The sequence below is a fragment of the Micromonospora sp. bgisy143 genome (assembly GCF_057708145.1).
The window spans coordinates 453,879-566,713 of the sequence record NZ_JBYIRN010000002.1 but is presented as its reverse complement, the minus strand read 5'-3'; the positions used below and the strand labels follow the sequence as shown (position 1 = coordinate 566,713).

Here is a 112,835-nt window from a genome sequence, read left to right as displayed (position 1 = left end):
GGCGGGCGGGTCGAACGCGTTCTTCTCGACCGTCTCGGAGTAGTCGCGCAACGCCAGCTCCATCGGTTTGCCGTCGACCGAGCCGAGGAAGCTGCCGAGGACACCCTCGGTGGTCACGCAGGCGCTGAAGTCACCGTCCGAGCGCTCTACCTCGACGCAGGCGGCGTGGCGCCCGGCGACGGTGGTGTCGCTCTGCTTGATCACCGCCTGCGGGTCGAGGGCGGCGGCGGTCAGCAGGCCGACCACCACGGGCGGGGTGACGAGACCCTGCCGGTTCGCCTCGGTGAAGAGGGCCACCGTGGGCTTGCTGCCGGGTGTGGGCGGCGGGACGACGGTGCACGCCATCCGGCCGCCGGCGGCGGTGCACCGGGTGACGGCGTCGGGGGTGACGGTGAGCCGCCCACCCGGGTAGGTGTAGGCGGAGCGGGCCGGGTCCTGCGCCTGCACGATCGCGGCGGTCTGACCGCCGGGCAGTTGGTAGTCGGCCGTGTAGGTCAACTCCAGCGCCCGGTCGAGGCGGGCGGCGAGGTCGTTGACGAGATCAGAGCGACCCATGGCGCTGCCGGCGTCCTCGAATGTCTGACAGCCGGTGACCGTGAGCGACGCGATGACCGACACGGCGAGCATGCGGAGGGTGGTCGTGGCGGCGGGCATGGCGACCAGCCTGGTGGATCTAGTCCGCGCAGCGCAAACCCGTTGCCGGTTGACGCCCGGAAATCCGGGAATGTCCGTCACCGCGGGGCGACTCGGGTGCGCGGGCGACGCCGTGTCCGATCTCGCCGCCCGATACGCTGCGTTCAACACCTGCCTCAGCCGCACCGTCGCGGCCCACCCACGGACCGGATTCACAACAACGAGGAGCGACTCAGTGGCAACCATCGAGGGAATCGTCGCCCGGGAGATTCTCGACTCGCGGGGCAACCCGACGGTCGAGGTCGAGATCGGCCTGGACGACGGCACGGTGGCCCGCGCCGCGGTGCCCTCCGGCGCCTCCACCGGCGCGTTCGAGGCGATCGAGCTGCGCGACGGTGACGCCGACCGCTACCAGGGCAAGGGCGTGGAGAAGGCGGTCTCCAACGTCGAAGACAAGATCGTCGACCAGCTCATCGGCTACGAGGCCAGCGAGCAGCGGCTCATCGACCAGAAGATGCTCGACATCGACGGCACCGACAGCAAGTCGGAGCTGGGCGCGAACGCCATCCTCGGGGTCTCCCTGGCGGTGGCGAAGGCCGCCGCCAGCAGCGCCGAACTGAGCCTCTTCCGCTACCTGGGCGGCCCGAACGCGCACCTGCTGCCGGTGCCGATGATGAACATCCTCAACGGTGGCGCGCACGCCGACTCCAACGTCGACGTCCAGGAGTTCATGATCGCGCCGATCGGCGCGCCCACCTTCCGCGAGGCGCTGCGCTCCGGCGCGGAGGTCTACCACGCGCTGAAGTCGGTGCTCAAGAAGAAGGGCCTGTCGACCGGGCTCGGCGACGAGGGCGGCTTCGCGCCCAACCTGCCCACCAACGCGGCTGCCCTGGACCTGATCGCCGAGGCGGTCGAGAAGGCCGGCTACCGGCTCGGCACCGACATCGTGTTCGCCCTCGACGTGGCGGCCACCGAGTTCTTCGAGAACGGCACCTACACCTTCGAGGGCGCCGCGAAGTCCGCCGAGGACATGAGCACCTACTACACCAAGCTCGCCGACGAGTACCCGATCGTGTCGATCGAGGACCCGCTGGCCGAGGACGACTGGTCCGGCTGGCAGACGCTCACCGCGTCGATCGGCGACCGGGTGCAGATCGTCGGTGACGACCTGTTCGTGACCAACCCGCAGCGCATCGCCCGTGGCATCGCGGAGAAGGCGGCCAACGCCGTCCTCGTGAAGGTCAACCAGATCGGTTCGCTGACCGAGACCCTGGACGCCGTGGACCTGGCCCACCGGGCCGGCTTCAAGTGCATGATGAGCCACCGCTCCGGTGAGACCGAGGACACCACCATCGCCGATCTGGCGGTCGCCACCGGCTGTGGTCAGATCAAGACCGGCGCTCCGGCCCGCTCGGACCGGGTCGCCAAGTACAACCAGCTGCTCCGGATCGAGGAGGAGCTGGCCGACGCGGCGCGCTACGCGGGCGCGGGTGCGTTCCCGCGTTACCGTTCGGCCTGAGTGTGGTTGCCGGGAGGCCCCGCCGAGGTGGGGCCTCCCGACGCTCGTACGCGACAGACGTAGCCTCGGGGGAGGGGTGTGACGATGCAGCGCCGCACACCGGGTGGTCAACGGCCCGCCCGCCGACCGGGTCAGGCCGGCCGGCCGGGCGCTGGGCGGGCCACCCGCGGATCGCTCCGGGACGTCGGCGTACGCGCCGAGACGCGCGGCGCCGCCGGGCGGGCCCCGGGCACCGTCCGGGGCGCCGAGGGCGGGCGCTCCGCGAGTCGTCCGGCCGCCGCCCGGCGTACCGCCGCCGGTGGCGGTGCCGTCAAGCGGCTCGCCGCACCCCATCCCCGCCGCTTCACCGGTCGGGCCACCGTGCTGTTCGCGGTGCTGATCGCGCTCGCCCTGGCGTACACCTACCCGGTGCGGGTCTACCTGGACCAGCAGGCCGACATCGAGCGGATGGAGGCCGCGCAGGCGGCGCAGGAGAAGGAGATCGCCGAGCTCGCCGCCGAGGCCGCCAAGTGGAAGGACCCGGAGTTCATCGAGACCAAGGCCCGGGAGCGGTTCTTCATGGGTCGGCCGGGCGAGAAGTTGATGGTGGTCCTGAACGACGCCGAGGGCGCGGCCCGTGACGCCGGCAAGCCGGCCGGTTCGGGTGCCCCAGCCGGGCCGGTGACCTGGTACGACACGCTCTGGGGCAGCGTGCGCGCGGCGGACAGTCAGCAGCCGGGCAAGTGATCCACCGACCAGTACACCAGGAGAGACGAGCACCGTGACTGTCGTACCCCCGTCGGAGCCGGCGGCGGATTCCGTACCCCTGCCGCAGCGGGAACCGGCGACCGAGGCCGACCTGGCCGCGGTGGCCGCGCAGCTCGGCCGCCCGCCCCGGGGGACCCGGGCGGTGGCCCATCGCTGCCCCTGCGGCCTGCCCGACGTGGTGGAGACGACGCCGCGCCTCGCCGACGGCACCCCGTTCCCGACGCTGTTCTACCTGACCTGCCCCCGGGCCACCGCGGCGTGCAGCCGGCTCGAGTCGGCGGGGCTGATGCGGGAGATGGCCGACCGGTTGGCGGCCGATCCGGAGCTGGCCGCCCACTACCGGGCGGCGCACGAGGACTACCTGGCCCGCCGGGACGCGATCGGCGAGGTGCCGGAGATCGCCGGCATCTCGGCCGGTGGAATGCCCGGCCGGGTGAAGTGCCTGCACGTGCACCTCGGCCACGCCCTGGGTGCCGGGCCCGGCGTGAACCCGTTCGGCGACGAGACGTTGGCGCTTGTCGAGCCCTGGTGGACGGCGGGCCCCTGCGTGGACGTGCCCGACACCGAATGACCGCGCACTCCGAGGGGCAGATCCTGGTGCGGCGCGCCCGGACCCGGGACGTGCGGGGCATCCGCCGGCTGGTCGACATGTACACCGACGACCGGCGGCTGCTCAGCAAGGCCACCGTCACCCTGTACGAGGACGTGCAGGAGTTCCAGGTGGCGGTCCGGGCCGAGGACGACGCGGTGGTCGGCTGCGGCGCGCTGCACGTCATGTGGGAGGACCTGGCCGAGATCCGCACGGTGGCGGTGGACCCGAGCTGCCAGGGCCAGCGGATCGGGCACCGGCTGGTCGGCGAGCTGATCGACGCGGCCCGGAAGTTGGGCGTGGCACGGATCTTCGTGCTGACCTTCGAGACCCGGTTCTTCGGCTCGTTCGGCTTCCGCGAGATCGACGGCGCTCCGGTGCCGCGAGCGGTCTACGAGCAGCTGCTGCGCTCGTACGATGAGGGTGTCGCCCAGTTCCTGGACCTGGATCGGGTCAAACCCAACACGTTGGGCAACACCCGGATGCTGCTGCGGTTGTAGGCGCTGCCGGGCCGGCCGATCGGTTGAGCCTGATGCCGGAGAGTCATCAAGATGACCCAGAGGCATCACGCTCAACGGAGACTGACCGCCGCCAGCCCTGCGCCGGTGGCTGGCTGTCGTAGGGTTGCCGGGTGACGACGCGTGTGGCGGCCATCGACTGCGGAACCAACTCGATCCGACTGCTGGTCGCCGATCTGCCGGCGGAGTCGGCCGGGCCGCAGGCCCCGCTTGTCGACGTGACCCGGCGGATGGAGATCGTCCGGCTGGGGCAGGGCGTGGACCGGACGGGTCGGCTCGCTCCGGAGGCGATCGAGCGGACCCGGGTGGCGTTGGCGTCGTACGCCGCCGACATCGAGAAGCTGGGTGCCGAACGGGTACGGATGTGCGCGACCTCGGCCTCGCGGGACGCCGCCAACGCGGCCGACTTCACGGCGATGGTGCAGCAGACCCTGGGCGTGGCACCGGAGGTGGTGAGCGGCGACGAGGAGGCCCGGCTGTCGTTCACGGGGGCGGTGCGCGGGCTGTCGGCCGACGCCAAGGAGCCGTTCCTCGTCGTGGACATCGGCGGCGGCTCGACCGAGTTCGTGGTCGGCGACCGGACCGGCGTGCGGTCGGCGATCTCGGTCGACATCGGCTGCGTCCGGATGACCGAACGGCACCTGGCGGGTGATCCGCCGACGCCGGAGCAGGTCGCGGCGGCGGAGTCCGACATCGCCGCCGTCGTGGACCGGGCGCTCGCGGCGGTGCCCGGCCGCGAGGCGGCCACCCTGATCGGCCTCGCCGGTTCGGTCACCACCGTGGTCGCCATCGCCGAAGGTCTGCGAGGGTACGAGCCGGAGCGCATCCACCACGCCCGGGTGTCGTACGAGGCGGTCGCGCGGGTGACCGCGGACCTGTTGGAACGGACCAGCGCGCAGCGGCTGGAGATCCCGGTGATGCATCCGGGGCGGGCCGACGTGATCGGCGCGGGCGCGCTGGTGCTGCGCGTGATCATGGAGCGGGCCGGCATGCCGTCGGTGGTGGCGTCGGAGCACGACATCCTGGACGGCATCGCCTGGAGCCTCCAAGCCGCCTGACGCTGATCGACACGCGCATATCGGCGAGTCGTTGACGCTACTTCGCATTGCACACTAGTGTGCGATGCGTGGACACCACACAGTTGTTGAAGGGCGTGCTCGATCTGGCCGTCCTCGCCGTCCTCAAGGAGGAGGACGGTTACGGCTACGACATCCTCCGCCGGCTCCGCGAGGCCGGCCTGGAGGAGATCGGCGACGCCTCGGTCTACGGCACGCTGCGACGGCTCTTCGCAGCCGGCCTGCTCACCACCTACGTCGTGCCGAGCGAGACCGGCCCGCACCGCAAGTACTACTCGCTCAACGCCGCCGGGCGTGACCAGTTGACCCGCTCCGGCAAGCTCTGGCGCTCGTTCGCCACCACCATGGACACGCTGCTCGACGATCGGGGGCTGGCGGCATGACCGTCACGGAGCAGGAGATCACCGACTACGTGGCGCGGGTCCGGGCCGCCCTGGCCGACCTGCCGCCCGACCGGCGCACCGAGTTGACCGAGGACCTCGCCGACCACCTCACCGAGGTCGCCGCCGAGGCCGAGGGCACCCTCGTCGAGCGGCTGGGCGAGCCGGAGACGTACGCCGCCGAGCTGCGCGCCGCCGCCGGCGTCGGCGCGGGCGGCGGACGCAACCTCGACCAGCGGGTCGCCACCGCCGTGGTCCGGGTCCGCGGTCAGCTGCGCGCGATCGACACCCGGCTCGGTCCACCCCTGGGGTACGACACGGCGAGCGAATTCCTCCGTCTGCTGCGCCCCGCCTGGTGGGTGCTGCGCGGCTACCTGGCGGCGATGCTGCTCACCGTGATCAGCACCGGCGGCAGCTTCGGGGTGCTGCCCCGCTTCGGTGGGGAGTTGCTCGCCGGTCTGATCATGCTGGTCGGCTTCGTGCTCGCCTCCATCTGGCTCGGTCGCCGGTCTGCCCAGCTCACCCGCTGGCCCCGATCGGCGGTGCAGGTCGGCAGCGCGGTGCTCGTCGTCTTCGCGCTCTCCGCGCTCATGCAGGCCGAGGACCGGATGCGGTACGGCGACTACGGCATCGATCCGACGTCGATCAACGGCCCGTACGACCAGATCCGGGACGTCTTCGTCTACGACAGCGAGGGCCGGCTGGTGGAGAACGCCCGGCTCTTCGACCAGAACGGCAATCCGATCCGTCTGGGCTACCCGGACTGCGAGGGCAGCGTTGACGAGTACGGCAATCCGCTGCTGCGGCCGTACCCGTACTGCCCGGACCGGCCGCCGTTCGGGCCTCGGGGCCCGCGGCTGCCCCAGGCGCCGGCCAGCACGCCGTCGGCCAGCGAGACACCCATCGGTACGCCCACGCCGAGCGTGCCGTCGGCCAGCCCGAGCGCGACGCCGAGTGACGGGCCGACCCCGACTCCGACGAGTTGAGGAGCGGTGTGAACCAGATCATGCACACGATCCTGGGAAATAGCTGAACGGACGAGGTGAGCGGGACGACACCGGAAATCAATGATCGTTACGGTGTCGTCTGCTCATTCATCCCTCGGAAGGAACCCCCGTGTCAGAGCAGGTCGCACCGCCCCCCGCGTCCGACGCAGCGCCGGCCCAGCCGGTCGCCGAGACGCCGGCCCAGCCGGGCGTCCAGACGCCGACCCAGCCGGGCGTCGAGACGCCGCCGCCGGCCGAGCCGGAGGGTAAGTCCGGTGGGAAGAAGGCGCTCGGCATCATCGGCGCGATCGTCGTCTTCCTCGTCATCGCCGGCCTGAAGTTCGGCCTCGGCGCGGCCATCGGCAACTTCCTGAACAAGGACGAGACCGCCGACGCGAAGGCCGGCGACTGCATCGCCGAGCTGCCCGAGATCAAGGGCGACAAGGAGGAGGAGGTCGACGGCGCCAAGGTCGTCGAGTGCACCTCCACCGACGCCGCGTACAACGTGGTCGGTCGGCTCGACGGGCAGACCGAGGCCCAGGCCAAGTCCGAGACCACCTGCAACGAGTTCTTCAAGGAAGGCGAGGAGGGGTACGTCTTCTACAGCATCGAGTCGGGCAAGAAGGGCTACGTGCTCTGCCTGACCAAGAAGGCCTGATAACACGCCTGAAGCACCGATGACGGCGGCGGGGAACATTCCCCGCCGCCGTCGGCATACCCGCAGTCACCATTGCGCGAACGGGAGGTGAATGCCACTGTTCCGACGTCTTCCCGGCCGGGGTCACGGCGTGGCAGGCTACCGGCACGTAGGACCACTGGGCGACCAGCCAACGATGACTGACCGCTAGGAGGACGGCCGATGGGCGACATGGTGAGCTACCGCAGCAACGGGGGCACGAGCGAGGGGTATCTCGCGATACCCGCGAGCGGAACGGCCAGCCCCGCCGTCATCGTCCTGCAGGAGGCGTGGGGCCTGGTCCCGCACATCCGGTCGGTCGCGGACCGGTTCGCCGAGGCCGGCTTCGTCGCCCTCGTTCCGAACTTCCGGCACGACGCGGCGACCGGTGAGTCGGCCGAGGCGCAGCACGGGTTGGCGTCGCGGATGGCCGAGGCGGTGCAGGACGTCGCGGACGCCGCCGACTACCTCGCCGGGCGGGCCGAGGTCACCGGCAAGGTGGGCGCGGTCGGGTTCGGCGCCGGTGGCAGCCTGGCCCTCAAGTCGGCGACCCGCTCCGAGCGGATCGTGGCCACCGCCGGCTTCTATCCCGCGCTGTCGTGGGAGTCGATGCGCGCCGACTGGTTCGACTACGCCGGCAAGGCGGCCATCATCCACTGCTCCGATCAGGACGGCACCTCCGCCGACGAGGGTGTGCAGGCGGTACGCCGGGCCGTCGAGGAGGCCGGCGGCACCTGCCAGGTCTACGACTACCCGGGCACCTCGCACGGGTTCTTCGACGACGACCGGCCGGAGGCGTTCGACCAGCGGGCCGCCGCCAGCGCCTGGGCACGCACCCTGGAACTCTTCCGGGCCAAACTTGGCTGAGTCCCGTACCCCCGATCAGGTCGTCGCCCGCGCCGCGCGGGCGGCGGACCTGGCCGACCTCGACGCGGCGGTCAGCGACTGTTTCGCCTGTCCCCGGCTCGTCGAGTGGCGGGAGGAGGTGGCCCGCACCCGGCGGGCCGCCTTCCGCGACCAGGAGTACTGGGGGCGGCCGGTGCCCGGGTTCGGGCCCGGCGACGCGCGGATCGCCATCCTGGGTCTCGCGCCCGCCGCGCACGGCGGCAACCGCACCGGCCGGATCTTCACCGGCGACCGCTCGGGCGACGTACTCTTCGCGGCCCTGCACCGGGCCGGACTGGCCAACCAGCCGACAAGCGTCGCCGCCGACGACGGGCTCACCCTGCGGCACACCCGGATCTTCTCGGCCGTCCGTTGCGCGCCCCCGGACAACAAACCGACCCCGGGCGAACGGGATACCTGCGCGCCGTGGCTGCACCGCGAGGTCACGCTGATACGGCCCACCCTGCGCGTCGTGGTCGCGCTGGGCGGGTTCGCCTGGGCCGCGTGGTGGCCGGTGCTCCGCCAGGTGTACGGGCAGCGCCCGCCCAGCCCGCGACCCGCGTTCGGCCATGGGGCACACTGGTCCGGCGCGGCCGTGCCGGAGTTGCTCGGTTGCTACCACGTCAGCCAGCAGAACACCTTCACCGGACGGCTGACACCGGGGATGTTGGACGACGTCTTCGGCCGGGCCAAACAGTTGGCCGAAGTGGACTGAGAACGCGTGGGGTGGTGGCGATGACGACCGGAACGCGCCCGCCCGCGCCGCCGCCGTCCGCCGCGCCGGGTGTGGTCCGTCCGGTGCTCGGCCTGCTGCGTCGCTGGTGGCCGGTGGGCGCGGTGGCGCTCCTGCTGGCGGCGGCCGCGCTCGCGTCCGCCCACTCGTCGATCGGCGCCAGTCGGATCCCGCCGGCCGCCGAGGACGTGCCCTGGGTGCCGGAATACCCGACGGACGTGCCGTCGCCGTCGATCCCCGTCGAACCGCGAGACGCCGGCGAGGCCACCCAGGCGCACATCCCGGAGTGGATCGCCACCGTGGCGCTGGCCCTGCTCGGGTCGGCGATCCTCGCGGTGCTGGGCTACCTCACCTGGATCCTGCTGCGGGGCGCGCTGCGCCGCACCTCGCGGGCCCTGCCGGCGCAGCGGGCCCGGCGTACCGCCGAGGGCACGGCCCGCGAGGTGGTCGCCGCCCTGGACGCCGGCCTGGTGGAGTTGGACGACCAGTCCACCGACCCCCGGGTCGCGGTGATCGCCTGTTGGGTACGCCTGGAGGAGGCCGCCTCCGCCGCCGGGGTGCCCCGCTATCCCGGCGACACACCGACCGACCTGGTCACCCGACTGCTGCGGGGCGACGAGTCGACAGGTGTCCCGGCGATCGTCAGCGCCGACGTGCTGGCCGAGTTCGCGCACGTCTACCGCGAGGCGCGGTACGCCACGCGTGAGGTCCGCGAGGGCACCCGCGACCAGGCCCGTGCCGCGCTGCGGCGGTTGCGTGGCGAGCTCACCATCGTGACGACGGGCCCACCCGAGGTGCCGGCATGAGCGGCAGCGCCAGCATCGACGACCTGCTCACCTTCGAGGAGGAGCGGCCGAGGCACGACGACCGGAATTCCGGTGGTCGGGCCGGGCGGGTGTTCCGGGCCCTTCTCGGCAACGCGGCCCTGGTCGCCGTGCTGGTCGTCGGTCTGCGGGCGGTCGGCCTGCAGATCTCACTGGCGATCCTGGTCGCCGGGGTGTTCGCGGTGTCCGCGGTACGCCGGGTCGCCGCCGCGCTCGCACCGCCACCCGCGGCGAGGTCCCGCACCCGGCTCGCCCAGAACGACGACGGCACCTGGAACTGGGGTGCCCGGGACGCGCTGCGCGCCGCGATCAACGGCTGGGAACTGCCGTTGGACTGGTCCACCACGCGACCCGAACGCTTCACCGGGGTGATCCTGCCCCGGCTCGCGGAACTGGCCGACGAGCGGCTTCGCCTGAAGCACGCCGTGACCCGCGAGTCGGATCCGGCCCGCGCCCGCGCCCTGCTGGGCGACCGGCTGTGGACGTTCCTGGAAACCCCGCCCCGACGCCCCCCGTCGCCGCGCGATCTCGCGGTGATCGTCGCCGAACTGGAGAAGATCTGATGAAGGACGTGGACCGGAGCATGCCCGCCGCCGAGGTCGGTCGCCTGGCGCGGGCCGTCCTGGACGCGGTCGGCACCGTCGTGGTCGGCAAGCGGGACGCGCTGGAACTGGTCCTCGCCGGAATCCTGGCCGGTGGGCACGTGCTCCTGGAGGATCTGCCCGGCCTGGGCAAGACGCTGACCGCGCGCTCCTTCGCGCAGGCGCTCGGGCTGGACTTCCGGCGCCTCCAGTTCACCCCGGACCTGCTTCCCGCCGATGTCACCGGCTCGTTCCTCTACGACCAGCGCAACGGTGACTTCGCCTTCCGGGCGGGGCCGGTCTTCACCAACCTGCTCCTCGCCGACGAGATCAACCGGACGCCGCCCAAGACCCAGTCCGCGCTGCTCGAAGCCATGCAGGAGAAGCAGGTCTCGGTCGAGGGCGTCACGTACAAGCTGGACGAGCCGTTCCACGTGCTGGCGACCGCCAACCCCATCGAGTACGAGGGCACCTACCCGCTGCCCGAGGCGCAGCTCGACCGGTTCCTGCTCCGGGTCTCCTTCGGCTACCCGGAGCACGAGGAGGAGTGGGAGGTGCTGCGCCGCCGGATGGGCCGCCGCCGCGAGGAGGCGGACATCAAACCGGTGGTGGACGCCGCCACCCTGCGGTCGATGCAGGCCGCGCTGGAGGACGTGGTGGTGGAGGACTCGATCGGCCGGTACATCGTGGCGCTGACCGCGGCCACCCGGGAACACCCGTCGGTGCTGGTCGGGGCGTCGCCGCGGGGCTCGTTGGCGCTGCTGCTGCTGTCCCGGGTACGCGCCGTCTTCGACGGCCGGGACTACGTGGTGCCGGAGGACGTCAAGGCGGTCGCCGCGCCCGCGCTGGCCCACCGGATCACCCTGCGCCCCGAGATGTGGCTGCGCCGCGTCGACCCGGCCTTCGTGGTCGGCGAGGTGTTGGAGGCGACGCCCGCGCCGGCCAGCGGTGCCCTGCCCAGCTACGCCGCCGGCGGGCTCCGGCACTGATGACCGGTCCGACCGCGTCCGCGCCGCGATCCACCGAGCCGGAGTCGAGCGCCGGCTGGGCGCCCACCCCCGCGCTCGGTCGCGCCGTGCTGGTCGCCGGCCTGTTGCTGGTGGCGGGGGTGCTGCTGGGACGGGTCGACCTCGTCGTGCTGGCGGCGCCGTTCGCGCTCGGCACCGCGTACGCCCTGCGTCGCCGGCCCACCGCGCTGCCGCAGGTCTGGATCACCAGCGCCGAGGACGGACCGCTGGTCGAGGGCGGCGACGTGTCGGCCGCGGTCGGCGTCGGCAACCCGGACACCGTCGACTACGACCTCGTGGTGGTGCGGTCACGGGTCTCGCCGTGGCTGCGGATAACCCGTGCCGGGTTCGCCGGCGCCGAACCCGCCGACCCGCCGCCACCCGCCGAGGCCCCATCCGCTCCCGGCCGGGGGCGTTCGGTGGCCGACCGACCGTTCGTGACGTCGGTGCCCAGCGGGGCGGCGGTGGACCTGGAACTGTCCGGGCGGGCGCTGCGCTGGGGTCGGCACCCGGTCGGCCCGGCCGGAGCGCGGGTCGCCGCGGCCGGTGGCCTGCTGGTGTCCCGGGCGGTGATCACCGAACCGGTCGGGGTGCGGGTCTATCCCCGAACCGAGCCGTTCGAGGCGGTGGAGGCGATGCCCCGCGCCGCCGGTCTGGTGGGCGCGCACCACTCCCGCCGTCCGGGAGAGGGCGGTGAGCTGGCCGGGGTGCGGGTCTTCGCCCCGGGTGACCGGCTTCGCCGCGTCGACTGGCGGGTGTCGCTGCGCGCCCGGCAGTTGCACGTGGCCGCGACGCTGTCCGACCGCGACGCCGAGGTGGTGGTCCTGCTCGACGTGCTCGCCGAGGCGGGCCGTTCCGGCGGCGTGGACGGCGCCGCGTCCGTACTGGACACCACCGTGCGGGCCACCGCCGCGATCGCCGAGCACTACCTGCACCGGGGCGACCGGGTGTCGCTGCTGGAGTACGGGCCGGGTGCCCGCCGACTGCGCCCCGCCGCCGGCCGCCGGCAGTACCTGACGGTGCTGGAGTGGCTGCTCGACGTACGCGCCGAGGCGGCCCAGCACGAGCCGTACGACCAGGTCTTCGGCCCGCAGTTGCTCTCCTCGGACGCGTTGGTGGTGGTCCTCACCCCGCTGCTGGATGAGCGGTCGGCACAGATGCTGGCGCGACTGGCCCGTGCCGGCCGGTTCGTGGTGGCGGTCGACACGTTGCCCGCCGACCTGACGCCGCCGAAGGACCGGGGTTGGGCCGAGGTGGCGTACCGCCTGTGGCGACTGGACCGGGAGACGATGATCGGACAGCTTCGGGAGCACGGCGTACCCGTGGTGCGCTGGGCCGGTGCCGGCAGCCTGGACCAGGTGCTGCGGGACGTGGCACGGCTCGCGACCGCCCCCCGGGTCGGTTCCCGATGAACGCCGTCACCGAGCGGGTTCGGGCACTTCAGGACGCCGTGACCCGGATCAGCGCCGTACCCCTGCTGGTGCGGGCCGCGATCTTCGTCACGACGCTGGTCGGGTTCGCGGTGGCGTTCCCGGCCGAGGTGTTGACCGGTCGGCCGTTGCTGCTGCTGGCGGTGGCCGCGCTGCTGCCGGCGGTGGGTCCGCGCCGGTTGTGGCCGACGTTCGCGGCGCTGGTGATGGCGGGTGGCTGGCTGCTGGCGACCGACGGGTACGGCCGCCCGGTGGCGTTGTGGCGACTGCTCGCCGTCGCCGCGCTGTTGTACCTGGGGCACTCGTTGTGCGCGCTGGCGGCGCTGCTGCCGTACGACGGGGTGGTGGACCCGGAGCTGGTCACCCGCTGGTTGCTGCGGGTGGCCGCGGTGCTGCTGGGTACGGCCGTGCTGGGGGTGCTGCTGTTGCGCGTGGCGGGACTGGGTGGCGAGGCCGGTCACCAGTGGGTCACCGTGCTGGGACTGGTGGTGGCGGTGGGTGTCGCCGCGTTGCTGGGTTGGCTGCTGCGCCGCAGGTGAACCCGTGATGCGGCAGGGTTACGCAGGTCACAGGGGTTGTGTTCCGTCACAGATGGGGGGCGCGAGCGGGATTACCTGAGCAGGGCGGGGAAAGATAGACAACGTGAATCCGAAGCGGATCCTTGTGGTGGGTGCCGGGCACGTCGGTCTCTACGCCGCCCTGCGCCTGTCGAAGAAGCTCAGCTCCCGTGAGGCTGAGGTCATCGTCGTGGACCCCCAGCCCCACATGACCTACCAGCCGTTCCTCCCCGAGGCCGCGGCGGGGAACATCTCCCCCCGGCACTCCGTGGTGCCGCTGCGCCGGGAGCTGCGTCGGTGCACGGTGGTGGCCGGCACGGTGACCCGCGTCGAGCACGACCGCAAGGTGGCGACCGTGCAGCCGATCGTCGGCCCGGCCCGGGAGATCGCGTACGACCACGTGATCGTGGCCCCGGGGTCGGTGTCCCGGACGCTGCCGATTCCGGGCCTGCACGAACAGGGCATCGGGTTCAAGACCATCGGCGAGGCGATCTACCTCCGTAACCACGTACTGGACCGGCTGGACATCGCGGCCGCGACGCCGGACGAGGAGGTCCGCAGGTCGGCGTTGACCTTCACCTTCGTCGGTGGTGGGTACGCCGGCATCGAGGCGCTCGCCGAGATGGAGGACATGGCCCGGGACGCCCTGCGCTACTACCCGGAGCTGAAGCCCGAGGACATGCGCTGGGTGCTCGTCGAGGCGACCCAGCGGGTACTGCCCGAGGTCGACCGGGACATGGGCGCCTACACGGTGCAGCAGCTCACGAAGCGCAACATGGACATCCGGCTGGACACCCGCCTGGAGTCCTGTGTCGACGGGGTGGTGAAGCTCTCCGACGGGGACAGCTTCCGCTCCGACACCATCGTGTGGACGGCGGGCGTGAAGCCGTCGCCGATGCTGGACGCGACCGACTTCCCGCGCGACGACCGCCGGCGGGTCACCTGCATCCCCACCCTCCAGGTGGTCGACGGCGACCGGGTGATCGAGGGCGCGTGGAGCGCGGGTGACTGCGCCGCCGTACCGGACCTGACGAAGGAGCCGGGCAACTTCTGCTCGCCGAGCGCGCAGCACGCGGTGCGTCAGGCGGCGCGGATGGCCGACAACATCGTCGCGGTGATCCGGGGTCGCGAGCCGGTCGACTACAAGCACAAGCACGCCGGCAGCGTGGCCAGCCTCGGCCTGCACAAGGGCGTCGCCCAGGTGTACGGCATCAAGATGACCGGCTGGCCGGCCTGGTTCATGCACCGGACGTACCACATGAGCCGGATCCCCTCGTTCAACCGCAAGGTCCGGGTCGTGGTGGACTGGTCGCTCGCGTTCTTCCTCAAGCGTGAGGTGGTCGCGCTGGGTCAGCTCCACGACCCCCGCGAGGAGTTCGTCGAGGCGTCCCAGCCCGTCGGAGCCCCGCGCGTCTAACCCGCGCTGCGGGTCGCGCAGCCCCCGCTCTACCCCGCCGATCTTGCACTTTCGGTGGCGACAATGGCCCTCAAAGCGGTCATTGCGCCATCCGAAAGTGCAAGATCGGCGTCGTTGTGGGGGTGGGGTTAGACCTTCCAGGTCCACGCGTCGGCGATTCTGGTCGCTGGACCGTAGAGGCTTTCCAGGGTGGTCTTCAGGCTCGCCGCGTGCGGGGCGTCGTCGGTCAGTGCCACGCACGACGCGCCCCAGAAGGCCGCGTCCTTGGCGGCCTGCCGGCGCTGCTCGTCACCGATGGCCGGCTGGTCGCCACGGCGGGCGACGTCGGCCAGGAGGGCCGAGGTGGGCTGCTTGAAGGTGCCCATGGCGGCGGTGCCACCGCGCCCGTACGGGCCGATGAAGAACCCCTCGGGCAGGCCGAACCCGGCGTCGGCGGCGGCCGCCCAGCGCATCGGCCACGGCTCCTTGGGAGTGGGTGGCGGCACCGGCACCAGCACCCCGCCGGGGTCGACGCACTGCCGCCAGTGCCCGCCGGTGATGAACTCCGGCAGGGCGGGGCGCCCGGCGGTCGGCAGCGGGGTCGGGAAGATCGGCAGGAGAGCCGCGACGACGGCCAGCGGCACCAGCCGGCGCGCCCGCCCGGTGCTGCCCAGTGCCCGGTCGACGGCGAGGGTCAACACCGTCGCGACGATCGGGAGCAGGGCCAAGCCGAACCGCATCGGCAACGCGCCGTCCACCACCGGCAGGCCGGCCAGCAGGGCGTACGGCCCGGGCAGCGCGGTCCGGGTGCCGTCGAGCACCACCTCCGGGCCGAGCGAGAGCGCGCCCATCACGAGGGCCGCCGCCACGCAGGCGAGGACCAGCCGGCCTCGCCCGGCCCAGAGCGCGCAGGCGGCGGTGACCAGCAGCAGGGGCCAGCCGAGGAAGGTGTTGTACTCGGCCGGGCCGGTGGTGAGCCGGGACGCCTCGTCGCTGCCGGCCACCGACAGCGGTGAGACCGCCCACCAGCTGCTCAGGTCGGCCGAGAAGTAGGCCGGGCTGAACATCCCGTCGGCGACGCCCTGCGGTCCGGCGAACTGGAACCACAGCGGGTAGCCGAGCACCAGCAACGCCAGACCGGCGGCGATCGCCAGGCCGCCGGCGAACCCGGGCAGCACCCTGCGGGCGAGGTCCCGGTCCGCGAGGGCGTAGGCGATCGCCATCACCAGCAGGGTGAGGGCGCTGAGGAAGAGCACCTCCTCGCCGATGAAGACCTGCGCGGTGACGGCGGCGGCCAGCCCGACGGCGGAGCTGACCATCCGGCGGCGGTCCGGGCCGACGGGCCGGCCGGGACCGCCGGCCGGGTCGGACGCCCGCAGCAGCCGTACCACCAGCCAGACGATCACCGGCACCAGCCACTGCGCCGTCATGTGCAGGTGACTGTTGGTCTGCGAGACCATGCCCGGGCCGAAGCCGCACAGGCCGCCCCCCAGCGCGGCGGCGAGCCGGCGGACGCGCATCGTCCGGTGGAACAGTAGGTACCAGGCGAGGGCGGTGCCGGCCAGGTTGGCGGCGGCGAGCAGAGCGAAGGAGGTGGGCGCACCGAACAGCAGGGTGATCGGCGCGCAGAGCACACCGAGCGCGATGACCGTGGTGTTGGCCATCAGGTTGACGCCGTCCGGGGCGTTGAGTCGGTCGGTGAGCAGGTGGAAGTCACCGAGCAGCGCCCGCGCGTCGACCGCCAGGAACCATTCGTAGAGCGTCTGGTCCTCGGGGTTGAGCGCCAACGTGCGTCCATCCGGGTCGGGCCACAGCCCGTGGGTCAGCCAGCCGGCCAGCACCATCCACCCGAGGGCGACCAGAAGGTCCGTCCGGTGGCGGCGGACGGCGGCGCGCAGCCGTACCGCCCGGGTCGCGCGCTCGACCGGATCGGCGAGGCGGACGGCCTGGTCAGGGGCGGCGTCGGGGGCCGTGGGGGCTGCGCTGCTCACGACATCGACCCTAATGTGGCGAACCCGGCGGGGTACGCCGGGTTGCCGCCGACCGGCTACGGTGACACTGCACCGCGCGTGTCGACGCGCGGGTGCCACCCGCCCGGGTGGTGGAACGGCAGACACGGCCGCCTTAAAAGCGGCTGCCGAAAGGCGTGCGGGTTCGACCCCCGCCCCGGGCACCAGTGGCCACGTTCCCGCGTTCCCATTCGTGATCACCAGGAGTGGGTCGGGCAGTTTACTCTTGGAGGGCACGTTCACGTGCAAACGACCCCCTGAGGGAGGCCAGACAGTGAAGACCTCGAACCCGGTGCTCGCCCGGCTCGGCCAGGCGGCCGAGCGGGAGCGCTCCGCCGGGTACGCACCGACCGGGCCGTACGGACAGCCCGGCATTCCGCAGCAGTACCCGTCCCAGGCCGGCTACCCGGCCGCACCGCCCACCGTGGCGCCCATGACCGTCGACGACGTGGTCGTCAAGACGGTCGCCCTGCTCGGCATCCTCGGCATCACCGCCGCGGCCGCCTGGGTGATCGTGCCCGACGCGCTGGTCGGCACCGCCTGGATCGGTGCGGCGGTGGTCGGCCTGGTCCTCGGTTTGATCATCTCGTTCTCCCGGATGGCCAACCCGGCCCTGGTCATCGCGTACGCGGTGGTCGAGGGTGTCTTCGTCGGCATGGTCAGCAAGGCGTTCGAGACGTTCTACGACGGCATCGTGCTCCAGGCCGCCGTGGCCAGCTTCGGCATCTTCTTCATCATGACGATGATCTACAAGGCGAAGATCATCCGAGCCACCCCGATGTTCGTCAAGGTCGTGTCGACGGCCATCATCGGTCTCGCCGCGGTGATGCTGATCAACCTGGTGCTGGCGCTGTTCGGCGTCAACACGGGCCTGCGGGACGGCAGCCCGCTGGCGATCGGCTTCAGCCTCGTCTGCATCGTGGTCGCGTCGCTGAGCTTCGTGCTCAGCTTCAAAGAGATCGAGGACGGCGTCCGGATGGGCCTGCCGCAGCGCTACTCCTGGGTGGCCGCGTTCGGCATCCTGGTCAGCCTGGTCTGGCTCTACATCGAGATCCTGCGCCTGCTGAGCTACTTCCAGGGCGACGACTGACCTCGTCCGCCCTGCTGACCGGCGCCCGCTCCCGCTTCCCCGCGGGGGCGGGCGCCGTCGTCCGCGCCGTTTTCCCGTCGCCGTCGGGCCGCCCTTGGCAGAGTGACTGCCAGGGGTACGCGGGCGAAGGAGGCGGCGGTGCGCAGCAACAACCCGGTGCTCAACCGGCTGGACGAGACCAGCCGGTTGGAGTCCCGGGTGGTCAGCTCCCGCGACGTCGAGCCGATGACCGTCGACGACGTGGTGCTGCGTACCGTCGGGTTGCTCCTGCTCACCGGCGCGGTCGCCGCGGTGTCCTGGGCGGTGGTGCCGGACGCGGTGTGGTTGGGCGCGGCCCTGGCCGGCACCGCCCTCGCCTCGATCGTGCTGATCCTGGTCATCTCGCTGCGGGGGATCACCAACCCGGTGCCGATCGTCGGCTACGCGCTGCTCCAGGGGCTGCTGCTCGGGGTGGCCAGCCGGACCTTCGAGCAGGTCTACCCGGGGATCGTGGTGCAGGCGGTGGCCGGCACCTTCGGTGTCTTCCTCGGCATGGCCGCGCTGTACCGGGCCCGGGTGATCCGCGCGACGCCCCGGCTGGCCCGCCTCGTCATCGGCACGCTCCTCGGCATCGCCGTGCTGAGCGTGGTCAACCTCGTGTCGTACCTGATCTCCGGCCGTCCGGGGCTGGCCGTCTACAGCGCCAGCGGGCAGGTCGGCTGGCTGCCGTACGCCTTCTCGGTGGTGGCGATCATCGCGGGCGCGTTCAGCTTCATCCTCGACTTCGACCTGGTCGAGCGGTCGGTACGCGACGGCCGACCACGCCGGTACGCGTGGCTCAGCGCGTTCGGTCTGCTGACCGGCCTGGTCTTCCTCTACTGGCAGTTGCTGCGGTTGCTCAGCTATCTGCGCCGCTGACCGACCCGCCCCCGCTTGATCGACTCGATTTCCCGAATCTCGGGGTGTCCGGGGCACGGTGATGCCCCGGTTTCCAGAAAGACGAGTTGATCTCGGCCGGTTCTGCGGTGCGGGTCGGCCGTAGACTCGGCGCGGTGAGCGCAGCGGAGTTGGATAAGGCCGTACAGCTGCTGGTCCGTCAGGTCGGGCACTGGGAGCAGCCGCGCTGGGCCGCGACCGCGACCACCGGCAACGTGCCCCGCGCCGACCTGGTGCACCGGCTGGTGCAAGAGGTGGCCAACCTGGCGGCCGACGCCGAAGGGGAACCCCGACGGACCGTGCCCCGGCTGGACAACGACCTGGCCCTGCCCGACCAGCTGCGGGTGGTGACCGCCGACCTGCTCGCCGCCGGGGCCGACGACGAGGTGCTGGCGCGGGCCGCCGCCGAGGTGACGGCGACCCGCAGCGCGCTCTGAGCCGCCGGGCGCGCCCTGCGACCCTCAGCCGCGCGCCCGGCGTCTTCGGACCGTCAGCTCAGCCGCTCGAGCACCATGGCCATGCCCTGGCCGCCACCGACGCACATGGTCTCCAGACCGATCGTCTTGTCGTGCCACTCGAGGGCGTTGAGCAGGGTGCCGGTGATCCGGGCGCCGGTCATGCCGAACGGGTGCCCGACGGCGATCGCGCCGCCCATCACGTTCAGCTTCTCCTCCGGGATGCCCAACTGGCGGTAGGAGGGGATGACCTGGGCGGCGAACGCCTCGTTGATCTCCACGAGGTCGACGTCGTCGATGGTCATGCCGGCCCGCTTCAGCGCCTGCCGGGACGCCTCGACCGGCCCGAGACCCATGATCTCCGGGGACAGCGCGGTGACGCCGGTGGAGACGATCCGGGCCAGCGGGGTCAGGCCCAGTTCCTCGGCCCGCTGGGCGCTCATCACGACCACGGCGGCGGCCCCGTCGTTCAGCGGGCAGCAGTTGCCGGCGGTGATCCGGCCGTCGGGACGGAACACCGGCTTCAACCCGGCCACGGCGTCCAGCGTGACGCCGGCACGCGGGCCGTCGTCGGTGCTCACCACGGTGCCGTCCGGGGTGGTGACCGGGGTGATCTCCCGGGCCCAAAAGCCGTCGGCGATGGCCTTCTCGGCGAGATTCTGGCTGCGTACGCCGAACTCGTCCATGTCGGCGCGGGTGACGTCGTACACCTGGGCCAGGTTCTCGGCGGTCTGGCCCATCGTCAGGTAGATGTCCGGCAGCTCGCCGGACTCGCGCGGATCGGTCCACACCTCGGCGCCGCCCTGGGCGCGGCGCTTGGAGCGCTCGGCCGCCTCCGCGAAGCGCGGGTTCTCCCAGCCGCCGCCGACGAGCGCCTGCGCCTCCGGCGGCAGACCGTCGGAGCTGCCCCGGGCGTACCGGGAAACCATCTCGACCCCGGCGGAGACGAACACGTCGCCCTCGCCGGCGCGGATCGCGTGCAGAGCCATCCGGGTGGTCTGCAACGAGGACGCGCAGTAGCGGGTCAGCGTGGCACCGGGGACGGTGTCCAGGCCGAGCAGGGTGGCCACCACCCGGGCCATGTTGAAGCCCTGCTCACCGCCGGGCAGGCCGCATCCGAGGTAGATGTCGTCGATGGTGGTGGGGTCGAGCTGGGGGATCTTGTCCAGGGCGGCCTGGACGATGGTCGCGGCGAGGTCGTCGGAGCGGACATCGCGCAGGGACCCCTTGTGCGCCCGGCCGATGGGGGAGCGGGCGGTAGCGACGATGACGGCGTCGCGGGACGACTCAATCGGCATGGGCCAACGTTAACCCGCCGGTAACATCGCGCGGAAGAAGCGGGGGCGGCGGGAAATGTCACCCTCGCCCGGCGTGCGTCACCGCCGCGAAGCGACCGCCGCGGCGGCCACCACGGCCGGTAGCAGGGCGTGCGCCCACACCCGGTACCCGTCGGCCGACGGGTGGAAGCCGTCGTGGCAGAGCGTGCCCGCGTCGGCCCGGAACACCGGCCCGGTCTCGGTGGCCAGGTCGACCACCGTTCCGCCCGCCTCCAGCACCGCCGTGGTCTGCGCGCGGGCCATCCGCCGGCCGGACCAGCCGACGAGTTGCCGCAGTGGCGGCGCGATGGCGCGTACGGCCCCGAGGTCGGGGCAGGTGCCCACCACCACCTCGACGCGCGCCTCCCGCAGCCGGTGCACCGCCGCGCCGAGGTACGCGGACGCGTCGCCGGGCCGGCGCAACCCGGTGGCGTCGTTCGCGCCGATCAGGATCAGCGCCACGTCGGGCCGCTCACCCAGCAGGGCCCGCGCGACCTGGGTGGCCAGGTCGGTGGAGCGGGAACCCGAGACGCCGACGCTGGACAGGTGCACCCGGCGGCCGGACGGCCCCTCCGCGAGCAGGTTGGCCAACTGCCCGCCGATGGTGTCGTCGAGGCGGTCGACGCCGACCCCCAGCGCCGACGAGTCACCGAGGAGCACCAGGCGCAGCGGCGCGGCGTCGGCCCGGCCGATCGTGGCGCGCAGTGCCAGCCCCAGTTCCGGCTGGGCGTAGCGCCGGTGCCGGGCGACGAACGCCTCGCCGGCCAGGACGGCGGCGCCGCCCACCGTGCCGGCGAGCAGCGAGAGCGCCGCTGCCCGACCCAGCCGGCCGGGGAGGCCGGCGGTCACGTCTCGCTCGCTGCGCTCGTTCATGCCAGTCCCTCCACTGTCGAAGTGTCCGCGCTGCCGGTCTGCGGCACCGCGTGCACACCGAAGAACGCCCGGCGGCGCAGTTGCGCCCACCGGCCGGCCGGACCCCGGTCGCGGCCGCGGACCTGGGCGCCGCTGACCTCGGTGCCGGCGTGCCGGGCCGCTTCCTGCGCGGCCTCTGGCAGCGACCGTACGCCTTCGCCCCGCGCCGGTGTGACCCGTCGTTCCTGCCCCGCCCCGAGCGCGGACAGCATCGTCGGCAGCAGGGCCGCGGCGGCCATCGCGTACCCCTCGGCGGAGGGGTGGAACCGGTCCCAGGCGAACATCCGGTGCGGTTCGGCGGCGAACCGCGGGCCGAGCAGGTCGCCGAGGGAGACCGTCCAGCCGCCGGCCTCGACCACGGCCACCGTCTGGGCGGCGGCGAGTTGGCGACTCCACCGGTGCGCCAGCCAGCGCAGCGGTGGCTGGATCGGCCGGATCGCGCCGAGGTCGGGGCAGGTGCCGACGACCACCTCGCAGCCGGCCTCACGCAGCGTGCGGACCGCCTCGACCAGGTAGCGCACCGCCAGGCCACGCGGGGTGCGGTTGGTGATGTCGTTGCCGCCGATCAGGATCACCGCGATGTCCGGGGCGCAGTCGAGCGCCGCCTCCACCTGGTGACGCAGGGCCGCGGAGATCGCCCCGACCACCGCGAACCGGCGCAGCAGCACCGGTCGGTGCAACCGCCGGGACAGCCCGGTGGCGAGCAGCGCCCCGGGGGTCTCCCGGCGGCGATGCACCCCGTAGCCGGCCGCCGACGAGTCACCGAGCACGACCATGGTGAGCGGAGGGCCGGGGAACTTCGCGCCGTACATCCCGTCGCAGCGTGGCGGCGGCGCCTCGGCCATCGGGATGGTGCGCCGGGCCTGGCGGGCCTGGCCGAGCAGCACCCCGCCGGTCGCCATCGCGGCCGCCGCGGTGGCGCCCGTGCCGATCGCCGCCAGCCGGGCGATCCGCCAGGCCTGCCGCCGGCGCGAACCAACGGGTACGACGGAACCAGCCACCCCCATACGGCGACATTATCGCGCCGGCCCGACACACCGCTGTCGTCGTGACGGCTCACGGGTGCCTGGAAACCGACGCGACGGGGTACCTGTTCCGGTACGGCCGGTCGACTTGCGCCGACCCGCCACGCTGATCCGGCGGAGAGGAGCACGACGATGGGGAAGACACTGAAGCGCAGCGCGGCGTTCGCGGCCCTGGCGCGAGCACTGGCGGCAGGGGCGCGCGGCGGGCCCTCGCTGGGCGCCCGGCTGGCGGCGCTGCCCCGGATGATCCGGGCCACCGCGAAGGGGGAGTACGACGGCGGCCTCCGGATCGCCCTGATGACGGCGGCCACGGCGTACATCGTCTCGCCCATCGACCTGCTGCCCGAGATCCCGTTGGCGATCTTCGGGCTGGCCGACGACGCCGTCATGGTCACCTGGCTGGCCGGCAGCGTGCTCTCCGAGACCGACCGCTTCCTGGAGTGGGAGGCCCGGCGCAGCTCGGTCATCCCCGGGGGCCTGGTGCCCTGACGGCACGTACGCTGGGCGGCGAGGATACGTCTGCCCGGCCGCCGTCGCCGGCGCCGCAACGAAGGGCACACCGTGCAGTACTACGACAACGTCGTCGACATGATCGGCAACACTCCGCTGGTCCGCCTGCGCAACGTCACCGAGGGCATCCAGGCCACCGTGCTCGCCAAGGTCGAGTACGTCAACCCGGGCGGCTCGGTGAAGGACCGGATCGCGCTGCGGATGGTCGAGGACGCCGAGGCGGCCGGCCTGCTCAAGCCCGGCGGCACCATCGTCGAGCCGACCAGTGGCAACACCGGTGTCGGGCTGGCCCTGGTGGCCCAGCTCAAGGGCTACCGGTGCGTCTTCGTCTGCCCCGACAAGGTCAGCCAGGACAAGCAGGACGTGCTGCGCGCGTACGGCGCCGAGGTGGTGGTCTGCCCGACGGCGGTCGCCCCGGAGGACCCGCGCTCGTACTACAACGTGTCCGACCGGTTGACCCGCGAGATCCCCGGCGCGTGGAAGCCCAACCAGTACAGCAACCCGGCGAACCCGCGCTCGCACTACGAGACCACCGGTCCGGAGCTGTGGAAGCAGACCGAGGGCGGGCTCACCCACTTCGTGGCGGGGGTCGGCACCGGCGGCACGATCTCCGGCATCGGCCGGTACCTCAAGGAGGCGTCCGACGGCCGGGTGAAGATCGTCGGCGCCGACCCGGAGGGCTCGGTCTACTCCGGTGGCACCGGCCGGCCGTACCTGGTGGAGGGCGTCGGCGAGGACTTCTGGCCGGAGACGTACGACCGGGGCGTCGCCGACGAGATCATCGAGGTGTCCGACAAGGCATCCTTCGAGATGACCCGGCGGCTGGCCCGTGAGGAGGGGCTGCTGGTCGGCGGCTCCTGCGGGATGGCCGTGGTGGCCGCGCTGGAGGTGGCGCGCAAGGCCGGCCCGGACGACGTCGTGGTGGTGCTGCTGCCGGACGGCGGTCGGGGCTACCTCTCCAAGATCTTCAACGACTCGTGGATGGCCCGGTACGGCTTCCTCGACAACTCCGGCGCCGAGCCCACGGTGGCCGACGCGCTGGCCAGCAAGCCGGGCGGTCTGCCCGAGTTGGTGCACGTGCACCCGACCGAGACGGTCCGCGACGCCATCGACTACATGCGCGAGTACGGCGTCTCCCAGTTGCCGGTGCTCAAGGCCGAGCCGCCGGTGGTCACCGGCGAGGTCGCCGGCTCGATCGCCGAGCGGGACCTGCTCGACGCGCTGTTCACCGGCCAGGCGCACCTGCACGACACCATCGAGCGGCACATGGGTGACCCGCTGCCGATGATCGGTGGCGGCCAGCCGGTCAGCGAGGCGGTGGGCATGCTGGAGAAGTCCGACGCCGCCCTGGTCCTGGTCGACGGCAAGCCCAAGGGCGTCCTGACCCGCCAGGACCTCCTCTCCCACCTAGGCGCCCACTAGCCCCCCGGGCCCCGCCCCCACCCCACCCCCGCCGATCTTGCACTTACTGTTGCCCAGACGTCCCCTGTGCGGCTTTTGTCGCGACAGAAAGTGCAAGATCGGCGGCGCGAGGGTGCGGCGGTGCGGGGGCGCGGGGCGGGGCGGCGCGGGGGTGGGGAGATCAGAGGGCGCGGGTGTAGCGGATCTGCGGGGTGAGGGCCGTGCCGATGTGCTCTTCGCGTTCTACGCCCGTCGACGTCCAGCCGCCGCGCTCGTAGAACAGGCGGGCGTGCGCGTTGTCCCGGAGCACCCAGAGCACCGCTCGACGCCATCCCCGGGCGCGCATGGCCTCCAGGGCGTCCACCATCAGCGTGCGACCGACGCCCCGGCCCTGCTCGGCCGGGTCGAGGTGGATCGCGTTGAGCAGCCCGGTCGACGGGTCGTCCTCGTCGTCCGGGCCCAGGTGGCTGAACCCCACCAGCGTCCCGGCCCGTTCGGCCACGGTCATCCGGTGGGTGTCCCGCTCCCACCGCCACCGCTCGACCCAGTACCGACCCATCGCCTCCGGCGTCGGGTCGGCCAACGACGCGGCCGGCAGGAACGAGGAGTACGCCGCGACCCGGGAACGCTGGTGCAGGGCACCCACGCCCATCAGGTCGTCACCGGTCGCGGGACGGAGCGTGACAGTCACTTGGCCGAGGCTACCCGGCGCGGCGGGACCTGCACGGTGGTCAGGTCCTCGGCGATGACCAGATCGCCGTCGAAGTGTGCGCGGGCCTCGTCGTGGAAGCGGCGCGCATCGGAGTAGCGCTGGGAGAAATGGGTCAGCACCAGCGTGCGTACCCCCGATTCGGTCGCCACCCGCGCGGCCTGTGCCGCGGTCAGGTGGCCGACCTCGGCGGCCAACGCGGCGTCCGACTCCAGGAACGTCGACTCGATGACCAGCAGGTCGGCGTGCTCGGCCAGGGCGTACACGCCGTCGCAGAGGCCGGTGTCCATCACGAACGCGAACCGCTGCCCCGGTCGGGGCACGCTCACCTCGTCGCGGCTGACGCGACGCCCGTCGACCTCCAGGTGGCCGACGCGGATCAGTTCGCCGACGGCCGGGCCGGCGATGCCGTACGCGGCCAGCTTCTCCGGCAGCATCCGGCAGCCGTCCGGTTCGACGAGCCGATAGCCGTACGTCTCGATGGGGTGCCGCAGCCGGCGGGCCTCCAGCGTTCCGCAGCGTAGGGCGATCCGCTGGCCGTCGCTCGCGATCGGCGTGACGGCCAGCTCGGCGCTCTCGTAGAAGGAGGTGGCGTGCCGCAGGCGGGCGAAGTATTCGGCGCCGCCCGCCGGGAAGTGCACGGCGACCGGGTGCGGTACGCGGTCCAGCGAGAGCCGCTGGATGGTGCCGGGCAGCCCGAGGCAGTGGTCCCCGTGAAAGTGCGTGACGCAGATCCGGGTCAGGTCGGTGGCGGTCACGGTGGTGTGCAGGAGTTGGCGCTGACTGCCCTCGCCCGGGTCGAAGAGGATCACCTCGTCGTCCCAGCGCAGCACGTACCCGTTGTGGTTGCGCTGCCGGGTGGGGGTCTGGCTGGCCGTCCCGAGAATCACCAGCTCGCGCATCGACACGCTGATCTCCCGCAGATATGAAGCGACCCCCGGGGTGCTCCACGCTGTCGCGCGGGCCGGCTGGACAAAGCCGGCACCCCGGGGGTCGGGTGGCTGTCGTGGTTTCGCCGCACCGCTGCCACACGGTCTCGACGGTAGTACTGGTTGCCCGCCTCGCGGCGGACGATCACTGTCGAGGACAGCGGCTAGCGGACAGCCACCTCACGAGTCCGATTGCTATACAAGTCTGGACCACCTCCTTTCACGTGTACCGCCACGCTATCGAGTCCCCGTGGGGCTCGGCAACGGATTTCGATCACACGCCCGGACGGGAATGCCCGGCCACCGTGTCGGCGGCCGGGCATCAGGTGGCTGGCGGTCAGCCGGCGGTACGGGCCACGCCGACCGGGCAGCTCAGGCCGTTCGGGCCGTGGTTGCAGTACCCGTTCGGGTTCTTGGTGGGTGCCAAGTACTGCTGGTGGTAGTCCTCGGCCAGGAAATAGCTGCCGAGCGGGCGGATCTCGGTGGTGATCTCACCCTTGCCGGCCCGGGTCACGATCGGCTGGAAGGCGTCCCGGGACGACTCCGCGATGGCCTGCTGCTCGTCGGTGGTGGTGTAGATCGCCGACCGGTACTGGGTGCCCACGTCGTTGCCCTGGCGCATTCCCTGGGTCGGGTCGTGGTTCTCCCAGAAGACCTTCAGCAGGTCCTCGTACGTGATCTTGCTGGGGTCGTACACCACCTGGACGACCTCGGCGTGCCCGGTGCGACCGGAACACGTCTCCTCGTACGTCGGGTTGGTGGTGAAGCCGCCCGCGTAGCCGGCGGAGGTGGTGTACACGCCGGGCAGCGTCCAGAACAGCCGCTCGGCGCCCCAGAAACAGCCCATGCCGAAGACGGCCACCTGGAGGCCCTCCGGGAACGGACCCTTCAGCGGGGTGCCCAGCACCTCGTGGCGGTCGGCGACCGGCATCGCGATCGGCCGGCCCGGCAGGGCCTGCTCGGGCGTGATCATCTCGGCGTTCATACGGCGCAGGAACACGGTGGGACTCCTCTCATGGCCTTTCCCAGCGTGTGTAACACCGGTGGGTTCTGCTTCCTTACCCGCGTCACTGTGACTCAGGCCCCGCCGTCGAGAGCGGCGGCGATCCGGTCGGCGTAGGTCTGTGCCTCGGTGTCGTCGGTGTACCGGGTGCGTGGCCAGAAGAAGCCGCGCAGCCCGTCGCCCTTGGTGCGGGGGACCACGTGGGTGTGCAGGTGCAGGACGGACTGGGACACCCGGTTGTTCATCGCCACGAACGTCCCACCGGCTCCCAGACCGGCCTCCACCGCCACGGCCAGCCGTTGGACCAGTGCGAAGTAGCCCGGCAGCAGATCGGCCGGCAACTCGGCCAGGGTCACCAGGTGCGTCCGGGGCACCACCAGCACGTGCCCCGCGAAGACCGGGCGGGTGTCCAGAAACGCCACCCCGTCCGGCTCGTCGGCGACCCGGAACGCCGGAACCTCACCCGACACGATCCCGCAGAACACGCACCCGCTCATCGCGCCAGGCTATAGCTCGGACCGCCGGGCACGTGCCCCCCGCGCACGCATCGACTGTGGTACTCATTTACGCGTCTGGATCAACACACGGGGGAGACGCACGTGCACATCAAGAGAGGCACGACCCTGGCCACGGCCGTACTGGCCGCCGGGTTGCTCACCGCCGGCCTCCCGGGCCCCGCCCAGGCCGCCGCGGCACCGACGGCCACCCCGCTGTCCCTGCCGGCGGTGGCCGATGTGGTCTCGGCCGGTGACCGGGTCTTCGTCAGCGGTGGTCCCTCCTCGACCGACGTCGTGGTGACCAGCGCGACGGGTGCGGTCGTGGGCACCCTGTCCGGCCTGCCCGGCCCGTCCGACCTGCTGCTCAGCGCCGACCGGCAGACCCTCTACGTGGCGCTGCCCACCGCCAACGCCATCGCCGCCTTCGACACCGGCTCGCTCGTCGAGTCGGCCCGGTACGACACCGGCGCGGGCCAGTGCCCGTCGTCGCTGGCGCTGACCGGGCGGTACCTGTGGTTCGGGTACGGCTGCGGCGGTTGGGACGGCAACATCGGCCGGATCGACCTGGGTCGCCAGCCGGCGCGGGTGACCACGGGCCTGGACACCGGTAGCGGCTTCTACGGCGCTCCGCTGCTGACCGCCGCCAGCCAGAACCGTGCCGTGCTGCTGGCCGGGCAACCCGGCCTGAGCCCGGCGTCGGTGTACACCTACACGATCGGCACGGGGGGCGTGCTGAGCGCGCCGGGCACCAACGAGTTCATGGCGATCGGCAGCAACCTGCGTGACATCGCCCTCGACCCGACGGGCACCACCGTGTTCACCGCGTCCGGTGCCCCGTACGAGGTGCAGGCGTTCCCGTTCGCCGACATCACCACCCCGTCCGCGACCTACCGCACCGGTGCGTACCCCAATGCGGTCGAGGTCTCCCGCGACGGCACCCGGATCGCCGGCGGCGCGGACGCCTCCTACGACCCGGACGTGTTCGTCTTCTCGACGGGCGGCACCGAGCTGGCCCACTTCGAGCTGGGCGACGAGCTCAGCCCCGGCGCGCTGGCCTGGGCGCCGAACGGCGCCCGGCTCTACGCGGTCTCCTACGACTGGACCGGCGCCCACCCGGTCACCCTGCACGTCCTGCCCGTTCCGGCCGGCTGAGAGCCCGCGCCGACGCGCGGGGGTCGGGCCGGACGGTCCGGCCCCCGCCCGGAGCACGGGTTCCGTGCCGGGCCGCCGCGACGGGGCACTAGCCTCACCAGAATGAGTCACGGCTTCGAGACGCTCGCCATTCACGCCGGTCAGGACCCTGAGGCCCGCACCGGCGCGGTGATCCCGCCGATCTACCAGACCAGCACGTACGCCCAGGACGCCGTCGGCGCGCCCCGGCTCGGCTACGAGTACAGCCGCTCCGGCAACCCGACCCGCGACGCCCTCCAGGAGTGCCTGGCCGCGCTGGAGGGCGGGCCGGTGGGTCTCGCCTTCGCCAGTGGCCTGGCCGCCGAGGACACCTTGCTGCGGGCGGTCTGCCAGCCGGGCGACCACGTGATCATCCCGGACGACGCGTACGGCGGCACCTACCGGCTCTTCGCCCGGGTGGCCCAGCGCTGGGGGCTGGAGTTCACGCCGGCAAAGGTCTCCGACCCGGCCTCGGTGCGGGCTGCGGTCCAGCCCGGCCGGACGAAGATCATCTGGGTGGAGACGCCGACGAACCCGCTGCTCGGCATCGCCGACATCGCCGTCCTGGCCGGTGTGGCGCACGACGCCGGCGCGCTGCTCGTCGTCGACAACACCTTCGCCTCGCCGTACCTCCAGCAGCCGATCGCGTACGGCGCCGACGTGGTGGTGCACTCCACCACCAAGTACATCGGCGGGCACTCCGACGTGGTCGGCGGCGCGCTCGTCGTCGCCGACGCCGCGCTCGGCGAGGAGCTGCGCTACCACCAGAACGCGATGGGCGCGATCAACGGCCCGTTCGACGCGTGGCTCACCCTGCGCGGCATCAAGACCCTCGGGGTACGGATGGACCGGCACTGCGACAACGCCGAACGCCTCGCCGCGTACCTCGACGGGCACGCCAAGGTATCCGAAGTGATCTATCCCGGGCTGCCCTCGCACCCTGGTCACGAGGTGGCCGCCAAGCAGATGCGCCGGTTCGGCGGCATGATCTCGTTCCGGGCCGCCGGCGGCGAGGACCATGCCGTCGAGATCTGCAACCGGGCCAAGCTCTTCGTGCTCGCCGAGTCGCTGGGTGGCGTGGAATCCCTGATCGAACACCCGGGTCGGATGACACACGCAAGTGCTGCCGGCTCGCCGCTTGAAGTTCCCGGCGATCTCGTGCGACTGTCTGTCGGCATCGAGACGGTCGACGACCTGCTCGCCGATCTGGAGCAGGCGCTGGGCTGACCGCTGGGGAGGACGGCCGTGCAGGACATCATGGCGACCTGGGTTGGGGCGACCGCCAAGCAGATCGCCCGGGGCGTACGCCGGGGTGACGTCTCGGCCACCCAGGTCGTCGCCGACCACCTCGAGTACATCGCTTCCGCCGACCGCGAACTGGCCGCCTTCCGCGCCGTTCGCGGCGGCGAGGCGATCACCGAGGCGGAGAAGGTCGACGAGCAGGAAGACCTGGCCAACCTCCCCCTGGCCGGGGTGCCGGTGGCGGTCAAGGAGAACACCCCGGTCGCCGGCCTGCCCACCTGGAACGGGTCGGCCGCCGTGCGCACCGACGTCGCGGAGGCCGACCACGAGGTGGTCCGCCGGCTGCGCGGCGCCGGGGCGGTGATCGTCGGTGTCACCCGGATGCCCGAACTGGGACTGTGGGCGCTCACCGACGACGACAGCGCGGTGACCCGCAACCCGTGGGACAGCACGCGTACCCCCGGGGGTTCTTCGGGCGGCGCGGCCGCCGCGGTCGCCGCCGGCCTGGTGCCGATCGCGCACGGCAACGACGGTCTCGGCTCGATCCGCATCCCGGCGGCCTGCTGCGGCCTGGTCGGCCTCAAACCGGGTCGTGGTGTGGTGCCCTGCCAACTCGGCGCGGACGACTGGTTCGGCCTGACCGAGCACGGGATGCTCACCAGCACTGTCGCCGACGCCGCCGTCGGCTTCTCGGTGCTCGCCGGCCGACGCCCGGAGAAGCTGGTCCCGCCGCAGCGGCTGCGCGTCGGTGTCTCACTGCGCTCACCGGTGCGCGGTGTCTCGCCGGACGAGCCCAACCGGGACGCGGTGGCCGCCGCCGGCCGGCTGCTCGCCGCCGCCGGCCACGACACCGTCCCGGCCGATCCGGTCTACCCCACGGCTCTGGGCCTACAGGGCCTCGCCACCTGGTTCGCCGCGGCCGCCGCCGACGTGCGGGCCGCCGGACTGGACCGGCGCGGTCTGCAACGCCGTACCCGGCGGCACGTCGCGCTGGGTGAGTGGGCGCAGCGCCGTGGCTACGTCCGGGAGGCCGACCGGGCCGCCTGGCGGCAGCGGTCGGTCGACTTCTTCACCGATCACTCCGTCGACCTGCTGCTCACGCCCGCGCTGGCGAGCGCGCCCCCGGAGGCCGACCGCTGGTCGCAGCGGTCCTGGCGGTCGAACCTGTCGGCCAACATCAGGTACGCCCCGTACGCCGCGCCGTGGAACGTCGCCGGCCTGCCGGCCATCGTGGTGCCGGTCGGGCGTCGCCCGGACGGTTTGCCGGTCGCCGTGCAGCTCGTCGGCCCGCCCGGCTCGGAGCTGCTGCTGCTCGGCGTGGCCGGTCAGTTCGAGATGACCGCCCCGTGGTCGCGGCACGCCCCCGGCTATCCCCTCGTCGGAACGGGGTCGCCGGCCAGCGCATGATCGTCTAGCGTGTGCGCGCATCGTCGCGCACACCACGAGGGACACCAATGCGCTGCCAGACCTGCGGAGACGCCACGTCCTCCGAGCACAACGAATGCCCGCGCTGTTACACACCGCTCGGCCAGCCGGCGGTCACGCCGGGGCTGGCGACCTACCGGGTACGGGGGATCGGCCTGGCGGCCAGCGTCGCCGTCGGCGCGACCGCCGTGCTCTACCTGGTGGTGGCGCTGTCCCCGCTCGTCGGGATGGCGCTGGCCCGGCGGGCCATGGCCGACGACGACCCGGACCTTCTCCTCGGTCCGGTGATCATCACCGTGGTGGTGGCGCTGGCCATGTCCGTGGCCTACCTGACCGCTGCCGTACTCGTGATCATCTGGACGTGGCGGGCGCGCAAGAACACCGACGCCTTCCCCGGCGCGCTGCCCACCCTCGGCGCGGGCTGGGCGATCGCCGGCTGGCTGGTGCCGTTCGCGAACTTCGTGGTGCCGGCCCGGGTCGTGGCGGGCGTTGCGCGGGACAGCCTCTGGCGGCGGTTCACGCCCACCCTGGTGAGCGTCTGGTGGTGCTCCTGGCTGGTGTTCAGCATCGGTGAGCGGCTGAGCAGCCGCCTTGAGGACAAGGCGTACGCGAAGTTGCCGGAGACCCCCTTCAACGACGCGGGCTACCAGGCGTACGTGGACCACTACCGGGACTCGCTGCTCCGCAACACCCTTCCGGCGCTGGGCTGCGCGATCGCGGCGGTGACACTGATCCTGTTGATCCATCGGATCTCCGCCGCCCAGGAGGCCCGGATCGCCCGCGCCGTCCCGGTGTGGCCGACCGCCCCGGTCTGGCCAGCGCAGGCATGGCCGCCCGCCCCGCCGGTGGTGCCGGCGCAGTCCCCGTCGGCTACCCCGGTGTCGCCGCCGGGGGCGCCGGGGCCGGGTGGCACGATCGGGGCATGACGGAACTGGTCGGCCTCGACGACGTACGGGCTGCGCGGAAACTGCTGGCCGATGTCGTCCGGACCACCCCGCTGGAGCCCTCGCGGCCACTGAGCGCGGCGCTGGGCGGGCCGACGTGGCTCAAGTGCGAGAACGTGCAGCGCGCCGGCTCGTACAAGGTGCGAGGCGCGTACGTGCGGATCTCCCGGCTGTCAGCGGCGGAGCGCGAGCGTGGCGTGGTCGCGGCGAGCGCCGGCAACCACGCCCAGGGCGTGGCGCTCGCCGCCGGGCTGGTCGGCACGCACGCGACGGTCTTCATGCCGGTCAACGCGCCGCTGCCCAAGGTCGCGGCCACCAAGGGGTACGGCGCGCAGGTCGAGTTGGCCGGTAACACGGTCGACGAGTCGCTGGTGGCCGCGCAGACGTATGCCGAGCGGACCGGTGCGGTGCTCATCCACCCGTTCGACCACCGGGACGTGATCGCCGGGCAGGGCACGGTCGCACTGGAGATCCTCGACCAGTGCCCCGATGTGCGGACCATCATCACCGGGGTGGGCGGCGGCGGCCTGATCTCCGGCATGGCGGTGGCCGCCAAGGCGCTCCGCCCGGACGTACGCATCATCGGCGTGCAGGCGGCGGGCGCGGCGGCCTTCCCGCCCTCGCTGGTGGCCGGCGAGCCGGTCCGGCTGCCCGCGTTCGCCACCATCGCCGACGGCATCGCGGTGGGTCGGCCGGGGGAGATCACCTTCAACCATGTCCGCAAGCTCGTCGACGAGATCGTCACGGTCTCGGAGGAGGACATCTCGCGGGCCCTGCTGATGCTGCTGGAGCGCGGCAAGCAGGTCGTCGAACCGGCCGGGGCGGTCGGCGTGGCCGCGTTGCTGGCCGGCGTGGTGGAGGTGGAGACGCCCGTGGTCGCGGTGCTCTCCGGCGGCAACATCGACCCGCTGCTGATGATGCGGGTGATCGAGCACGGTCTGGCCGCCGCCGGCCGCTACCTGCGGGTGACCGTCCGCTGCTCGGACCGGCCCGGGCAGCTCGCGTCACTGTTGAGTCAGATCGCCGAGCACCGGGCCAACGTGGTGGACGTGGAGCACCAGCGCGCCAACCCGCACCTCAGCCTCGGCGAGGTGGAGGTGGCGCTGTCGGTGGAGACCCGTGGTGTGGAGCACTCCGACACGCTGATCAGCGCGCTGCGGGCCAGCGGCTACCAGGTGGTGTTCGCCGCCGAGGCGTGACAGGCGCTGTCACGCCTCGGCGGCGCTACGCCGTAGCTGATCGGACGGGGCGCGGCGCTCAGCCGGAGAACGGCTCGAAGCTGACCACGGTCACCTTGATGTCGGCGCCACTCGGTGCCGTGTAGGTGCAGGTCTGGCCGGCACGACCACCCAGGATCGCCTTGCCCAGGGCCGACTCGGGGCTGTAGACCGTCAGGTCCGTGGTGGCGGCGATCTCCCGCGAGCCGAGCAGGAAGGTCTCGGTGTCGTCGGTGTCGTCGTCGAAGTAGATCGTCACCACCATGCCGGGCGACACCGCGTCGGCGGTCGGCGCAGCGCCGACCTTCGCGGTGCGCAGCAGCTCCTGCAGGTAGCGGATGCGACCCTCGGCCTTGCCCTGTTCCTCGCGGGCGGCGTGGTAGCCGCCGTTCTCCCGCAGGTCGCCCTCTTCGCGGCGAGCGTTGATCTCGGCCGCGATCGCCGGCCGGTTGGCGATGTGCTCGTCGAGCTCGGCCTGGAGGCGGTCGTACGCGTCCTGGGACAGCCAGGTGGCGGGCGCCTCGTTGCCAGTGGACACAGGCGTTCTCCTCGGTTGTGCGTGGCTGGCTGACAGGTGAACTACCAAGTTACCAGTGCGGTACGACACAGCGTGTCGGCGATCACCGGCGGTGTGCGTATCCGACACCCGTGGTCGATACCGGACGACGGGTCGTCCGGCCGCCGGTCCCGGGTGACGTGTCAGCAGGTCAGGAGGGCTGCCGGCAGCGCAGCACCTCGCCGATGAACGGCCGGCCGCTGGTGGCCAGCCGGTGCCGGGCGCTGACGTGCCGCTCACCCGGTGCGGCGGTCACCGTCACCTCGTCGCGGGCCACCTCGACGCCGGCGCGGTCGCGGGCGCGCAGGACGCAGACGGCCGAGCCGCCCTCCGGCACCCGTACCCGGAAGTCGATTACCACCTGACTGTCCGTGATGTCGGTGTACGTGATCACCTGGGCGTCGTAGACCGGGTCGCCGTACTGCCGATAGAGCCGCAGCGAGACCAGGCTCAACCCCACCACCAGCACCAGGAGCACCAGGGCGGCCAGCAGCGTACGACGACGGCCTCCGCCGGGCGCGCGGCGTCGGCCGTAGCGCCCGGCCGGGAAAACCGGCGCGCCCGGTGAAATTGTGGCGTGCGTCTCGGTCACCGGCGGGTATCTCCTGGCGTTGTTGTCGGCGGCATCGGCAAGAATGGCAGGAGTCCATCCTCCCAGCCCGGCCGAACACCAGGAATGGCAGGTCGGGTCCCGCAGGTGCCGACCGGCGGCGGGGCGGGGGAGTTTCCTGGCAGGTCAGCCGGTCGAGCCCGGCCGGGTCCACCGGCCGGCACAGACGAGGAGCGCCGAAAGTTGGCAGAGCAGCTGCGTCTCATGGCCGTCCACGCACACCCGGACGACGAGTCGAGCAAGGGTGCGGCGACCATGGCGAAGTACGTCGCCCAGGGGGTCGACGTGCTGGTGGTGACGTGCACCGGCGGTGAGCGCGGCAGTGTGCTCAACCCGAAGCTCGACCGGCCCGACGTCTGGGCCAACATCGCGGACATCCGCCGCGCCGAGATGGACGCCGCGCGGGCGATCCTCGGCGTCGACCAGGCCTGGCTCGGGTTCGTCGACTCCGGCCTGCCCGAGGGCGACCCGTTGCCGCCGCTGCCCGAGGGCTGCTTCGCTCTCCAGGACGTCGAGGTGGCCGCCGGCCCCCTGGTCCGGCTGATGCGGGAGTTCCGTCCGCACGTGGTGACCACGTACGACGAGGAGGGTGGCTACCCGCACCCCGACCACATCATGTGCCACAAGGTGAGCGTGGCCGCCTTCGAGGCCGCCGGTGACCCGGAGCGCTACCCCGAGTTGGGCGCGCCCTGGCAGCCGCTGAAGCTCTACTACGACATCGGCTTCTCCAAGGCCAAGATCATGGCCCTGCACGAGGCGGTGCTCGCCACCGGCGCCGAGTCGCCGTACGAGGATTGGCTCAAGCGCTGGGACGAGCGTCCGGACAAGGGCCCCCGGATCACCACCCGGGTGGATTGCGCCGAGTACTTCCCCGTCCGGGACGACGCGCTGCGCGCCCACGCCACCCAGGTCGACCCGGACGGCTTCTGGTTCCACGTGCCCATGGAGATGCAGCAGCGGGCCTGGCCGACGGAGGATTTCGAGCTGGCGCGCAGCATGGTGGAGAGCCCGCTGCCCGAGTCCGATCTCTTCGCCGGAGTGCGGGAGACGGCGCACGCGCGCTGATTCCGGCCGGGGCTACCCTGGTAGGCAATCGCACATCGGAGGACGACCATGCTGACCGCTGCCCAGGTGCTCGCGGAGAACAACTTCGGGGACACCCGCACGGGTGGCCTGGCCGGCCCGATGGGTCTCCTCCTCATCCTGCTGCTGGCCACCGCCACCATCCTGCTGATCCGCAACATGAACGCCCGACTGCGGCGGCTGCCCGACCGGTTCCCGCAGCCGGGGCGGGCGGTCGATCCGACCAGGGCCGACGCTTCAGTCGTCGATCCGACAGACGGGACCGCTGCGCATGATTCATCCGCGCACGCTCCCAATGGGCACCAGCAGCAGCGGAACGGGTAGTCCGCGCGTGAATCACGCCGAACCGGGTGGTGGACCCCTGTTGCGACCACCCGGTTTGGCTTAGCCTTCCGCCGGGGGACCAAAAGTCCCCGAGCCGTGCGCGGGAGGGGGCGCCGATGACCAGCACAGCACCGGCCGCCCGCCGTACCGTCGGTTGGTCGGCTGACGGGGGAGGTCGATGACCTCCGGCCCGGCCGGCGACCCGTTCGACCGGCTCGGGGTGCACGGCATGCCGGTCCGGCTGCGCGTGCTGACGGTCGCGGTGACGCTGACCGCCCTCGTCGCCGCCGTGGTCGGGTTGACGCTTCCGTCCGGGCTGCCGGCCGACGACCCGCTGGGCGGTCCGGCCCGTTTCGGCATCGCGGTCGGTGTCCTGGCCCTGGCCCAACTCGCCCGGCTCCGGTTCCGCAGCGCCGCCGGCATGGTCAGCATCACCTGGGGTGAGGCCGCGCTGATCGTCTGCCTCTATCTCGCCCCGGCCGGCTGGCTGCCGTCGGCCACGCTCATCGGCGCCGGGCTGGCCTGGACGGGGTTGTCCCTGCACAGCGACCGTCGTCCGCCGCTGGAGATCGTCCGGATCGCCGCGTCGCTGGCCGCCGCGTCGGCGCTGGCCGTGTCCGTGACCACCGCGCTGGGGCATCCCCTGCTCACCCCGCCGAACCCGATGCTGGCGCTGGCCGTGATCGCCGGGTCGGTGACGTACCTGATGGTGACGGGCTGGCTCGGAGCGGTGAGCCTGAGCCTGCGGCACGGGCTTCCGATCGGGCCGCCGCTGCTGGCCGCGCTGCGCGGCAAGCTGCTGATGTTCGTCGGCAACGTGGCGGTCGGCCTGGTCGTGATCGCGCTGCTGGAGTTGGACCCGCGCTGGTTGCTGCTGCTCCCACCGCTGCTCTGGCTGCTGCAGCAGACCTACCGTTACCGGCTGCGAGCGGACCAGGAACGTCGGACGTGGCGGGCCTTCGCCGAGGCCACCGCGGCTCTCAACCAGCTCGACGAGCGAGGCGTGGCCAGCGCGGCGGTGACCGGCGCGCTGACGCTGTTCAACGCCGAACTGGTCGATGTCGAGGTGGCCCGCCCTGACGGCAGGTGGCGCCGCTACCGGGGGGACGCCGCAGGTCAGCTGCTCGACCGGGAGGTCAGCCCGCCCGACCCGGCCGAGCCCGACGAGTACGAGCTGGTCCGTCCCCTGTCGGTGGGTGCCGCGCCGGTCGGTCAGCTGCGGGTCCGGTTCCCCCGTTCCGCCCCGCCCACCAACCGGGAACGGGACGCGGTGGCCGCGTTCGGCGACGCGCTCGCCGCCGCCCTGCACGACGCCGCGACCCACCGCGAGCTGCGCCTGGTCACCGCCCGGTCGTCGTACGAGGCGGTGCACGATCCGCTCACCGGACTGGCGAACCGTACGGCGATGCTCGGCAAGGGCGACCAGGCGCTGCGGCAGCTCGCCCACGACCATCCGGTGGCGCTGCTGCTGCTGGACATCAACCAGTTCAAAGAGGTCAACGACACCCTCGGGCACGCGGCCGGCGACCAGTTGCTGCGACTGACCGCCAATCGGCTCAGTGCGCTGACCCGCCCCGGTGACCTGCTCGGCCGGCTCGGCGGCGACGAGTTCGCGCTGCTGCTCACCTCGGTCCCCGTGCTCGGTGATCGGACCGCGCCCATGGCGCACGCGCTGCGTCAGGCCCGTGAGATCGCCGAGCGGCTGGCCGCGCCGACCGAGGTGGCCGGGGTGCGGATGTCCATCGAGGTCTCCGTGGGCGTGGTCGTCGCCGACGCCGGCACCGCCGACCTGACCGAGCTGCTGCGCCGCGCGGACATCGCGATGTACCAGGCCAAGGAGGGCGGCGGCAGTGTCGCCGCGTACGACAGCACCCGCGACGCGGCCAGCACCGACCAGCTCGCCCTGCTCGCCGAACTGCGTGAGGCGTTGAAGGTCGACGACCAGTTGGTGCTGGCCTTGCAGCCGGCGGTCGACCTGGCCACCGGTGCGCCCACCGGGGTGGAGGCGCTGATCCGTTGGCAGCACCCCCGGCGGGGCTGGCTGAGCCCGGCCGACTTCATCCGTCCGGTGGAGAACAGCGAGCAGCTCGGCACGTTCACCCGCTATGTGCTCGACAAGGCGCTCGGCGTCGCCGCCGGCTGGGCCCGCGAGGGACTTGACGTTCCGATCTCGGTCAACCTGTCCGCGCGTAGCCTGCTCGACCCCCGCCTGCCGGCAGAGATCGCCGACGCGCTGCGCCGACACCAGGTGCCACCGCACCGGCTGGTCCTGGAGATCACCGAGACGGTGGTGATGAGCGAGCTGGAGATCATCGACGAGGTGCTCGCCAACCTCCGGTCGATGGGCGTGCAGCTCGCGGTGGACGACTTCGGTACCGGCTTCTCCTCGTTGACCTTCCTGACCCGGATCGCGGTCGACGAGTTGAAGGTGGACCGCTCCTTCGTGATCCGGATGGCCGACTCGCCGGAGGCCGCGGCCATCGTCCGGACCACCGTCGGGCTCGCCCACGAGTTGGGGCTGCGGGTGGTCGCCGAGGGCGTGGAGACGGCCGAACAGCGGCTGGCCCTGGCCGAGCTGGGCTGCACGTCCGCGCAGGGCTACCACTTCTTCAAGCCCATGCCGGCCGACAAGATCGGCGCGGTGCTCGGGACGCTGCGCGACTCGGCCGAGTCGAACGTCTTCCGGCTGCGTGCCGACGGCGCCTCCTGACCGCCCGGCACGGCCCGGCGCGGGTGGTTATGGTCGTCGGGTGAATCGACTCGCCGACGCGACCTCCCCGTACCTGCTTCAGCACGCCGACAACCCGGTCGACTGGTGGCCCTGGTGCGACGAGGCGTTCGCCGAGGCGAAGCGGCGCGACGTGCCGGTGCTCATCTCGGTGGGTTACGCGGCCTGCCACTGGTGTCACGTCATGGCGCACGAGTCGTTCGAGAACGAGCAGGTCGGCGCCCTGCTGAACGACAACTTCGTGTCGATCAAGGTGGACCGCGAGGAGCGTCCCGACGTCGACGCCGTCTACATGACAGCCACCCAGGCCATGACCGGTCAGGGTGGGTGGCCGATGACGGTCTTCGCCACCCCGGACGGCACCCCGTTCTTCTGCGGCACCTACTTCCCGCGCGCCAACTTCACCCGGCTGCTCCAGTCGGTCAGCACCGCCTGGCGGGACCAGCGGGAGGAGGTGCTGCGCCAGGGCGCCGCCGTGGTCGAGGCGATCGGCGGCGCGCAGGCCGTGGGCGGCCCCACCGCGCCGCTGGACGGCCCACTGCTCGACGCCGCGGCCGGCAACCTCGCCGGTGGGTACGACGAGACGAACGGCGGGTTCGGGGGCGCCCCGAAGTTCCCGCCGCACATGAACCTGCTCTTCCTGCTGCGCCACCACCAGCGCACCGGTGACCCGCGCAGCCTGGAGATCGTCCGGCACACCGCCGAGGCGATGGCCCGGGGCGGCATCTACGACCAGCTCGCCGGCGGTTTCGCCAGGTACTCGGTGGACGCGCACTGGACGGTGCCGCACTTCGAGAAGATGCTCTACGACAACGCGCTGCTGTTGCGGGTCTACACCCAGCTCTGGCGGCTGACCGGCGATCCGTTGGCCCGTCGGGTCGCCCGGGACACCGCCCGGTTCCTCGCCGACGAGCTGCACCGGCCGGGGGAGGGGTTCGCGTCCGCGCTGGACGCCGACACCGAGGGCGTCGAGGGGCTGACCTACGCCTGGACGCCGGCCCAACTGGTCGAGGCGCTCGGCGACGAGGACGGCCGGTGGGCCGCCGACCTGTTCGCCGTCACCGACGAGGGCACCTTTGAGCACGGCACGAGCGTGCTCAGGCTCGCCCGGGACGTCGACGACGCCGCGCCCGAGATCCGTGGCCGCTGGCAGCGGGTGGTGGGGCAACTGCTCGCCGCCCGGGACACCCGGCCCCAGCCGGCCCGCGACGACAAGGTGGTGGCCGCCTGGAACGGCCTGGCGATCACCGCGATCTGCGAGTTCCAGCAGGTCGCCGCGGTGTACGCGACGCCGCAGGACGAGGACGCCAACCTGATGGAGGGCGTCACCATCGTGGCCGACGGCGCGATGCGGGACGCCGCCGAGCACCTGGCCAGGGTGCACGTGGTCGACGGACGGCTGCGTCGGGTCTCCCGCGACGGTCGGGTCGGCGAGCCGGCCGGGGTGCTGGAGGACTACGGCTGCGTGGCCGAGGCGTTCTGCGCGCTGCACCAGCTCACCGGCGAGGGGCGCTGGCTGACCCTGGCCGGTGAGCTGCTGGACACCGCCCTGGAGCGCTTCGCCGCGCCCGGGGGCGCCTACTACGACACCGCCGACGACGCCGAGCAGTTGGTCGCCCGGCCCGCCGATCCCACCGACAACGCCACCCCGTCGGGGCGGTCGGCGCTGGTCGCCGGGCTGGTGGCGTACTCCGCGCTGACCGGACAGACCCGCTACCGCGAGGCCGCCGAGGCCGCGCTCGCCACCGTGGCGCCGATCGTCGGACGGCACGCCCGCTTCGCCGGGTACGCGGCCACGGTCGGCGAGGCGCTGCTGTCCGGGCCGTACGAGATCGCGGTGGTGACCGCCGACCCGGCCGGCGACCCGCTGGTGGCCGCGGCCCGGCGGTACGCCCCGCCCGGAGCGGTGGTGGTCGCCGGCCTCCCGGACCAGCCCGGTGTGCCGTTGCTCGCCGACCGGCCGTTGGTCGACGGTCGGTCCGCCGCGTACGTCTGCCGGGGCTTCGTCTGCCAGCGGCCGGTCACCTCGGTCGATGAGTTGGTCGCCGAGCTGGGCTGAGTAGGGCACCCGGTAGGCTGGCCGCGCTATGGATTCCCGTACCGGTCTGCCTGTTGTCGGCATGGTGGGTGGCGGCCAGTTGGCCCGGATGACCCACCAGGCCGCGATCGCCCTCGGCCAGTCACTGCGTGTGCTCGCGAGCGCCCCCGACGACGGCGCGGCCCTGGTGGCCGCCGACGTCCAGTACGGGGACCACACCGACCTGGCCGCCCTGCGCACCTTCGCCAAGGGCTGTGACGTGGTCACCTTCGACCACGAGCACGTGCCCAACGAGCACATCCGCACCCTGACGGCGGAAGGGGTGACCCTGTACCCGCCGGCGGACGCCCTGCTGCACGCCCAGGACAAGCAGGTCATGCGCGAACGCCTCACCGAGCTGGGCGCGCCGAACCCGGCGTGGCGGCCGGTCGGCGAGCCCGCCGACCTGGTCGACTTCGGCGAGCAGGTCGGTTGGCCGGTGGTGCTCAAGGCGGCCCGGGGCGGCTACGACGGCCGGGGCGTCTGGATGGTGGACGACGCCACCCAGGCCGCCGAGCTGGCGACCACGCTGCTCGCCGGGGGCACCCGGCTGCTCGTCGAGGAGCGGGTGCCGCTGCGCCGCGAACTGGCCGTGCAGGTGGCCCGCTCGCCGTTCGGCCAGGTGGCCGCGTACCCGGTGGTCGAGACGGTCCAGCGTGACGGCATCAACGTCGAGGTGCTGGCCCCGGCGCCCGGCCTCGACGAGGAACTGGCGGTCTCCGCCCAGCAGCTCGCCATCGACCTGGCCACCGCGCTCGGTGTGGTCGGGCTGCTCGCCGTGGAGCTCTTCGAGGTGCGCGACGAGGCCGGTCGGCCGGCGATCGTGGTCAACGAGCTGGCGATGCGTCCGCACAACTCGGGGCACTGGACCATCGAGGGTGCCCGCACCTCCCAGTTCGAGCAGCACGTGCGGGCGGTCCTGGACTACCCGATGGGCGACACCGCGCTGACCGCGCCGGTCGTCGTGTCGGCGAACGTGCTCGGTGGCGAGCCGGGCGGAATGTCGATCGACGAGCGGTTGCACCACCTCTTCGCCGCCGAGCCCGGGGCCAAGGTGCACCTCTACGGCAAGCAGGCACGTCCCGGCCGCAAGATCGGGCACGTCACGGTGCTCGGCGACGACCTGGACGACGTACGGGCGCGGGCGGCGCGGGCCGCACGCTGGCTGCGCGAGGGGCACGAATGAACGACATGACCACCGTCGGGCTGATCATGGGCAGCGACTCGGACTGGCCGACCATGCGGGCGGCCGCCGAGGTGCTCGACGACTTCGAGGTGTCGTACGAGGTGCGGGTCATCTCGGCACACCGGACCCCGGTCGCCATGATCGACTACGGTCGCGAGGCCGTCGACCGCGGGCTCAAGGTGATCATCGCGGGTGCCGGTGGCGCCGCCGCCCTGCCGGGCATGGTCGCCTCGGTGACGCCGTTGCCGGTGATCGGTGTGCCGGTGCCGCTGAAGCACCTCGACGGTATGGACTCGCTGCTGTCCATCGTGCAGATGCCGGCGGGGATTCCGGTGGCCACCGTGTCGATCGGGAACGCCCGCAACGCCGGCCTGCTGGCCGTACGGATCCTCGGCGCGTCCGACGAGACGCTGCGGACCCGGATGGCCACCTACCAGCAGGACCTGGAACAGCTCATCAAGACGAAGGACGCGGCCCTCCAGGCCACCCTGCCCTGATGGCTCCGTCCCCGGGCCGGGGAAGTACTTGAGGCTGCCCCGGCCGGTGGTGAATCAGACGGGTTCGATCGCGAGGTTGGTCACCTGATCGTCCTTGATGTCGAACTCGAATGCGAAAGACAAGGGTCCGCCGGGGAAGTCGCCGTCCCCGGAGGCCACCAGCCGGTCGTCCGCGAACGAGGTCGGCGTGAGTACGACCTTGGGGTCGATGAGGTGCCCCTGGATCCACTCGCGGATCTCGGCCTCGCCGGTCCAGGTCTTCCCGTCATCGCGCACGGTGGCCCCATCGCCGAACACCGCGGCCAGTTCATTCACGTCGTGCGCGTTGGTGGCCGCGATGAAAGTGTCGACGGCCTTGGGCAGGGTGATGTCGTTCATGTCTGCTCTCCGGTTTCTCAAGGTGCCCGGACCCGGGCGTGTGCTGGTGAATCTCCGCCGTGCTGCTGAGCTGTCACGGCCGTGCGGCGTGGCGATCAGTTCGAGGTGCTGACCGGCTCAGAAGTCCGCGCTGCGGGAAAGCTTCTCGTTCGCGCGCAGTTCCGCCAGCGCGTTCTCGTGCATGGCGACAACGGCGTCGTACCCGGAGTTGCCGAGCACGATTCGTTTCGGTGGTAGGGGTGCGTTCATCGCGTTGAGCACGGCCTGCACTCCACGAACGGGATCGCCCGCCTGCCTGCCGTCATGTTCCACGAACGCCGCCTTGACGCCCTCGACCATCGGCACGTAGGCGTCGACGGTCTCATTGACGGGCTCGTTCTGGAAGTAAGCGAAGGCCTTGGTACGGAACGCGCCCGGCTCGACGACGAGCACCCGTACGCCGAACGGCTCGACCTCCTGGCGCAGTGCTTCGGACAGTCCCTCGATCGCGAACTTCGCCGCCGTGTAGTAGCCGAACCCTTCCGTGGCGACGAGGCCGGCCACCGAGGACATGTTCACGATCCAGCCGTCGCCGCGTGCCCGCATGCCGGGCAGGACCGCGCGCATGACCTCGACCACGGCGAACAGGTTGAGGTCGAACGTGCGGCGGACGATCTCGTCCGGGGCGCCCTCGACCGAGCCGTACCAGCCCCGACCCGCGTTGTTGACGAGCACGTCGATTCCGCCGAACCGCTCCTCTGCCGTCTTGACCGCCGCACGCACCTGGTCGGCATCGGTGACGTCGAGCTGGAGAACCAGCACCCGGTCGCCGTACGGTTCCGCCCATTCCCGTAGCTCAGCGGGTCGTCGGGCGGTCACCACCACCCGATCGCCCTGGTCCAGTGCGGCCTCCGCGTAGACCAGGCCGAACCCTCCGGGCGTCCCACCCGTGATGAACCAAGTCCTCATGGACTTCTCCTCTCGCTATAGAACGCAATGTAGCGCTATGTAAGTTACTATAGCAACCATGCAGAACGCACGAGATCGACTGCTGCTCGCCGCAGCGGAGTTGCTGCAGGCCGGCGGCACGATGTCCACGAGGGCGGTGTGCGAGCGCGCGGGCGTGCAGGCACCGACGCTGTACCACCACTTCGGCAGCAAGCAGGGCCTGATCGACGCCGTGGTGAACCACGGTTTCACCCAGTACACGGCGGTCGAGAGCTCCGGCGACCCGCTGGAGGACCTGCGTGAGGGCTGGGACAGGCACGTACGGTTCGGGCTGGAGCACCCGTCGTTCTACGGGCTGCTCTACGGGCGCGTCGAGCCGGGAAAACCCTGCGCCGTGACCGCTCCCGCGCATGCCGCGTTGCGTCAGCGGTTCACCGACACCGCAGCCCAGGGCCTGCTCAAGGTGCCGGTGGACGACGCCGCCGAGCAGGTGCTCGCCGCCAACGTCGGCATCACGCTGACGTTGATCAGCCAGCCGGAGCCGGATTTCGAGCTGTCCCGACGCGTCCGCGAGGCCGCGCTGGCCGGTGTCCTGCGCACGCCCTCCACCGAGGTCCCCGCGACCCGTACGAGCGCCGCCCTGACGCTGCGTGCGCTGGTCGCCAACGACCCGGGCGACCTCACCCCAGGCGAACGCGCACTACTAGACGAACTACTGGACCGCCTGGCCCGCTAGGGTCCGGCCTCCGCGATCTTGCACTTTCGGTGGTTTTTACGCGGCATATGTCCAACTATGCGGCGACAGAAAGTGCAAGATCGCCGAGACCCGCAGCGAGACCCGCGGCGGACCCGGCACGCTCACCCACGCCGCAGGGACCCTCAGGTTCATCTCATGCCGCGTAGGGCGGTCTGGAGGCGTTCCTGGGCGCGGCGGCGGCGTTCGTTGCTGGCGCCGAGGACGAGCAGCAGGATGCCCACCGGGATCAGCGCCAGCCACGGGCCGAGACTGACCAACGCGTGGATCGCGGCGATCGCGGTGACCGTCGCGCCGACGATCACCGGCGCCTGCTGCCGGCTGGACGAGCCGAAGATCAGCACCGCCACCGCGCCGAGCAGCAGCAGCATCTGCCGCAGCGTGCTGGACTCGGTGGCCAGCACGATCGCCAGCGTCGGCACGAACGCGGCGACCAGCGCCGGCCCGTACGCCACCCAACTGCTCAGGTCCGGTCGGTGCCGCAGTTCCAGGATGCCGACCAGCAGCGCCAGCGCGGCGAACGGCAACGTGTACGCCTCGGGCAGCGCCACGTCGGCGACCCGCATCAGGATCCACCAGGCGGTGATCTCGCAGAACACCACCGCCCAGAAGAGGATCCGGCGCTCCACGGGCCGTCGACCGGGCCGGGTGGCCGCCACGCCGAGGACGGCACCCCATGCGGCCAGCAGGGCGGCGATGTGCCGTGGTGAGTCGAAGGCGAGCGCCAGCGCGATGAGGGCCGCCGCGTACCCGCTCCACTGCACGGTGGACGCCTCGCGCTGCGCCTCGGGGCGGCGCAACTGCGGCAGGGTCGCCGCGAGCACCTGGAGGACCGCGCCGACGGCGAGCACGCCGAACGCGGACCAGACCGGGGCCAGCCCGGCGATCAGGCCGGCGGTGAGCACGAAGAGTTGGGCCATGATCGAGGCGAACAGCCAGCCGAGGATGCGGGCCCGCTGGGTGGTGCCGAACAGGGCCGCCACCGCCCCGACGCCGACCGCGCCGCCGAGGGTGAACAGGGTCAGTTGCCGCTCGGCCAGGCTGCCGGCGAGGCCGGCGCCACCGGCGGCCAGGCCGATGACGAACACCAGCACCCGGGCCAGCCGCAGCGAACGGGCCGGCTCCACCAGCGGCGGTGGTGGGGTCAGGGCGAGACCGAGCATGGCAATGCTGAACACGGAGAGCGCGGCGAGGGTGCTCGCCGGCCACCTGCTGCCCAGCGCGATGGGCGCGATCAGCAGCGTGACGGCGGCGCCGGGGAGCACCACCGGTACGGCCCGGGACCGCCGTCCGCCGCTGAAACCGGTGGCGGCCAGGGCTGCCGTCGCCGTGAGGAGGAGCGCGGTCAGCACGTGGGTCGGGTTGACCACGTCCGGCGGCGGGTTGAGCAGTTCCGGTGGCGGACCCTGCCAGATCCGGTTCACCGTGTGCTGCGGCTCGACCAGGGCGAAGAGCAGCGTGGGTGCGATCGTGACGACGGCCAGGGCGGTCGGCAGCGCGGCGGCCGCGAGCGCGCCGGCCGAGGGGCTGACCCGCCACCGTCGCCGATCCGGATCGTCCGGCAGCCGGCGTAGCGCGCCGTCGAGCAGCACCGCCCAGCGACGCACCGGCTGGGCGGCGGCGGCGGGCGGCACGGTCGCCGCGCGGACGAGTTCGGCGAGGACGCCGAGCAGCGCGGCGGCGGCCGCGAAGACCCCGACGGGAAGCCCGGTGGGGATGGCGGCGACCGCGCTGATGCTCGCCCCGCCGACCACAGCCACACTGACCCAGGGCAGGTACTGCGGGACGTGCCGGCGTGCGGCGGCCACCCCGGCCAGCCCGAGGCTCGACGCGGCCAGCGCGGCGGTCAGCACCACCTGCGCCGAGTGCTGGAACTCGACGGCCAGCGCCGCCACCGCGCCGGGCAACGCCAGCAGCGCGGCACCGGCCGCCGCGCCGCCGATCTGCGCCAGGTGCGGCGGCATGCCCTCGGTCTCCAGGTCGGTCACCTGGGGTCGGGCGAGTATCCGGGCCAGCGTGGCCACCACGACACCGATCAGCGCGATGCTGCCCAGCGCCAGCGCGGTGGTCCACGGGCGGACCAGGCCGGCGCCGGCCCCGTGCAACGCGACCACCCCGGCCACGGTGGCCCGGGACAGCCCGGCCCGGGGCTCCTCGCTGGCCACCGCGGCCATCCCGAAGACGGTGGCGACCATCGCTCCGACCAGCACCGGCGACCACCAGGGCAGGTCGAACGCGGCCGGCGCGCCGATGGTGGCGAGCACCACGGCCACCCCGGACGCGTCCCACCGCCAGGGCGGTGGCAGCAGGACACCGGCGGCGACGGCCAGCAGCAGCAGCGCGATCGGCGCCTGCCAGGTCGAGCCGCCGGTCGGCGCCGCCGGCCAGTTGCTCAGGTCGCCGTTCCAGATCGGCCCGGGCGTGGCCAGCACGCCCACGCCACCGCGCAGCGCCGTCCAACCGGCGAGCACCCCGATGAGTACGCCGCCGACGGCGATGCCGAGGATCGGGCCGCGTCGCCACTCCTCGGGCATGGCGCGGGCGGCCACGGCGACGACCAGGACCAGGCCGGCGGCCACCGCCAACTGCCCACCCGGGGCGAGGACCGCGGCGATCCGCACCATCGTGGCGATCAGGGCGGTGGTCACCGCCGCGGCGGCCAGGTCGGAGCCGTCCAGGGTGAGGTCGGAGCGGCGACCGGCGTCGATCGAGGGAGCCAGGAAGAGCAGCACCGCGGCGATCAGCAGCAGCGCCCCGACCCAGGCGTCGGCGACGGTGGCGCCGGGTGCGCCGAAGGCGGCGGCGGTGACGACGAGCGCACCCATCCCGGTGCCGACCGACAGCGGCACCGGGATGCGCCGCTGGGAGACCTGCACCATCGCGGCGTACCCGAGGGTCACGCAGACGGCCAGGAAGCTCGCCGCGAGCACCGGGACGGTCGCCTCGCGCAGGCTGGCCGGGGTGGGGGTCTCGTCGACGGGCACGGTGGCGGCCACGAACGCGGCCACCGCGCCGGGCAGCGCGAAGGCCGCGCCTCCGGCGGCCCACTCGGTGACCGTCTCGGCGGTGGCCGAGGCGATGCGTACCCGGGGAGCCAGTGCGACCAGCGCGCCGGCCGCGAACAGGGTGAGCAGGACGGCGGCCGTGAGCGCGGGCCGGGACAGGCCGGCGCCCGCGCCGAACAGGCCCACCACGGCCGCGCCGACCCCGTGGGCCAGGGCGGCCCGGGAGGTACGCGCGGAGAGGCCGATGACGCCGATGCCGATCGCGGTGATCACCATCGGCCAGGGGGCGGCCGCCCAGCCGAGGCCGAACGACGCCGGTACGGCGAGCGCCGTCAGCGCGGCACCGGCGACCGCGAACTCCCGGCGGATCTCCGGTGGCAGGGCCAGCATCGCGGCGATGGTGAGCAGGAACGCGGCGGCGGCGAGCTGCCAGGTGGTCGGGCCGACGGCGGCGGCCAGCTCGGCGGCGTGCCGGTCGAGGTCGGCGTCCCAGGCGGGCAGCGCCGCCCGGACGGGCGCGACGCCGGCCCGCAGGGCGCCGCCGGCGACCACCAGCCCGCTGACGGTGAGCGCCACCGCCGAGGCGATCTGCGGGCCACGGCGGGCGGCCTCGGGGATCGCGCGTACCGCCAGTCCGGTCGCCGTGATCACCGCCGCGATCAGCAGCAGCGCCTGACCGGGCAGGGCCACCGAGGCGACCCGGCCGAACGCGCCGATCACGGCCAGGGTGACGATGCCGGCCGCCACGTCGGGCAGCGGTGGTCGGCGCAGTACCAGCGCGCCGGCCAGTCCGACCACGGCGGCCAGCAGGAGCACCAGCCCGGCACCGGTCGCCGTCGGCACGGTCTGCGCCCGCAGCAGGGCGGTGACCGCGTACGCCAGGGCGACCGCGACCGCCACCGCGTGCAGCGACCAGGTCAGCTCGCGCAGCCCGGGCACCGGGCGGGCGGGCCGGGTGTCGGCGGCGCCCGCGCCGGCGTCGACCACCTCGCCGGCCTCCTCCGGATCGCCCTCCGGCCGGGCCTCGGCGTCGCGCTGCCGGGGCGTCGTCGACGGCTCGGCCGGCTGCGGCAGGTCCTGCCGGACGGGGCGCTCCACCACGAGCGGGGAGCGGGCCAGCCAGAGGTCGAGCAGGGCCACCAGGGTCAGCACCAGCGCCCAGCCGCCCGGCCCGGTGATCCGGTCGTACGCGAGCAGCGGTAGGACCGGCTGCGCGGCGACCACGGTCGCGAAGCGGGGTGCGCGCAGGCCCGTCCAGGCGGCGTACCCGACGGACACGGCGGCGGTGGCCGCGAAGATCAACCCGGCGAAGACGGCGCCCGAGGTGCCGCCGCCGATCCGGTCCACCGCCCAGAGCGCGTAGCCGGCCAGCGGCACGAGCAGCAGACCCACCGCCGAGATCGTCTCCGCGGTGGAGGTGAGCCCGCGCCGGGCCAACGCCGGTGGGGCGAGCAACATCAGCGCCGTGGCGAGCAGCAGGACGCCGAGGCGGGCCAGCGCGTCCATCGAGCTGGTGGCCACCGCGGCGAAGACCACCGCGGCCACGGCGAGCAGCAGCGCGCCCAGCCCGAGCGGGATGTTCTGCACCTCCCGGCTGGACGCCTCCGGCGGGTGCTCGGGGTCGTCGGCGTCCAGCCAGGACGCCCGGGGCGGGGGCGGCGGCGGATCCTCCGGGGCGGGCGGCATGCCCTGGCGCGGAACGCGGGGCGGCGGCGCGCCGGTGGTGGCCGTCGGCGGGCGGCGACCGGGACGGCGGCGAAGCACCCGGCGCGGCCGGGTGGCCTGCTTGACCCGTTCCTCACCGGCGTGGGCGAGGATGTCCCGCTGGAAGAGCGCGGCCTGCATCTTGGCGGCGATCTGCCGCTGCTCGCGGGCGATGGCGGCGTCGCGCGCCTTCATCTCCGCGATCGAGCGCTCGATGTCCGCCAGATGTTCCACCCACTGGGGCTGGTCGGCCCCGCAGTGCGGGCAGTGCACGGCCGGCTTGATCTCCCGGCCGCACGAGGAGCATTGAAAGGTCGCCACGACACCCCTCCACCCGCCGCACTGTGGACTCCCACTGTCGCAGCATGCCCAAAGCTGGCGCGGATTTCGACACTTGTCGGCGGGTCCGGGGCAAACAACATGATCGGCCGGCCGCGCGGAGTGCTGCGCGACCGGCCGAGGGGTGGTGCGTCGTCAGGGGCGGCCCATGCCCCGGTACTCCCAGCCGGCCTGGGTCCACAGTGCCGAGTCGAGACAGTTCCGCCCGTCGACGACCTTGCGACCGCCGACCAGCTCGCCCAGGGCGACCGGGTCGGCGTTGCGGAAGTCCGCCCACTCGGTGAGGACGCAGACCAGGTCCGCGCCGGCGACCGCCTCGTTGATGCCGGGCTCGTAGGTCAGCTCGGGCACCGCGCGGCGGGCGTTCTCGGTGCCCTGCGGGTCGTACACGTGCACGTCGGCGCCGGCCTTCTGCAACAGCGCGGCGACGGCGAGCGCCGGGGCGTCGCGGACGTCGTCGGTGTTGGGCTTGAAGGTCGCGCCCAGCACGGCGATCCGGGTGCCGGAGAAGTCCGGGCCGGCCGGCCCGGAGCGGCGGCCGAGCAGGTCCGCCGCGAGCTGGAGCACGCGGGTACGACGGCGCAGGTTGATCAGGTCGACCTCGTGCAGGAAGCGCAGCGCCTCGCCGGCGCCCAGCTCCTGTGCGCGGGCCTGGAAGGCGCGGATGTCCTTGGGCAGGCAGGCGCCACCGAAGCCGAGGCCGGCCTGGAGGAACCGGTTGCCGATGCGGGGGTCGTACCCGATGGCCCGGGCCAACTGGGTGACGTCGCCGCCGCTGGCCTCGCAGACCTCGGCCATCGCGTTGATGAACGAGATCTTGGTGGCCAGGAAGGCGTTCGCCGCGACCTTGACCAGCTCGGCCGTGGCGAAGTCGGTGACCACCAGGGGCACCTCGCGGTCCTCGGTGGCGGCCAGGTCGAAGACGCCCTTGTGCGCGGCGTAGAGCATGCCGTTGGCCCACTCGCTCTTCACGCCGACCACGATCCGGTTGGGCCGCAGCACGTCGTCTACGGCGAAGCCCTCCTGGAGGAACTCCGGGCTCCACGCCACCTCGACGCCCAGGTCGTCGGGGGTGTGCTTGCCGACCAGCTGCTCGACCCACTCGGCGGTGCCCACCGGCACGGTGGACTTGCCGACGATCAGGGCCTTGCGGGTCAGGTGCTGGGCGAGGCCGGTCACCGACGCCTCGACGTATGACAGGTCGGCGCCCATCCCGTCGGCCCGCTGCGGGGTGCCGACGCAGATGAAGTGCACGTCACCGAATTCGGCGGTCTCGGCGATGTCGGTCGAGAACCGCAGCCGGCCGGCGGCCAGGTTGCGCTTGAGCAGCTCGTCGAGGCCGGGCTCGTGGATCGGCACCTCGCCGGCGTTCAGCTTCGCGATCTTGTCCGCGTCGACGTCGAACCCGAGCACCTCGTAGCCCAGCTCGGCGTAGCAGATGGCGTACGTCGCACCGAGGTAACCGGTCCCCAGGAACGTCACCCGCGGCCGAGGCGCCCCCGAAGGCGGCGTCACCGCGGCGATGGCGGGGGTCGGCTGGATGGTGGGGTAGGGGATCGTCACGCCTGTCTTCTCCGCTCGCACTGGCGGCGCGTCGTCGCGTCGCATTCTGCTGCGGCGCCTGGGCGGGCACCGGAGGGGTGGCTCACTGTCTGCCTTCCATCATCACCCAGCGGCGCGGATGCTCCGTCATGCCCATACCTACGCGCCGGTAACATCACCTGAACTGCAGTCGCTATCCTTCAGTCTGCGCGGTCGGCGGTCAGGGGAGGCCACAGACTGCGCATGATAGCGGTGAAGGGGAGGGGCCGACATGGCCGCAGGGGAGTCGTTCGACGTCTACCGGTTGCCGGAGGAGCACGAGGCGATCAGGGAGGCGGTCCGGGAGGTCTGCGCCGCCAAGGTGGCGCCGCACGCCGCCGAGGCCGACGAGACCGGGGAGTTCCCCAAGGCGTCCTACGACGCGCTGCGGGCCGCCGACTTCCACGCCCCGCACATCCCCGAGGAGTACGGCGGCGCGGGCGCGGACGCCCTGGCCACCGCCATCGTGATCGAGGAGGTGGCGCGCGCCTGCGCGTCCTCGTCGCTGATCCCGGCGGTGAACAAGCTCGGCACGATGCCGCTGCTGCTGGCCGGCTCCGACGAGATCAAGCGCCGCTACCTGACGCCGGTCGCGGCGGGCGACGCGATGTTCTCGTACTGCCTCTCCGAGCCGGAGGCGGGCAGCGACGCGGCGTCCATGACCACCCGCGCGGTACGTGACGGGGATCACTGGGTTCTCAACGGCGTGAAGCGGTGGATCACCAACGCCGGAGTCTCCGAGTTCTACACCGTCTTCGCCGTCACCGACCCCACCGCCCGCTCCCGGGGCATCTCCGCCTTCGTGGTCGAGAAGTCCGATCCCGGGGTGAGCTTCGGCGCGCCGGAGAAGAAGCTCGGCATCAAGGGCTCGCCCACCCGCGAGGTCTACCTGGACAACGTGCGGATCCCCGCCGACCGCATGATCGGCCCGGAGGGCACCGGCTTCGCCACCGCCATGCAGACCCTGGACCACACCCGGGTCACCATCGCCGCCCAGGCCGTCGGGATCGCGCAGGGCGCGCTCGACTACGCCAAGGGGTACGTCGCCGAGCGCCGACAGTTCGGCAAGGCGGTCGCCGAGTTCCAGGGCATCCAGTTCATGCTCGCCGACATGGGCATGAAGCTGGAGGCGGCCCGGCAACTCACGTACGCCGCCGCCGGCAAGTCCGAGCGGGGCGACGCCGACCTGACCTACTTCGGCGCGGCGGCCAAGTGCTTCGCCTCCGACGCCGCCATGGAGATCACCACCGACGCGGTGCAGTTGCTGGGCGGCTACGGCTACACCCGCGACTACCCGGTCGAGCGGATGATGCGGGACGCCAAGATCACCCAGATCTACGAAGGCACCAACCAGGTCCAGCGGATCGTCATGGCGCGGCAGCTCCTGAAGGGCTGAATCAGGCCACTGGTGACAGCGGTGGAATAGCGCCCTCGTCGATCTCGACAACGGGGGCGTCCACCGCGTTGGTCGCCGTCATCGGGTGAGCCCGACAACCGCGGTCAGTCGGGCCAGGTCGGTGGCTGGCGGGCCGTTGTGGGCGAGGTCGGTGATGGGGGTACGGGCGGCAGGGCGGCAGGTCGAGCAGGTCGTGGGCGTGTCGAGTGTCCCCGTTTGCGGCGGCGGCCATGGCGGCCTGGAGCAGCAGGGTTCCGCACACGTCGAGCCGGTCCGGCAACAACGGTCAGTGCGTGGAGGTGCGGGAGCGTGGCGCTCGGGTCGACGTCCGCGACTCCAAGGTTCCCGGCGCCGGAACGTTGAGCTTCGAGCCGGCCGCCTGGGAGTCGTTCCTCGGCAGCATCAAGGGATCGCGCTGAGAGCACGTCCCCGGTAGACCGATCACACTGCCTAGAGGTATTCGGCGGCGAGTTGCTCTGCCTCGCTCACGAATCCGTCCAACTCGGCTGGTGCCAACCTCGCCTCAAGGAGTAGCTGCCCGAGGATGAAGACCTGGGCGGCGATCAAAGTCTCGACTGGGACGTTGTCAACCAGTTCCTCTTCACCGAGGGCAGCGCGGATGAGACCCTCCATTTCGAGGGCCGGCAGAGTGTCTCCCTCCTGATACTGGGAACGGGCCGCCGCGACCCAGGCCGCTACCTCACTAGGGGTTGCTTCTGGCTCGAAACGCCGGTGAACGGCAAGGGCGAACGCGGCTCCGATGACCTGAAGACCACCGACCCAGCCGCTCCGGCCGATCTCCCCGACCAACGCATCGGCGGTATCCCAGTCAGCTCGGGCCAGTGCCCGGATCAGGTCGCTGAGCGCTTTAACCTGCACGTTTCCGAAACCTCGCAATCAATTTGCCAGTCGCCGTTGCGAACCGGCTCGCCGCCACCCCTGCCAGCAAGCCGACAACCACGAGATTTCCGGCGGCCTCGGCGCCATCGATCTTTGTCCGTGGTGGTGCCTGCGGGACGGTGGGGGTGCCAGTGCCCGTCGATTGTGTCCCAGCGGGACCCTTCGGGTCACGAAAAACCTTGATCAACTGCTGTGTCTTATCGACGGCAGTGGTGGCGTGCTCCTGAAGGTCGTCAGCCCTTCGCACCGAGCGGTTGAGCCAGCCCCGCGCCTTCGCGCGAGCGAACTCACGCCGATCGCTGTCCGCCATCAGCTCATTCCCGGAAGGCGGCCCTGAACTGGCAGCTGACGGCCGAGGTGCTGAACCGGGAGCGATGGCGTTCAGAAACTCGGCGACGTTCCGGGCTGCGTCGCTGCTCAGCCGCGCAAGCCGGTACGCCTTGTCGACCCCAGTACGGCTCTCAACTATCGCCGCGCGAAGCTTCGGATGGTCAGTGCCTCGGCCGAGCTCGGCATACCGGCCGTTTCCCTCGGCGACATCCGTTGCGGCGCGGCTTGCCTGGACCGCCACCTCGTCCAGCCGATCGATCGTGGACCTGAGCTGCGCCACGACCTGGCCGAGTAGGCTGCTCACCCGAGCGCCCGCCGGAACTCGTCCCCATTCTCCTGGGCGGCGGTGATGACCCGGAGGGTCAGCTTCACCTCACGTACCGCCTCGGCCAGTGCCCGTCGGGCCTGCTCGGCCTCCTCGCGCCGGCTGTCATGCAGGGTGGGGAGCATGACTCCAGCAGCTTCATCCAGGGAATCACCGATGCCCTCGATTGTCGTTCTGCCCTGGTCGAGCAATTGACGCGCTTCGGTCAGGGCTGCCTTGATCTCGCCGATGCTCATGGTTCAGCCGAGGATGTTGATGTACTGCCGGGCCGCCGCCGTACTGCCTTGGAGGGTGGTGGCTGCCTCGACCAGGCGTTGCTTGCTCTGCTCGGCGCGCGCGATCGCCTCGGAGAGCGCGGGATGCCCGGTGCCGGCGGCCACCGCGCGCAGTCGGGCGAGCACCTGCTCGGTGCTGTCGATGGCGGCCCGGATCTGGCTCGTCGTCGTGTTGCTCTGCTCGGCTGCCTGGGCGAGTGCGGCTTTGACTTGCTCGATGCTGGCCATGCCGTCCCTTCCGGTCGACTACGGCTGGGTGCCGGTGTTTTGCACATGCAGTAGCGACGCAGACACTATCCAACATGAATCCCTCTCCGTGGCCCCAGCTTGTGCGCAGGACCACGTCAAGCCCTCGGTCGGCCTGCCCGCGCGTTGCAAGCCCGATGGCCGGTGTGCACACGGTGCGAACATGTCACTGATTACTGACCGCCCCGACCTGTTCGGCCCGGCCCGGCGACGCGGCACCCGGTTGTCCGGCGTTGTGCGGGATTGATTGATCGGCACCGCCATCAGCGGCGATCAACTTCGCTCTTCCGTAGAAGTGGACGGCGGGACGGCTCTCAACCAACCTCGTCCCGGAGGAGTGGAAGTCATGATGCTGCGCAAGGCGTTCGGAGCGCTGGTGGCGTTGCTGACCCTCGGCACGGTGCTGGTCGTCACGGAGGCTCCGTCGCAGGCGGCGGTGGCCTGCTCGGGCACGGTCACCTACAGCTACGCGTACCCGCCGAGCAAGCCCGTTGCCGAGCTGGTCATCTACTACAACAGCACCAACGGCGGCACGAACAGCGCCTGCATGTACCACCGCGGCGCGGCGTACGGCTCCTCGGCGCGGACCTCCGTGCAGATCGCCCGGTGCGCGGAGACCTCCGGCAGCGGCTCGTGCACCGCCACCGCCGTCTCCACCAAGGACAACGACGACTACCTGTACTACGCCGGGCCGCGCGGCGTGACCGGCACGGCGAACAACTGCGTCGACGCGTACGGCGAGATGGACTGGGCCGGCACCACCTACTGGATCCACTCCGGTCGCCAGGGCTGCTGAGTCCGGTGACGCCTGACCGGTGGCCCGGTGGGATCCGTCCCGCCGGGCCACCGGTGGTGGCCGTCCGCGTACGCCCCCGTCAGGGGTAGAGGCAGGCGGTCCGGCGGGCGGCGAGCCGTTGGTCGGCGGGGAGCGGCAGGACCTCGGCGGTGCTGGATCCGTCGGGGCGGGCCATCCGCACGTCGAGTACGTCGGTCGGCGCGCCACCGCCGAGACAGGCGACCGCGGCCACCGGGATCTCGGCGGTGGTTCCGGGCCGCACCGACAGGTGGTCGGGCTTCCAGGTCAGGTCGAACGGCGGGGCGGCCAGTCCGGTCATCCCGATCTGGTGCCAGCGGCGCTCCGTCGGCAGCGCCGGATCGTCCGCGTAGTAGGCGGCAAAGCCGACGATCTCCACGTGCGTGCCGGTCGCGCTCAGCCGCCACCCACCCGGGCCGGTCCCATCGGGGGCGATCGCGAGGGCGATCGTGGCCGGCCCGGGTCGGTCGCCCCGGCAGCGGGACGGTTCCAGGCCCGTTGGCGGGTTGCCGTGCACCACCCCGGAGGCGATCAGCCCACCGTCGGCCAGGGTGAACCAGCGGATGTCGGGGGTCTGGGAGGTGGAGTCGTTGATCCGCTCACCCAGGCAGTAGCCGGTGAGCCCGAGCACGCAGCCGGGCGGAATGGTGTAGAGGATGCCCTGGTCGCGGCGGGGCTCGCTCCGGACATGCACGCCACTGCCGTACGTGACGGCGGTGAAGGCGGCGTCCGTGGCGGTCGTCGGGCAGGCCGTGCTGGTCGTCGTGCCGGCGGCCGCCGTCGCCCCCTCGGGCCCCCACCTCAGCTGGGTCAACGGCACCACGGCGGCCGTACCGGCGAGACCGGCGACCGCCACCGCCGCCAGCACCAGTCGCCGTCGGAGTTTCCGGGGCCGCGGAGGGCTCGCGGGCCGGTCGTGGGCCGGTCCGGCCGCTTCGCCGGCGTCGGTCGGCTCACCCGTGGCCGGGGCGGGTAGATCCCCGGCGACCACAGTGGACGGTGACGCTGCGAGGGGGGTGGCGGTGCGCAGTTCCTCGTCGAGTTCGAGCCAACGTTGTCGCCATTCGGCGGTGTCCCCGCCGCAGGCACCGACGTACGCGAGCAGCACGTCGAGACTGGGTTGCCGGATTCCGCTGGCGGCGGCGGAAAGGGTCGAGGCGCTGTAGCCGGCGACCTCGGCCAGTCGCCGGTAGGTGGGGTTGCCGGCTTCGACACGTAACTTTCGTAGCTCATGGGCGAATGACGACAACGGTCCAGCGGTCGGATCTACGGGCCGCTCGTGCCGAGCCATGCCGCTCCCCTGTCTCGGTAGCGCCCTGGAGCGGGGTGCCGCAGCACAGGGCTCATGTTCCCTGGTAAGTCGTCCAAAGTAGGGAATTATATTGACTTCGTTGAACCGGGCGAGGAGTGATCCCCGCGCGGGAATCTTGATCCACGTCTGTGGCGTTGAAGCCCGGAGAGTCACCCCGCCCCGGCCTCGTCAATCTCTCGATGACGGCGCTCCAGCACCCGGAGAGAGATCAGGATGAACAAGACCGCCCACGAGCAGGACGCGCTGCCCGGCGACCTGATGACCAACCGCCAGCGCGCGCAACTCGTGCTCGTGCTCGGCGCGTTGATCGCCATCGGGCCGCTGACCATCGACATGTACCTGCCGGCGCTGCCGGCCATCACCACCGGCCTGCAGACCACCGAGACGGCCGTGCAGTTGACGCTGACCGGCACGCTGGTCGGCCTCGCGTTGGGCCAACTGCTGATCGGGCCGGTCTCCGACGTGGTCGGCCGACGCCTGCCGCTGCTCGCCGGGCTCGCCGCGCACATCGTGGCGTCCGTGCTGTGCGTCTTCGCACCGAACATCGCCGTGCTCGGTGTGCTGCGCGTCCTGCAGGGCCTCGGCGTCGCCGCCGCCACCGTGGTCGCCACGGCCGTCGTCCGCGACCTGTTCAGCGGCGCGTCGTTCGCGCGGATCTTCTCCCGCCTGATGCTGGTCATGGGGCTCGCGCCGGTCCTCGCGCCGACGCTGGGCAGCGGGCTGCTGCGCTGGACCGAGTGGCGGGGCGTGTTCGCGGCGCTGGCCGTGCTGGGCGCGCTGCTGATCGTCGTCGCGGCGATCAGGTTGCCGGAGACCCTCGACGTGTCGCGCCGCCGGCACGGTGGGGTGGCCGCGACTCTGCGTGACTACCGGGCGCTGGTGAACGACCGGGCGTTCGTCGGTCTGGTGCTGGTCGCCGGTCTGGCCATGGCGTCGCTGTTCGCGTACGTCTCCGGGTCGTCCTTCGTCCTGCAGCGGGAGTACGGCCTCGACGAGCAGCAGTTCGGCCTGGCCTTCGGCGCCGGCGCGGTGGGCCTGATCGGGGCCACCCAGTTCAACGTCCGGCTGCTGCGCCGCTACACCCCGCAGCAGATCCTGATCAGCGCCCTGATCGCGGGGATGGCGGCCGGGCTGCTGCTGGTGCTGTTCGCCGCCACCGGCATCGGTGGCCTGGGCACCCTGCTCGCGTCGCTGTGGCTGGTGCTGGCCGCGGCCGGTCTGGCCCTGCCGAACGCGCCGGCGCTGGCCATGAGCCGGCACAGCGAGGCCGCCGGTACGGCAGCGGCGCTGCTCGGTGCCGTCCAGTTCGGCGTCGGCGCGCTGTCGGCGCCCCTGGCCGGCCTGTTCGGGACGGGGAGCGTACCGATGGCGGTCGTCATCGCGGGCGGCATGGCCGCGGCGCTGGCGGTCATGGTCCTGGTCGTGCCCCGCGCCACCCTCGGCCCGGTCGACGCCGACCTGGCCGTCGCCGTGCACTAGCCCCGACGCGCCGCCGACCCCAGGAGGGCGGGCCGGTTCCCCGGCCCGCCCGACGGTCAGCGGATTTCGGTGGTGTCCTCGGGCCGGGACTGGCCGCGCGGTGGCGCGGACCACGGCGATTCGCCGCCCACCCGGCGGGGCAGCGGCTCGGTCGGTGTCGGATCGGCCGGGTAGCCCAGGGTCAGTGGTGCGGTGTCCCGCTCCGCCGGTTCGGACGGCGACCAGTCGGTCAGGGTGAAGTCGTCGCCGCGCGGCGCGTCCGTCGGCGCCGGGGTGGCGGCCGGCACGGTCGCCGGCTGCGGCCACCGCCGCCAGCGCTGACCGCTGAACGTCGCCATCAGCAGCAGCAGACCGATCAGGAAGAGCGTGCCGTTCTCGACCGGCAGCCGCAGCGGCAGCGGGTCGCCGAACACCTTCCACTCGTGCGGGATCGCGTCGCGCACCTCGAACGGCGCCACGAACATCCCGATGTACGGCGTGACCAGCAGCAGCCCGGCCACCAGTGGGCCCGCCGGCGAGAACCGCAGGGTGCCGAGCAGCCCGAGCAGGACACCGCCGACACCGAGGTACACGGCCGGCTCGATCAGGTTGGCGGTGTTGAAGGTGCCGATCTCCACCCAGCGGTCGACCGTCCGGCTCGACCCGTCCTGTCCGAGTGTGACCAGCACCCACGTGACGGGTGCCACCACCAACCCGGCGAGGAAGCTCCAGAGATGTCGCATCCGCGCACCGTACCGTTTCCGGCATGACCGAGCACCTCTCCGCCGCTCCGACCGGCAAGCCGACGTCGTACTCCCGCGTCACCCTCAGCAAGATCATGACTGCGGTGGACGTCAACCTCTACGGAACCGTCCACGGCGGGGTCCTGATGAAGTTCGTCGACGACGTGGCGGGCGCCGCCGCCGCCCGGCACAGCGGCGGGACGGCGGTCACCGCGGCGATCGACGAGATCGTCTTCTCCGAGGCGGTCCGGGTCGGTGACCTGGTGCACGCGCACGCCCAGGTGAACTGGACCGGGCAGACCTCGATGGAGGTGGGGGTGCGGGTGGTCGCCGAGCGGTGGGACTCGGCCGAGGACGCGCCGGTGCGGGTCGCCACGGCGTACCTGGTCTTCGTCGGGGTGGACGTCGGCGGCGCGCCGCGCACGGTCCGCCCGGTGCTGCCGGAGACGCCGGAGGACGAACGCCGGTACCGGGAGGCGGAGATCCGCCGCGAGCACCGGCTGGCGCGGCGCCGGGCCATCCAGGCGCACCGGGCGGGCTGACCCACATGGGTCGCCGGGGTGGAGTGTGGGCCGGGCACGCGTCGATCGGCCCACCCGGTGCGCAGAATGGCGCTTCGAGGTAGGGCAAGATGGCGCCACGGCCCATGCACAGTGACGTGCGGGCCTCAGGGAGGGTGGAGCAGTGGGTGACGTGCTGTGGACGCCGCCGGCGGACGTGCTCGAGCGGTCCCGGATCGGCGACTACCTGCGCTGGCTGCGGGAGCACCGCGGGCTGGACTTCGCCGACTACGACGCGCTGTGGCAGTGGTCGGTCACCGACCTGGACGCCTTCTGGCGCTCGATCTGGGACCACTTCGAGGTCGTCGCGCACACCCCGCCGACCGCCACGCTGGCCGAGCGGGCGATGCCCGGGGCCCGCTGGTTCCCCGGCGCGACCCTCAACTACGCCGAGAACGTGCTGCGGATGCCGGGCCGTGCCGACGACGACCCCGTCGTCATCGCGCACGGCCAGACCCGGCCGCCGGTCACCCTCACCGCCGCCGAGCTGCGCGAGCAGGTCCGCCGGGTGTCGGCCGGTCTGCGCCGGCTCGGCGTCACCGCCGGGGACCGGGTGGCGGCGTACGCGCCGAACATCTCCGAGACGTACGTCCTGCTGCTCGCCACCGCCAGCCTGGGCGCGATCTTCTCGTCCTGCGCGCCCGAGTTCGGCACCCGCAGCGTCACCGACCGCTGGCAGCAGATCGAGCCGACCGTGCTGGTCGCCGTGGACGGCTACCGGTACGGCGACAAGCCCGTCGACCGGCGGGCCGAGGTAGCCGCCATCCGTGCCGCCCTGCCGTCGCTGCGGCACACCGTCGGCATCGCGTACCTCGGCTCGGGGAGCGCGACCGGTGACGGCCCGGCCGCCGCGTCGGCGGACGGCGCGTCGGACGGCCTCCTCGACTGGGCCGACCTGGCCGCGCCGACCGACGAGCCGTTGACGTTCACGCCGGTGCCGTTCGACCACCCGCTGTACGTGCTCTACTCCTCGGGCACTACCGGCCTGCCCAAGCCGATCGTCCACGGCCACGGTGGCATCCTGCTGGAACACCTGAAGATGCTGGCCCTGCACCACGACCTCGGCCCGTCCGACCGGTTCTTCTGGTTCACCACCACCGGCTGGATGATGTGGAACTTCCTGGTCTCCGGGCCGGCGGTGGGCGCGGCCATCGTGCTCTTCGACGGCAACCCGGGCCACCCCGATCTCGGCGAGATGTGGCGGCTCGCGGCGGAGACCGGCACCACCTACTTCGGCACCTCCGCGCCGTTCCTGCTGGCCTGCCGCAAGGCCGGTCTGGTGCCCCGCGACGTCGCCGACCTGTCCGCGCTGCGCGGCGTCGGTTCCACCGGTGCGCCGCTGCCCGCCGAGGGCTTTCACTGGGTGTACGAGACGGTCGGCGACCAGGTGCAGCTCCAGTCGCTCTCCGGCGGCACCGACGTGTGCACCGGCTTCGTCGGCGGGGTGCCGCTGCTGCCCGTCTACGCCGGTGAGATCGCCTGCCGCGCGCTGGGCGCGAAGGTGGAGGCCCGCTCGGCCGACGGCACCCCGGTGATCGGCGAGCTGGGCGAGTTGGTGATCACCGAGCCGATGCCGAGCATGCCGGTGGGCTTCTGGAACGACCCGGACGGCGTGCGGTACGCCGAGGCGTACTTCTCGGTCTACCCGGGCGTGTGGCGGCACGGTGACTGGATCACCATCAACGCCCGCGGCGGCTGCGTGATCACCGGACGGTCCGACGCCACCCTCAACCGCGGCGGGGTACGGCTCGGCACCGCCGAGTTCTACTCGGTCGTCGAAGGGCTGGACGAGGTCGTCGACTCGGTCGTCGTGCACCTGGAGGACGACGAGGGCGGCGCCGGCGAGCTGCTGCTCTTCGTGGTGCTGGCGGACGGCCTGTCCCTGGACGACGCCCTGCGGGCGAAGATCAGCCGTGAGCTGCGTACCGCTCTTTCCCCCCGGCACGTCCCCGACGAGATCCACCAGGTGCGCGCCGTGCCCCGGACGCTCTCGGCGAAGAAGCTCGAGGTACCGGTCAAGAAGATCCTCACCGGCATCCCGGTCGACCGGGCCGCCGCCAAGGGTGCCCTGGCCAACCCCGAGTCCCTGACCGCCTTCGCCACCTTCGCCCAGTCCCGCACCCACCCCTGACCCACCCCACCCGCGAGGCTTCCGCACGCCGTGGCCCCTGCCCCCCTCCGCGCCGCACGCCGACGTCGATCCCGCGCTGCGTCTCCGCAGGCGTCGATCATGAAGTTGTGGTGCCCCGCGAAAGGTGCATCACGGAAGTATTCGCCCACCACAACCCCATGATCGACCCGGGTCTGACCCTGAGGTCCCGCGATCTTGCACTTTCTGTCGCGACATAAGGGGTACCCCACGCGTATCGGCATCCGAAAGTGCAAGATCGCCGGGGCGGGCCGGGGCGGGCCGGGGCGGGCCGGGGCGGGGCGGGGCGGGGTTTTTAGGGGAGGGGGTGGGTGACTTTTTCGGCGGTCAGGCGGGTGGCCAGGCGGGTGGGGTCCAGGTTGGCGCAGAGGACCACCGTGGCGGCGCGGGTGAGCGGGGCGAGGAGCCAGTCGACCGGGTCGGGGTAGCGGGCGGTGTCGACCAGGACCCGCGCGCCGGGCTCGATGCCCAACTCGGCCGCGCGGTCCTCGGCGCGGGCCAGCAGGTGCGCGTCGGTGAGACCCGGGCCGGGCTGCGGGGTGAAGTGGTCGCCGTGCCCGCGTACCTCGACCACGTAGTCCGCGAAGCCGGGCGGCACCTGCCGCAGCGGGGCGGCGAGCGGGGCGAGACCCAGGGCGTACCGCTCGTCCGCGGACCAGGACTGCGCCTCGTCGAACCGGTCGGCGGCGGCGAAGAGGACGTCCACGGGCCCCGGCGTGTCGAGCACGCTCAGCTTGGCCGACCAGCAGCCCAGCAGCACCGCCGCGGTCTGCCAGTGCGCAGGGAGCAGGACGCCGGCCGGTGTGCCCGGCGCGAGGCCGACCTCGTCGACGAGGAGATTGGCGGTCTTCGACACCCAGTTCGCCAGGGTGACGCCGGAAAGTTCGGTGCGGTCGCCGGTGGCGTCGTCGTACCAGGTCAGCAGCGGTCGGGTCGGGTCGGTCGCGATCGCGTCGGCGAAGACCCGGGCAATGTTGTCGGCCATCGGCGCGAACGATACGCCTTCGTCACCCGTACTCGATGACGATGACAAGTCGGCGTACGGTCGGGTCGCAGTCAGCGTCGGCCCCGTACTCCGGCGTAGGCTTTACCCCCGGAGTGTTGTTCCCCACAGACCCACCTTCAAGGAGTCGCCCCGTGACCGCCGGTCGCCCGCCCCGCGTGCTCATCGACGCCACGAGTGTCCCCGCCGACCGTGGTGGTGTCGGTCGATACGTCGACGGTCTGCTCGGTGCCCTCGGCAAGGTGTGCGGGTCGGGGGTGGAGTTGGCCGTGGTGAGCCTCCGCACCGACCAGGAGCGGTACACCCGGATGCTGCCGGGCGCGGAGATCATTCCCGCGCCGGCCGCCGTGGCGCACCGCCCGGCCCGCCTCGCCTGGGAGCAGACCGGCCTGCCGCTGCTCGCCCAGCAGGTCGGCGCGCACGTGCTGCACTCGCCCTTCTACACCTGCCCGCTGCGCGCCGGGTGCCCGGTGACGGTCACCGTGCACGACGCGACGTTCTTCACCGAGCCGGAGCACTACGACAAGTCGCGCCGGACGTTCTTCCGCAGCGCGATCAAGACATCGCTGCGTCGCGCCGACCGGGTGATCGTGCCCAGCAAGGCCACCCGGGACGAGCTGATCCGACTGCTCGACGCCGACCCGACCCGTATCGACGTGGCCTACCACGGCGTCGACCACGCCGCCTTCCACGCGCCGAGCGAGGAGGAGAAGGCCCGGGTCCGCGCCCGGCTGGGGTTGGGCAACAGCAGCTACGTCGCCTTCCTCGGCGCCAAGGAGCCGCGCAAGAACGTACCCAATCTGATTCGGGGTTGGGCTCGTGCGGTGGCCGACCGGGCCGAGCCGCCGGCGCTGGTGATCGCCGGCGGCCAGGGGCACGACGACGACATCGACCGCGCGGTGGCCGAGGTGCCGTCGCACCTGCGCCTGCTGCGCCCCGGCTACCTGCGGTACGGGGACCTGCCCGGCTTCCTCGGCGGTGCGCTGGTCGCGGCCTACCCGTCGTACGGTGAGGGGTTCGGCCTGCCGATCCTGGAGGCGATGGCGTGCGCCGCTCCGGTGCTGACCACGCCCCGCCTGTCGCTGCCCGAGGTGGGTGGCGACGCGGTCGCGTACACCTCGGAGGACCCGGACCAGATCGCCACCGACCTGGCCGCCCTGCTCGACGACGAGCAGCGCCGGTTGTCGTTGGCGAAGGCCGGCTTCGACCGGGCCAAGGAGTTCACCTGGGAGTCCAGCGCCGAGGTGCACATCGCCGCCTGGAGTCGCGCCCGTTCGTGACCGTTCGGGGCCCCTCGTGGTGACCCGTGCCACTGCGGGGGGATGCGTCGGGCATGATGTGCGGATGCTTTATGCGGTCATTCCGGCAGGTGGCAGCGGCACAAGGTTGTGGCCGTTGTCCCGCGCCGGCCACCCCAAGTTCCTCCACCCGCTGACCGGCACCAGCTCCTCGCTGTTGCAGGCGACCGTGGAGCGGCTCGCGCCGCTGACCACACCGGATCGGACCCTTGTGGTCACCGGTGCCGCGCACGTCGCGGCGGTCGCCCGGCAGCTCACCGGGCTGCCGGAGGAGAACATCCTGGTCGAGCCGTCCCCCCGGGACTCCTGCGCGGCGATCGCGCTGGCCGCGGCGGTGATCGCGGTGCGCGACCCGGAGGCGGTGATGGGTAGCTTCGCGGCCGACCACCTGATCCGTGACCCGGACAGCTGGGTGCGCACGGTCCAGGAGGCGGTCCGGGGTGCCGAGCAGGGCATGCTGATGACGGTCGGTATCACCCCGACCCGGCCGGAGACCGGCTACGGCTACCTGGAGACCGGCGACGCCACCGACGGCACCCCGTGGCGTCAGGTGGCCGAGTTCAAGGAGAAGCCGGCCGCCGAGGTCGCCGAGGCGTACGTCCGCTCGGGTCGGCACCTCTGGAACGCCAGCATGTTCGTCTGGCGGGTGGACGTGTTCCTCGCCGAGCTGGCCCGTCAGCAGCCGGCGCTGCACGCCGGGGTCACCGCGATCGCCGCCGCCTGGGGCACGCCGGAGCAGGACGACGTCCTCGGCACGGTGTGGCCGACGCTGCCGAAGATCTCCGTCGACTACGCGGTGATGGAGGGCGCGGCCACCGCGGGTCGGGTCGCCACGGTGCCGGGTGACTTCGGCTGGAACGACGTCGGCGACTTCCACACCCTCGGCGACGTGCTCCCCGCCGACGACGCGGGCAACGTGGTGCTCGGCACCGACGCCAAGCCGGGCGTGCTGCTGCGGGACACCGCCGACCTGGTCGTGGTGCCGCAGTCGGGTCGACTGGTGGCGGTCATCGGTGTGCGTGACCTGATCGTGGTGGACACCCCGGACGCGGTGCTGGTCTGCCCGCGCGAGCGGGCCCAGGACGTGAAGCTGCTGGTCGACGAGCTCAAGGAGCGCGGCGAAGAGGGCTACGTCTGACATCCGGTGCCACCCGCGGCCGAGGCGCCCCCGAAGGCGGCGTCACCGCGGCGATGGCGGGGGTCGGCTGGCGCTGGCGGCGGGAACGTCCGTCGCCAGCGCCGTGTCACCACCTGCGCAGGGCCGCGAGGGCCGGCTCGACGAGTTGTGCGGTCCCGCCGGCCAGCGGCTCGGGCAGCCGGTCGGGCGGGAACCAGCCCAGCGCCTCGGCCTCGTCGCTGACCTGCTCGACCGCGTCGGCCGGGGCGACCACGGCGAACCGGACGTCGTAGTGGCGTGAGCCGCCCTGGCACTGCACCTCGTGCACGTCGATGTCGATCGGCACCGGGTCGATGCGCAGCCCGCTGATGCCGGACTCCTCGGTGGTCTCGCGCAGCGCGGCCCCGACAAGCGTCCGGTCGACCGGCTCGCAGTGCCCGCCGAGCTGCACCCACCGGCTGAACTTGGCGTGCAGACAGAGCAGCACCCGTGCTCCGGTCGGGTCCAGCACCAGCGCGCTCGCGGTGACGTGACCAGGACGGTGCTGCCGGCTCATCGCGATCGGTCCTGCGGCGAGCAGCGCGAGGGTACGGTCCCGGGCCTCGGCCGCCGCCGGGCTGGTCGGCTGCCAGCCTTCCAGCAGCGCGACGGCATCGGCGTGCAGCGCCGCGAAATCGGTGGGGTCGGCGGCGGGTTCGGTCATCGCGATGTCGGGCATCCCGTCACTCTACGAGCGGGCGGCTCTTGGCCTGGCCGGCGACGCGTACCGCGGCGGCGGGTGACCGGACGACACCTCTGCGGAGCAAGGGCCGCAGACCCTCGTGGTGCCGCCCGATCACCGGTCCTCCCCAGTCCCGGTGCCCCGGCGTCGAGCGCGTCCAGGACGCGTCGGTGCCGTGCGCGGGCATTGGAAGCATGCCCAACGCTCACCGGAGGCGTCGAGGTTTTTCAGTCCAGGCTTAAAGATGGAGATAACTGCCGGCCGGGTAGAGTCGAAACGGCCGCCCGGCATCCCTCTGCCGGCGGCACGGGAGCGCTCCATGCTGAAGATCCACTTTTCCGGCGAGGACATCCTTCGGACCCGGGTGGCACCGGCGGCTGACCCGGTCTGGGAGCTGGTCCTCAGCCTGCACGCGTTGCAGGGCCGCAACCGCGACCCGTTGACGTCGGCCTGGCGGCGCACGGTGACCCGAGGGCTGCGCCGGGACGTCGCCTCCGACCAGCTCCGACTGCTCTTCGCCCTGAACCCGCCGCGCGGCTACTTCCCCGACTTCCTCACCCCGTACGCCAGCGTGGAGGGTTTCGAGGCGGGCCTGGACGCGGTCCGCAGTACGCCGATCGAGGTGCTCCAACGGGACCTGACCCTGGTGGCCGCCGAGAACCCACTGCCCACCTCGGCTGCCGCGCTGGCCCGTGGCGACGTGGCGACGTTGCATCACCTCGCGGATTCGATGGAGCAGTACCGGGCGCTGGCGATCAGCCCGTACTGGGGCCGGATCCAGGCCGCCGTGGCGGCGGACCGTAACCGTCGGGCGCGCGCCCTCCTCGACGGCGGCGTCGAGGGCCTTCTGACCAGCCTGCGTCCGAGTATGCGCTGGGCGAACGGGGTGCTCGAGGTGCGCGACTACCCGCACAGCCGCGAGTTGCACCTGGACGGGCGAGGGCTGCTGCTGGTGCCGTCGTTCTTCTGCGCACCCACCCCGGTCGCCCTGCTCGACCCGGCGCTGCCACCCGTCCTGGTCTATCCCGTGGACCGGCTGGGCGGCCTGGCCGACAGCGACGCAACAGGCGGGACCGGTGCCGGCCGCGAGTCGCTGGCCGCGCTGCTCGGCCGGACCAGGGCCGCGGTGCTGCAGGCCAGCGACGACGGCTGTACGACGGGCGAGATGGCCCGTCGGCTCGACATCTCCCCGGCGGCGGCGAGCCAGCACGCCACCGTCCTGCGCAACGCCGGCCTGCTCGTCAGCCACCGCGACCGCAACACCGTGCTCCACACGCTGACCCCGTTAGGCCGAGCAGTCCTAGAGGCGTAACCCCCCACCCGGCCGGCCCGGCCCGGCCCCACCCGACCCGGTCCGGCTCGTCGATCATGAAGTTATCGCCCCGACACGCCGAGGCGACGGGCAATAACTTCATGATCGACGCCAGAGCCGGCCCGGGGCGCGGTCGGCGGGGGTGAGACCTACAGGGCCAGGGCGGCGCTGGCTGGGCTGCCGGCGGGTGGGGGCAGCAGCGTCGACGGGACGCCTTCGGCGGTCAGGGCGATGCGCAGCCGGTGCAGGTCGGCGCCGAAGCGGACCAGGTCCATCGGGTCGACCGGCGCCGGGGCGGTGCCGAGCAGCAGCGCGGTGGCGTCGGCGGGCCAGCCGGGCACCTCGGCGACCAGGCCGGCGCGTACCTCCGCCTCGTCGACGAGCGTGAAGACCGTGCCGGGGGTGACCACCTCGGCCACCGCGTCGAGCGCCCGCCGCACCGCGGCGGGGTCGACCGGCTCGGGGCCGACGGCCTCCGCGAGGGTCGCGGCGTCGGCCAGTCCGGCGGCGCGGGCCTCAGCGGTGCCCAGCGAGAAGAGATCCTGCGCGGCGTCCCGGACCAGCGCCCGCGCGCCGCCGGAGTCGTCCGCGCCGGTGGCGGTGAGGTACCCCCGCACCACGGCCACCGGGACCTGGTCACACTTACCCTTGATCAACTCACCGGCGCCGGCCAGCTCGTCCACCACCGCCATCTGGGTGAGCTGCAGCTCGTTGCCGTACGGGTCGACCTCGCCCCGGTGGTCGCGGATGGCGGGCATGCCGGCGACCCCGAGCGCGACGTCGGTCAGCCCGTTGCGCCAGGGCCGGCCCATGGTGTCGCTGACGATCACCGCGACGTCGAGGTCGTACCGTTCCCGCAGCGCGGCGCGCAGCTCCCGGGCCGACGCGTCCGGGTCCACCGGCAACAGCACCAGTCGGGTCTTGTCCACGTTCGACGCGTCGATCCCGGCGGACGCCATCACGAACCCGTGGTGGGTCTGCACGATCCGGGTCGCACCTCGGCTGGCCACGACGCGGGCGGTCTCGCCGGCCAGCACCTCCTCGCGTGCGGCGAGCCGCTCCGGCCCGTCCGCCGGGACGTCGACCAGGCGTCCCTCCGCCTTGGAGACGATCTTGCTGGTCACCACCAGCACGTCGCCGTCGCGCAGCCACGGCGCGGCGGTGGCGATCAACGCCGCCAGGTCGTCGCCCTCACTCACATGGCCGATGCCCAGCACCGGCAGGATCTCCAGCCTCACGTCAACTCCACCGCGGCGCGGACCATAGCCGCCGTCGCCGCCTCGTCGGTCATCCGCAGCGGCACCGCGCGGACCGTCACCTCCGGCACCAGCGTGTCGGCGTCCTCCTCGGCGACCAGCCAGCCGTCCAGCAGGCCACCGGCCGCCCGTCCGCCGTACAGCCGGCCCACCCCGGCCGCGCTGCACTCGACGCCGAGCACCTCGAGACACCGGTCGGCCATGCCGCGCACCGGGGCGCCGCCGATGATCGGCGAGACACCCACCACCGGTGCCGGGCCGTCCACCACGGCCTCCCGCATCCCGGGTACGGCGAGCACCGGCGCGATGCTCACCACCGGATTGCTCGGGGCGACCAGCACCAGGTCGGCCGCCCCGATGGCATCCAGCACCCCGGGGGCCGGCTTCGCCGTCTCCGCGCCCACGAACACGAAACGGTGGGTCTCGATGTTCGCCCGGTACCGCACCCACCACTCCTGGAAGTGGATCGCCCGCTGGCCCGGGTCGTCCCCGGCAGCGCCGGCGCCGTTCGCGGGCTCACCCCTGCCGCTCACGATGGCGTGGGTCTCCAACCGGTCGTCGGTCGCCGGCAGCAGGCGTACGCCGGGCTGCCAGCGGCTCGCCAGCGCCTCGGTGACCGCGCTGAGCGGGTAACCGCCGTTGAGCATGGTGCTGCGGACCAGGTGGGTGGCGATGTCCTTGTCGCCGAGGCCGAACCAGGTGGGCTCGACGCCGTACCCGGCCAGTTCCTCCTTGACCGTCCAGCTCTCCCCGACCCGGCCCCAGCCCCGCTCCGGGTCGGCGCCGCCACCGAGGGTGTACATGACGCTGTCCAGGTCGGGGCAGATCTTCAACCCGTGCAGCCACAGGTCGTCGCCGACGTTGACCACGGCGGTCACCTCGGCGCCGACCTCGCGGGCGTACGCCCGGACGCCGAGCAGGAACCGGGCACCCCCGATGCCGCCGGCCAGAACCACGATGCGCATGTCGACCATCCTCGCGTACGTGACGCCTCCGGTCCGCCGGTGCCCGGGGAGACTAGGCTCACGTGCGCCCTGTCCGTCCGATGCCCCGAGGGGGAGCTCGTGACCAGCCCCGCCGAGCCCGCGTCCGCCGACGCGACGCAGGCCCGCCAGCTGACCAAGCCACTGCGCGAACTGGGTGCGCTCGCCCTGCTCGGCGCCAACGCCGTTCTCCTCTTCGTGGGGCTGCTCCGGCTGATCAGTCCCGCCGACTACACCGACTTCACCGGTCGGGCGGGCAGCTCCTTCTTCTCGTTCATCGGGGTGGAGGCGGTGGTCCTGCCGCTGCTGGCCGTGCTGTTGGCCACCCACGTCGCGCCGGTGCTGCCCAAGGCGAAGCTGATCACACAGGTGGCGCTCGGCGAGTACGCGTTCAGCGCCCTGTTCGGCACGCTCACCATGCTGATCTGGACGGTGGGCCGGCTCGCCGACGCGGAGATCTTCGACGCGCTGCTCGGCATCCTCACCCGGTTCGCCTGGTTGGTGATCTTCGCGGTGGCCGCCTGGGTGGTCTTCACGATCTGGCGGGCGTTCTACTACGTGCCCAAGCCGAAGCCGCAGCCGGGCGTGTACGGGCAGCCGCCGCAGGGCTGGCCGCAGCAGCCCGGTGGTTGGCCGGCCCCGGGTCAGCCCGGTGGTCAGCCGCAGGGCGGTTGGCCCGCCCCCGGCCAGCCGGGCGGTTACCCGCAGGCGGGTCAGCCGGGTGGTTACCCGCCGGCGCAGTTCGCCGGCCAGTACGGCCAGCCTTCCCCGCCGTTCCAGGCCCCGCAGTCGGCGCCGCCGCACCAGCAGTCCGCGCCACCGTCCCCGCAGTCCGCAGCGCCGTTCCCGCAGTCCGCGCCACCGTTCCCGGCGGGCCCGCAGTCTGCTCCGCCGTTCCCGCAATCCGCGCCGCCGGCCAACCCGGGCCCGCAGTCCGCGCCGCCCGCGCCGCCGTTCGGGCAGCCGCCGTCGGCCGACCCCACCCAGACGATCCCGCGCCAGTCCGCCGAGCCGCCGTCGGCCGACCCGACCCAGGCGATCCCGCGTCCGGGCAACGAGGACAACGACCGCACCCAGCACATCAACCCCGACAACCCGCCGCGCTGACCCACCCCCTCCCCCCCGCCGCCGCCAAACGCGCGCCGATCTTGCACTTTCGGTTGTCGGTTCGCGTGAATTACCCCGTATGTCACCACAGAAAGTGCAAGATCGGCGAGCGCTCGCCGATCTTGCACTTTCTGTGGTCGTTATGGGCTTGATGCCCCTCGTGTCGCCACCGAAACTGCAAGATCGCCGCGGGCTGGGGCGGGCTGGGGCGGGCTTGGGCGGGCGGGGAGGCGCTGCGCATAGGGTGGGCGGATGGTTGATCGGATGCAGCCCGGGTTCGGCGAGGCGAGCGTGCGGCGGGCGCTGGGTCGGGCCGCTGCCGGCCGGGCGCTGGACCTTGACGAGGCGTCCGCGCTGCTCGCCGCTCGGGGGGAGGCTCTGGACGAGCTGCTGCGGGTGGCCGGTCACGTCCGTGACGCGGGGCTGCGGGAGGCTGGGCGGCCGGGTGTCGTCACGTACTCGAAGAAGGTTTTCATCCCGCTGACCCGGCTCTGCCGGGACCGGTGCCACTACTGCACCTTCGCCACCGTGCCGCACCGCCTGCCGGCGCCGTTCCTGGACCGCGACGAGGTCCTCGCGATCGCCCGGGAGGGTGCGGCGCAGGGCTGCAAGGAGGCCCTGTTCACCCTCGGTGACCGGCCGGAGGAGCGGTGGCCCGCGGCCCGCACCTGGCTGGACGAGCGCGGCTACGACTCCACCCTGGACTACCTGCGCGCCTGCGCGGTGGCCGTGTTGGAGGAGACGGGGCTGCTGCCGCACCTCAACCCGGGGGTGCTGTCCTGGTCGGAGCTGCAACGGCTGAAGCCGGTCGCGCCGAGCATGGGCATGATGCTGGAGACCACCGCCACCCGGCTCTGGTCCGAGCCGGGCGGCCCGCACTACGGGTCACCGGACAAGGAACCGGCGGTCCGGCTGCGGGTGCTCGACGACGCCGGTCGGGTCGGGGTGCCGTTCACCACGGGCATCCTCATCGGCATCGGGGAGACCCCCGCCGAGCGGGTGGACGCGCTGTTCGCGATCCGCCGCGCGCACCGCGAGTACGGCCACCTCCAAGAGGTGATCGTGCAGAACTTCCGCGCCAAGCCGGACACGGCGATGCGCGGCATGCCCGACGCGGAGCTGCACGACCTGGCCGCCACGGTGGCCGTGGCCCGGTTGCTGCTCGGCCCGAAGGCCCGGATCCAGGCCCCGCCGAACCTCATCGCGGGCGAGTACGACCTGCTGCTGCGGGCCGGCATCGACGACTGGGGTGGCGTCTCGCCGCTCACCCCGGACCACGTCAACCCGGAGCGCCCGTGGCCGCAGATCGAGGAGCTGGCCCGGCACACCGAGCTGGCCGGGTTCACGCTGCGGGAACGGTTGACGATCTACCCCGAGTACGTGCGGGCGGGCGACCCGTGGCTCGACCCGAGGCTGCTGCCGCACGTGAGCGCGCTGTCCGATCCGGCGACCGGCATGGCCGTGGAGTCGGCGATCCCGCAGGGCCGGCCCTGGCAGGAGCCGGAGGAGGTGTTCGGCGGCCGAACCGACCTGCACGCCACCATCGACACCACCGGCCGGACCGACGACCGGCGCGGCGACTTCGACAGCGTCTACGGCGACTGGGCCGAGGTCGCCGACAAGGTCACCCCCGAGGCGGCGGCGCGCCGATCGGGCGTACCCCCGGTGACGGCCGGCAGTGGCGCGGACCGTGACCTGACGGCAGGGCTGCGGCTCGCGGCCGACGACCCGGCGGCGCTGCTCGACCCGGCCCACACCGACGCGGCGCTGGCGCTGTTCGCGGCGGACGGGCCGGCGCTGGACGAGCTGTGCAGGCTGGCCGACGACGTCCGCCGGGACGCGGTCGGCGACGACGTGACCTACGTGGTCAACCGCAACATCAACTTCAGCAACGTCTGCTACGTGGGCTGCCGGTTCTGCGCGTTCGCCCAGCGTGAGCGGGACGCCGACGCCTACCGGCTCTCCGTCGACCAGGTCGCCGACCGGGCTGAGGAGGCATGGGCGGCCGGTGCCAGCGAGGTGTGCCTCCAGGGCGGGATCGACCCCAAGATGCCGGTCACCGGGTACGCGGACATCGTCCGCGCCATCAAGGCCCGGGTACCCGAGATGCACGTGCACGCGTTCTCCCCGATGGAGATCGTCACCGCCGCCGCGAAGGCCGGCGTGCCGGTCCGCGAGTGGCTCACCCAGCTCCGCGAGGCCGGCCTGGACACCATCCCGGGCACCGCCGCCGAGATCCTCGACGACGACGTGCGCTGGGTGCTCACCAAGGGCAAACTGCCGGCCGCCGCCTGGGTCGAGGTGGTCAGCACGGCCCACGAGCTGGGCATCCGGTCCAGCTCCACGATGATGTACGGGCATGTCGACCACCCCGGCCAGTGGTTGGCGCACTTCCGGGTGCTGGCCGGTGTGCAGGACCGTACGGGTGGGTTCACCGAGTTCGTGGCGCTGCCGTTCGTGCACACCAACGCCCCGATCTACCTGGCCGGCATCGCCCGCCCCGGGCCGACCTGGCGGGAGAACCGGGTGGTGCACGCCATGTCCCGGCTGCTGCTGCACGGCCGGATCGACAACATCCAGTGCTCCTGGGTGAAGCTCGGCGACGAGGGCACGGTGGCGATGCTCCAGGGCGGCTGCAACGACCTGGGCGGCACGCTGATGGAGGAGACCATCTCCCGGATGGCCGGTTCCGGAAACGGGTCGGCGCGTACCGAGGAGCAGTTGCGGGCCATCGCGACGGCGGCCGGGCGGCCGGCGCGCAAGCGGACGACCGCATACGGTCACGTTCGCCGCTGAGGTCGAACCTTTTCCCGCCGCCGGCCGTACCAAGCGGTGCCGGCGGCGGTCGCGGCGAGGGCCGCCGCCGGTGTTCCCCCAGGGGCCCGGCGGCGTCGGTCGGCGGCACCGGACCCGTCACCGCGGGCGCGTGCGCGCCGCCGCCGGAAAGGTTCCCCATGACCACTGATCAGCGGAAGCGGCACTGGCCGCGACTGACCCGCCGGCAGACGTTGACCGCCGCGGCCAGCGCCACCCTCGGTGCCGCCGCGCTCACCGTGCCGGGTCTGTCGGCCGCCCAGAACGCGCCGGGCGCGGCGGGTCGGGCCGACGAGCCGATCATCGTGCACCTGCGTGACGCCGCGTCCGGAACGATGGACGTCTTCGTCGGTGAGTCCCGAATCGAGGTACGCGACCGCGGCCTCGCGGACCGGTTGCGCCGCGCCGCCAAGCGCTGACCAGCGCCCACGCCCGGCGCTGAGCAGCGCCCTCCGCCCGCCATCAGTCCCTGCCCAGTGAGGTTGGTCCGTCATGTCTTCCCACCGCGAGGCCCCGGAGATAGCCAAGGATCCGGTCGCCGACAGCTCCGACCTTTACGCGTTCGTCAGCCCCGACAAGCCCGACACGGTCACGCTGATCGCCAACTACGTGCCGTTGCAGTTGCCGTCCGGAGGGCCGAACTTCTTCGAGTTCGGCGACGACGTGCGCTACGAGATCCACATCGACAACAACGGTGACGGTCATCCGGACGTGACCTACCGTTTCGAGTTCACCACCGAGATCACCAACCCGAACAGCTTCCTCTACAACACCGGGCCCATCGAGTCGCTCGACAGCAAGAACTGGAACCGCCGGCAGTTCTACAGCCTGACCCGGATCACCGATGGTCGGGAGCACCGGCTCGCGCACAAGCTGCCCTGCCCGCCGTGCAACGTCGGGCCGCTGTCCACGCCGAAGTACGCCGATCTCGTACGGCAGGCCACGTACACCCTGTCGACGGGGGAGCGGGTCTTCGCGGGCCAGCGCGCCGACGGTTTCTTCGTCGACCTGGGAGCGATCTTCGACCTCGGCACGCTGCGGCCGTTCCAGCAGTTGCACGTGGCCGGCAAGAAGATCTTCAAGGCCGAGGGTGAGCCGGTCAACGCCACCGACCGCATGAACGTCCACAGCATCGCCGTGCAGGTGCCGCTGAAGCAGGTGCGCCGCCGGGCCAACCGGTACGGTCCGGCGGACGCCGCATCGGTGCTGGGGGTGTGGACGTCGGCGTCGCGCCGGCAGGTCCGGGTGCTCGGCGACCGGGGTGGGGCGGACACCTCCACCGGCCCGTTCACCCAGGTCTCCCGGCTGGGGAACCCGCTGTTCAACGAGGTCATCGTGCCGATGTCCAAGAAGGACCTGTGGAACTCGCTGCCACCGTCGGAGGACAAGCGGTTCGCGCGGTTCGTCGAGCAGCCGGAGCTGGCCGCGCTGCTGCCGGCGCTCTACCCGGACGTCTTCCCCAACCTGGACAAGCTCAACAAGTCCAAGAAGGCGCGCGCCGACCTGGTGGCCATCCTGCTCACCGGTGTACCGGCCGGCCTGATCGACGGCTTCACGAACGCCACCGGCGACGTGCAGGCCGACATGCTGCGGTTGAACACGGCCATCGCGCCGAACCGGCGGCCGGACCGGTTCGGGGTGCTCGGCGGCGACCTGGCCGGCTTCCCGAACGGGCGGCGCGTCGGCGACGACGTGGTCAGCATCGCGCTGCGGGCGATCGCAGGGGTGACCGTGCCGCTGGTCGACAAGACGTTCCGTCCGGACGCGGCGGCCGGCGCGGTCACCCCGGGGCTCAGCGCCGCTGACGTGACGGCGCCGTTCCTGGCGAACTTCCCCTACCTGGGTACGCCGTACGACGGGTTCAACAACCCGCCGGCGTCGTCCTGATCTCGGGCGGGGGAGCAGTGGTGCACGAACACACGTACGGGCCGTCGGAGACGGGGAGTGTCGTCCTCGATCTGGGCGGCGACACCGGTGCCCTGATCATCTACACCGGTCGGGATCTGCACGGCCGGGAGATCGAGATCAGCCGCGACGGCGAGCGGCGGGTCCACTCGGCGGTCCGGGAGCGCCGGGTCCGGGACGGCTCGTTCCACAGTGCGGTCTACCCCGATCTTCCCGCCGGGATTTATACCGTCTGGTGGGACGCGAACACGTCCGCCGGCACAGTTTCTGTCCACGGTGGAGGGATCGCCGAGTTCGCCTGGCCGAGCAGCGGTTTCGGGGCTGCCGGCTGACCCCTCCGCGCCCTCTTTCCGCTCGCACCCCGTCCACATTGTGGGCGGGGTGCGAGCGCTGTCCACGGCTCGACGGGCGGTCTGCGCCGACCCGCGTTAACCTGTCCCCCACCAAGATCAGCTTTGCGAAGGGGGTACCGGTGCTCCCCGTCCGGCGGGCCGTCGGAGGGAGCGCCACGGCAGAAAAGTCGGGCAACTCGCCGGAGAGGGCGTTACTCGGCCGGGGTCTGAATCGATAGGGCAGGTTGCGAGGCTGGACGGTCCTGGTGGCCGGCCAGGGTTGTCGGGAGGGCGACTCCATTATCAAGTTTGGCTTGACGGCGCACGCATTACACGCGTGTAATTTGAATGGGGTTGTTCGCACGGAACGCAACAAAACGGGACCGGACGGACAAGCACGCCTTTCGCGTGGGGGGTTGCAGCGGCGATGACGCCGGTGCGCGACAAGGAGGCATCTGATGGACGGCCAGCTTGAGGTGGCCGACCTGCTCGGAAACGCGCCGGAGTGGCAGGAGCGGGCCTTGTGCTCGCAGACCGACCCCGAGGCGTTCTTTCCCGAGAAGGGCGGCTCGACCCGCGAGGCGAAGCGAATCTGCTCGCGCTGCGAGGTCAAGACCGAATGCCTCGAATACGCTCTCGGCCACGACGAGCGGTTCGGTATCTGGGGTGGGCTCTCGGAGCGGGAACGGCGCAAGTTGAAGCGGCGCGCCGCCTGAGCGGTGTGCAGCGCACCGCCTGGGCGGTGCGGAGTCGGGGGTGGCGCGGAGTCAGGGCGGTGGGGGCGCCCGGCTCAGGCCAGCTCGTCGGGGTCGACCCCGAGCAGGTTCGCCACCTGCTCGATGATCACGTCATGGACGAGGTCGGCGAGATCTTCGCGGTCCATCGCGCGGAACTCCAGGGGTCGGCGGTACAGCACGATCCGGGGCGGCACCTCCTGGCGGCCGGGGCGACCCGGCAGCAGGCGGGCCAGCGGCACCTCGCCGTCCTCCAGCACGTCGGAGTCGTAGACGTTCAGGTCCGGTGGAACGTCCTCGACCGCGAACTCGACGCCGGCCAGCTCCTTGGCGAACCGTCGCTCCAACGTCTCGACGGTGTCCAGTACCAGGTCGTCGAAGACCTCCGCCTTGGTCCGCGCCAGCGGCACGGTCGCCGGCACCAGGCGCCCGCGCAGGCCACGCCCGTGCCGGTCGCGGTGCGCACGCCGGCCGGGGCCGGGGCGGCGGTGTTCCGGACTCGTCATGAGGCAAAGGGTAGCCCCCGGGCCAGGCCGGCCCGCGGCACCGCCGCCAGCGTGGCGCGGCGCGACCCGGACCGCGAATTGTGATCACCACGACGGGCGTGTCGCAACGCGAAGCGGTGCGCCGGACCCGGTAATGGAGATACCCTGCCGCCGTGAGGTCACCACGGCGCTGCTCCCGTAACGGCTGCCCCCGGCAAGCGGTCGCCACATTGACCTATGTCTACAACGAGTCGACGGCCGTGGTCGGCCCGTTGGCGGCGTTCGCCGAGCCGCACACGTACGACCTGTGTGAGCAGCACGCCCGCAGCCTCACCGCCCCGCGCGGCTGGGACGTGGTCCGGCACGAGGGCGAGTTCGAGCCGCCCCCGCCCACCACTGACGACCTGGTCGCGCTGGCCGAAGCGGTCCGCGAGGCCGCCCGTCCGGCGCCCCGCCCCCCGGAGCCCGACCAGCCCCACCAGGAAAACCCCCACCAGACCGGCCGGCGGGGCCACCTCCGGGTGATTCCCCCCAACCACTGACCCGAGAACGGTCAGAGCCGCGACCAGGCCTCGGTCAGGACGGTACGGAGGATCTGCTCGATCTCGTCGAAGTGTCGCTGCTCGGCGATCAGCGGCGGGGCGAGCTGGATGACCGGGTCACCCCGGTCGTCGGCCCGGCAGTACAGGCCCGCCTGGAACAGCGCGGTGGACAGGAAGCCGCGCAGCAGCCGCTCCGACTCGGCCTCGTCGAAGGTCTGCCGGGTGGTCTTGTCCTTGACCAGCTCGATGCCGTAGAAGTAGCCGTCGCCCCGCACGTCGCCGACGATGGGCAGGTCGTGCAGCTTCTCCAGGGTGGCGCGGAACGCGTCCTCGTTGGCGCGTACGTGCCCGACGAGGTCTTCGCGGGCGAACACCTCGAGGTTGGCCAGGGCCACCGCGCAGGACACCGGGTGCCCACCGAAGGTCACCCCGTGGGCGAACATGCCGGTCTCGGTGAGGAACGGCTCCATCAGCCGGTCGCTGGCGATCATCGCGCCGAGCGGGGCGTAGCCGGAGGTGATGCCCTTGGCGGTGGTGATGATGTCCGGCTGGAAGCCGTAGCGGACCGCCCCGAAGTACTCGCCGAGCCGACCCCATGAGCAGATCACCTCGTCGGAGACGAGCAGCACGTCGTACGCGTCGCAGATCTCCCGCACCCGCTCGAAGTAGCCGGGAGGTGGTGGGAAGCAGCCGCCCGAGTTCTGCACCGGCTCCAGGAAGACGGCGGCGACGGTGTCCGGCCCCTCGCGCTCGATGGCCCGACCGATCTCGTCGGCGGCCCAGCGGCCGAACGCCTCGGGGTCGTCGCCGTGCTCGGGTGCGCGGTAGAAGTTGGTGTTCGGCACCTTGATTCCGCCGGGCACCAGCGGCTCGAAGTCGGTCTTGATGCCGGGCAGGCCGGTGATCGACAGCGCGCCCATCGAGGTGCCGTGGTAAGCGATGTAGCGGCTGACCACCTTGTACTTGTTGGGCTGGCCGGTCCGCTTGAAGTAGGCCCGGGCCAGCTTCCACGCCGCCTCGACGGCCTCGGAGCCGCCGGTGGTGAAGAAGACCCGGTTCAGGTCGCCGGGCGTGAGCGAGGCGATCTTCTCAGCCAGCTCGACGGCCTTCGGGTGGGCGTACGACCAGAGCGGGAAGTACGCCAGCTCGCCGGCCTGCTTGGCGGCGGCCTCGGCCAGCTCGGTGCGGCCGTGACCGGCGTTGACGACGAACAGCCCGGCGAGCCCGTCGAGGTAGCGGCGGCCCTGCGCGTCCCAGACGTACGCGCCCTCGCCGCGCACGATGGTCGGCACCTCGCCGGCGGAGTAGCTCGCCATCCGGGTGAAGTGCATCCAGAGGTGGTCGGTGGCGTCGGCCATGTCAGCCCCATCGATCGTCGGGCCGGTCAAAGGGGTGAAGCCGGCCGCTCTGCTCACGGTTATCGCACAGTCCAGTGCCCGTCGGCAAGTGGTATCAGTGGTCTATATGGCGGAGTGCGACGGAATCAGCGAGCAGTTGCAGCCTAGGCAACGGATTCCGCATCAACGTGCGGGGTTGGACGGTATGGGGTGGGACGCTGTCGAGCTGCCCCAGATGTGGGGCGGGCCGGACCTGCCTCCCGGACGCAGGCGCTCGCCAGCGTCCGGCTCCCGCCGACCGTGCTCGCCAGCGCCTGGCCCCCGCTGACCGTGCTCGCCAGCGCCTGGCCCCCGCTGACCGTGCTCGCCCTCGCCTGGCCCCCGCCGACCGTGCTCGCCAGCGCCTGGCCCCCGCTGACCGTGCTCGCCCTCGCCTGGCCCCCGCCGACCGCGCTCGCCCTCGCCTGGCCCCCGCCGACCGCGCTCGCCTGGCCCCCGCCCGACGGCACCCGCCTGTGCCTGGCCCGCACCCAGAGGCGCTCGCCCCGCGTCTCCTAGGTTGATCCACTCCGCTTCGCCGATATCGCTGTATCAGGGCGAGGTTGATACCGCGACATCGGCGAAGTCGAGTGGATCAACGGCCGGGTCGGCCCTGGCTGGTCGTCGGGACGCTGGTGGGACACCTCGGGGGCGGTAGCGGGGCGTCCTGGGTGCGTGCCAACACGTCCCACCGCAACACGCCGGCAGGCTGGAGACATCGACACTCAGCGTGGCTAGCGTGCGGCGCAGCGTGCACCCAGCGGGCTGCAGCGTCTGCCGGGCGGCACGGCGCGGCGTGCACCGAGCGGCGCGGTGTGCGGCGTGTGCTGGGCGGTGCGGCGATCCGCACCGCGCGGAGCTGCGGCGGGTGGCCGATGGACGGGAGGATCACATGGCGAACGAGGCGTTGCGGGTGGCGATGGCCGAGGCGGGGGAGACGGTCGAGTCGCTGGCCGAGAAGGTCCGCGTCGACCCCAAGACGGCGGGGCGGTGGCTGGCGTCCGGGCGTATCCCGCATCCGCGTACCCGGATCGCGGTTGCCGAGATCCTGCGCCGGGACGCGGCGGATCTCTGGCCGGAGCCGTTCCGCCGTCGGGACCTGCCGTGGTTCCGACCGTGGGCCGAGCTGGAGCAGGACGCGATTGGCCTGCGGTCGTACGAGCCGCTGCTCGTGCCGGGCCTGCTCCAGACCGAGGGGTACGCCCGGGCGGTCCTGAATACCGGCGGGCTGGTCCCGCCCTCCGAAGTGGACCAGATCGTGGCGAGCCGCATCGACCGGCAGGCGGTCCTTCGCCGGGACGCCCCACCGCAGCTCGTCGCGGTGCTCGACGAGGTGGTGCTCCGCCGGCCGGTCGGCGACGGCTCGGTGATGGCCGGGCAACTGCGGCACCTCGCCTCGGCAGCGGAGTGGGAGCACGTGCAGGTCCGGGTCATCCCCGCCGAGAGCCCGTGGCACACCGGGTTGGCCGGGCCCTTCGTGCTGGGTCGCCTGCCCGACGGGACGGAATTGGCGTATCTCGACAACCAACTCCGCGGTCAGATCGTGACCGATCCTCTCGACGTGGCTAACCTGGGACGCAGGTGGGAGAGCGTCACCGGTGAGGCGTTGCCCCAACGTCAGTCGATCGAGCTGATCAGGGAAGTGGCCACGACATGGACATGACCGACGCGCGCTGGCGCACCGCGACCCGCAGCAGCAACAACGGTGGAAACTGCGTCGAGGTCGCCGACAACCTGCCGGGGCGGGTGCTGGTGCGCGACAGCAAGGACCGCGAGGGCGGCACCCTGACCTTCGCGCCGGCCAGTTGGCGTTCCTTCGTCGACCAGTTGCGGCAGGCGTGACATGACCGACGCCCGTTGGCGCACCGCGACCCGCAGCAGCAACAACGGTGGCGCGTGCGTCGAGGTCGCCGACAACCTGTCGGGGCGGGTGCTGGTGCGCGACAGCAAGGACCGTGACGGCGGCACCCTGACCTTCGCGCCGGCCGCCTGGGCGTCGTTCGTCGGCGCGGTCCGCGCGACGGCCCGCTGATCCACTCGGGATCCCGGAAACCGGGGCATCGGAGCGCCCCGGACACCCCGACTTCCGGCAAACCGAGTCGATCAAGCGCCGACCAGCGCCGACCAGCGCCGACCAGCGCCGACCAGCGCCGACCAGCGCCGACCAGCGCCGACCAGCGAGAGCCGTCAGGCCGTACCCCAGGTGTAGGTCTGTTTGCGGAGCTTGAGGTAGACGAACGCCTCGGTGGAGAGCACCCCCGGCACCGCGCGTAGCCGTTGCAGGATCTCCAGCAGGTGGTCGTCGTTGCGACAGACCACCTCGGTGAGCAGGTCGAACGACCCGGCGGTGATGACGACGTAGTCGACCTCGTCCAGTTCGGCCAGTCGGTCGGCGACGGCCTCCAGGTCGCCGTCGGTCCGCAGCCCGATCATGGCCTGGCGGGGGAAGCCGAGCTGGAGGGGATCGGTCACGGCGACGATCTGCATGACGCCGGAGTCGAGCAGTCGCTGTACCCGCTGGCGGACCGCCGCCTCGGACAGGCCGACCGCCTTGCCGATGGTGGCGTACGGCCGGCGGCCGTCCTCCTGGAGCTGCTCGATGATCTGCTTGGCCACGTCGTCCAGCAGAGCGTGGTTGGCACCTTCACGCACGGCGACGCGGCGACCGCCGCCGCCACTCTCGTGCTGTCGGTTCGTCATCGTGCGCTCCCCATGTCCCGAATCGTGATGTCGCGCGTGTGTCCCCGCGCAGTCTGGCGTATTTCGTCGTCAACTGCTAATCCCGCAACGGAATCCCTTGTAAGGGAGGTTTCCTCATGTCAGGATCAGTGCTCCCTGGCACCTGACCCTCCCGACATTCCCGCCGGCGTGCCTCCCCGTCCCGCCGCCGACGATGACCCCCCTAGGAGTCGTCATGCGTACTCCCCTCCGGCCCCTCTCCCGGCGTGGACTGCTCACCGGCACCCTCGGTTCGGCCGCCCTGCTCGCGGCGGGCGGCAGCCTCGCCGGCTGTGGCACCAAGGGCGCCCAGCAGACCGAGGCCGGCTGCGTCAGCGAGGACCTGTCCGGCACCGAGAAGAAGCTCGCCTTCTCCAACTGGCCGCAGTACATGGACGTCGACGAGAAGGACGAGTCCAAGCGGCCGAGCCTGGACGAGTTCATCACGAAGACCGGCATCCAGGTGACCTACACCGAGGACATCAACGACAACAACGAGTTCTTCGGCAAGGTGCAGAACCAGTTGGCCGCCTGCCAGAGCACCGACCGGGACATCATCGTGCTGACCGACTGGATGGCGGCGCGGATGATCCGGCTCGGCTGGATCCAGAAGCTCGACCCGGCGAAGATCCCGAACGTCCAGGCGAACCTGTTGCCGTCCCTGCTCAAGCGTCCCTTCGACACCGAGAACCGGATCTCGATCCCGTGGCAGTCCGGCCTGGCCGGGTTGGCGTACAACGGCAGCGTCACCAAGGAGCTGCGCACCGTCGACGAGCTGCTGACCCGCGCCGACCTCAAGGGCAAGGTGACGGCGCTCAGCGAGATGCGCGACACGATGGGTCTGCTGCTCGGCGCGAACGGGCACGATCCGTCGAACTTCACGTCCGCCCAGTTCGACGACGCGCTCAACAAGCTCAAGAAGGCCGTCGACTCCGGGCAGATTCGCAAGTTCACCGGCAACGACTACGCACCCGACCTGGCCAAGGGCGACATCGCCGCGTGCATCGGCTGGTCCGGGGACGTCATCCAGCTCTCCAGTGAGAACGCCAAGGTGCGGTTCGTCGCGCCCGACTCCGGCGTGATGCTCTACAGCGACAACATGATGGTGCCCAACAAGGCCAGCCACAAGGGCAACGCCGAGGCGCTGATCAACTACTACTACGAGCCGGCCGTGGCCGCGAAGCTCGCCGCGTACGTCAACTACATCTGCCCGGTCAAGGGCGCCCAGGCCGAGATGGAGAAGATCGACCCGGAGTTGGCCGCCAACCCGCTGATCTTCCCCGACGACGCGCTGCTGGCGAAGTCGAAGGTCTTCATGGCCCTGGACGAGAAGCAGGAGAAGGAGTACGAGGGCAAGTTCCAGCAGGTCATCGGGGCGTGACGAGGATGGCGCGCGAGACACCCGCCGGCGACCTGCGCCTGGCCAACCTCACCAAGCGGTTCGGCATCTTCACCGCCGTCGACGACCTCAGCCTGACGATTCCGCAGGGCTCGTTCTTCGCGCTGCTGGGCGCGTCCGGCTGCGGCAAGACCACCACCCTGCGGATGATCGCCGGGCTGGAGGAGCCGACGAGCGGTCAGGTGCTGCTCGGCGACAGCGACATCGCTCGGCTGCGGCCGTACAAACGGCCGGTCAACACGGTCTTCCAGAGCTACGCGCTCTTTCCGCACCTCACCATCTTCGAGAACGTGGCCTTCGGGCTGCGTCGGCGCGGCATCCGCGCGGTCGACGACGAGGTCCGGCGGATGCTGTCGCTGGTGCAGCTCGACGGTTTCGGCCCGCGCCGCCCGGCCCAGCTCTCCGGCGGCCAGCAGCAGCGGGTCGCGCTGGCCCGCGCACTGATCAACAAGCCGCAGGTGCTGCTGCTGGACGAGCCGCTGGGCGCGCTCGACCTGAAGCTGCGCCGGCAGATGCAGATCGAGCTGAAGCGCATCCAGACCGAGGTCGGCATCACCTTCGTGCACGTCACCCACGACCAGGAGGAGGCCATGACCATGGCCGACACCGTCGCGGTGATGAACGCCGGCCGGATCGAGCAGCAGGGCGCTCCGGTCGACATCTACGAGTTCCCGGCCACCGCGTTCGTGGCGAACTTCCTCGGCCAGTCCAACCTTCTCGCCGGGGAGGCCGCCGGCACGAGCGGCGGCGAGGTCGCGGTGACGGCGCACGGTTCGCGCTTCTCGGTGCCCGCCGGCCGGTCGCGCGCCGACCGTGGTCCGGTTCACCTGGGGGTACGCCCGGAGAAACTGCATCTGGTCGGCTCCGCCGACCAGGTGCCCGACGGACACCAACACGTCACCGGTGTGGTCACCGACGCCTCCTACGTGGGCGTCAGCACCCAGTACCTGTTGCGCACCGGCTGGGGCACCGAACTGACGGTCTTCGCCGCCAACAGCGGTACCGCGACGCGGATGCCGGTCGGCGCCGAGGCCGTGGCGTACTGGGATCCGGAGCACGCGTTCCTGCTGCCCCGGGACGCCGCCGACGCCGACCGGACGGCACCGGTGTTCGACGAGCCGGTGGGTGCGTCGTCGTGACCCTCCTGGCGCCCAGCAAAGCGGGCCAGCCGCCGCCCGCGCCACCGGCGGCCCGGTCCGGGCGGTACCGCCTCCTGCCGTACCTGCTGCTGTTGCCCGGCGCGGCCTGGCTGCTCATCTTCTTCGGTGTGCCGCTGGTGCAGCTCGCCGCGGCGAGCCTGTACGACCCCAGCGGCTCGCTCTCCACCGGGTACGCGATGACCTGGGCGTTCGGCAACTACCCGGACGTGGTGCAGGCGTACTGGCCGCAGCTGCTGCGCTCGTTCGGCTACGCCGGGCTGGCCCTGGTGGTGGCGCTGCTGCTGGGCTATCCGTTGGCGTACGCCATCGCGCAGAAGGCGGGCCGGTGGAAGAACCTGCTGCTGGTGTGCGTGGTCGCGCCGATGTTCACCAGCTTCCTGGTCCGTACGCTGGCCTGGAAGACGATCCTGTCGGACAACGGCCCGCTCGTCGGCCTGCTGCGCGACGTGCACCTGCTCGCGTCGGACGGTCGGCTGCTGGCCACGCCGTTCGCGGTGGTGCTCGGTCTGACGTACAACTTCCTGCCGTTCCTGGTGCTGCCGCTGTACGCGAGCCTGGAGCGGCTGGACCCCCGGCTGCTGGAGGCGGCTACCGACCTGTACGCGAGCCCGGTGCAGGCGTTCCGGCGGGTGACCCTGCCGCTGTCCATGCCCGGCCTGGTCGCCGGCACGCTGCTGTTCTTCATCCCGGCCAGCGGTGACTACATCAACGCCGAACTGCTCGGCACGCCCAACGAGTACATGGTCGGCAACGTCATCGACTCGGCGTTCCTGGTCCGGCTGGACTACCCGCAGGGTGCCGCCCTGTCGTTCCTGCTGATGGCGGCGATCCTCGCGGTGGTCTTCGGCTACCTGCGCCGGGCTGGCACGGAGGAGGTGCTCTAGATGCGACTCTCCCGCTGGCTGGCCGATCGCTGGGTGATGATCGTGGCGCTGCTGGTGCTCGGCTACCTGTCGCTGCCGATCCTGGTGGTGGCGGGGCTGTCGTTCAACCGCCCGTCGAGCCGCCTGTCGTACGACTTCAACGAGTTCACGCTCGACAACTGGCGGCAGCCCTGCGCCACCTCGGACATGTGCGACGCGGTCGTGCGCAGCGTCCAGATCGGATTCCTCGCCACGGTCGTCTCCACCGTGCTCGGCACGTTGATGGCGTTCGCGCTGGTCCGGCACCGCTTCCGGGGACGGGCCGGCGTCAACGTGCTGATCTTCCTGCCGATGGCGACGCCGGAGCTGGTGATGGGCACGTCGCTGCTGGCCCTGTTCGTCTCGGCCGGGGTACCGCAGGGCTTCTGGACCATCGTGATCGCGCACGTCATGTTCTGCGTGTCGTTCGTGGTGGTCACCGTGAAGGCGCGGCTCGCCGGGATGGACCGGCGGCTGGAGGAGGCCGCCATGGACCTCTACGCCAGCGAGTGGCAGACCTTCCGGCGGATCACCCTGCCGCTGGTGCTGCCCGGCATCGTGGCCGCCGCGCTGCTGGCCTTCTCGTTGAGCTTCGACGACTTCATCATCACCAACTTCAACGCCGGTACGACCGTGACGTTCCCGATGTACGTCTGGGGCGCCGCCCAGCGGGGCATCCCGCCGCAGGTCAACGTCATCGGCACCGCGATGTTCGCGATCGCGCTGCTGCTGGTCGGCCTCAGCTCACTGCGCGGACGCCGGGCCCGCCGCGCCAACCTGCTGGCCGGTACGACACCACAGGCGCGGCGGCCGTCGTGACGACCGCGCGTGTCGGGCGGGCGTTGGCCGACGCGGCACCTGTGCCGTACTGGCTCGACCGCAAGGAGCGGCCCGACCCGCTGCCGCCGCTCGTCGGCGCGCAGACCGCCGACCTGCTCGTCATCGGCGGCGGGTACGGCGGGCTCTGGGCCGCCCTGGAGGCCAAGCGCGCCGACCCGCACCGGGACGTGCTCCTCGTCGACGCCGGGACCTGCGGATGGGCCGCCTCCGGGCGCAACGGCGGGTTCTGCGCCGCCTCGCTCACCCACGGCCTCGCCAACGGCGTGGACCGGTTCCCCGACGAGATCGGCGAGCTGGAACGCCTGGGCCGGCAAAACCTCGACGACATCGCCGACACCGTCGCGGAGTTCGGCATCGACTGCGACTTCGAGCGCACCGGCGAGCTGGCCGTCGCCGTCGAGCCGTACCAGCTCGACGGGCTCGCCGCCGACGCGGAGCTGGCCCGCCGGTACGGCCACCGGGTGCGCCTGCTCGACCGCGACGAGGTACGCGCCGAGGTCAACTCGCCCACCTACCTGGGCGGCATGATCGACGCCGACCGGGTGGCGATGGTGGACCCGGCGAAGCTGGCCTGGGGGCTGCGCCGCGCCTGCGTCGAGGCGGGCGTACGCGTGCACGAGCACACCCGGGTCACCGGGCTGCGCGCCGACGGCGTCGCGCTGCGGGCGGACACCCTCGGCACCGATCCTGACGACCTGGCCCGCTCTGCCGACCTGGCCGGCCCTGCCGCACCCGCCGGCCTGGCCGCACCCGCACCGGGCCGCCCCGGCGTCATCCGCGCCCGCCGGATCGTGCTGGCCACCAACGCGTTTCCGCCGCTGCTGCGCCGGCTGCGCGCGTACGTGGTGCCCGTCTACGACCACGTCCTGATGACCGAGCCGCTCAACCCGGCGCAGCGCGACGCGATCGGCTGGCGCAACCGGCAGGGGCTCGCCGACACCGGCAACCAGTTCCACTACTACCGGATCACCCGCGACGGGCGGATCCTCTTCGGCGGCTACGACGCCGTCTACCACTACGGCAACCGGGTCGCCCCGAAACTGGAACAGCGCCCGGCCACCTTCACCACCCTCGCACAGCACTTCTTCACCACGTTTCCGCAGCTCGCGGACGTGCGCTTCAGCCACCGCTGGGGCGGTGTCATCGACACCTGCACCCGGTTCTGCCCGTTCTACGGCACCGCCTTCGGCGGTCGGCTGGCGTACGCCGCCGGGTACACCGGCCTCGGCGTCGGCGCGACCCGCTTCTCCGCCCGCGTGCTTCTCGACCTGCTGGACGGCGGGAACACCCCGTTGACCCGGCTCGATCTGGTCCGCCGCAAGCCCCTGCCGTTCCCGCCGGAACCCGTCCGCGCGATCGGCATCAATCTCACCCGCCGGTCGATGGCCCGCGCCGATGCGCGTGGGGGCAGACGCGACCTGTGGCTCCGTACTCTCGATCGTCTTGGTTTGGGGTTTGATTCCTGATGCGTGTCCTGCTCGTCGGCGCCGGTGGCGTCGGCTCCGCTGCCGTAGCCATCGCCGCCCGACGGTCCTTCTTCGAGACGATGGTCGTGGCCGACCACGACCCGCAGCGCGCGGCCCGCGCGGTGGCCGGGCACGGCGACCGCTTCGTCGCCGCCCACGTGGACGCTGCCTCGGCCGACGCGATTACCGCGCTGTGCCGCGAACACCGGATCACCCACGTCCTCAACGCCGTCGACCCGCGCTTCGTCATGCCCATCTTCGACGGCGCGTTCGCGGCCGGCGCCGACTACCTGGACATGGCGATGTCGCTGTCCCGCCCGCACCCGTCGCAGCCGTACGCCGAGACCGGCGTGAAGCTCGGCGACGAGCAGTTCGCCCGCGCCGACGCCTGGGCGGCGGCCGGTCGGCTGGCGCTCGCCGGCATCGGTGTGGAACCGGGACTGTCCGACGTGTTCGCCCGGTACGCCGCCGATGAACTGTTCAGCGAGATCGACGAGATCGGCGTGCGGGACGGCGCGAACCTGACCGTCGACGGCTACGACTTCGCGCCCTCGTTCTCCATCTGGACCACCATCGAGGAGTGCCTGAACCCGCCGGTGGTCTGGGAGGCCGACCGCGGCTGGTACACCACCGAGCCGTTCAGCGAACCGGAGGTCTTCGACTTCCCCGAGGGGATCGGGCCGGTCGAGTGCGTCAACGTGGAGCACGAGGAGGTGCTCCTCATTCCGCGCTGGGTCAAGGCCCGCCGGGTCACCTTCAAGTACGGGCTCGGCGAGGAGTTCATCGACGTCCTGAAGACGCTGCACAAGGTCGGCCTGGACGGTGTCTCCCCGGTGCGGATCCGCGGGGTCGACGTGTCCCCGCGCGACGTGGTGGCGGCCTGCCTGCCCGACCCGGCCACCCTCGGGACGCGGATGCGCGGCAAGACCTGCGCCGGCACCTGGGTACGCGGGCTGGGCCCGGACGGACGGCCCCGGGAGGTCTACCTCTACCACGTGGTCGACAACGAGTGGTCGATGAGCGAGTACGGCCACCAGGCGGTCGTCTGGCAGACCGCGGTCAACCCGGTGGTGGCGCTGGAACTGCTCGCCACCGGCGTCTGGACCGGCGTAGGAGTCCTGGGCCCCGAAGCCCTACCCCCGGTGCCCTTCCTAGACCTGCTCACGAACTACGGATCCCCCTGGGGTCTCCGCGAAACCCCCACCCCCTGACCTGCGTCGATCTTGCACTTTCTGTGGGGGCATCACTCGCTTATCGGGCATAACCTCGACAGCAAGTGCAAGATCGGCGGGGCTGGGGTGGTGGGTGACGGCTTGCTGACAGGTTTCTCGGGGGTTGGGCTGGGGTTCTGGGGGGTGGTTTGTGGGAGTGCGGGATTTGGTCGTTTGGCGGGTATTTTGTGGGCGGGTGGCCGCACTATTGGCCCCGGCTCGACGGGCCTAACGGCCAGTCGACCTGTCGACTTGTCACCCCGCCGACTCGGTCGGCGACGCAGGTCGCGCCCACCGATTGATCGACGCCAGGCGAACGGCGCAGGCAACCAGCGCGACGGTGGATATTGCGGACAGTGGTGGCGACGACACTTCTCCGCGTGACGATGCAACCACCACCCGGGCCGGGGCATCCGCTGCCGTACGGCCCCGGACCGCAGCCATCCGCCGCCCCGAACTGGTTCCGCCGTGCCAGCCCGGGCCGCCGCGCCGCAGTGATTGTCGGTTCGGTGCTGCTCTCCGTCCTGCTGCTCTGCTGCGCCGGTACCGCCATCGTCGGCGCGCTGACCGGCGATCCGGACCCGAAGAGCACGGCCACCGCCGCCGACGAGGCGCAACGACCCATCGCCGCGGCGCCCGCCGAACCGACACCTGACGCGCTCGCCGAAGCCCAGTCGGCCGAGCCGGCACCCTCCAGCCCCGTGCCCTCCAGCGCGGCGCCCTCGAGTGCCGCGCCCGCGCCGGTGGTGCGGGTGACGACGGTGACCGAGCGTTCTGCTATCCGGCACGGTTCGCGCACCGTCAAGGACGCCTCGCTGGCCGAGGGCAAGCGGGTCGTCCGCACGAAGGGCGTGGACGGCGTACGGACGCTGACCTACGAGGTGACCACCACCGACGGTGTGCAGACCGGCAAGAAGCTGGTCACGTCCACCGTGACGAAGCAGCCGGTCACCGAGGTCGTCGCCGTCGGCACGAAGAAGAAGTCCAACTGCGACCCGAACTACAGCCCCTGCGTCCCGATAGCCAGCGACGTCGACTGCTTGCCCGGCTCCGGGAACGGGCCCGCCTACGTCCGCGGCACCGTCAAAGTCATCGGCGAAGACATCTACGACCTGGACCGCGACAACGACGGCTACGGCTGCGACTAACCCTCCCCGCCCTTAGTCCCGTCCCCCGTCCCCGCCCCCGTCCCCGCCCCCCGTCGATCTTGCACTTTCTGCGGTCACAATCCGCGTCAAAGCGGGGCGTATCGACAACAGAAAGTGCAAGATCGGCGCGGGGGGTGGGGCGGAGGGTGGGGCGGGGGCCGGGGGCGTGAGGGCTGGCGGCTTAGCACGTGCGGGTGTGGGGTGGGGGTTTTCCACAGAGGGCTTTGTTGTCCACAGGTTGTGGGGGCGGGGCGGCGTTTGTGACCGGTAGGCGGCCAGCCTTTCGGCATGACTGTTCAGTTGTGGCGTACGGATGCCCTGATGCGGGAGCTCACCGTCGCGCGGATCCGCACTCGGCTCGACCGCGAGGAGCTTCGGCGGGTCCGCAGGGGCGTGTACGCAGCTGAGTCCTGCGACGACGATGACCTGCTACGGGCGCTGATGCTGCGCCTCCCCGACGGGGCCATGTTGACCCGGCAGAGTGCCGCCCGCAGGCACGGCTTCGGCGTCTTGCGGGAGGACCTGGTGCATATCCAGCTGCCCGCGAATGTGCCGAAGCCTCGGCTGCCCGGGGTCGTCGTACACCGGTCGGTTCTGTCTGTTCGGCCGGTGCTCGTCGGCGGCCTGCCCTGCGTGCCGGCGGCCCGGTGTGCGGTGGACCTGGCGCGTGCCGTTCGGCGGCTCGACGCGCTGCCGGTGCTCGACGCGGCGCTCCGGTCCGGCGCGGTGAGCCAGGATGACCTGCTGGCGGAGGTTTCCGCTCACGACGCGTTGCGCGGGGTACGGCAGGCCCGCCAGCTCATACTGCTGGCTGACGGCCGGGCCGAATGTCGGCAGGAGAGTCAGTTGCGACTGATCCTGGTTGACGGAGGGCTACCCGCGCCCGAGCCGCAGCTGTGGGTCACCGATGGATTCGGCATCCCGCTCTACCGGCTCGACCTCGGATACCGGGAGCGGCGAGTCGGCGTGGAGTACGACGGTCTGTCGCACCTGGACCGCGATCGTCTTCGACACGACCGGGAGCGGGTCAACTGGCTGGACGCGTCGGGCTGGCGAATGCGCTACTTCACCGACCGTGACCTCTACCGCCGTCCCGACTACGTCAAAGCCACAGTCCGCGGAGCCCTCTCGTGACCCCTAGCGCGTTCCGACCTCGCCGATCTTGCACTTTCTGTGGCGACTAATACCCACAAGAGCGACATTTCAACAACACAAAGTGCAAGATCGGCGAGAGCGGGGGGCGGGGCGCGGGGCGGGGGCGCGGGGGCGGGGGGTGAACGGTTGGGGGGTTGTTTTCGTATCAGGGGGTGACGGACGTTGGCTAGGGCGGGAGTTACGGCGATGAGGGTTCAGCGGAAGCATGTGCTGGCGGCGACCGTGGCGGTGGTTGCCGCCGCCGGGGTGGCGGTGGGGACCGGGTTCGGGTTCGCCGACACCGCTCCGGCACGGTCGTCCGCCTGCTCCGGCTCGGTGACGTTCTCGGCGGAGGGTGGAGCGCCGGCGGCGACAAGTGACAGGTTCCCGGTGGGTACCCGGCTGCGGGTGACCAACCTGGACAACAACCGTACGGCCACGGTGACGGTGACCGGCCCGTCGGGGAGTTGTGTGCTGCTCAACGCCGCCGCCATGGAGCTGGTGCGCGAACCGGGCAAGAACGTGATCCGCCGCAACGTGGTGGAGCGGCTGGACGGCGCGGCCGCCCAGCCCGCCCCCGGTGGGGTACGCCCCGGCGCCGCCTCGCCCGCCGCGTCGCGTCCGGTGCCCGGCTCGGCCTGCTCCGGCGCGATCACCTTCTTTGCGGAGAACGCTGCCCCGGCGGCGACCAGCGGGCGGTTCCCCGTGGGTACGCGGTTGCGGGTGACGAACCTGGACAACAACCGGGCGACCACGGTGACGGTGACCGGCCCGTCGGGCAGTTGCGTGCTGCTCAACACCGCGGCGATGGACCAGATCCGCGAGCCGGGCAAGAACCTGGTCCGCAACAACACCGTCGAAGTGCTGCGCTGACGTGGGTCGAGGGGCCCGATGCGGGCCTCTCGACGGCGTCAGCGCCGCCGGACGTTGTGCCGGGGTCCGGATCGGGCCCCGCCACGGGCGTCACTCGAACGCCGCGTCGAGGATGTCGGCGCCCCGGATGAGGTCCGCGTCGGAGATGACCAGCGGCGGGAGGAAGCGCAGCACGTTGCCGTACGTGCCGCAGGTCAGGGTGAGCAGGCCGGCGGCGTGGCACGCCGCCGAGATGGCCGCCGTGGCGCTCGGGTCAGGAACGAGGGTCCCGGGCTGAACCAGTTCCACGGCGAGCATCGCGCCGCGCCCGCGTACCTCGGCGACCCGGGAGTCCCGCTCGGCGATGGCCCGCAGGCGAGGGGCCAGCACCGATTCGATCCGGCGGGCCGCGCCGGCCAGGTCCTGCTCGTGCATGGTCTCGATGGTGGCCAGCGCGGCGGCGCAGGCGATCGGGTTGCCGCCGTACGTGCCGCCGAGCCCGCCCACGTGCACCGCGTCCATCAGCTCCGCCCGGCCGGTCACCGCCGCGAGGGGCAGCCCGCCGGCGATGCCCTTGGCGAGGGTCACCAGGTCGGGTTCGACGCCCTCGTGCTGGCAGGCGAACCAGTCGCCGGTCCGGCAGAAGCCGGTCTGGATCTCGTCGGCGACGAAGACCACCCCGGCGGCCGTCGCCCAGTCGCGCAGCGCGGGCAGGAAACCCGGCGCGGGTACGACGAAACCGCCCTCGCCCTGGATCGGCTCGATGAGCAGCGCGGCGACGTTCTCCGCGCCGACCTGCTTCTCGACCATCTCGATGGCGCGTGCGGCCGCCTCGACGCCGGAGAGCCCGCCGTCGCGCAGCGGGTACGACATCGGCACCCGGTAGATCTCTCCGGCGAACGGCCCGAACCGGTGCTTGTACGGCATGTTCTTCGCGGTCAACGCCATGGTCAGGTTGGTCCGGCCGTGGTACGCGTGGTCGAAGACCACCACCGCCGGTCGTCCCGTGGCGTGCCGCGCGATTTTGACAGCGTTCTCCACCGCCTCGGCACCGGAGTTGAACAGCGCCGACCGTTTCTCGAACCCGCCCGGCGTCAACGCGTTGAGCTGCTCGCACACCGCCACGTACGACTCGTACGGCGCGACCATGAAGCACGTGTGGGTGAACCGTTCGACCTGCGCGCGGACGGCCTCGACCACCTTCGGCGCGGAGTTCCCGACGCTTGTCACCGCGATGCCGGCGGCGAAGTCGATCCACTCCCGCCCGTCGACGTCGGTGATCGTCCCGCCCGCGGCGGTGTCCACATAGGATGCGATGACGCTGCCGATCCCGCGGGCGACCGCGCTGCCCCGCCGCTTGTGCAACTCGTCAGAAGTGGCCATGGCTCACACCTCGATGTTGTGCATAACGTGCTTGATCCGGGTGTAGTCCTCCAGGCTGTAGACCGACAGGTCCTTGCCGTGCCCGGAGTGCTTGAACCCGCCGTGCGGCATCTCGGACACGAACGGGATGTGCGTGTTGACCCAGACGCAGCCGAAGTCGAGCCGCCGGGTCATCCGCATCGCCCGGCCGTGGTCGCGGGTCCAGACCGACGCGGACAGGCCGTAGTCGACGCCGTTGGCCCAGCGCACCGCCTCGTCCTCGTCGGAGAAGCGCTGCACCGTGATGACCGGGCCGAACACCTCGTCCTGGATGATCTCGTCGGCCTGGCGCAGCCCGGACACGACGGTGGGCGTGTAGAAGTAGCCGCGCTCGCCCTGCCGGGCGCCGCCGGTCTGGATCGCCGCGTGGTCGGGCAACCGGTCGACGAAGCCGCTGACCCGGGCGAGCTGGTTGGCGTTGTTCAGCGGGCCGTAGAGCACGTCGGCGTCGTCCGGGGCGCCGGTCTTCGTGGCGCGGGCCTGCTCGGTGAGCGCCGCCACGAAGTCGTCGTGGACGCCGGGACCGGCCAGCACCCGGGTCGCCGCCGTGCAGTCCTGCCCGGCGTTGAAGTAGCCGCCGACCGCGATGGCCTCGGCCGCCGCCGCCACGTCGGCGTCGTCGAAGACCACCACCGGGGCCTTGCCGCCCAGCTCCAGGTGGGTGCGCTTGAGGTCGGGGGCCGCCGCGGCGGCCACCTCCATGCCCGCGCGGGTCGAGCCGGTGATCGACACGAGCTGCGGGGTCGGGTGGGAGACGAGGGTACGACCGGTGTCGCGGTCGCCGCAGACCACGTTGAACACCCCCGGCGGGAAGAACTCGGCGGCGATCTCGGCGAGCAGCAGCGTCGACACCGGCGTGGTGTCCGACGGCTTCAGGACGACCGTGTTGCCGGCCGCCAGCGCCGGGGCGATCTTCCAGATCGCCATCATCAGCGGGTAGTTCCACGGGGTCACCTGGGCGCAGACCCCGATCGGCTCGCGCCGCACGTACGAGGTGTGCCCGGCCAGGTACTCCCCGGCCGAGCGCCCCTCCAGCAGCCGGGCGGCCCCGGCGAAGAACCGGAATTCGTCGACCGCCGGGGGCAGCTCCTCCTCGGCGGTGAGCTGGCGGGGCTTGCCGGTGTTGCGTACCTCGGCGTCGACCAGCTCGGCGGCCCGCGCCTCCACCGCGTCGGCGAGCTTGAGCAGCGCCCTCTGCCGCTCGGCGGGGGTGACCTCCCGCCAGCTCTCGAAGGCGGTTGCGGCGGCGTTCATCGCCGCGTCGACGTCGGCCGGGCCGGAGACCGGCGCCTGCGCGAACACCTCCCCGGTGCAGGGGTCGACGAGGTCGGCGTAGCCGCCGTCGGCCGGGTCGACGTAGGAGCCGTTGACGAAGTTGCGCAGCTGCTGCTGGTCACTCATGACGGGATCACTCCGAGGGGGGCCGGGGGTGAGTCTGCGGCGGTTCTCGCAATCTGTCTGACATCTTCGCTACTGAATCCGCAGCAGACAAGGGATGCGGCGACTGTTTCCGTCGACTGCTGTTCCGTCTACGCTGCACGGCGTGGAGCCCACACCCTTCTTTGTCGCCTCCCGTCCCGCCTCCGGCGCGGGCGAGTTGACCGTGCACCACCCGTACGACGGTCGCGCGGTGGGGCGTACCACCTTTGCCACGCCCGACCAGGTCGAGGCCGCTGTCGCGGCAGCGGCCGGGGTGGCCGCGCAGGCCGCGGCCCTGCCCGCGCACGCCCGCGCGGCGGCCCTGGACCACGTCTCCCGGCGGCTCGCCGAGCGGGCCGACGAGGTCACGGCTCTGATCACCGCCGAGAACGGCAAGCCGGTGAAGTGGGCGCGCGCCGAGGTGGGGCGGGCGGTCTCCACCTTCCGGTGGGCCGCCGAGGAGGCCCGACGCTTCTCCGGTGACCTGCAACGGCTCGACACCGATCCGGCCGCCACCGGCCGGATCGCCCTGGTCCGACGGGTCCCCCGGGGGCCGGTGCTCGGCATCGCGCCGTTCAACTTCCCGCTCAACCTGGTCGCGCACAAGGTCGCCCCGGCCATCGCGGTCGGCGCGCCGATCATCGTCAAGCCGGCCCCGGCGACGCCGCTGTCCGCGCTGCTGCTCGGCGAACTGCTGGCCGAGACGGACCTCCCGGCCGGCATGTTCTCGGTGCTGCCGCTGCCGAACGACCGCGCCGCCGAACTGGTCGCCGACCCGCAGCTGCCGGTCGTGTCGTTCACCGGGTCCGGACCGGTCGGGGCAGCGATCCGGCGGCAGGCACCGGAGAAGCACGTGACGCTCGAACTGGGCGGCAACGCGGCGGCGGTGCTCTGCGCGGACTGGACGTCCCCCGACGACCTGGACTTCGCGGCGCAGCGTATCGCCACCTTCGCCAACTACCAGGCCGGCCAGTCGTGCATCGCCGTGCAGCGGGTGTACGTGCACCACGCGCTGCACGCCGACTTCCTGCCCCGCCTGGTGGCGGCGGTACGCGCGCTGCGCACCGGCGACCCCTCCTCCGAGGTGACCGACGTCGGCCCGATGGTCTCCGAGGACGCGGCCCGCCGGGTCGAGGCGTGGGTGTCCGAGGCGGTGGTGGCCGGCGCGACGGTCGAGGTGGGCGGCGTCCGCACCGGCGCGTCGTACCCCCCGACCGTCCTCACCGGCGTGCCGGCGGACGCCCGGGTCGTCGCCGAGGAGGTGTTCGGGCCGGTACTGGTGGTCACCCCGGTCGCCGACGACCAGGCCGCGTTCGCCGCGGTCAACGATTCGGCGTACGGCTTGCAGGCCGGCGTGTTCACCCGGCGGCTGGACGTGGCCTTCGCCGCCGCCCGAGTCCTCGAGGTGGGCGGCGTGATCGTCGGCGACGTGCCGTCGTACCGGGCGGACCAGATGCCGTACGGCGGGGTGAAGGGCAGTGGCGTCGGCCGGGAGGGGCTGCGCAGCGCGATGGACGACTACACCGAACCGCGCGTCATGGTGCTGACCGGGCTCGACCTCTAGGCGACGCGAGCTCTATTCGATGAACACCTTCACGGTGTCGGAGAGCCCGTCGTTGCGGTTGATGCCGACGAAGAATTCGCTTCCCACGTGGGTGACATCTTCGATCTCGTCGACCAGGTTGTTGCTCGGGACTCCGATGTCGCTCTCCACATCGCCACCCGACCAGTTGTACTGGTACACCCAGTTCCATCCGGTCGAGGGCGTCGAAGTGTTGATCGACTTGGTGTTCCAGATGTAGTTCTCCGAGCAGTCGATGCCCTGGTCGGAACGATTGTCGTGACTCGTCAGGTTGCTCTTGACCAGCGTCCAGCCACTGGTGAGCGCGCCGGCGCCGGGATGGGTCCACAGGCTGCCCAACCGGCGGGCCGCATACTTGCCGGCACCGCCGGCAGCCGTCGCGCTGTAGCAGAACCCGCTGATGTTGCCGATCGGCAGACGCACCTCACTGGTCGTGCCGATCGCGCCGTCGGCGTTCAGGCGAATGATCGTCACCTTGTCGCTCAGGAACGCCGACTGGCTTCCCTGGGCGGCAATCAGGGCCGGTCCCAGGCCCAGGTAGTTCGCGTTGTAGGCGAGGTCGTTGCCGTGGCTGAGGGTCGGAATGGAGGTCGGGGCCCCGGAGCAGACCCAGCTGGCGCCGTCCCAGGTCGAGCCGTCCCGCAGCCACCGGGACAGGACCGGCTCCGCGCCGGCCGCCTTCGTGAAGACGATGTAGAGCTGGCCGCCCGGCCCCGCCACCATGCCCTGCATGACCGTGCGACCGGCCTTGCACGCACTGCTGTTGGGGATGTCCAACCGGACCGCCCCACTCCGGTCGGTAGCAGCGGAGGCAGCCGCGGCCGGGGCGAGGGCGATGCCGACGGAGAGTGCGAGCACGGTGGCGACGCTCGATAGTTTCGTCAATTCGGTGTCTCTTCTCTAGGGGCGAGGCGAGAAGAGTGTATCGGTCAATATCAACTCGTCCAGGTGCCGTCGTCGCGCACTCGTGCGGGGGCGCGGCCGAGCAGCAACGTGGTGAGCGCGGCGTCGATGCTGTCGCCGAGGAACCAGTCGCCGGCCTGGTCGAGAGCGAAGACCCGGCCCCGCTCGTCGACGGCGAGGATGCTGTCCTGCTGCTCGGTGCCGATCGGGAAGAGCCGTACGCCGAGCACCGCGCCGAGGTCGGCGAGCGTGTCGGCGGTGTGCGCGATCAGGTGCGGACGGATGTCGAAACGGGATATCCACACCTGCTCGCCCGGACCACGCCGGGCGCCGACCAGGCTGGGAAACGCGGTCAGCGCCTCCACGGCGGCCGGGAAGGCCTCGTGCCGGTGCGTCCTCCCGGGCACGGCGGTGACGTCCCGTACCCCGGCCGCCGCCATGATCTGGTCACCGATGTGCGGTCGCCATCCCGCCGCCACCAGCGCGTTCGCCACCGCGGGTGGGAAGCGCCCCGGGTCGGGATCGGGCGCGGTCGGGGCGAGCCACGTCTCGGTGTAGGCCCGTGCCGCCTCCGGCAGGACGTTGGCGCGTACCAGGAACGCGATGCACGAGTCGCAGGGCAGTTCGGCGGCCCCGCCGGCCGGGTCGCCCGGTTCACGGATCCGGAAGATCTCGAAGCGGGCGGCGTCCAGCAGCGCGGCGGCCTCGGCCCGCCCCATCGGCTCGATGCCCTCGGCGGCCCGCCGGTGGTCGTACTCGTGCAGCACGTCGGAGACCACGATCAGCTCGGCGTGACACTCGACGCCGCGCACCAACTCGCCGGGCGGCCTCTCGTCCAGGTACGCGCGCACCAGCGGATGGTGGTTCAGGGTCGCCGGTCCTCTCGTGCCCTGGGCCGTCCAGATGCGACCGTCGAGGGTCAGGTGCGCCACCGTGTTCGGCGTCGGACCCCGATGGATCTCCCGGATCAGCAGGCTCGACGCGTCGACCGTGCGCGGTGCGGTCGGTCCGCTCGGCTGGCTGCGCCGGTACAGGTCCGCCACCACCGCGGCCGGCACCCGGGGCCAGGTGGTGACCGTGCCGGTGCGCTTGTCGATGACGGTCGTCGGCAGGTCGCCGGGGATCGCCCGCGCGCCGCTCGACACGATCGAGGTGACCACGAAGCCGAGGTCGAACTCGTCGACGACCGGGGTGCACTCGTGGCCGAGGCGCTGTGAGTCGCGCCGAGCCCAGGCGGACGCGAGCTGCTCGGCCTGCTGACGGTCGATCACACATCGAAACTACCGGACTACACGGATCGATGGCGGCCGGTATGGTCTTGGATACCGACGGTGACGGGAGGAGCGGCGGTGAGCGAACGCGTGGAACGGGACGCCAATCGCGAGCTACGAGCCCGATTCGACGATGTGTACGGCCAGTACCAGCAGCTCAGGTCCGGTTTGGACACTCTTGCGGCGCGGCTCGCCGAGCTACGGGTGACCCGCCGCTCGCCGGATGGTCACGTCACGGCGACCGTCGGCGCGCAGGGTCAGGTCATCGAGGTCGTCCTCGCCCCGGCCGTCTACCGGGTCCGCGACGCCGAGGCGCTGAGCCGGAAGATCACCGAGACGATCCGGGCGGCTGTGGCCGCCGCGGCCCAGGCCACCCAGGACCTCGTCGCCGAGACCATGCCGGCCGGTGCCGGCTCGGCGGACTTCCTGCGTACCGGTGACTTCGGCACGTTGCTCGGCCGTGCCGACGCCGTACTCGGCCGTCGCGGGGGGCCGGCGTGACCGACGGGCAGCTCTGGCTGGACGCGTCCCGGGCCCGGCGCGGCGGCGCGGACCTGGCCCTCTCCGGCGAGGCGGTGACTGCCCGACGGGCGGCGGAGGGCGGCGAGATCGAGGCCGCCAGCGGCACCCGTCCGTGGGGGCGGGACGACATCGGCGCGGCGTTCGAGCGGAGCTACCGGGGCATCGAGCAGACCGTGCTGCGTGCCTGGTCGGGCGTCGGGCAGCGCCTCACCGAGTTGGGCACCGACGTGGTCAGCGCGGTCGACGCGAGCATGCGGACCGACCAGAGCAGCGCCGTCCGGCTCGACGGCACCGCCGACCAGCGCTGACGACGGGCCGATCCGGATGAGCGTGCTGCCCAGCCCGATTCCGCACCCGCTGGACTACGCGCCCTGGGACGTACCCGGGTGGATCTACGAGGCCCTCGACTGGGCGATCGGCGTGCAGTGGCCCGAGGGCGACGAGCGGGCCGTATGGGACCTCGCGGACCGGTGGTACGCGGTGGCCGCCGTCCTCGCCGGCCCGCACGCCGACGCCGCCACGGCCGCCGCCGAGGTACGCAGTGGGTACGGCGGTGTCGGCGCTGTCGACGCAGCGTTCGAGGCGGCCTGGCGCGGCATCGCCGAGGGCGACGACGCGCCCCTGCCGGTGCTGCTCGCGGTCACCGCCGACCTGGGCCGGCTGGTCGAGGAGTGCGGCTGTGACATCGAGGGCACCAAGATCGAGGTCTGGATCGAGCTGGGGATCCTGGTCGTCGAACTGCTCTCGGTGGCCGTGGCGGCGCTGCTCACCGCCGGGGCGGCCTCCCCGGCGGCCGGCGCGGCCGTCACCGCGACCCGGCTGCTCATCCAGCAGATCTTCAAGCGCCTGATGGGGCAGCTGGCCAGCAAGGCGCTGCGGCGAGGGCTCAAGGAGGCCGGCGAGCGGGCGGCCAAGGAGGTCGCCAAGGGCGGTGTACGTGGCCTCGCGAAGCGGGCCACCCGGGAAGGTTTGGAGGAGGCGGCCGAGGAGTCCGGGATCAGTCTCGCCACGCAGGCGTACCAGAACTCCACGGGCCGGGCCCACGGCGTCGACCTGACCGACCTGGGCGCGTCGGCCGTCGGCGGGCTCGCCGGCGGTGCGGTCGCGCCGCTCGCCGGCCTGGGCCGCCACGCGACCGGCCGCGCCGCACGTGTCGGCGAGCACCTGGGTCGGGAGATGACCGGCGAAATGCTCGCCGAGAGCGCCGCCAGCGTCGCCACCGGGCAGGGCCTGGCCTCGGTCGACGACGTGGTACGCGCCGCCGCGTCCGGGGTCACCGGCTCGACGACCGCGCAGACCGACCACGCGTTGCAGGCGCGGCTTCGCGCCCAGGCCGACGCGCTGACCGGGGCGTCCCTCCCCGGCCCGTCGCTGCCGATCCCACCCCCGCCCGCGGAACTCACGGCGTCCGCGCCGGTGTCGTCTGGGCCGGTGTCGTCCGGGCCGCTTTCGCCATCGTCGGCGTCGACGGGGGATGGTGCCGGAGCGGTGGGCGCGAACGTCGCCGGTACGTCTTCGCCGGCAGCAGCGGGCGTCCAGGGCGTTCCCGCCGACGGGCACGGCGCGGGTCCCGCAGTGTCGGAGGTGGGGCTCTCGGCCGTTGCGGAGCCGGGCCATCCCGCCGTCGCGGCGGCGCCCACGCTCTCGGGGGTCACCGCGCCCGTCGCCGGCGTTGTCGACGCGGTCGGCGGACCACGTGTCGGCGTCGCTACGGCGCTCACCCCGGCGGCGATGGACCCGGCGGGCGTCAGCGGTTCCGTACCCCCGTCGGCAGGTCTACCCGGGGCCACCTCGGCCGTGTCGCCGCCGGTCTCGGCGGCCCCGCTGCCCCCAGCGGTCGGGCCGTCGTCGGGCCCGCTGCCGTCGGCGGCCGGGTTCTCGTCGGCCTCCGTGGCCTCGTCGGCATCCGTGATGTCCTCGACCGGGCCGGTGTCGGCGTCCCCGCCAACGGCCGTGGGGGCGGTGCCTCCGGTCGGCTCGGCGGCCGCGAGCACCACCGGGCTCCCGACGCCGAGCGCGTCCGCCGGCCCTGCCCCGGCCATCGCGCCCTCGGTGGCGTCCCCGCTCCCGTCCACCGGACCGACGGCCGACGCGTCACCCGACGTCCTGGCCAGGCAGGGCACAGCCGTGACCCCGGCGGACGGCGGCGCGCTGTCCGCGCCGGCGGGCCGACACTCCGCACCCGAGCGGGAGGCGGTCGCACCGGCCCGCGTACCCCGGCAGCGAACGGGTGGTCGCAGGTCCGCGCCCGTCGACGTGGTGGCGTTCGGCGACCCGGTGGTGTCCACGACCGACCTCGACGACTGGTACGCGGCCCAGTGGCTGGCCGAGGCGGAGGCCGCCGAGCGGCGGCGCTACCAGGGCCACTTCGAGGCACAGCGGATCGGCTTCGAGAACAACCGCCGGCAGGCCGAGGCCACCCGGCTGCGGGCGCGGGCGGCGGAGCACGACCGCCGGGCCGTCGAGTACGCCAACTACGCCCGGCAGCTGCACCAGACCGGTCACCGGCAATGGGCCGACGGGTGGCAGCGGGCGGCGAACGACGAGACACGCGCGTACGCCCACTGGCGTGACCTGGCCAACGACGTGCTGGCGGGGATCACGGCACCGCCGGTCATCGACCTGGCCGACGGCGCCTTCGCGCACGCCAACAGTGACGTGGGCGCGCTCGCGCTCGGCGCGGTGGAGACCAGCGGCCCGTCCCGGCTCACCGGCGACGACGTTCCCCCGCCGATCGACGACTCCCGTCCGTACGGGCAGCCGGGCGGGCTCCGGCCGCCCCTCGCGCTGCATCAGGTCGACGTCGAACGACAGATGCCACGTGAGCGCGACGGCACGATCAGACGTACCGCCGATCCGCGCCAGGGCGGCTGGTTCCGCCTGTTGAACGACGGCGGTCCCCAGGCCGACGCCACCCGTGGCATCAACTGCCTGGACTGCACCCTGTCGCTCTTCGACACCTGGGTGCACGGGCGGCCGCGGGTGTCCGCGCCGCGCACCTTCGACGGCTACCTGAACGGTGACATCCGACGCCCGATCCGCGGCGAGGCGGGTGGGCCGGGCCGGGTGGAGGACGTCACCGGCGGCCGCTTCCAACGCGTACTCGCACCCGGCCAGCCACCCGACCCGGCACAGGCCCGACAGGGGTACGCCAATCTGCACGACCAACTGCTGCTGGGCGGCCACGGCAGCTACGCGTTCCTGATCACCGAGTGGGCCGGTGGCGGCTCGCACGCCTGGGTGGCACTGAACCAGAACGGCACGATCCTCTACGTCGACCCGCAGACCGGCCTCGTCCGCGACCGGCCGCTGTATCCCGACGTGGTCGGCATCGACGCGCTCGTACTGGGCGGAGACGGCCGACCGATGCCGCTCGGCGGGCTGCCCCGGGGGCGGTTCAGTGAACGCCCCGACCTGCCGACCCATCCACCCGGATACGACGACGGCGGCCACGGCGACCCGTACATCAACCGCATGTACCTGCTGCTGGACGGCCCGGGCTCGGTGCCGGACGGCCTGCCGTCCGATGCTCGCGTAGGTCAGCCACTCGCGCACGCCGGCAGTCTCGACGAGGTCTTCTCGGCAGGGATGAGTCCCGCCGACTTCGCGCGGGCGGTGGACCCGCCGAGCCTCCGGCGGCTGGTGCCCAGCCTCGATGACGCGGCCGCGCAGGACGTGTCGCGGCTGTTCGCCGACACCCGCGTCCGAGACATGCTGGACACCACCCTGCGAGAGCCGCCCCCGAACGAGCCGCAACTGGCCGAGACGTTGGCCCGGCAACTGGCGCAGGCGCCGGATCTGGCGCGGATGATTCTGGGCACCCCCGAGTTGGCGGCGTCACTGACGGCGCGGCCGTTGACGTTGCATCACCTGGCGAGCCACCAACAGGCCATCGACGCCCTCGCCGACGTGCTCGACGACATCAACGCGCGAGAAGCAGCACGACCGGACGCGGAGCCCGGTCCGGCATTGCCTCAACCGGAACCCACACCCCTCACCGCTGATCAGTTGCGGATCAGCGCCACTTTGCAGGTGCAGCCGGGGCCCGTTGCCCAAGCGGGCTTCGACCGGCGTCGGATCGGCGATTCCGACTATCGAAGTAGCTACCTCGACGATCTATATGAGGCAGCAGTCGAGGCCCAGGCCGACCTGAACCGGCTCGCGACGTCTCTGTCTGTTGTCGATGGCCGTTCTGTGGGAAACCCAGGCTGGCGTCCCCAGCCCAAGGATCGACGGCGAGCCGAGGACAAGGTGAACAGCCGGCAAGGCGATGCGTCCACGCTGCTGGACCTAGCGGCCGCGAAGGTCGAATTCGATTCTCTCGACGACCTCTATGCTGCGCTCGCTCGGATCAAGGGGAGTCCGGACATCACGATCGTCAGGTTCGAAGACCGTTTCGTTGCACCAATGAGTAGCGGCTACCGAGATGTACAGCTCGTGCTCCGGACGCAGAATGGACATCTGGGCGAATTTCGGCTGCATCTGGCGGCGCTCGATGCCGTGGCCGTTTGGGAGCATGTGCTGTACGAGGTCCGCCGCGACATCGAAGCGCTGGCCCGCGTTGAGGGGCGCACTCTGACGCTACGCGAGCGGGAGATCGTAGAGGGCATCCGCCTTCGCGAGCAGCAGTTGTTCTGGCAGGCCTTGCTGTCGACCTTTGAGGAGTCTGGATGACCGAGAAGCCCGTTTCGGAGCTTCCCGCGTACTACCTGTATCACCAGGCACCGGTGAAGATCGTGGAGACGCCCGACGGTGGTGCCCAGGTCTGGCGAGTGTCCATCGACACGGGAGGATGGCACGCCAAGCCCAGCCTCTTCGCCGAAATCATGCTCGCGGTCGGCGGCGACATCTTCCGCCGTTCGGAGGCGGATTTCGTTCAGGAGGTGGAGGCGTTCCGGGCCCACTACCTGGAGGGTGACGGCCCGATCTTCGCGCTGTACGAGACGGTGCGGTCGATTCAGGACCTGGCAGCGGCCGAGGGGCGGCACCTGACGCCGCGCGAGCAGGCTCTCATCCGGGGGATCCGGCAGCGGTCGTTCGTGATGTTCGAGGAGCAGCTTCGGGCGGCGGGCGACCCGGGCGCGGACCCCGACATCGCCCGTGCGGCGTAGGCATTGCGCGCCGGCCGCATCGACGGAAGGCTGGATCAGTCGTCGCTACCAGTACAGAGCGTGATCGACTCCGGATCGCCGAAGTGGCGGTTTCCGCGCGGCGGGTTGGCGCGATGTCGCCGAAGTGGAGTCGATCATGACTGGACGGGCGACGGCATCAGCGAGCGTATCGACGAAGAGGGTGGGTCAGGGATGGCCGAGGGGTTCGACGTCCGGTTGACGCGGGCGCAGGAGCGCTACGAGCAGGCGGTCTTCGGTGGCGACGCGACGTCGTTGGACGAGGCCGAGCGGGATCTCGTGGCGTTGGAGGCGGACACGGCTCTGGCCCGTGGACGGCTGCTGCACGCCCGGTTCCTGGAGACCGGCGCGGAGGACGCGGCCGAGCTGTCGCTCTTCGAGAGGGCGGCGCAGCTCTACCGCGAGGTGGGCGACGCCCGTGGCGAGGGTGAGGCGCTGTTCTGGGTGGGTACGGTCCACCAGGTGATCCGCCAGGATCAGGCCACCGCCGATCCGTCCTTCGCCCGGGCGCGTGAGCTGGCGACCGAGGCGGGGGATGAGCTGACTCTCTCGTACGTGCTGCGGCACCTCTGCTTCGGCGAGCAGGCTGCCGGCCGGGTCGAGGTGGCGCGGGAGTTGCTGGAGGAGTCGACGCGGTTGCGCCGGAAGCTGTCCTTCACGCCGGGGGTGGCGGCGAACCTGATCGGGTTGGCGGACCTGGCGGCGAGCGACGGTGACCGGGACGCCGCCCGTGGGCTGCTCGACGAGGCAGCGTCCCTGGCCACCAGCAGCGGTGCGCGCGGTATCGCCCGGTGGATCGACGAGGCCCGCGACGAGCTGAAGCTCGACTGAGCACGGTCTGCCTGTGCCGGAGATTCGGCGGCGCTACGGCCAACCACGCAGCGCGCATCGGCGGGCGGCCCGCGTGGTTGGCCGTGCTGATTAACATCGGTCCATGGCGAATTTCACGACCGACAGCGGCGGGGCCCGCCTCTGGGTGTGGCCGGTCGGCCTTCTGTTCGGTTTGGCGATCGGCATCCCCTCGTTGGGTCCTACGAGCGGTGTCGCCTTCGGTGTCGCCATGGCCGTCGCCTTCGGGGTCGCCCTCGGTGCCAATCGGAGCCGAGTGGACGGCGACGAGGTCGATGGGGCCGAGGATGGCAGCGCGCCGCGACCGTCTGGTAAGGACAGGTCGGACGACGTGTGATCGACTCGACGTCGCCGATATCGGGGTGTCCGGGGGCACGGGATACCGCGACATCGCCGAAACCGAGTGGATCAAGGGTGGCGCTGACCCGGGCTCCGCGCTCGGTCGCGGAGGCGGTGGCCGTACAGGAGGAGTTGCGGCCGCTCGTCGACCTGGTCGGGCCCGGTCCGGCCGCGCCGGAGACGGTGGCCGGCCTGGATGTGGCGTACGCCGAGAGCGGTGACCTGCTCGCGGCGGCGGTGACCGTGTTGGACGCCCGGACGCTTGCCGTGGTGGACTCGGCGGTCAGCGTGGGCCGGCCCGCGTTCGACTACGTGCCGGGGCTGTTCGCCTTCCGCGAGCTGCCGGCTCTGCTCGCCGCCCTGGACACCTTGACGACCCTCCCGGACCTGCTGGTCTGTGACGGGCACGGGGTGGCACATCCGCGCCGGTTCGGGTTGGCCTGTCACCTCGGGGTGGTCACCGGCCTGCCGGCGATCGGGGTGGGGAAGACGCCGCTGGTCGGCGAGTGGGTTGCGCCGGCCGCCGAACGGGGCGCCTGGTCGCCGCTGCGCGACGGGGGCGACGTGGTGGGTCGGGTGGTGCGTACCCGGGACGGGGTGAAGCCGGTCTTCGTGAGCGTCGGGCACCGGATGAGTCTGGAGAACGCCACCGCCCAGGTGCTCGCGTTGACTCCGCGCTACCGCCTCCCCGAGACGACGCGCACCGCCGACCGGCTGTGCCGCGACGCTCTCGCCGAGGCCGGACACGACGGAGCGCGGGCCGGACACGACGGAGCGCGGGTCGGACCCGCTGACGAGCGCGGGTCGCAAACCGTAACGCCGCACACATGCCGGCCGCTCTATGACAGGTGGTGAAAGTGGTCCGGTAGTAGCCTGACCGGCGGACCCCACCCGGGGAGGAACGGTGAGGTGATCATGAAGCTGCGTCGACGCGCCGCACGGCTCGCGACGGTCTGCGGCCTGCTGGTCGGCCTGGTGATGCTCGGCGCGTCACCCGCGCTGGCCGACGAGGACTCGGTCCGGGTGGGTGCGGCCAGCAGCTTCGCCGCGGGTGGTTCTCCCCAGGGTGTGAACGTCGCGGTGCGTAAGCGCTCCGAGGGATGCGTCCTGCTGCGCACCGCACTGGCGCTGCGCCTCGAGGGTCTTCAGTCGGACCAGGTGGCGGTCCAGGTCAACGCGGGTGGGCGCTGGTTCCCGGTAGCCGTTTCCGGCGGTGGTGGCAGCGTGGCGACCGGGCAGACCTCGCCGGCCAAGCCGACGCTGTGCAAGGGCAAGGGGATCACCGTGCGGTACCGGGTGGCGTTCGCCGCCGGTGCGCCTGGTGGTCGGCTCGCGGTGACCGGCGTGGGGGTCACCGCCGCCGGTCAGGAACTCGGTCGCGGCAGCGACACGGCGCGGGTGACAGGTGGCCGCACGTCCGCGTCGCCCACCCCCACGCCGTCGAAGAAGCCCACCCCGACACCGAGCCCGACCGAGGTCGCGGCGGGGGGCGAGGTGGTGGACCCGGCCGCACTGAGCGCGACCACCGGCGCACCCTCCCCGACGGCCGTGGCCGCCGAGTCCGGCGGTGGTTCGCTGATCATGTTCTTCGGCATCGCGATGGTGGCGGTCGGCGCGCTGCTGATCGTGTTCCTGGTCCGCCGTTCCCGGCAGGACCGCACCCCGACCGACGAGCCCGGACCGCTGCCGGGCAACCCCGGTGGGACCACCTACCGCGCCGGCGGTGGGTCGCCGGCCGCGTCCGGTCACCCCGGCCCGGTGTACGGCCAGCAGCCGCCGGCCCTGCCCGTCCAGCGGCCCACCCCCGGGGGTGTCTACGGGGCGCGACCGGCCGCGCCTTCGCCGGACGCCACTCAGGTCATGCCGGGCCTCCCCGGCGGTCCGGGTGCTCGACCACGACCCGATGACCCGGAGGGCGGCGACCACACCGTGTTCATGCCCCGGCTCCCCGGCTGAGCGGGGCCGGGCCCGGCCGCTCCGATACGCTCAGGTTTGTTGGAAACCTGCGGCCAAGGAGCGGAACTAGTGTCTGATCTGTCCCAGATCGTCAAGGCGTACGACGTCCGAGGGACGGTGCCGGACCAGTGGGACGAGCGGGTCGCCGAGGCACTCGGGGCCGCCTTCACCCAGCTGCTCAACGCCACTGACGAGCCCGGTGACGCCGTTGTCATCGGGTACGACATGCGGGCCAGCTCGCCCGGCCTGGCGTCCGCCTTCGCCGCCGGCGTACGGGCCGAGGGGCGCTCGGTGATCGAGATCGGGCTCGCCTCCACCGACCTGCTCTACTTCGCCTCCGGCTCGCTCGGCCTGCCCGGTGCGATGTTCACCGCCAGTCACAACCCGGCGCAGTACAACGGCATCAAGATGTGCCGCTCCGGCGCCCGGCCGATCGGGCAGGACAGCGGGTTGGCGGAGATCCGCGATCGGGCCCAGGCGATGCTGGACTCGGGGGCGTCCCGCCCGGCGGGCGAGCCGACGCGGCCGGCCGAGCGGCGCGACCTGCTCCCCGACTACGCCGCGTACCTGCGCAAGCTGGTCGACCTCTCCGGCATCCGGCCGCTTAAGGTGGTCGTCGACGCCGGCAACGGGATGGGTGGCTACACCGTCCCCACCGTGCTCGGTGAAGCCGCGCTGTCGGCCCTGCCGCTGGAGATCGTGCCGCTCTACTTCGAGCTGGACGGCAGCTTCCCCAACCACGAGGCGAATCCGCTGGACCCGGCGAACCTGGTCGACCTCCAGCGGGCCGTGGTCGAGCACGGCGCCGACATCGGCCTGGCCTTCGACGGCGACGCCGACCGCTGCTTCGTGGTCGACGAGCGCGGCGAGCCGGTCTCGCCGTCGGCGATCACCGCGCTGGTCGCGGCACGCGAGCTGGCCAAGCACCCGGGCTCCACGGTGATCCACGGCCTGATCACCTCCAGCGCGGTCGCGGAGATCATCCGCGAGCACGGTGGCGAGCCGGTCGTGGCCCGGGTCGGACACTCCTTCATCAAGGCCGAGATGGCCCGGACCAACGCCGTCTTCGGCGGGGAGCACTCCGCCCACTACTACTTCCGGGACTTCTGGTTCGCGGACACCGGCATGCTCGCGGCGATGCACACGCTGGCCGCGCTGGGCGAGCAGTCGCTGCCGCTCTCCGTGCTGGCCGGCGAGTACGAGCGCTACGTCGCCTCCGGTGAGATCAACTCGACGGTCGCCGACCAGGGCGCGGCGGTGGCCGACGTGCGGGCCGCGTACCCGGAGGCGACGGCCGACGAGATGGACGGGCTGACGCTGCGCTTTCCCGACGGCGCCTGGTTCAACCTGCGCGCCTCCAACACGGAGCCGTTGTTGCGGCTCAACGTCGAGGCGCCCACCCGCGAGCGGATGGTCTCGCTCCGGGACGCGGTGCTCGACCGCGTTCGCCGATAAGATCGCCTGCGCCGGTCGGCACCGCCGTCGGTGACCCGCACTCGTGGAAGGAGCCGTGCCATGGCCCTGGATCCGCAGTTGCTCGAGATCCTCGCCTGCCCGGACACGCACCACGCCCCGCTGACGTACGACGCGGAGGCGCAGACGTTGACCTGCACGGAGTGCGGCCGGATCTTCGAGGTCCGCGACGACGTGCCGGTGCTGCTCCTCGACGAGGCGCGTGGCGGCCCCGGGCAGCAGTCATGATCGACGGTACGGCCGGGGTCAGCGGGCGGCGCGACGCCGACGAGGCCCTGCTCGACAACCCGAGCGCACTGGCCGAGCACGACCCGGGCGACATGCTGCGGCACACCGCCTCGGCCGGCGCTCAGGTGCGCGAGAGCGCGGCACTGGCCGCTGAGGCGAACCTCGCGGTGCTCGCCGACGACGGACGGCCCCGGGCCGTGGTGATCGCCGGCATCGGCACCGCGGGGCGTACCGGTGACGTGTTGGCCACGGTCGCCGGGCCGCGCTGCCCGGTGCCGATCATCGGGCACCGCAGCGCCGGCGTACCCGGTTGGGTGGGCGCCGCCGACGTGGTGATCGCGGTGAGCGCGTCCGGTCGCAGCCCGGAGGCGCTCGGCGCCGCCGAGGCCGCGCACCGGCGCGGCGCCCGACTGGTCGCGGTGGGCGCACCGGACTCGCAGTTGCAGTCGGTGGCCGAGCGGGCCCGCGCGCCGTTCATACCGGTGCCACGACGGGCACCGGCCCGGGCCAGCCTCTGGGCGCTCACCGTGCCGGTCCTGCTGGCGGCGCGGTCGCTCGGCCTGGTGAAGGTCAACGAGGCGGACCTGGCGGAGACGGCGGCCCGGCTCGACGCGGACGCCGACCGCTGCCGCTCGGCCGCCGAGTCGTTCGTCAACCCGGCCAAGTCGTTGGCGTTGGGCCTGGCCGGCTCGATCCCGATCGTGTGGGGCTCGTCGCCGCTGGCGACCGTGGCGGCCCGCCGGTTCGGCGACACCCTGTCCGCGAACGCCCGCTACCCGGTGGTCACCGGTGCGCTGGGCGAGGCCGGGCGGGGGCGGGTCGGTCTGCTGGACGGCGTCTTCGGCGGCCTGGCCGAGGGCGAGCGGGACATCTTCGCCGACCCGTCGGAGGACGACGGCGACGGGACGCGGCTGCGGTTGGTGCTGCTGCGGGACGGCGGGCTGAACGCCGAGGACGACACGGACGAGCCGCTCGCGGTCGAGGAGCGCCGCGCGGACGCGGTGCAGACCCTCGCCGAGCGCCGTGGCGTGCGGTGCGACGTGGTGACCGCCGAGGGCGGGTCGGCGCTGGAGCGGCTGGCCTCGCTGATCGCCGTACCGGATTTCGCCTCGATCTATCTTGCTCTGGCACACGGGTTGGACCCGATGGCCGTACCGGCCATCACCGAGATGAAGGAGCTGTCGAACCAGTGAACGTACCCAGGGGGCGGCGCTACACGTACGTCACCACGACGCGAAGCGGAGTGGCGGCGTGAGCGCGAACGGCGGGACGAAGGCGATCGTCGCCGCCCTGCTGGCCAACGTCGGCATCGCCGTCACCAAGTTCATCGCGTTCCTGCTCTCCGGGTCCTCGTCGATGCTGGCCGAGGCGGTCCACTCGGTCGCCGACTCCGGCAACCAGGGTCTGCTGCTGCTCGGTGGCAAGCGGGCGAAGCGCGCGGCCACGCCGGAGCACCCGTTCGGGTACGGCCGGGAGCGGTACATCTACGCGTTCATCGTGTCGATCGTGCTGTTCAGCATCGGTGGCCTGTTCGCCCTCTACGAGGCGTACCACAAGTGGTCGGATCCGCACGGCATCACCGAGTGGCAGTGGCTGCCGGTGGCGGTGCTGGTGGTGGCGATCGGCATGGAGTCGTTCTCCTTCCGGACGGCGATCAAGGAGTCCAACCACATCCGGGGCAAGCAGTCCTGGGTGCGGTTCATCCGCCGGGCCAAGGCCCCGGAGCTGCCGGTGGTGCTCCTGGAGGACTTCGGCGCACTTGTCGGCCTGGTGTTCGCGCTGTTCGGTGTGGGCATGACGCTGGCCACCGGGAACGGTCGGTGGGACGCCGCCGGCACCGCGATGATCGGCATCCTGCTGGTGGTCATCGCCGTCGTGCTGGCCATCGAGACCAAGAGCCTGCTTCTCGGTGAGGGTGCCGAGCAGCAGGACCTGGCGGCCATCGAGCGGGCCATCACCGAGGGCCCCGAGGTGGAGCGGATCATCCACATGAAGACGCTCTACCTGGGTCCGGAAGAGCTGATGGTGGCCGCGAAGATCGGCGTACCGGCCTGCGAGAGCGCGCACGAGCTGGCCAAGGGCATCAACGCCGTGGAGGCGCGTATCCGTACCGCCGTGCCGATCGCTCGGGTGATCTACCTGGAGCCGGACATCTACAGCGTCGCCGCCGCCGAGGCCGGCACCGGCGCCGCCGCCGACACCGCCGTACCGCAGCCCCAGGAGCCGGCGGGCGAGGCGGTCGGGCGGCCCGGGGTCTGAGACGGTGGAACCGCTGTACGGACCGATCCGGGACTACGCCTGGGGGTCCCGCTCCGCCATCGCGCTGTTGCAGGGGCGTCCGGTACCCAGCCCCGGCCCGGAGGCGGAGCTGTGGTTGGGCGCCCACCCGGGCGCCCCGGCCAGCGTGGAGCGTGCCGGGGCCCGGGTGAGCCTCTGTGATCTGGTCCGCGACGAGCCGGGGCAGTGGCTGGGTCAACGGGTGGCCGGGCGGTTCGGCAGCCGGTTGCCGTTCCTGCTCAAGGTCCTCGCCGCCGACTCGCCGCTGAGCCTGCAGGCCCACCCGGACGCGGAGCAGGCCCGGGCGGGGTTCGCGGCGGAGGCGGACCTCCCGGCGGCCGAGCGCAACTACTCCGACCCGCACCACAAGCCGGAGTTGCTGGTCGCGCTCACCCCGTTCGAGGCGCTCTGCGGGTTCCGCGATCCGGTGGAGTCGGCCGAGGCGCTCGCCGCGTTCGGCGTACCCGAGTTGACGCCCGTGGTGGACGCGCTGCGGACCGGGCCGGCGGGCCTGCGCACGGCGGTGGGAACGTTGCTCGGCTGGCCGGCCGCGGAGCGCGACGGGCTGCTGCGGGCGGCCATCTCGTCGCCGGCCGACGGCCCGGACGCCGAGTTGGCCCGCCGGCTGGCGAAGGCATATCCGGGCGACCCCGGCGTGCTGGTGGCGCTGCTGCTGCACCATGTGCGGCTGGTTCCGGGCGAGGCGATCTGGATGCCCGCGGGCAACCTGCACGCGTACCTCAGCGGCTGCGGCGTCGAGATCATGGCGGCCAGCGACAACGTGCTGCGCGGCGGTCTCACCCCGAAGCGGGTCGACGTGGACGAGTTGGTGCGGGTGCTGCGCTTCGAGGTGCTTGACGATCCGGTACGCGCCGCCCGCCACGTCGCTCCCGGCGTGGACTGCTGGGCGGTGCCGGTGGACGACTTCGCGCTGCACCGCGTGCGGGTCGGCGCGGACGTGCCGGAAGCAACCCTGGCGCTGCCCGGCCCCCGGGTGGTGCTCTGCGGCGCCGGCTCGGTGACGGTCGACGACGGGGCGGGCGCGCTGACCTTGGCGTCCGGTCAGGCGGCGATCGGCACGGCGGCCGGCGAGCCGCTGCGGATCACCGGTGACGGTGAGGCGTACGTGGCGACGTCGGGACTGCGCTGACTCGCCACAAGTCCGACTTTCCCGGAATAGCTTGACTCAGCGTTGGCCGAGTGTGAACCTATGAGTACGCAGCGTTATCGCGACGACGGTCCGGCAACGTGCGGGAAACCAAACCGGGGGGATGCGCGGGGCGGGCGGAGGTGGGCAGCGGGTCTGTCCACCACCGACCGCCCCGTGCGCTGTCCGCCGCCCGTCCCCCGGCGGCCGTCGCCGGCGCGCGTAAGGTGGAGGATCGGCGCAGACATCGTTCGACAGGAGCTTTCATGACCAGCACCCTCCCGGCGGCCGCCAGCGGTACGCCGTCCGAGGCCCGGCCGAGCACGCTCGCCGAGGGCGACTTCAAGGTGGCGGATCTGTCGCTCGCCGAGTTCGGGCGCAAGGAGATCCAGCTCGCCGAGCACGAGATGCCCGGCCTGATGGCGATCCGGCGGGAGTTCGCCGAGGCGCAGCCGCTCGCCGGCGCGCGGATCACCGGCTCGCTGCACATGACCATCCAGACCGCCGTCCTGATCGAGACCCTGGTCGCCCTCGGCGCGCAGGTCCGCTGGGCGTCCTGCAACATCTTCTCCACCCAGGACCACGCCGCCGCCGCGATCGTCGTCGGCCCGAACGGCACCCCCGAGGCTCCCGCCGGCGTCCCGGTGTACGCCTGGAAGGGCGAGACGCTGCCCGAGTACTGGTGGTGCACCGAGCAGGTGCTCCTGTGGCCGGACGGCCAGGGCCCCAACATGATCCTCGACGACGGCGGTGACGCCACCCTGCTGGTGCACAAGGGCGCCGAGTTCGAGAAGGCCGGCGTCGTACCGCCGGTCGAGTCCGCCGACTCCGAGGAGTACGCGGTCATCCTCGAACTGCTGCACCGCTCGCTGGGCGAGGACGGCCAGCGCTGGACCCGGGTCGCCGCCGGCATCAAGGGCGTCACCGAGGAGACCACCAC

108 protein-coding genes and 1 tRNA gene (2 of these 109 cut by a window edge) are annotated in these 112,835 nt (G+C 72.1%); 77 read left to right on the top strand and 32 right to left on the bottom strand.

The window, feature by feature from the left end; genetic code table 11:
* Window positions 1–654: the 5' portion of a hypothetical protein gene (locus AC3EN4_RS05560; protein ID WP_435204822.1), read on the bottom strand. Its footprint begins 39 nt before the window's first position; the window shows 654 of its 693 coding nt (coding positions 1–654); its start codon is at window positions 652–654; its stop codon lies off the left edge, out of view.
* 214 nt (window positions 655–868) lie between these two features.
* On the opposite strand from AC3EN4_RS05560, the gene eno reads away from it, so the two are divergent.
* The 16 genes from eno to AC3EN4_RS05480 all read left to right on the top strand — a co-directional run bounded on the left by eno (window position 869) and on the right by AC3EN4_RS05480 (window position 14,558).
* Window positions 869–2,152, top strand: coding sequence for a phosphopyruvate hydratase (gene eno / locus AC3EN4_RS05555; RefSeq protein ID WP_355048850.1), 1,284 nt, complete (start codon window positions 869–871; stop codon window positions 2,150–2,152).
* A gap of 84 nt (window positions 2,153–2,236) precedes the next feature.
* Window positions 2,237–2,878, top strand: coding sequence for an FtsB family cell division protein (locus AC3EN4_RS05550; protein WP_435204821.1), 642 nt, complete (start codon window positions 2,237–2,239; stop codon window positions 2,876–2,878).
* Between the two features lie 34 nt (window positions 2,879–2,912).
* Entirely contained in the window at window positions 2,913–3,470 is a 558-nt protein-coding gene (locus AC3EN4_RS05545; RefSeq protein WP_422738336.1) for a DUF501 domain-containing protein, read from the top strand.
* Window positions 3,467–3,988, top strand: coding sequence for an amino-acid N-acetyltransferase (locus tag AC3EN4_RS05540; protein ID WP_422738337.1), 522 nt, complete (start codon window positions 3,467–3,469; stop codon window positions 3,986–3,988). The genes AC3EN4_RS05545 and AC3EN4_RS05540 overlap by 4 nt, the downstream gene beginning before the upstream one ends.
* 143 nt (window positions 3,989–4,131) lie before the next feature.
* Window positions 4,132–5,064 carry a Ppx/GppA phosphatase family protein gene (locus tag AC3EN4_RS05535; protein WP_435204863.1) on the top strand — a complete coding sequence of 311 codons (933 nt, stop codon included), beginning with the start codon at window positions 4,132–4,134 and terminating at the stop codon, window positions 5,062–5,064.
* A gap of 68 nt (window positions 5,065–5,132) precedes the next feature.
* Window positions 5,133–5,465, top strand: a complete 333-nt coding sequence (locus AC3EN4_RS05530; protein WP_234584103.1) for a PadR family transcriptional regulator — start codon at window positions 5,133–5,135, stop codon at window positions 5,463–5,465.
* Entirely contained in the window at window positions 5,462–6,448 is a 987-nt protein-coding gene (locus AC3EN4_RS05525; RefSeq protein WP_435204820.1) for an HAAS signaling domain-containing protein, read from the top strand. Before AC3EN4_RS05530 ends, AC3EN4_RS05525 begins: the two co-directional genes overlap by 4 nt.
* Before the next feature lie 130 nt (window positions 6,449–6,578).
* Window positions 6,579–7,106 (top strand): LppU/SCO3897 family protein, encoded by a 528-nt coding sequence (locus AC3EN4_RS05520; RefSeq protein ID WP_435204819.1) that lies wholly within the window; start codon window positions 6,579–6,581, stop codon window positions 7,104–7,106.
* Between the two features lie 201 nt (window positions 7,107–7,307).
* Window positions 7,308–7,991 (top strand): dienelactone hydrolase family protein, encoded by a 684-nt coding sequence (locus tag AC3EN4_RS05515; RefSeq protein WP_435204818.1) that lies wholly within the window; start codon window positions 7,308–7,310, stop codon window positions 7,989–7,991.
* Complete coding sequence (locus tag AC3EN4_RS05510; RefSeq protein WP_435204817.1) at window positions 7,984–8,724, top strand: uracil-DNA glycosylase; 741 nt, start codon at window positions 7,984–7,986, stop codon at window positions 8,722–8,724. The genes AC3EN4_RS05515 and AC3EN4_RS05510 overlap by 8 nt, the downstream gene beginning before the upstream one ends.
* Before the next feature lie 20 nt (window positions 8,725–8,744).
* The gene (locus AC3EN4_RS05505) at window positions 8,745–9,548 is read left to right on the top strand and encodes a DUF4129 domain-containing protein (RefSeq protein WP_435204815.1); all 804 of its coding nucleotides are present in this window, start codon (window positions 8,745–8,747) and stop codon (window positions 9,546–9,548) included.
* Window positions 9,545–10,129, top strand: coding sequence for a hypothetical protein (locus tag AC3EN4_RS05500; RefSeq protein WP_435204814.1), 585 nt, complete (start codon window positions 9,545–9,547; stop codon window positions 10,127–10,129). Before AC3EN4_RS05505 ends, AC3EN4_RS05500 begins: the two co-directional genes overlap by 4 nt.
* Complete coding sequence (locus AC3EN4_RS05495) at window positions 10,129–11,136, top strand: AAA family ATPase (RefSeq protein WP_435204813.1); 1,008 nt, start codon at window positions 10,129–10,131, stop codon at window positions 11,134–11,136. The genes AC3EN4_RS05500 and AC3EN4_RS05495 overlap by 1 nt, the downstream gene beginning before the upstream one ends.
* Window positions 11,136–12,566, top strand: coding sequence for a DUF58 domain-containing protein (locus tag AC3EN4_RS05490; RefSeq protein WP_435204812.1), 1,431 nt, complete (start codon window positions 11,136–11,138; stop codon window positions 12,564–12,566). Before AC3EN4_RS05495 ends, AC3EN4_RS05490 begins: the two co-directional genes overlap by 1 nt.
* Window positions 12,563–13,123 (top strand): hypothetical protein, encoded by a 561-nt coding sequence (locus AC3EN4_RS05485; RefSeq protein ID WP_435204811.1) that lies wholly within the window; start codon window positions 12,563–12,565, stop codon window positions 13,121–13,123. Before AC3EN4_RS05490 ends, AC3EN4_RS05485 begins: the two co-directional genes overlap by 4 nt.
* 103 nt (window positions 13,124–13,226) lie before the next feature.
* Window positions 13,227–14,558, top strand: a complete 1,332-nt coding sequence (locus tag AC3EN4_RS05480) for an NAD(P)/FAD-dependent oxidoreductase (RefSeq protein WP_435204810.1) — start codon at window positions 13,227–13,229, stop codon at window positions 14,556–14,558.
* 128 nt (window positions 14,559–14,686) lie between these two features.
* Here AC3EN4_RS05480 and AC3EN4_RS05475 read toward each other — a convergent pair whose 3' ends face one another.
* Window positions 14,687–16,528 carry a hypothetical protein gene (locus AC3EN4_RS05475; RefSeq protein ID WP_435204809.1) on the bottom strand — a complete coding sequence of 614 codons (1,842 nt, stop codon included), beginning with the start codon at window positions 16,526–16,528 and terminating at the stop codon, window positions 14,687–14,689.
* 101 nt (window positions 16,529–16,629) lie between these two features.
* Here AC3EN4_RS05475 and AC3EN4_RS05470 point away from each other — a divergent pair.
* The 4 genes from AC3EN4_RS05470 (at window position 16,630) to AC3EN4_RS05455 (ending at window position 18,988) form a co-directional block, all read left to right on the top strand.
* Window positions 16,630–16,713: transfer RNA gene (locus tag AC3EN4_RS05470), tRNA-Leu, on the top strand.
* 107 nt (window positions 16,714–16,820) lie between these two features.
* Window positions 16,821–17,636: a Bax inhibitor-1/YccA family protein gene (locus AC3EN4_RS05465; protein ID WP_422738349.1), complete on the top strand. Its 816-nt coding sequence runs from the start codon at window positions 16,821–16,823 to the stop codon at window positions 17,634–17,636.
* A 138-nt stretch (window positions 17,637–17,774) separates the two neighbouring features.
* Window positions 17,775–18,533, top strand: a complete 759-nt coding sequence (locus AC3EN4_RS05460) for a Bax inhibitor-1/YccA family protein (RefSeq protein ID WP_435204808.1) — start codon at window positions 17,775–17,777, stop codon at window positions 18,531–18,533.
* 134 nt (window positions 18,534–18,667) lie between these two features.
* Window positions 18,668–18,988 (top strand): hypothetical protein, encoded by a 321-nt coding sequence (locus AC3EN4_RS05455; protein WP_435204807.1) that lies wholly within the window; start codon window positions 18,668–18,670, stop codon window positions 18,986–18,988.
* A 53-nt stretch (window positions 18,989–19,041) separates the two neighbouring features.
* On the opposite strand, the gene AC3EN4_RS05450 is transcribed toward AC3EN4_RS05455, so the two are convergent.
* The 3 genes from AC3EN4_RS05450 to AC3EN4_RS05440 form a co-directional block, all read right to left on the bottom strand.
* Window positions 19,042–20,304, bottom strand: a complete 1,263-nt coding sequence (locus AC3EN4_RS05450) for an acetyl-CoA C-acetyltransferase (RefSeq protein WP_435204806.1) — start codon at window positions 20,302–20,304, stop codon at window positions 19,042–19,044.
* A 78-nt stretch (window positions 20,305–20,382) separates the two neighbouring features.
* Window positions 20,383–21,195 carry an SGNH/GDSL hydrolase family protein gene (locus AC3EN4_RS05445; RefSeq protein ID WP_422738354.1) on the bottom strand — a complete coding sequence of 271 codons (813 nt, stop codon included), beginning with the start codon at window positions 21,193–21,195 and terminating at the stop codon, window positions 20,383–20,385.
* Window positions 21,192–22,241: an SGNH/GDSL hydrolase family protein gene (locus AC3EN4_RS05440; RefSeq protein WP_435204805.1), complete on the bottom strand. Its 1,050-nt coding sequence runs from the start codon at window positions 22,239–22,241 to the stop codon at window positions 21,192–21,194. Before AC3EN4_RS05440 ends, AC3EN4_RS05445 begins: the two co-directional genes overlap by 4 nt.
* A 150-nt stretch (window positions 22,242–22,391) precedes the next feature.
* Here AC3EN4_RS05440 and AC3EN4_RS05435 point away from each other — a divergent pair, with 150 nt between their 5' ends.
* Complete coding sequence (locus AC3EN4_RS05435; protein WP_422738356.1) at window positions 22,392–22,748, top strand: YkvA family protein; 357 nt, start codon at window positions 22,392–22,394, stop codon at window positions 22,746–22,748.
* Between the two features lie 72 nt (window positions 22,749–22,820).
* Entirely contained in the window at window positions 22,821–24,191 is a 1,371-nt protein-coding gene (locus AC3EN4_RS05430) for a cystathionine beta-synthase (RefSeq protein WP_422738357.1), read from the top strand.
* A gap of 160 nt (window positions 24,192–24,351) precedes the next feature.
* On the opposite strand, the gene AC3EN4_RS05425 is transcribed toward AC3EN4_RS05430, so the two are convergent.
* From AC3EN4_RS05425 to AC3EN4_RS05410, 4 genes are all read right to left on the bottom strand, one after another.
* Window positions 24,352–24,861: a GNAT family N-acetyltransferase gene (locus AC3EN4_RS05425; protein WP_435204804.1), complete on the bottom strand. Its 510-nt coding sequence runs from the start codon at window positions 24,859–24,861 to the stop codon at window positions 24,352–24,354.
* A complete protein-coding gene (locus AC3EN4_RS05420) occupies window positions 24,858–25,787 on the bottom strand; it encodes a ribonuclease Z (RefSeq protein ID WP_435204803.1) in 930 nt (309 codons plus the stop codon). Before AC3EN4_RS05420 ends, AC3EN4_RS05425 begins: the two co-directional genes overlap by 4 nt.
* Window positions 25,788–26,145: 358 nt before the next feature.
* Window positions 26,146–26,808 carry a peptide-methionine (S)-S-oxide reductase MsrA gene (gene msrA, locus AC3EN4_RS05415; RefSeq protein ID WP_435204802.1) on the bottom strand — a complete coding sequence of 221 codons (663 nt, stop codon included), beginning with the start codon at window positions 26,806–26,808 and terminating at the stop codon, window positions 26,146–26,148.
* Window positions 26,809–26,885: 77 nt separating this feature from the next.
* Window positions 26,886–27,308, bottom strand: coding sequence for an HIT family protein (locus tag AC3EN4_RS05410; protein ID WP_435204801.1), 423 nt, complete (start codon window positions 27,306–27,308; stop codon window positions 26,886–26,888).
* A 102-nt stretch (window positions 27,309–27,410) separates the two neighbouring features.
* Here AC3EN4_RS05410 and AC3EN4_RS05405 point away from each other — a divergent pair, with 102 nt between their 5' ends.
* From AC3EN4_RS05405 to ilvA, 5 genes are all read left to right on the top strand, one after another.
* A complete protein-coding gene (locus AC3EN4_RS05405; RefSeq protein ID WP_435204800.1) occupies window positions 27,411–28,460 on the top strand; it encodes a YncE family protein in 1,050 nt (349 codons plus the stop codon).
* Window positions 28,461–28,562: 102 nt separating this feature from the next.
* On the top strand, window positions 28,563–29,705 hold the full coding sequence (locus tag AC3EN4_RS05400; protein ID WP_435204799.1) for a cystathionine gamma-synthase: 1,143 nt from the start codon (window positions 28,563–28,565) through the stop codon (window positions 29,703–29,705).
* A 30-nt stretch (window positions 29,706–29,735) separates the two neighbouring features.
* On the top strand, window positions 29,736–31,127 hold the full coding sequence (locus tag AC3EN4_RS05395; protein ID WP_435204862.1) for an amidase: 1,392 nt from the start codon (window positions 29,736–29,738) through the stop codon (window positions 31,125–31,127).
* 47 nt (window positions 31,128–31,174) lie between these two features.
* Window positions 31,175–32,071 carry a DUF4328 domain-containing protein gene (locus tag AC3EN4_RS05390; RefSeq protein ID WP_435204798.1) on the top strand — a complete coding sequence of 299 codons (897 nt, stop codon included), beginning with the start codon at window positions 31,175–31,177 and terminating at the stop codon, window positions 32,069–32,071.
* The gene (gene ilvA, locus AC3EN4_RS05385; RefSeq protein ID WP_422738365.1) at window positions 32,068–33,288 is read left to right on the top strand and encodes a threonine ammonia-lyase; all 1,221 of its coding nucleotides are present in this window, start codon (window positions 32,068–32,070) and stop codon (window positions 33,286–33,288) included. Before AC3EN4_RS05390 ends, ilvA begins: the two co-directional genes overlap by 4 nt.
* Before the next feature lie 58 nt (window positions 33,289–33,346).
* Here the strand turns inward: ilvA and greA are convergent, their stop codons facing one another.
* The gene (greA, locus tag AC3EN4_RS05380; RefSeq protein WP_355048818.1) at window positions 33,347–33,844 is read right to left on the bottom strand and encodes a transcription elongation factor GreA; all 498 of its coding nucleotides are present in this window, start codon (window positions 33,842–33,844) and stop codon (window positions 33,347–33,349) included.
* 169 nt (window positions 33,845–34,013) lie between these two features.
* Entirely contained in the window at window positions 34,014–34,454 is a 441-nt protein-coding gene (locus AC3EN4_RS05375; protein ID WP_435204796.1) for a DUF4307 domain-containing protein, read from the bottom strand.
* A 201-nt stretch (window positions 34,455–34,655) separates the two neighbouring features.
* Between AC3EN4_RS05375 and mca the strand changes: the two genes are divergently transcribed.
* The 6 genes from mca (at window position 34,656) to purE (ending at window position 42,367) form a co-directional block, all read left to right on the top strand.
* A complete protein-coding gene (gene mca / locus AC3EN4_RS05370) occupies window positions 34,656–35,537 on the top strand; it encodes a mycothiol conjugate amidase Mca (RefSeq protein ID WP_422738367.1) in 882 nt (293 codons plus the stop codon).
* A gap of 48 nt (window positions 35,538–35,585) precedes the next feature.
* Window positions 35,586–35,879, top strand: coding sequence for a hypothetical protein (locus AC3EN4_RS05365; RefSeq protein WP_422738368.1), 294 nt, complete (start codon window positions 35,586–35,588; stop codon window positions 35,877–35,879).
* A gap of 229 nt (window positions 35,880–36,108) precedes the next feature.
* Entirely contained in the window at window positions 36,109–38,589 is a 2,481-nt protein-coding gene (locus AC3EN4_RS05360) for a putative bifunctional diguanylate cyclase/phosphodiesterase (protein WP_435204861.1), read from the top strand.
* A 40-nt stretch (window positions 38,590–38,629) separates the two neighbouring features.
* On the top strand, window positions 38,630–40,666 hold the full coding sequence (locus AC3EN4_RS05355) for a thioredoxin domain-containing protein (protein ID WP_435204795.1): 2,037 nt from the start codon (window positions 38,630–38,632) through the stop codon (window positions 40,664–40,666).
* A 28-nt stretch (window positions 40,667–40,694) separates the two neighbouring features.
* Window positions 40,695–41,870 (top strand): 5-(carboxyamino)imidazole ribonucleotide synthase, encoded by a 1,176-nt coding sequence (locus AC3EN4_RS05350; RefSeq protein WP_435204793.1) that lies wholly within the window; start codon window positions 40,695–40,697, stop codon window positions 41,868–41,870.
* 5 nt (window positions 41,871–41,875) lie between these two features.
* Window positions 41,876–42,367 (top strand): 5-(carboxyamino)imidazole ribonucleotide mutase, encoded by a 492-nt coding sequence (purE, locus tag AC3EN4_RS05345; protein ID WP_422740586.1) that lies wholly within the window; start codon window positions 41,876–41,878, stop codon window positions 42,365–42,367.
* Between the two features lie 54 nt (window positions 42,368–42,421).
* Here the strand turns inward: purE and AC3EN4_RS05340 are convergent, their stop codons facing one another.
* The gene (locus AC3EN4_RS05340; RefSeq protein ID WP_435204791.1) at window positions 42,422–42,745 is read right to left on the bottom strand and encodes a nuclear transport factor 2 family protein; all 324 of its coding nucleotides are present in this window, start codon (window positions 42,743–42,745) and stop codon (window positions 42,422–42,424) included.
* Window positions 42,746–42,862: 117 nt separating this feature from the next.
* Window positions 42,863–43,693: an SDR family NAD(P)-dependent oxidoreductase gene (locus AC3EN4_RS05335; protein ID WP_435204790.1), complete on the bottom strand. Its 831-nt coding sequence runs from the start codon at window positions 43,691–43,693 to the stop codon at window positions 42,863–42,865.
* A 58-nt stretch (window positions 43,694–43,751) separates the two neighbouring features.
* Between AC3EN4_RS05335 and AC3EN4_RS05330 the strand changes: the two genes are divergently transcribed.
* The gene (locus AC3EN4_RS05330; RefSeq protein ID WP_435204789.1) at window positions 43,752–44,408 is read left to right on the top strand and encodes a TetR/AcrR family transcriptional regulator; all 657 of its coding nucleotides are present in this window, start codon (window positions 43,752–43,754) and stop codon (window positions 44,406–44,408) included.
* Window positions 44,409–44,557: 149 nt separating this feature from the next.
* Here AC3EN4_RS05330 and AC3EN4_RS05325 read toward each other — a convergent pair whose 3' ends face one another.
* Window positions 44,558–49,456: an SCO7613 C-terminal domain-containing membrane protein gene (locus tag AC3EN4_RS05325; protein ID WP_435204788.1), complete on the bottom strand. Its 4,899-nt coding sequence runs from the start codon at window positions 49,454–49,456 to the stop codon at window positions 44,558–44,560.
* A 153-nt stretch (window positions 49,457–49,609) separates the two neighbouring features.
* A complete protein-coding gene (locus AC3EN4_RS05320; RefSeq protein ID WP_422738375.1) occupies window positions 49,610–51,037 on the bottom strand; it encodes a UDP-glucose dehydrogenase family protein in 1,428 nt (475 codons plus the stop codon).
* Between the two features lie 250 nt (window positions 51,038–51,287).
* Here AC3EN4_RS05320 and AC3EN4_RS05315 point away from each other — a divergent pair, with 250 nt between their 5' ends.
* Both AC3EN4_RS05315 and AC3EN4_RS05310 read left to right on the top strand, forming a co-directional pair.
* Entirely contained in the window at window positions 51,288–52,451 is a 1,164-nt protein-coding gene (locus AC3EN4_RS05315) for an acyl-CoA dehydrogenase family protein (RefSeq protein ID WP_435204787.1), read from the top strand.
* Window positions 52,452–52,657: 206 nt separating this feature from the next.
* Window positions 52,658–52,870 (top strand): DUF397 domain-containing protein, encoded by a 213-nt coding sequence (locus AC3EN4_RS05310; RefSeq protein WP_435204786.1) that lies wholly within the window; start codon window positions 52,658–52,660, stop codon window positions 52,868–52,870.
* A gap of 31 nt (window positions 52,871–52,901) precedes the next feature.
* On the opposite strand, the gene AC3EN4_RS05305 is transcribed toward AC3EN4_RS05310, so the two are convergent.
* From AC3EN4_RS05305 to AC3EN4_RS05290, 4 genes are read right to left on the bottom strand one after another with little or no spacing between them, the layout of a single operon-like run.
* Window positions 52,902–53,330 carry a hypothetical protein gene (locus tag AC3EN4_RS05305; protein WP_435204785.1) on the bottom strand — a complete coding sequence of 143 codons (429 nt, stop codon included), beginning with the start codon at window positions 53,328–53,330 and terminating at the stop codon, window positions 52,902–52,904.
* A complete protein-coding gene (locus tag AC3EN4_RS05300) occupies window positions 53,320–53,985 on the bottom strand; it encodes a hypothetical protein (RefSeq protein ID WP_435204784.1) in 666 nt (221 codons plus the stop codon). The genes AC3EN4_RS05305 and AC3EN4_RS05300 overlap by 11 nt, the downstream gene beginning before the upstream one ends.
* Entirely contained in the window at window positions 53,982–54,242 is a 261-nt protein-coding gene (locus tag AC3EN4_RS05295; RefSeq protein WP_435204783.1) for a hypothetical protein, read from the bottom strand. The genes AC3EN4_RS05300 and AC3EN4_RS05295 overlap by 4 nt, the downstream gene beginning before the upstream one ends.
* A 3-nt stretch (window positions 54,243–54,245) precedes the next feature.
* On the bottom strand, window positions 54,246–54,509 hold the full coding sequence (locus AC3EN4_RS05290; protein WP_435204782.1) for a hypothetical protein: 264 nt from the start codon (window positions 54,507–54,509) through the stop codon (window positions 54,246–54,248).
* Window positions 54,510–54,873: 364 nt separating this feature from the next.
* On the opposite strand from AC3EN4_RS05290, the gene AC3EN4_RS05285 reads away from it, so the two are divergent.
* A complete protein-coding gene (locus AC3EN4_RS05285; RefSeq protein WP_435204781.1) occupies window positions 54,874–55,323 on the top strand; it encodes a hypothetical protein in 450 nt (149 codons plus the stop codon).
* 79 nt (window positions 55,324–55,402) lie between these two features.
* Here the strand turns inward: AC3EN4_RS05285 and AC3EN4_RS05280 are convergent, their stop codons facing one another.
* Window positions 55,403–56,590 (bottom strand): helix-turn-helix domain-containing protein, encoded by a 1,188-nt coding sequence (locus AC3EN4_RS05280; protein ID WP_435204780.1) that lies wholly within the window; start codon window positions 56,588–56,590, stop codon window positions 55,403–55,405.
* A gap of 276 nt (window positions 56,591–56,866) precedes the next feature.
* Between AC3EN4_RS05280 and AC3EN4_RS05275 the strand changes: the two genes are divergently transcribed.
* On the top strand, window positions 56,867–58,132 hold the full coding sequence (locus AC3EN4_RS05275) for a multidrug effflux MFS transporter (protein WP_435204779.1): 1,266 nt from the start codon (window positions 56,867–56,869) through the stop codon (window positions 58,130–58,132).
* A gap of 56 nt (window positions 58,133–58,188) precedes the next feature.
* On the opposite strand, the gene AC3EN4_RS05270 is transcribed toward AC3EN4_RS05275, so the two are convergent.
* A complete protein-coding gene (locus AC3EN4_RS05270) occupies window positions 58,189–58,854 on the bottom strand; it encodes a hypothetical protein (protein WP_435204778.1) in 666 nt (221 codons plus the stop codon).
* Between the two features lie 23 nt (window positions 58,855–58,877).
* Between AC3EN4_RS05270 and AC3EN4_RS05265 the strand changes: the two genes are divergently transcribed.
* Both AC3EN4_RS05265 and AC3EN4_RS05260 read left to right on the top strand, forming a co-directional pair.
* Window positions 58,878–59,396 (top strand): acyl-CoA thioesterase, encoded by a 519-nt coding sequence (locus AC3EN4_RS05265; RefSeq protein ID WP_007455764.1) that lies wholly within the window; start codon window positions 58,878–58,880, stop codon window positions 59,394–59,396.
* A gap of 142 nt (window positions 59,397–59,538) precedes the next feature.
* Window positions 59,539–61,545 (top strand): acetoacetate--CoA ligase, encoded by a 2,007-nt coding sequence (locus AC3EN4_RS05260; RefSeq protein ID WP_435204777.1) that lies wholly within the window; start codon window positions 59,539–59,541, stop codon window positions 61,543–61,545.
* Between the two features lie 313 nt (window positions 61,546–61,858).
* Here the strand turns inward: AC3EN4_RS05260 and AC3EN4_RS05255 are convergent, their stop codons facing one another.
* Complete coding sequence (locus AC3EN4_RS05255; protein ID WP_435204776.1) at window positions 61,859–62,548, bottom strand: TIGR03089 family protein; 690 nt, start codon at window positions 62,546–62,548, stop codon at window positions 61,859–61,861.
* Between the two features lie 152 nt (window positions 62,549–62,700).
* Here AC3EN4_RS05255 and AC3EN4_RS05250 point away from each other — a divergent pair, with 152 nt between their 5' ends.
* Window positions 62,701–63,846, top strand: coding sequence for a glycosyltransferase family 4 protein (locus AC3EN4_RS05250; RefSeq protein ID WP_422738388.1), 1,146 nt, complete (start codon window positions 62,701–62,703; stop codon window positions 63,844–63,846).
* A 64-nt stretch (window positions 63,847–63,910) separates the two neighbouring features.
* On the top strand, window positions 63,911–65,002 hold the full coding sequence (locus AC3EN4_RS05245) for a mannose-1-phosphate guanylyltransferase (protein ID WP_421474615.1): 1,092 nt from the start codon (window positions 63,911–63,913) through the stop codon (window positions 65,000–65,002).
* A 106-nt stretch (window positions 65,003–65,108) separates the two neighbouring features.
* Here AC3EN4_RS05245 and AC3EN4_RS05240 read toward each other — a convergent pair whose 3' ends face one another.
* Window positions 65,109–65,699: an NUDIX hydrolase gene (locus AC3EN4_RS05240; protein ID WP_435204775.1), complete on the bottom strand. Its 591-nt coding sequence runs from the start codon at window positions 65,697–65,699 to the stop codon at window positions 65,109–65,111.
* 322 nt (window positions 65,700–66,021) lie between these two features.
* On the opposite strand from AC3EN4_RS05240, the gene AC3EN4_RS05235 reads away from it, so the two are divergent.
* Window positions 66,022–67,014 carry a winged helix-turn-helix domain-containing protein gene (locus tag AC3EN4_RS05235; protein ID WP_435204773.1) on the top strand — a complete coding sequence of 331 codons (993 nt, stop codon included), beginning with the start codon at window positions 66,022–66,024 and terminating at the stop codon, window positions 67,012–67,014.
* A 149-nt stretch (window positions 67,015–67,163) separates the two neighbouring features.
* Here AC3EN4_RS05235 and AC3EN4_RS05230 read toward each other — a convergent pair whose 3' ends face one another.
* Together AC3EN4_RS05230 and cofD are read right to left on the bottom strand one after the other, a co-directional pair.
* Window positions 67,164–68,252, bottom strand: a complete 1,089-nt coding sequence (locus tag AC3EN4_RS05230; protein WP_435204772.1) for a coenzyme F420-0:L-glutamate ligase — start codon at window positions 68,250–68,252, stop codon at window positions 67,164–67,166.
* Window positions 68,249–69,235 (bottom strand): 2-phospho-L-lactate transferase, encoded by a 987-nt coding sequence (gene cofD / locus AC3EN4_RS05225; protein ID WP_435204771.1) that lies wholly within the window; start codon window positions 69,233–69,235, stop codon window positions 68,249–68,251. The genes AC3EN4_RS05230 and cofD overlap by 4 nt, the downstream gene beginning before the upstream one ends.
* A gap of 99 nt (window positions 69,236–69,334) precedes the next feature.
* On the opposite strand from cofD, the gene AC3EN4_RS05220 reads away from it, so the two are divergent.
* The 6 genes from AC3EN4_RS05220 to AC3EN4_RS05195 all read left to right on the top strand — a co-directional run bounded on the left by AC3EN4_RS05220 (window position 69,335) and on the right by AC3EN4_RS05195 (window position 76,127).
* A complete protein-coding gene (locus tag AC3EN4_RS05220; RefSeq protein ID WP_435204769.1) occupies window positions 69,335–70,360 on the top strand; it encodes a hypothetical protein in 1,026 nt (341 codons plus the stop codon).
* Window positions 70,361–70,612: 252 nt separating this feature from the next.
* Window positions 70,613–73,156 carry a bifunctional FO biosynthesis protein CofGH gene (locus AC3EN4_RS05215; RefSeq protein ID WP_435204768.1) on the top strand — a complete coding sequence of 848 codons (2,544 nt, stop codon included), beginning with the start codon at window positions 70,613–70,615 and terminating at the stop codon, window positions 73,154–73,156.
* Between the two features lie 158 nt (window positions 73,157–73,314).
* Window positions 73,315–73,593, top strand: a complete 279-nt coding sequence (locus AC3EN4_RS05210; protein WP_422738395.1) for a hypothetical protein — start codon at window positions 73,315–73,317, stop codon at window positions 73,591–73,593.
* 73 nt (window positions 73,594–73,666) lie between these two features.
* A complete protein-coding gene (locus AC3EN4_RS05205; RefSeq protein ID WP_435204766.1) occupies window positions 73,667–75,061 on the top strand; it encodes a DUF4331 domain-containing protein in 1,395 nt (464 codons plus the stop codon).
* Window positions 75,062–75,081: 20 nt separating this feature from the next.
* Window positions 75,082–75,411: a phospholipase gene (locus AC3EN4_RS05200; protein WP_435204764.1), complete on the top strand. Its 330-nt coding sequence runs from the start codon at window positions 75,082–75,084 to the stop codon at window positions 75,409–75,411.
* 458 nt (window positions 75,412–75,869) lie between these two features.
* A complete protein-coding gene (locus AC3EN4_RS05195) occupies window positions 75,870–76,127 on the top strand; it encodes a WhiB family transcriptional regulator (RefSeq protein WP_007455784.1) in 258 nt (85 codons plus the stop codon).
* 74 nt (window positions 76,128–76,201) lie between these two features.
* On the opposite strand, the gene AC3EN4_RS05190 is transcribed toward AC3EN4_RS05195, so the two are convergent.
* The gene (locus tag AC3EN4_RS05190) at window positions 76,202–76,651 is read right to left on the bottom strand and encodes a metallopeptidase family protein (protein ID WP_007455785.1); all 450 of its coding nucleotides are present in this window, start codon (window positions 76,649–76,651) and stop codon (window positions 76,202–76,204) included.
* A gap of 152 nt (window positions 76,652–76,803) precedes the next feature.
* Between AC3EN4_RS05190 and AC3EN4_RS05185 the strand changes: the two genes are divergently transcribed.
* Window positions 76,804–77,172, top strand: coding sequence for a DUF3499 domain-containing protein (locus AC3EN4_RS05185; protein ID WP_422738398.1), 369 nt, complete (start codon window positions 76,804–76,806; stop codon window positions 77,170–77,172).
* A gap of 11 nt (window positions 77,173–77,183) precedes the next feature.
* Here AC3EN4_RS05185 and AC3EN4_RS05180 read toward each other — a convergent pair whose 3' ends face one another.
* A complete protein-coding gene (locus AC3EN4_RS05180) occupies window positions 77,184–78,530 on the bottom strand; it encodes an aspartate aminotransferase family protein (RefSeq protein WP_435204762.1) in 1,347 nt (448 codons plus the stop codon).
* A 216-nt stretch (window positions 78,531–78,746) separates the two neighbouring features.
* Here AC3EN4_RS05180 and AC3EN4_RS05175 point away from each other — a divergent pair, with 216 nt between their 5' ends.
* From AC3EN4_RS05175 to AC3EN4_RS05160, 4 genes are all read left to right on the top strand, one after another.
* Window positions 78,747–79,067 (top strand): hypothetical protein, encoded by a 321-nt coding sequence (locus AC3EN4_RS05175; protein WP_435204760.1) that lies wholly within the window; start codon window positions 78,747–78,749, stop codon window positions 79,065–79,067.
* Between the two features lie 373 nt (window positions 79,068–79,440).
* Window positions 79,441–80,211, top strand: a complete 771-nt coding sequence (locus AC3EN4_RS05170) for a DUF5753 domain-containing protein (protein ID WP_435204758.1) — start codon at window positions 79,441–79,443, stop codon at window positions 80,209–80,211.
* Window positions 80,202–80,390, top strand: a complete 189-nt coding sequence (locus tag AC3EN4_RS05165; RefSeq protein WP_435204757.1) for a DUF397 domain-containing protein — start codon at window positions 80,202–80,204, stop codon at window positions 80,388–80,390. The genes AC3EN4_RS05170 and AC3EN4_RS05165 overlap by 10 nt, the downstream gene beginning before the upstream one ends.
* A gap of 1 nt (window position 80,391) precedes the next feature.
* Window positions 80,392–80,580: a DUF397 domain-containing protein gene (locus tag AC3EN4_RS05160; RefSeq protein ID WP_435204756.1), complete on the top strand. Its 189-nt coding sequence runs from the start codon at window positions 80,392–80,394 to the stop codon at window positions 80,578–80,580.
* Window positions 80,581–80,735: 155 nt separating this feature from the next.
* Here AC3EN4_RS05160 and AC3EN4_RS05155 read toward each other — a convergent pair whose 3' ends face one another.
* Window positions 80,736–81,248, bottom strand: coding sequence for an Lrp/AsnC family transcriptional regulator (locus tag AC3EN4_RS05155; protein WP_355053574.1), 513 nt, complete (start codon window positions 81,246–81,248; stop codon window positions 80,736–80,738).
* A 214-nt stretch (window positions 81,249–81,462) separates the two neighbouring features.
* Between AC3EN4_RS05155 and AC3EN4_RS05150 the strand changes: the two genes are divergently transcribed.
* The 9 genes from AC3EN4_RS05150 (at window position 81,463) to AC3EN4_RS05110 (ending at window position 91,399) form a co-directional block, all read left to right on the top strand.
* A complete protein-coding gene (locus tag AC3EN4_RS05150; protein WP_435204754.1) occupies window positions 81,463–82,647 on the top strand; it encodes a polyamine ABC transporter substrate-binding protein in 1,185 nt (394 codons plus the stop codon).
* Between the two features lie 5 nt (window positions 82,648–82,652).
* Complete coding sequence (locus AC3EN4_RS05145; RefSeq protein WP_435204753.1) at window positions 82,653–83,804, top strand: ABC transporter ATP-binding protein; 1,152 nt, start codon at window positions 82,653–82,655, stop codon at window positions 83,802–83,804.
* Window positions 83,801–84,709 (top strand): ABC transporter permease, encoded by a 909-nt coding sequence (locus AC3EN4_RS05140; protein WP_435204752.1) that lies wholly within the window; start codon window positions 83,801–83,803, stop codon window positions 84,707–84,709. Before AC3EN4_RS05145 ends, AC3EN4_RS05140 begins: the two co-directional genes overlap by 4 nt.
* Window positions 84,710–85,546 carry an ABC transporter permease gene (locus AC3EN4_RS05135; RefSeq protein WP_422738406.1) on the top strand — a complete coding sequence of 279 codons (837 nt, stop codon included), beginning with the start codon at window positions 84,710–84,712 and terminating at the stop codon, window positions 85,544–85,546.
* Window positions 85,543–87,033, top strand: coding sequence for an NAD(P)/FAD-dependent oxidoreductase (locus AC3EN4_RS05130; protein WP_435204751.1), 1,491 nt, complete (start codon window positions 85,543–85,545; stop codon window positions 87,031–87,033). Before AC3EN4_RS05135 ends, AC3EN4_RS05130 begins: the two co-directional genes overlap by 4 nt.
* Window positions 87,033–88,244 carry a saccharopine dehydrogenase family protein gene (locus AC3EN4_RS05125; RefSeq protein WP_435204750.1) on the top strand — a complete coding sequence of 404 codons (1,212 nt, stop codon included), beginning with the start codon at window positions 87,033–87,035 and terminating at the stop codon, window positions 88,242–88,244. The genes AC3EN4_RS05130 and AC3EN4_RS05125 overlap by 1 nt, the downstream gene beginning before the upstream one ends.
* A gap of 386 nt (window positions 88,245–88,630) precedes the next feature.
* A complete protein-coding gene (locus AC3EN4_RS05120; RefSeq protein ID WP_435204860.1) occupies window positions 88,631–89,392 on the top strand; it encodes a G5 domain-containing protein in 762 nt (253 codons plus the stop codon).
* A gap of 288 nt (window positions 89,393–89,680) precedes the next feature.
* Window positions 89,681–90,526, top strand: coding sequence for a DUF559 domain-containing protein (locus AC3EN4_RS05115; RefSeq protein WP_435204749.1), 846 nt, complete (start codon window positions 89,681–89,683; stop codon window positions 90,524–90,526).
* Window positions 90,527–90,733: 207 nt separating this feature from the next.
* Window positions 90,734–91,399, top strand: a complete 666-nt coding sequence (locus AC3EN4_RS05110; protein ID WP_435204748.1) for an RlpA-like double-psi beta-barrel domain-containing protein — start codon at window positions 90,734–90,736, stop codon at window positions 91,397–91,399.
* Between the two features lie 90 nt (window positions 91,400–91,489).
* Here the strand turns inward: AC3EN4_RS05110 and gabT are convergent, their stop codons facing one another.
* Together gabT and AC3EN4_RS05100 are read right to left on the bottom strand one after the other, a co-directional pair.
* Window positions 91,490–92,761: a 4-aminobutyrate--2-oxoglutarate transaminase gene (gabT, locus tag AC3EN4_RS05105; RefSeq protein ID WP_435204747.1), complete on the bottom strand. Its 1,272-nt coding sequence runs from the start codon at window positions 92,759–92,761 to the stop codon at window positions 91,490–91,492.
* Window positions 92,762–92,764: 3 nt separating this feature from the next.
* Complete coding sequence (locus AC3EN4_RS05100; RefSeq protein ID WP_435204746.1) at window positions 92,765–94,201, bottom strand: gamma-aminobutyraldehyde dehydrogenase; 1,437 nt, start codon at window positions 94,199–94,201, stop codon at window positions 92,765–92,767.
* A 94-nt stretch (window positions 94,202–94,295) separates the two neighbouring features.
* On the opposite strand from AC3EN4_RS05100, the gene AC3EN4_RS05095 reads away from it, so the two are divergent.
* Window positions 94,296–95,783: an aldehyde dehydrogenase family protein gene (locus AC3EN4_RS05095; RefSeq protein ID WP_435204745.1), complete on the top strand. Its 1,488-nt coding sequence runs from the start codon at window positions 94,296–94,298 to the stop codon at window positions 95,781–95,783.
* A gap of 12 nt (window positions 95,784–95,795) precedes the next feature.
* Here AC3EN4_RS05095 and AC3EN4_RS05090 read toward each other — a convergent pair whose 3' ends face one another.
* Window positions 95,796–96,659, bottom strand: coding sequence for a hypothetical protein (locus tag AC3EN4_RS05090; protein ID WP_435204744.1), 864 nt, complete (start codon window positions 96,657–96,659; stop codon window positions 95,796–95,798).
* Between the two features lie 77 nt (window positions 96,660–96,736).
* The gene (locus AC3EN4_RS05085) at window positions 96,737–97,975 is read right to left on the bottom strand and encodes an SUKH-3 domain-containing protein (RefSeq protein WP_435204743.1); all 1,239 of its coding nucleotides are present in this window, start codon (window positions 97,973–97,975) and stop codon (window positions 96,737–96,739) included.
* A 78-nt stretch (window positions 97,976–98,053) separates the two neighbouring features.
* Here AC3EN4_RS05085 and AC3EN4_RS05080 point away from each other — a divergent pair, with 78 nt between their 5' ends.
* The 13 genes from AC3EN4_RS05080 to ahcY form a co-directional block, all read left to right on the top strand.
* The gene (locus AC3EN4_RS05080) at window positions 98,054–98,476 is read left to right on the top strand and encodes a YbaB/EbfC family nucleoid-associated protein (protein WP_435204742.1); all 423 of its coding nucleotides are present in this window, start codon (window positions 98,054–98,056) and stop codon (window positions 98,474–98,476) included.
* Entirely contained in the window at window positions 98,473–98,805 is a 333-nt protein-coding gene (locus tag AC3EN4_RS05075) for a hypothetical protein (protein WP_435204741.1), read from the top strand. The genes AC3EN4_RS05080 and AC3EN4_RS05075 overlap by 4 nt, the downstream gene beginning before the upstream one ends.
* Before the next feature lie 16 nt (window positions 98,806–98,821).
* On the top strand, window positions 98,822–103,171 hold the full coding sequence (locus AC3EN4_RS05070) for a toxin glutamine deamidase domain-containing protein (protein ID WP_435204740.1): 4,350 nt from the start codon (window positions 98,822–98,824) through the stop codon (window positions 103,169–103,171).
* Window positions 103,168–103,608 (top strand): hypothetical protein, encoded by a 441-nt coding sequence (locus AC3EN4_RS05065; RefSeq protein ID WP_435204739.1) that lies wholly within the window; start codon window positions 103,168–103,170, stop codon window positions 103,606–103,608. The genes AC3EN4_RS05070 and AC3EN4_RS05065 overlap by 4 nt, the downstream gene beginning before the upstream one ends.
* 192 nt (window positions 103,609–103,800) lie before the next feature.
* A complete protein-coding gene (locus tag AC3EN4_RS05060) occupies window positions 103,801–104,457 on the top strand; it encodes a tetratricopeptide repeat protein (RefSeq protein WP_435204738.1) in 657 nt (218 codons plus the stop codon).
* A gap of 432 nt (window positions 104,458–104,889) precedes the next feature.
* Window positions 104,890–105,669: a deoxyribonuclease V gene (nfi, locus tag AC3EN4_RS05055; RefSeq protein WP_435204737.1), complete on the top strand. Its 780-nt coding sequence runs from the start codon at window positions 104,890–104,892 to the stop codon at window positions 105,667–105,669.
* A 60-nt stretch (window positions 105,670–105,729) separates the two neighbouring features.
* Entirely contained in the window at window positions 105,730–106,770 is a 1,041-nt protein-coding gene (locus tag AC3EN4_RS05050; protein WP_435204736.1) for a hypothetical protein, read from the top strand.
* 69 nt (window positions 106,771–106,839) lie between these two features.
* Window positions 106,840–108,225: a phosphomannomutase/phosphoglucomutase gene (locus tag AC3EN4_RS05045; protein WP_435204735.1), complete on the top strand. Its 1,386-nt coding sequence runs from the start codon at window positions 106,840–106,842 to the stop codon at window positions 108,223–108,225.
* Between the two features lie 60 nt (window positions 108,226–108,285).
* Complete coding sequence (locus tag AC3EN4_RS05040; RefSeq protein WP_007455824.1) at window positions 108,286–108,471, top strand: Trm112 family protein; 186 nt, start codon at window positions 108,286–108,288, stop codon at window positions 108,469–108,471.
* Window positions 108,468–109,664: an SIS domain-containing protein gene (locus tag AC3EN4_RS05035; RefSeq protein ID WP_422738424.1), complete on the top strand. Its 1,197-nt coding sequence runs from the start codon at window positions 108,468–108,470 to the stop codon at window positions 109,662–109,664. The genes AC3EN4_RS05040 and AC3EN4_RS05035 overlap by 4 nt, the downstream gene beginning before the upstream one ends.
* A gap of 58 nt (window positions 109,665–109,722) precedes the next feature.
* Entirely contained in the window at window positions 109,723–110,730 is a 1,008-nt protein-coding gene (locus AC3EN4_RS05030; protein WP_435204734.1) for a cation diffusion facilitator family transporter, read from the top strand.
* A gap of 4 nt (window positions 110,731–110,734) precedes the next feature.
* Window positions 110,735–111,898 carry a mannose-6-phosphate isomerase, class I gene (gene manA / locus AC3EN4_RS05025; RefSeq protein WP_435204732.1) on the top strand — a complete coding sequence of 388 codons (1,164 nt, stop codon included), beginning with the start codon at window positions 110,735–110,737 and terminating at the stop codon, window positions 111,896–111,898.
* Between the two features lie 263 nt (window positions 111,899–112,161).
* Window positions 112,162–112,835, top strand: partial view of an adenosylhomocysteinase gene (gene ahcY / locus AC3EN4_RS05020; RefSeq protein WP_422738427.1) — the start only. The gene runs 826 nt beyond the window's last position; the window shows 674 of its 1,500 coding nt (coding positions 1–674); the start codon lies at window positions 112,162–112,164; the stop codon falls past the right edge of the window.

What these genes read in the sequence shown, in the direction of transcription:
- AC3EN4_RS05315 (WP_435204787.1), top strand. Translation starts at nt 51,288, where the DNA reads ATGGCCGCAGGGGAGTCGTTCGACGTCTACCGGTTGCCGGAGGAGCAC.
- AC3EN4_RS05125 (WP_435204750.1), top strand. Translation starts at nt 87,033, where the DNA reads ATGCGTGTCCTGCTCGTCGGCGCCGGTGGCGTCGGCTCCGCTGCCGTA.
- AC3EN4_RS05145 (WP_435204753.1), top strand. Translation starts at nt 82,653, where the DNA reads ATGGCGCGCGAGACACCCGCCGGCGACCTGCGCCTGGCCAACCTCACC.
- AC3EN4_RS05450 (WP_435204806.1), bottom strand. Translation starts at nt 20,304, where the DNA reads ATGCCGATTGAGTCGTCCCGCGACGCCGTCATCGTCGCTACCGCCCGC.
- AC3EN4_RS05390 (WP_435204798.1), top strand. Translation starts at nt 31,175, where the DNA reads ATGCGCTGCCAGACCTGCGGAGACGCCACGTCCTCCGAGCACAACGAA.
- AC3EN4_RS05040 (WP_007455824.1), top strand. Translation starts at nt 108,286, where the DNA reads ATGGCCCTGGATCCGCAGTTGCTCGAGATCCTCGCCTGCCCGGACACG.
- AC3EN4_RS05270 (WP_435204778.1), bottom strand. Translation starts at nt 58,854, where the DNA reads ATGCGACATCTCTGGAGCTTCCTCGCCGGGTTGGTGGTGGCACCCGTC.
- AC3EN4_RS05165 (WP_435204757.1), top strand. Translation starts at nt 80,202, where the DNA reads ATGGACATGACCGACGCGCGCTGGCGCACCGCGACCCGCAGCAGCAAC.
- AC3EN4_RS05495 (WP_435204813.1), top strand. Translation starts at nt 10,129, where the DNA reads ATGAAGGACGTGGACCGGAGCATGCCCGCCGCCGAGGTCGGTCGCCTG.
- AC3EN4_RS05160 (WP_435204756.1), top strand. Translation starts at nt 80,392, where the DNA reads ATGACCGACGCCCGTTGGCGCACCGCGACCCGCAGCAGCAACAACGGT.
- AC3EN4_RS05255 (WP_435204776.1), bottom strand. Translation starts at nt 62,548, where the DNA reads ATGGCCGACAACATTGCCCGGGTCTTCGCCGACGCGATCGCGACCGAC.
- AC3EN4_RS05065 (WP_435204739.1), top strand. Translation starts at nt 103,168, where the DNA reads ATGACCGAGAAGCCCGTTTCGGAGCTTCCCGCGTACTACCTGTATCAC.
- AC3EN4_RS05400 (WP_435204799.1), top strand. Translation starts at nt 28,563, where the DNA reads ATGAGTCACGGCTTCGAGACGCTCGCCATTCACGCCGGTCAGGACCCT.
- AC3EN4_RS05500 (WP_435204814.1), top strand. Translation starts at nt 9,545, where the DNA reads ATGAGCGGCAGCGCCAGCATCGACGACCTGCTCACCTTCGAGGAGGAG.
- AC3EN4_RS05110 (WP_435204748.1), top strand. Translation starts at nt 90,734, where the DNA reads ATGAGGGTTCAGCGGAAGCATGTGCTGGCGGCGACCGTGGCGGTGGTT.
- AC3EN4_RS05235 (WP_435204773.1), top strand. Translation starts at nt 66,022, where the DNA reads ATGCTGAAGATCCACTTTTCCGGCGAGGACATCCTTCGGACCCGGGTG.
- AC3EN4_RS05330 (WP_435204789.1), top strand. Translation starts at nt 43,752, where the DNA reads ATGCAGAACGCACGAGATCGACTGCTGCTCGCCGCAGCGGAGTTGCTG.
- AC3EN4_RS05540 (WP_422738337.1), top strand. Translation starts at nt 3,467, where the DNA reads ATGACCGCGCACTCCGAGGGGCAGATCCTGGTGCGGCGCGCCCGGACC.
- AC3EN4_RS05205 (WP_435204766.1), top strand. Translation starts at nt 73,667, where the DNA reads ATGTCTTCCCACCGCGAGGCCCCGGAGATAGCCAAGGATCCGGTCGCC.
- AC3EN4_RS05180 (WP_435204762.1), bottom strand. Translation starts at nt 78,530, where the DNA reads ATGGCCGACGCCACCGACCACCTCTGGATGCACTTCACCCGGATGGCG.
- AC3EN4_RS05515 (WP_435204818.1), top strand. Translation starts at nt 7,308, where the DNA reads ATGGGCGACATGGTGAGCTACCGCAGCAACGGGGGCACGAGCGAGGGG.
- AC3EN4_RS05360 (WP_435204861.1), top strand. Translation starts at nt 36,109, where the DNA reads ATGCCGGTCCGGCTGCGCGTGCTGACGGTCGCGGTGACGCTGACCGCC.
- AC3EN4_RS05210 (WP_422738395.1), top strand. Translation starts at nt 73,315, where the DNA reads ATGACCACTGATCAGCGGAAGCGGCACTGGCCGCGACTGACCCGCCGG.
- AC3EN4_RS05215 (WP_435204768.1), top strand. Translation starts at nt 70,613, where the DNA reads ATGGTTGATCGGATGCAGCCCGGGTTCGGCGAGGCGAGCGTGCGGCGG.
- AC3EN4_RS05490 (WP_435204812.1), top strand. Translation starts at nt 11,136, where the DNA reads ATGACCGGTCCGACCGCGTCCGCGCCGCGATCCACCGAGCCGGAGTCG.
- AC3EN4_RS05245 (WP_421474615.1), top strand. Translation starts at nt 63,911, where the DNA reads ATGCTTTATGCGGTCATTCCGGCAGGTGGCAGCGGCACAAGGTTGTGG.
- AC3EN4_RS05120 (WP_435204860.1), top strand. Translation starts at nt 88,631, where the DNA reads ATGCAACCACCACCCGGGCCGGGGCATCCGCTGCCGTACGGCCCCGGA.
- AC3EN4_RS05440 (WP_435204805.1), bottom strand. Translation starts at nt 22,241, where the DNA reads ATGGGGGTGGCTGGTTCCGTCGTACCCGTTGGTTCGCGCCGGCGGCAG.
- AC3EN4_RS05340 (WP_435204791.1), bottom strand. Translation starts at nt 42,745, where the DNA reads ATGAACGACATCACCCTGCCCAAGGCCGTCGACACTTTCATCGCGGCC.
- AC3EN4_RS05395 (WP_435204862.1), top strand. Translation starts at nt 29,736, where the DNA reads ATGGCGACCTGGGTTGGGGCGACCGCCAAGCAGATCGCCCGGGGCGTA.
- AC3EN4_RS05435 (WP_422738356.1), top strand. Translation starts at nt 22,392, where the DNA reads ATGGGGAAGACACTGAAGCGCAGCGCGGCGTTCGCGGCCCTGGCGCGA.
- AC3EN4_RS05135 (WP_422738406.1), top strand. Translation starts at nt 84,710, where the DNA reads ATGCGACTCTCCCGCTGGCTGGCCGATCGCTGGGTGATGATCGTGGCG.
- AC3EN4_RS05070 (WP_435204740.1), top strand. Translation starts at nt 98,822, where the DNA reads ATGAGCGTGCTGCCCAGCCCGATTCCGCACCCGCTGGACTACGCGCCC.
- AC3EN4_RS05050 (WP_435204736.1), top strand. Translation starts at nt 105,730, where the DNA reads ATGAAGCTGCGTCGACGCGCCGCACGGCTCGCGACGGTCTGCGGCCTG.
- AC3EN4_RS05170 (WP_435204758.1), top strand. Translation starts at nt 79,441, where the DNA reads ATGGCGAACGAGGCGTTGCGGGTGGCGATGGCCGAGGCGGGGGAGACG.
- purE (WP_422740586.1), top strand. Translation starts at nt 41,876, where the DNA reads ATGACCACCGTCGGGCTGATCATGGGCAGCGACTCGGACTGGCCGACC.
- AC3EN4_RS05195 (WP_007455784.1), top strand. Translation starts at nt 75,870, where the DNA reads ATGGACGGCCAGCTTGAGGTGGCCGACCTGCTCGGAAACGCGCCGGAG.
- AC3EN4_RS05445 (WP_422738354.1), bottom strand. Translation starts at nt 21,195, where the DNA reads ATGAACGAGCGCAGCGAGCGAGACGTGACCGCCGGCCTCCCCGGCCGG.
- AC3EN4_RS05365 (WP_422738368.1), top strand. Translation starts at nt 35,586, where the DNA reads ATGCTGACCGCTGCCCAGGTGCTCGCGGAGAACAACTTCGGGGACACC.
- AC3EN4_RS05505 (WP_435204815.1), top strand. Translation starts at nt 8,745, where the DNA reads ATGACGACCGGAACGCGCCCGCCCGCGCCGCCGCCGTCCGCCGCGCCG.
- AC3EN4_RS05155 (WP_355053574.1), bottom strand. Translation starts at nt 81,248, where the DNA reads ATGACGAACCGACAGCACGAGAGTGGCGGCGGCGGTCGCCGCGTCGCC.
- AC3EN4_RS05290 (WP_435204782.1), bottom strand. Translation starts at nt 54,509, where the DNA reads ATGGCCAGCATCGAGCAAGTCAAAGCCGCACTCGCCCAGGCAGCCGAG.
- AC3EN4_RS05295 (WP_435204783.1), bottom strand. Translation starts at nt 54,242, where the DNA reads ATGAGCATCGGCGAGATCAAGGCAGCCCTGACCGAAGCGCGTCAATTG.
- AC3EN4_RS05410 (WP_435204801.1), bottom strand. Translation starts at nt 27,308, where the DNA reads ATGAGCGGGTGCGTGTTCTGCGGGATCGTGTCGGGTGAGGTTCCGGCG.
- AC3EN4_RS05485 (WP_435204811.1), top strand. Translation starts at nt 12,563, where the DNA reads ATGAACGCCGTCACCGAGCGGGTTCGGGCACTTCAGGACGCCGTGACC.
- ilvA (WP_422738365.1), top strand. Translation starts at nt 32,068, where the DNA reads ATGACGGAACTGGTCGGCCTCGACGACGTACGGGCTGCGCGGAAACTG.
- cofD (WP_435204771.1), bottom strand. Translation starts at nt 69,235, where the DNA reads ATGCGCATCGTGGTTCTGGCCGGCGGCATCGGGGGTGCCCGGTTCCTG.
- AC3EN4_RS05265 (WP_007455764.1), top strand. Translation starts at nt 58,878, where the DNA reads ATGACCGAGCACCTCTCCGCCGCTCCGACCGGCAAGCCGACGTCGTAC.
- AC3EN4_RS05115 (WP_435204749.1), top strand. Translation starts at nt 89,681, where the DNA reads ATGACTGTTCAGTTGTGGCGTACGGATGCCCTGATGCGGGAGCTCACC.
- AC3EN4_RS05275 (WP_435204779.1), top strand. Translation starts at nt 56,867, where the DNA reads ATGAACAAGACCGCCCACGAGCAGGACGCGCTGCCCGGCGACCTGATG.
- AC3EN4_RS05525 (WP_435204820.1), top strand. Translation starts at nt 5,462, where the DNA reads ATGACCGTCACGGAGCAGGAGATCACCGACTACGTGGCGCGGGTCCGG.
- gabT (WP_435204747.1), bottom strand. Translation starts at nt 92,761, where the DNA reads ATGGCCACTTCTGACGAGTTGCACAAGCGGCGGGGCAGCGCGGTCGCC.
- AC3EN4_RS05100 (WP_435204746.1), bottom strand. Translation starts at nt 94,201, where the DNA reads ATGAGTGACCAGCAGCAGCTGCGCAACTTCGTCAACGGCTCCTACGTC.
- AC3EN4_RS05150 (WP_435204754.1), top strand. Translation starts at nt 81,463, where the DNA reads ATGCGTACTCCCCTCCGGCCCCTCTCCCGGCGTGGACTGCTCACCGGC.
- AC3EN4_RS05095 (WP_435204745.1), top strand. Translation starts at nt 94,296, where the DNA reads ATGCGGCGACTGTTTCCGTCGACTGCTGTTCCGTCTACGCTGCACGGC.
- AC3EN4_RS05190 (WP_007455785.1), bottom strand. Translation starts at nt 76,651, where the DNA reads ATGACGAGTCCGGAACACCGCCGCCCCGGCCCCGGCCGGCGTGCGCAC.
- AC3EN4_RS05350 (WP_435204793.1), top strand. Translation starts at nt 40,695, where the DNA reads ATGGATTCCCGTACCGGTCTGCCTGTTGTCGGCATGGTGGGTGGCGGC.
- AC3EN4_RS05550 (WP_435204821.1), top strand. Translation starts at nt 2,237, where the DNA reads ATGCAGCGCCGCACACCGGGTGGTCAACGGCCCGCCCGCCGACCGGGT.
- AC3EN4_RS05335 (WP_435204790.1), bottom strand. Translation starts at nt 43,693, where the DNA reads ATGAGGACTTGGTTCATCACGGGTGGGACGCCCGGAGGGTTCGGCCTG.
- AC3EN4_RS05240 (WP_435204775.1), bottom strand. Translation starts at nt 65,699, where the DNA reads ATGCCCGACATCGCGATGACCGAACCCGCCGCCGACCCCACCGATTTC.
- AC3EN4_RS05060 (WP_435204738.1), top strand. Translation starts at nt 103,801, where the DNA reads ATGGCCGAGGGGTTCGACGTCCGGTTGACGCGGGCGCAGGAGCGCTAC.
- AC3EN4_RS05035 (WP_422738424.1), top strand. Translation starts at nt 108,468, where the DNA reads ATGATCGACGGTACGGCCGGGGTCAGCGGGCGGCGCGACGCCGACGAG.
- AC3EN4_RS05285 (WP_435204781.1), top strand. Translation starts at nt 54,874, where the DNA reads ATGATGCTGCGCAAGGCGTTCGGAGCGCTGGTGGCGTTGCTGACCCTC.